Raw genomic sequence first — 115343 nt, 5'->3', positions numbered from 1 at the left:
CCGTCCCGCTGCCGGTGCGGGCGTTCGCACCAGGCACAATGTGGGCCGTGGGCGTCTCGGAGGGAGCTGCGGTGGGCCAGGGTCAGTTGCGCGGTGTGGTGGCACTCGACGGACCGTCGGGCACCGGCAAGTCCACCGTCGCGAAGCGTCTCGCGATGGCGCTGGACGCGCGCTACCTCGACACCGGCTCGATGTACCGGGCGATCACCGTGGCGGTGCTGCGGGCGGGCGTCGACCCGGCCGACGAGGTCAAGGTCGCCGAAGTCGCGGACAACGCGGTGCTGCTGGTCGGTACCGACCCCGGAAGGCCCGGCATCACGCTGGACGGCGACGACGTGTCGGCGGAGATCCGCGGGCCCGAGGTGACGCTGGCGGTGTCGCCGGTGTCGGCCGCGAGGCACGTGCGCGAGCTGCTCGTCGCGCAGCAGCGGGCGATCATCGCGGACGCCGTCGACAACGTGGGCGGCATCGTGGTCGAGGGGCGCGACATCGGCACCGTCGTGTCGCCGGACGCTCCGTTGAAGGTCTACCTGACGGCGTCGGCGGACGCACGGGCCGCGCGCAGGACCAAACAGGACAACGCCGCCGGACGTGAGTCCACTGTGGACGCTGTGCTCAAGGACGTGCAGCGGCGCGACAACTACGACTCCAGCCGCGCGGTCTCGCCGCTCAGGGCGGCGGACGACGCGGTCGAACTGGACAACACCGACCTCGATCTCGCGGGCACCATCGACGCGTTGCTGGACCTGGTGCAACGGCGAGGGCTGAGGGTGACCGGGTGACCGTTCCCCCTGCGAGCCTGCCGTGGCTGACCGACATCGGCAGGTGGATCGCTCGCGGGCCGTACGCGTGGCAGTTCCGGATTCGGGTCCACGGGCGTGACCGCGTACCCTTGAGCGGCGGCGTGGTCGTCGTCGCCAACCACAGCTCGATGGCGGACGGGCCGATCCTGTTCGGCGCACTGCCTCGGCGCGTGACGTTCCTGATCAAGCAGGAGATGTTCAAAGGCATCGTGGGCACCCTGCTGCTCAAGATCGGCCAGATCCCCGTCAAGCGGGGAGAAGCCGATCGCACCGCGTTGACCAGCGCGTTGTCCGTGCTCAAGGCGGGTGGCGTGATCGGGGTCTTCCCCGAGGGCACTCGTGGCGAGGGCGACGTGGCGAGCGCGCAGAACGGTGCGGCGTGGCTGGCCAAGACGTCCGGCGCGATGGTGCTGCCGGTCGCCTGCCGCGGGACTTTTCAGGCCAAGGGCTGGCGGCCCGAGGTCGACGTGCTGATCGGTGAGCCGTTCCACCTTCCAGAGGGGAAGGGGCGAGCGGCCCTGGGCGTTGCCACCGAGCAGGTGCGTGATCGCCTGGCGACACTGGTCGCCGAACTTGATGGACTTCGCAAGAGCAAGAGTGAGGGAAGACGATGACGGACCTGGACGGCACCTGGGAGGACGAGGCCGACTGGTCAGCCTTCGGCGACCTCGACGGCTCTGACGGCGAGGACGCGACGCCGCCGCAGCCGGTGCTCGCGGTGGTGGGACGGCCGAACGTCGGCAAGTCCACGCTGGTCAACCGCATCATCGGCCGGCGAGAGGCCGTGGTGCAGGACGTGCCGGGCGTGACCCGTGACCGAGTGGCGTACGACGCGCTGTGGAACGGCCGCAAGTTCACCGTGGTCGACACGGGCGGCTGGGAGCCGGACGCGCAGGGCCTGCAGGCCTCCGTGGCCGCGCAGGCAGAGCTCGCGATGGCGACCGCGGACGTGATCCTGGTGGTCGTGGACGGGTCGGTGGGCGCGACGACGACCGAGGAGGCCGTCGCGAAGATCCTGCGCCGCTCCAAGAAGCCGGTGATCCTGTGCGCGTCCAAGGTGGACGACGAGCGCCTCATGGCCGACATCGCGTCGCTGTGGTCGCTGGGCCTGGGTGAGCCGTACCCGGTGTCCGGTCTGCACGGTCGCGGCTCCGGTGACCTGCTCGACGTCATCCTGCAGAAGCTGCCCGAGACCCCGCGCGACGACTTCCGGGGAGGCGCCGGCGGCCCGCGCCGCGTGGCGCTCGTCGGCAAGCCGAACGTGGGCAAGTCGTCGCTGCTCAACCGCCTGACCGGCGAGAACCGCTCGGTCGTCGACTCGGTCGCCGGCACCACCGTCGACCCGGTCGACTCGCTGGTCGAGCTGGACGGCGAGATCTGGCGCTTCGTCGACACGGCCGGCCTGCGCAAGCGGGTGAAGTTCGAAAGCGGCGCCGAGTACTACGCGTCGCTGCGCACGAAGTCGGCGATCGAGACCGCCGAGGTCGCGATCGTGCTGCTGGACGCGCACGAGCCGTTGTCCGAACAGGACCTCCGCGTGCTCACGATGGTGGTCGAGTCGGGCCGCGCGTGCGTGCTGGCGTTCAACAAGTGGGACCTCGTCGACGAGGACCGCCGCAACGAGATGGTCCGCGAGCTCGAACGCGGCCTCGTGCGCGTGCCGTGGGCCGACAAGGTCAACATCTCCGCCCTGACCGGCCGCGCCGTGCACAAGCTCGCGCCGTCGCTGCGGACCGCGCTCAACTCGTGGGACACGCGCGTCCCGACCGGCCGCCTGAACCAGTGGCTGTCGGACCTGATCTCCGCGACCCCGCCGCCGGTCCGTGGCGGCAAGCAGCCCAAGGTGCTGTTCGCGACCCAGGCCTCGACCCGCCCGCCGACGTTCGTGCTGTTCACGACCGGTTTCCTCGAGGCGAGCTACCGCCGGTTCATCGAGCGCAAGCTGCGTGAGGAGTTCGGCTTCGAGGGCAGCCCGGTCCGCATCTCCGTGCGCGTGCGTGAGAAGAAGAAGGCCGGCGCGGGCAAGAAGTAGTTTCTCCGGGTGACGGCCCAGCCGATCTGGTTGCCCTTTGGCATGGGGTGCGGTTGGTTGGGTCAGTGGCCGTACGAGTGGTGCTAGCCGACGACGAGGCCCTGCTGCGGCGGGGCCTGAAAGTCCTCCTGGAGGCCGACGGGCGGGTCGAGGTGGTCGGCGAGGCCGCCGACGGCGCCGAACTCGTCGACGTCGTCCTGGCCCACCTGCCCGACGTGGTCCTGGTCGACGTGCAGATGCCCGGCGTGGACGGCCTGGAGGCGGTGCGCAGGCTGAGGACCTGGGCCACGCCACCGGCCATCGCCGTGCTGACCACGTTCGACCTGGACGACTACGTGGCAACAGCCCTGGACCTGGGCGCCCAGGGCTTCCTGCTGAAGGACGCCGAACCCGAGACCCTGGTCAGAGCCGTGGTGGACCTGGCAGCCGGCGGCGCCGTCCTGGACCCGCGCATCACCGCCCGCCTGCTGCCGCGCCTGCGTGGCTTCCGCGCCAACCGCCAGCTCGACTCCCTCTCGGCCCGCGAACGCCAAGTGCTGGAACTGGTGGCCGCCGGCCGCTCGAACCACTCGATCGCCGAGGAACTCTGCCTGTCCGAGGCGACGGTGAAGAGCTACGTCTCCACCGTCCTGACCAAGCTGGGCGTGGAAAACCGGGTGCAGGCGGCTCTGGTCGCCCACCAGGTCGGTGTGTGGTGAAACCGCTCATCCGCGAAGTCCTCACCGTGGGCATCACCACGGGCGTAGTCCTGCTGACCCAGGACCGCCCGTTCCCCTGGTCCCTGTGGACCGCGATAGGGGCGTCCCTACTTCTGTCCGTACGCCTGCGCTGGCCATGGCTGGCCACCCTGCTGTGCGTCCCGGCAGTGGCAGGCGGACTGGGCTGGGCCCCCGCCCTGGTCGCCCAATACCGCCTGGGCCGCAAGGAAAAGTCCATCCCGATCCAACTCTTCTGGGTAGTGCTCATGACCGTGGCCGCGATCGCCCCGGTCCTGGCAACCGAGGACATCCCACCAGGCCCCCTCCTGCTGGCCACCGCCTTCGCCTTCGGCTTGGCCGCCGCCCCAACAGCACTGGGCGCCCTCGTCACCACCCGCAAAGACCTCACCCAGTCGCTGTACGAAACCCGCCGAGCCCGAGCCGCCGAACTGGAAGCCCAGGAAACCTCGGCCCGCGCCGCCGAACGAGCCCGAATCGCCCGCGAAATCCACGACGCCGTAGGCCACCACGCCACCCTGATAGCCGTAGAGTCCGCCGCCCTGGCCGCCACCGCCTCAGACCCAGCCGTGCGCGAGTCAGCCCAGCGCTTACGAGCCCTGGCAAAGGAATCCCTGTCGGAAATGCGAGCGGCCCTGGGCCTCCTGAACTCCGACACCTCCTACCCGTCCCTGCAGGAACTGGTGGACCGCGCCCGAGTGGCCGGCGTGTCCGCAACCCTCTCCGAAACAGGCGACACAGCCCTCTCGCCAGCAGTCTCCAGAGCGTTGTTCCGCGTGGTCCAAGAAGCCCTGACCAACGTGACAAAACACGCCCCAGGCGCCACCGTGACCGTAACTGTGGACCGCTCCTCACCAGTGCGCGTCTCAGTCGTGAACGGCCCGGGCGAACTGCCTTCCTTGGGCGACCGAGGCGGCGCGGGCCTGCACGGCCTGTCCGAACGCGTCCGCCTGGCCGGCGGCACCCTGACCACCTCATACCGCGCGGACGGCGGCTTCAGCGTCTCCGCAGTCCTACCGCCCGGTAAGTCGAAGGTTGACGGACAAGACTCGACTTTCGGCGGTGGCGCACGCGACGCGGCCAACGCATAGTTCTAGCTGTCGGTCGAGGATCGGGGGATCGGTCGGACCGAGGGACGCGGGGACCCGTACGTCGGGTCCCCGCCGTATTTCCGGGGGTTTCCGCAGCTAGGGCCCTGTCCGAGGGGCCGTTTTTGATCTCTGTTCCGGGTGTTGTAGGATTCTTCCTGCACGCCGGGAAACCGGGAGTGTGGCCGGGACGTGGCGCAGTTTGGTAGCGCACTTGACTGGGGGTCAAGGGGTCGCAGGTTCAAATCCTGTCGTCCCGACGGCCAAGAGGGTTCTCGCAGGTCAGATACTGCGAGGACCCTCTTTTTGTGATCTTGCCGAGTTCTGCCGGGTCGAGCACGCCGCTCATCGACCCCTTTACTCGGAGGGCTTTCACAATGCCTCTTCTCGACCTGAACAAGCTCTCAAACGGTCTCTCGAAGACGTGGACGGGCTATCTGCGTGATTGGGACCGCACGCTGCGATCCGCGAGTCATCCGGAGACCACTCGCTACAACTACCTCCTGGCCGCCGCCCAGCTCGCGCGTTACCTCGCCGAGTACTCGCCCGACCCGGACGCCGACGATGCCGCCGACGACCCGTGCGAGGTGACTCGTGCGCACATCGAGTTCTTCCAGGCCTGGATGATCGAGACGCGGTCTGGCGCCACGGCGCTGAACAAGCACAAGGGTCTGCAGCAGTTCTTCAAGTGGCTGATGCTGGACGCGGAGGACATCGACCGCTCGCCGATGGAGCGGGTGAAGCAGCCCAAGCCGCAGAAGAAGCTCATTGCCGTCATCCGTGACGACGACACCAAGAAGGTCCTCGGCACCTGCAAGGGCAAGGACTTCGTCCAGCTCCGCGACGAGGCCATCATCCGGCTCTACTACAACACCGGTGCCCGCCTGTCCGAAGTCGGCAACCTCAGCCTTGAGGACCTCAACCAGGACACCGACTCCGCGCACTACCACGGCAAAGGCAACAAGGACCGCCGCGTCCGCTACGGGCCCAAGACCGCACGAGCGATCAGCCGCTACCTCCGCGCCCGCGCGAAACACAAGGGCGCCGAGCTGCCGGACCTCTGGCTCGCTGACCGGGGCGGCAAGCCGCTGAAGCCCAACGGCATCAAGATCATGATCAAGCGCCGCGGACTCTCCGCGGGGCTGACCGGTGTGCACGCGCACCGGTGGCGGCACAACTTCGCCCATGAGTGGAAGCGGGCGGGCGGCGACACCGGCGACCTGATGTTGCTGCTCGGCTGGACGTCCGAGGACATGCCACGTCATTACGGCGAGAGCGCGGCAGCCGAGCGGGCGCAGGAGACGCAGCTGCGGATGGGGATCGGTGAACATGTCTGATCAGCTGCGTATCCGCCGGGCCGTCGAGGTGATCATGGGCACGGTTGTCGGGCTGACGTTCTTGTTCGGCTTTGGCAACGTGTTGAGCCTGGGGTTGAGGCTCGGTGTGCCCGGATGGGTCGCTCCGCTCGTTGCTCCTGCGGTCGATCTGTCGGTGATGGGCCTGTTGCTCGGCCTGCGGCAGCTGACGGCGAATGGTGCCAGCGACGCGCAGCTCAAGCCCGTCCGACGCCTGCTGATGTTCTGCAGCCTGGTCACGCTGGCCCTGAATGTGGCCGATCCCGTGATCGCCGGCGAGTACGGCAAGGCTGCCTTCGATGCGGTCGGGCCACTTCTGCTGATCGGTTGGTCAGATGTCGGCCCCTGCCTGTTGCAGGGCATGAACAGCGCTCGGCTCGTTGACGCTGCGGTTGATGATCGACCGGTACCCCTACCAGCCGCTGCCAACGCCACAGACGACGAGATCAAGTCGGTCGAGGCGGAGCCGGTTGTCGCCCGTGATGACCTGTTGGAGCGCGCGAGGCGTGAGGACATTCGCCATCGGGAGCTCTACCAACGGCCGATATCGTCAGAAGCGTTGCGCCAGCGGCTTCGAGTGGGCTCAGCCAGGTCGAGAAGGCTGGTCAAAGCGGTTCGGTCGATGGAGTTCGCTGGCGTCGCGACCGCTGCTGGCGCGTCGTCCGCAGCTAGTTGTTGATCGATGTGCCACCCTTTTGACGTGGGTGTGCTGGACGGTCCGTGGGAAGACCAGCCGTCGGATGTGAGGCTCGGCGAGTTCATCCGCCGTCTGCTGTCGGCAAGCTTCAGACAGGAGGCTGCGGCCCGACGGGCACGCGACGCCGAGCTTCTCGTCGATCGCTTGGATGTCGGTACCCGGCTGTTCGTACGGGATCTCCACAACGAGCAGCTCGCCGACCAGGACGAGTACCGCCTCAAGCCCGACCCTTTCGCTGACGCCTTGCGTGAACGGCTGAGCGAAGCGCTCCTCGACCGACCAGACGACGTAGACGATCACAGGGCTTGGAGGCTGCTCGAGGCGGCTCTTGCTGAACGAGCGAGATGGATCTCAACCGCACAGTTCGGCAGGGACGAAGCACAACATGCCGGTCGCGACGCGCCGCGATGCGTCCGGAGGTTCGAGTTCCTCATCCTTGTCGAAGGAGAGCCATGTGGGAATGTCACGTAAACCGTATGCATCGGTTGTAGGCAAGGGGTGTTGGACAACATCACTGTGGACGCGCCTATCGGTTGCGCGGGCGTCGGGCGCCGCGCGTTGGATGAGCTCCAACGCCGATGGGCCAGCTTCGAGTTCAACACAACAGGGCAACGAAGCACCGCGAAGGGCTTCTACGACCGCTACCGCATAACGAGCCCGAGTCCGTGGCGATCGCAGCGCGACGGATGTCCGCACCTCGCCAGCTGGTACGGGCTCGCTCGGTGAAGCCCTCAAAGCCCGATACCGGTCTGTTGAGAGAGCCCACCTGTAAGGGGCGGAGTGGATCCGATCGGCGCCAGGTGCGCTACGACAGTGAATAGCGTTTCCTCTGCCTTCGAGCCTCGAAGGCGTCGAGTTCTCTGCGCAGCTCCACCGCAAACTCCTCGCGTAGCGTCGTGAGTTGAGGTGTTGGTGCCACGCTCGCTGACTTGAGAACCTCGGCGACAGGGCGCGTGAGCAGCAGACCTTGGCCGGCTGCGTACACCGCGACGGTATCGATGCCAAGGGCGTTGTGGCGGTCCAGCAGCAGGTAGCCCAGAAGCTGTCGTAGCCACTGGTCGATGTTCTTCTCCACGCCAGCCGACATCTTGATCTCGATGAGGGTCGACCCAACGACCAGATCGGCTATGCCAAAGCCTCCGGCCAACTCAGGGGCGATGATCGCTCGCTCGCCAAGGGCTCGGAGTACCCGCTGTCCGTGCTCGAGGTAGCCGGTCCACGCATGAAGCAGTGCGCCCAGCATCTCGGTGTTGGAACTCAGCCGACCTTGCTCGACGATCGCGATGAACCAGGACCTTCGTACATCAACGGCGATCGTGTCTCCTCGCTTGTGGGCGAATTTCTGTAGCTCGACGAGGCCCAGGCATGTCGCGAGTGCCTGTCTCATGTCTTGGGAGCCGGGCTGGTGCTCGTGATTACGTGACCAGTGCATCAGCATCGGGTCCGATGTACCGCTCGGAGGCAGCCTCCCCACACGTGTGTGCTCGAAACCGACCGCACCGAGCAACGCCGCACATTCCTCGATCGGCAGATAGGACAGGAGCGGCCAGGGCGCCGGCCGCGTGGCGACATCCAGGCCGATACGCATCTCCAACGCGCAACCGATGTCGTCCGCACCATGGGACACGCTCAGCGGTGTCCAAGGAGCTGCCCGCAGCTCGGTGAGCCAGGTGGCAGTGATGTCAGCTCGGTGTGGCAGGTGCTTGTCCAGGAATCGGTTGAGAGTGCTGGACGGCTTTCTGGACTGACGCTCGATCGGCACCGGACCACCCTGGCCCATCTCCTCTCGGCCAGCCAGCCTTCGCTTGGAGACGGTGGTGCTTACCTGATGGGCGAGTGTGTCCGTGGCGCGCGTTCGGGAGGCGTTTGACGGCATGCGCAGGGTCGAATCCCAGCGGGAGTACCAAAGGATGGGAACAGGGCTGACCTGCGGATTCCTGCTGGAAACCTAGTAGTTGAATCGCGTTTCGGGTTGTCTTCGCAGCCGTGACGGCCACCTGGGGCGGGACGACCGCCTCGCCCCAGGTTGGCAGGCTCGATCGACGAGCCGCGAACCGCTTCACGCCCGCTCGTGCCCAGCTGGTCGCCGTCCTGCACCATCGGCAACCTCATGCTGCATACGCGCTTCAGTCGTCGTCTCCGATCTCATGAGGGGACAGCGCAACCTCTCGATGGCTAGCGGTCACCCCCAACGCGAGCCTCTCCTCACCGCAAGCAGCGACGAGAACGTGGTAGAGATCCGGCCGGATGATCAGATCAGCGCCATGGACTGCAGGCTTGAGCGGGCTGAAGTTGCCGTCGTGCACGAGGAACCCGCGCCACTGCCTGCCGACAATCGCTGGCCCGTTGTCGTCGACCAGGACGTGACGCAGTGCCGGGGTCTCTGGACGGAGCCCCAGCAGGGCGATGACTTCGACGCGGGGGACGAGGGTGAATCGTTGGAGGCCGATCCCCCGGTTGTGCGCTGGAGCACCGGGCTGTCCTTCGTAGTCGACGATCGCGACCAAGGGACCTTGAGCAGCGCCAAGGATTCTGCGCGCGCGTTCGGGATGAAGCCCTGGTACTAGGCGACCGCAATCGGCAACCCACAGGTCTGGCGCGGCTTGAGAGAACGGAGTGCTTCCGCTGGGAGGTTGCTTCTCGCAAATCTCAAGTCCGGTCGCGACGAGTATATGATGAGCGGCGATGTCGGGGTGACGGGTGGCAATCGTCTCCTGCCGTTCGAACATCCCGAGCTGAACCCAGCCTTCGTATGGATGTTCGCGGACAAGTACCACCTTCTCGTCGCGCGCGAGTTGCCGGACTCCGGCAAGCGCGATCGATCCGGCGAGCGGCCACTGGACATCCTTCTCCACCCAGGGGATTGGCAAGAGGGACCACTCAAGCTGACCTGTCCGGGTTGAAGGTCGGGGAACTCTGGACGCTTCGCTGCGCAGCGCCCATAGTGCGTCCGGCGCCAAGCCGCGCGCGAGATCCCCCTCGAAGCGGCGAGGATCTGGAACGAGGCGCTCCATCGCCGTTGCGGCTCGGATGCCGGCAGCGCAGATCTGAAGGTCTTCCTCAACGGCTTCTTCGTCAGCGAGATAGGCGTCCGGGAGGTGGTCCGACGAAGACGAACTCAGATGGTCGATCTGTTCCCCGAAGCGCGAGCTGACACCGGCGATCCGCTTGGTGAGGCGGTCGACAATGGCCTCGCGCAAACCGAGAGGCTCGCCGGCCTCCTCGAACCGGTCATCGAGAAACGTCGACACGAGTCCTTCGGCTCGCTCTGACGGCGTCGGCGGGGTCATTCGCGCGCTCCCGGAGTGTGGCGGTGGACGGCACGAATCTTCGGTTCGGGTTCTGTCGCTGGTGGATGTGGTACTGGATGTCCCTGCACGTCGAGGATCTGGCTCGCGAGGGCGCGGACCGACAGACGCTCGTCGCGAGCCAGCAGCGTCATCTCTGCCGCCATCTCGGCAGTCAGCGCGCCGATCGGCAGGTAGGTGTGGACGATGTCCAACAGCCATGTGGCGCGGCCGGCGTCCAAGTCAGAACGCAGCACGCTGATGAGCGCGGTTTGCGCGAGCGGAGGGCGGCACGTCACCAAGAGGGCAACGGCGATGAGTGTCCGTCGCAGTTCCTGCCGCTGGGGCCGGGCGATGGTGGCCAGGGCAAGCGTCGTCAGCGCGACGTCCTTCGCTTGCTGGGAAGGAGGATTCTCGGTCGGCCGGTATGTGTGACCACCGCGTTCCGCCGTGCCTGGGAGGCGATGTTGCTGCATGGTGAACGCAGCCTCCCAACATTCCGTCGCTGTGTCATCTCGTGTCGCAGCGAACGCGGCGATCACGGCTTGCGTCACCCCGTATGTGCTCTGGGCATCAGACCGGACGGTTTGAACAACCGCGGCAGCGAGCGTGCGCTGTGCGGTGTCCGAGTCCAGCTCGTACGCCCTGCGCCACAGATCTGCGCGCTCTCGTCCCGCAAAGGCACGCCAGCCTCCGCCGCCACGGATGTGAACGTATGCGAGCGTCAGGCAGTAGCTCGCGACCGTCTGCAAAGCATCGTTGTCGCCACAGCGCATGGCGATGCCCTCGCCGATCTCAGCGAACACCTTGTTGTCGCGGTACCAGCCAAGTTCTTGGGCGACGTCATCAAGTAGCTCGATGCCGAATCTTTGCCCGTGGACCAAGGTCGACTCGATGATCCGCCACCCGATGATGTTCGTTGCGGTGTCGAGATCCCAACGGGTGGCAGTGTCGCCTCCATAACGCTGGGACTTCAGCTCGCGCGCTGCGAGGAGTGCCCCAGTCCGCCCCTCTGGAACGAAAGGACGTTGAGCGTTCACGAGGCGCTTCTGCAACTGCAACGGGTCAGCTTTGGGACCGGGGCTCCAGTCCATGCTGTTCCGTGTTTGCTCTCGACGTGGAACCCGAGGTGCAAAAGCCGAGCCTCCGAGATGTACCGCGGCGTCGACGAGTTCCGAGGAGACCACGGACTTGGACTGGTCACTCGAGTACAGCATCGGTTGGTCGTCGTAAGTTGCCGTGATGTTGTTCGCGACAATGGCGAGCATCGTGTCGGACTGGTTCGTCTTGCCGAGTTCACTTCGGAGTCGGATGAGAAGGTGGAGGTCGGTTTCGGGGAAGCGCCACTCCGTGCCGAGGGTGAGGCGGAGAGCCGCGAGCACCATCGGGTCGGCGGTCATGATCAGGCTTGTGAGCAGCTCCACGTGTGCGGTGTGCGCACGTACATCGTCGAACCCGATCTCGCTGAGCAGGACATCCGCGGCATCCGTGGCGGCAGCTGTCGGATCGATTGCCGCGGCCTTCTCCCACCACTGATTCACGAAATGTGAGGTGCCGCGGCCGTTGGTGTGCTGCCGAACCAGGTAGACAAGATCTACCAGCTTTCCCAAGCACGCCTGAGCGGTGAGGACGTTCACGTCCGCGAGATCGTCGAGGCTGTCGATGATCTCGGAGAGAGTGGGATCTTTGTGCCCGCCGTAGCTCCCGAGGAGCAGGGATGCACGACGCCAGCACTCGTCGACTTCGTCGAACGCGCCTGCTGCAAGGCAGATTCGGGCAGTCGCGAGTTCGAAGTTGGCTGTAACGCTGTACTGCGTGTGGCTGTCCCGGCGTCGGGCGCGGACGACCTTCAACAACGCGTACACAGCGCCAACGCCTATGTGGTCGGAGACACGAGCCAGGATCGCCAGGAGATCGTTGGTAGCGAGCGGCCCGTTTTCCGGCAGTCCGAAGTTGGTTGTAGTCGTGGTGCCGTCAGCTATCTCGACGAGGTGGACGAGCACAGCGTCGAGGTCCTTGGGACGAATGACGACGAGGGACTTCTCGACGACTTGGTGCACGAGCGGATGAATCGAGTACAGGTCGCACGCGCGTGGATCCCCCGTGAACGGATGAGCTTCCGCAGCAAGGTCTGCAAGCGCGACCAGGACAGCCGTAGAGGCTGTTTCCGCGGTCGTGACACCAGCAGCGACGTCATCCGCGATCCCGAGCGTCGCGACGGCGTACCGCAGCCAGGCGCGGTAGAAGCCGACGCCACCAAGCCGGGCGACGTGCCTGATAGGCGTTGTCCGATCCAGGCCGTGCGCGAGAGTGAGGAGCGAAAGCCACCGTTCGACGGCGCGGTGATCGACGCTAGGGCCCGCGAGGACGGCGCTGGTGGCGGCTTCGATGTCCGCTTCGAGATCGGTGGTCCCCAGGCCTGCCAGAACGTCTGCTGGGGAAATGCCGTACTTCAGATATGCGACGAGGTTGAGAGAAGGTGCCAGCGCCCACGCTTGGCGAGCGAGGTGAGCGGGGTCTGGAAGACCCGGCGTACCAGCCGCAGCGAGGTCGGCAAGTGTGAGATAGACCTGAGCGGCTTTGTCGGTGTCGGTCATAGCTGCGGCGACATCAGGCATCGCACCCGTCGGGAGGCCTGCGGTGAAGACCTCGACGAGGTTTTCGAGGGTGGCCTTATGGTCGAGTTCGAGGTTCGCGGCCACCTGCTCGGCCAGGTCTGGTGGTATGTCACCGCGCTGACTGCGGAGGCGAAGCTCGCCGAGCTGCACGGCGAGGTGGACCGCACCGTCGTGGTCGGATCCGGCGGCGCGTCGTCGACTCGGATCTGACTCGCGGGCGTCGAGATAGGCCTTCCATGGAGCTGCCGCCCCGGCGCGGTCGACCGCAGCACAAAGGCGAAGTCCCCACTCCTCGGAGAGCGTGGGGCGGCCCTCGTACACGAGTCGTTCCGCCACCACATCGGCACCCACGATCGCGACCACGACGTCCGAGTACTCGGAGATCGAGTTCGCAAGCGAGTCAAGCTCGTAGGTGTCGATCGCCTTGCGGGTCTCGACACAGGTGATCAGCGTTGGCCAGTCAAGCCTCGCTTCACTTTCACGAGACACGGTGCCGACGACACGCTGAAGCGCCTCTGGTGGCTGGAACGCACGAATGCCCTCCGCGACGAAGCCCGGCTCAACGAGGGCCTTCAGTTCGTCATACCGGCCCAGCTGTGCGAGTAACTCGGGAAGATGCCGAAACGCTCGTGCGTCGGCGAAGAATCCGCGATCAGTGAGCCACACGGCTGCGTGTTCACGTACTGACGTGACCCAGGCGATGTCCTTGTCACGCAGGATGTAACGGCTGAAACTCTCGTGATGGACGCGCAGGCCACCGAGACCAGGTAGTGAGGTCAGCACCGGCGCGAGGGTCTTGAGAGCAGGCTCTAGAAGTGGCTTCACGATCGGGGGAAGCAGTTCGCCGAGCTCGCTTGCCGACAGGGCGAAGTCGCACAGCGCGAGAGTGCCGATCGCAAGCATCTGGTCACCGGTCACAGTGCTCAGCAGGTACTCGTAGTAGGTGTCGACGTCGGTGGCCGTGTCGGGAACTCGTTTGAGCCTGTGCAGAACATCCTGAACCGTGCCCGATTCTCGGTCGTCAAGCGGCGAGGTGCGGCTCGCATACCGGCACAGATAGGTGGCGTACAGCGCGTTGCCGCCTGAACGCTCGTGGAGTAGATCGACGACCGCCTGTTCGCTCTCCCCCAGCGGGCCGACTCCCGTGGAGTCGGTGAAAAGGTCGTGCTTGATCGCGAGAACACGCATCTCCGACCACGACATGCGGGGCATCTTGACTGGAACGCCTGAGGACGGTCTTGCGCCGGCCAGGTGAGATCCGGGTTGGCTGGCGATGAGTACGCAGACGCCAGCAGGGAGGTCGATCGCGGCGAGCTGATCGACCAGATGAAGTGATGGGTCCGCTCGCTGGCCGGCCGATTTGCCGAGGACCCGGTCGACGTGGTCGAGCCCGTCAATGATGAGAAGCACGCTCTGGCTGGGGCGTGACTCGCGGCATTTTTGGAGTGCCGAGGTGAGAGCCTCGGGCGTCGCGGCGAATCTGGGACGCAAGTCCGCGGTGGCCTCGGGCACGTGCTGCTCGAGCTGTCGCAGAAGGCTGCCGATGACGACGTCGGCGAGGACGCGTTGCTCACGGCTGGTGTCGGTTGCGCCGAGCCAGCAGTGGTGTCGAGCGACGACCCAGCCTTCGTCGCGGTACGTGCCTGCGAGTTGTTCGCACAGCCAGGACTTGCCGGCGCCAGGCTCGCCGGTCACGACGACACGGCCACCGTTCGGGGCCACGACGTCAACCTGCTGACGTACTTCGGCGCTTGCGTCAGCCCTCGGTACGACTACGGCCGCTTCGACGGGGTGTCCCTCGGCGACAGCACCGAAGTCGGTCGCAAGTCCGACCTGAGGCAACACGTGTTCTCGTGATACGTGACCGTCGAGTGCTCGTGAGCCGGTAGCCGCGTGGGTCAGGGCGAGGGCCACGTAGTCAGGTGAGACGTGGGTGTTGGGGGTGCGGCCCGCGCCGAGTTCTTCGGTGACGCGCCAGAGGAGCACGCGCTCAGCGGGGCCGGGTGCGGAGAAGTCGATCGTCGAGGCCGGAGCGCTGGTGTCGATCGTGAGGCGTTCGCACGCCGCGTGGATCTCTTGCGTTGTGAAGGTGGACAGCTTTTTCTGCCAAGGGGATTTCGCCTGCAAGGCTGTCGGGTTGAACTTGAACCTGACCGTGCTGAGGCCGGGCAACGGGTCACCGGGGTCGTTCGCCGCGTTCGTCGGTTCAAGGACCTCGGCGAGTTGCACGTCCGGCCTGCCGTCGCGGACGACAACCCGGTACTCAGTGCCGGGGTGTCGGCCCAGGTCGGACAACAAAGACGTGAACAGCAGGTCGATGCGAAGGCTTCTCCCATCTGCCGAGAAGCTGTCTTTAGACAGCTCACGATCCTGCGTCGTGTGCTTGATCTGAATGCGGACTCGCTTACCGGTCTGGTAGCCGATGGTCAGATCGTCGAAACGGTCACCTTCGAAACCCTTGGTGTCGACCGCAAGGCTTTCGGTCGTGCCCAGCACGAGGTCGACGAGCGCGATACCCGTGATGAGGTCCTGGTACGCGTAGCCGTGGTGCGTCGACCTCAGGTCCATATGCTTCCTCAGTCTGCCTCGAGCCAACGAGCCGGCCCGACCGAAGATGAGATTCGTCAGCTCGGGCTGCTCGATGATGGCACGTGGGGCCGAGGAGCTCGCGCTGTCAGGGCTAAGTCCGCACTAGTGGATCCGGCACAACACCGTGCGCTGGGCAGAAGAGTGGTTCGATGTGAGAGTCGTTAGAGCGATCGCTGCGGACCGTCGCGCTCTGGAAGCGGACGACGCCGTGGTCTGTGTCGTTGGCAGGTGACCAGGTTCGCCAGCGGCAACAACCTGGTGTGTGTCGCGGCATTGTGAGGTCCGTAGGGCGTCGACGAAATGCCGCCTGCCCAGGGGAACCGTGTTGACCTTGCATGAGTTGCGTGATGAGACTCGGCATCCTTGCGGGCTCGCCTGTGGATCTGCAGGTCGTAGTCGTATCCGCCTTGCGCGGATCTCACACAATCGGGTGAAGGTTATCGGTTGGGTTGGTAGAGGGCGTATCGAAGGCGGGAACTGTCAGACCTCGCCGATACGTTCCCGTCCATGAACCACTGGATGGCCTACAGCGCGCCGACGCGTCCGAAGGTGCATGGGATGCCGGAAGCAACGGCTGGCCACATGTCAATCTGGACAAAGGCTGGTCCTGGCGCCCGAACCGCATGGGATCGCGAGGCGCGAGTTGGCGATCGGGTTGCGTTGATGCGGTTCCAGCACGCCGTCTTCAGGTCGTCCTACACACCCGGCATCGTTGCTCTCGGGGAGATCGTGTTGATCGAACACCCCGAGGAGCCTCGTACTGGGAGCACTGTGACGGTCCGGTACGACAGGTTCTTCTTCGACCGCCCGGTTCCGCCACATCGCCTTGGCGCGAGTCCAGCGTTTGGCGGCTTTCGTTTCAACTCGCCGCACTCATTCGTGGGAAGTACCCCAAGACAGCTCACAGCTGAGCAGTGGGAGGCGATCGAACGCGAATCCTCTCGCGGCCGTGTGTTGCGGCGCAACCGCTGGGATCTCGAACCGGGAGCCGCAGTGGTGCTGTCCGAACTCGTGGATCGCTACGGTGCCCAGTTTGCGGCTGCCGACCGGTGGGGTGTCTACGAGAACGGTGCGTTCTACCGTCGTGGTTCTCTGGGGGACAGCCGTACACCCGTCACCGTGGAGCGCAGCCGCTTGACGCCCAACGTCTTTGTGTTCGCGGATCCGACGTTGCGGAACGCGCAGTGGAATGAAGACGGGAGAGCCCTGGAAGTACGAGTAGAGTCCAGACTTGGATCCCTCCTGTGCAGCCACATCGAAACGGGCTGCGGTATTAGAGTCTTCGCGGTCACCTCGTCTGACGGATCCACGATGCGCTACATAGGGCAGTTCGTCATTGATCAGCAGACCGCGATCGAAGCAGAGCCCCGCAAGAGCAACGCGCCCGGCCGGTGCTACAGGTTGTTGCCTCTGGGCAAGGTCAGCGACGATTCGGCACTGCACCCGCGGATCGTGGGCCGCCAGTATGAGCAGCCGTCCAGCGGTCAGACCTCCAGCGAGTCAAACATCGTCCGGACGATCTCGAGGGAGAAGCTGGGGCACGCGAACCGGATGCACTCCCTGCTCCAGAACCAGCTGGCGAGCTTCGTGAAGGAACAAGGCCTTCAGCCACTCTCGCCGACCACCTCGGATGCTCCCTTCGATATTGCGTTCTGGTTGAACGACCGCTTGGTTCTTTGTGAGGTCAAGAGTTTGCCTGTCACTAGCGAGGTCGATCAGCTGCGATACGGCTTGGGGCAGCTCCTCGAGTACGCGCATGACTACATGTGCCGCGGTGACGAGGTGCAGCCCGTGTTGTACGTCGAGCGCCGTCCGTCCGACCGCCGCTGGGAGATGATCTGTTCTCTCAACGGGGTCGTGCTGGCATGGCCGGAGGAGCGAGGCCGAATCCTCGCAAGTGAGATCAGCACGAGGCAAGAGTTTCTGGGTAGCTGTGGCTGACCGGGACATGCGGGCCTATGCACTACAGGGGTGTTCACCTCGGTAGGAGATCAACGGCTGGAACTCGCTGGCACTAATTAGCGTGACCGTGTCAGTGCGTGCGATCGGTTGCCTCGTGGCCTGCCCGGCTTGAACCCCGTCGGTTCCTCGGACCCACATATGTCTTGACGCTACGTGGTTCCTACGGCTCGACGAGGTGGGATGACCTCATCGTGGACGGCTGATCCCGCATGGGTCCAGCCTGCGTCGCCAGGCAGATGGATGTGCAAGCTGGTGCGGGTGACCATCCCTGGAAACGGGTCGCGTCGACCTGAGATGCCGGATCGGCGTTCCTGGAAGGTTACTCGCCCGAGCGCGAGCCCAGTGGACCGCAAGGCATCGTGGAAGATGTCAGCCCGGACAACCAGGGCAGCGTCTCCGTGATCGTAGACATCTGGAGCGAATGCGATCACCTGGTTGTTCTCGCCATAGACGGCACCGTCCAGGGGGCGGGCACCGGGCGCCATGAGATCGAGTACACCGGCGCTGGGCAGTGTGACCGAAACGGTGTGATGCAATGAGCAGTCGTAGATAGAGCCTTCCCAGACGTAGCGGTCCGCTGCCAACAGAACGGATGCGTTGACGCCTGAGTCAGTGGTCCAGCCGCCGCGGTCTTCGCGCTCTGCGACCAAATCAGCGAAGGCCGGCTGGTCGGGGAACTCCCCGAGAAACGGGCCGTCGGTGAAGTCTTGGCTGTACGAGTGCGGTTGATACCGCTTGGGAGGGACTTGAAGTGCTGTGGCCACGTCAGACTGCTTGATCAACACGCTCCGGTGAACGATGCCATGGTCCGCCCATCGGCCTGAAGCTATTCCCTTGGTACGGCCGTAGAGATCCCAGTACCACGCGACCGTGCCGTGCAGCAGGATCCAGTTGGAGTCGTCAGTGATGGCAAGGGCTTTGCCGGCAGCGGTGTGCGCGACGAAGTGACCAGGCAGAGAGACGATGTCCGTGGTGTCCAACAACGCGGACTGGTCGGCAACCCAAGCGCATTGACTGTCCAAAGTTGACAGATCGGGGGCTGACGGCGTTGGCAGTGGTAGCCACCAGGCCGTGGTTTGCTCGTCGCTGTGAGGGTTGCTGGCATCTTCTGGGTTTCCAGCAAGCAAGTGCGAAGGATCGAGGTCACGCACGAAGGGGATCTGAGCGGCGTGCGTGAAGGTGGGCTGATCTTGTCCCTCTCGCCGCAGATGATAGGTGTCGGCCAGGCGTGCCAGCGCTTCATGCCATGACTGCCACTGGTACTTCTTGCCAACTCGTTCGCGCTTGTGTGAGGAACGTCCGCTGGACCGGGAGCCATCGAGCTCCTGGTCGATCTTCCCAAAACGCTCAGGAGTCCATCCGCGGTCGACAACGCCAACGAACACAAACCTGCACACGAGGTCGGTGTCGAACGACGCATCATCAAGGCGAGGCTGCTTCTTCTCCTGGGAGTCGAGCGACTCGGCGTACGCAACGAGATCGGTCAGCTGAGCGTGGAGTGGATGCGTTTCTGGCAGGGCTTCAATGAGCCTGTCTACCATGCTTGTCTGCTCGGGCTCAGCTGCCGCCTGCGCGGGGTCTGGAGAGTCTGGAATGGAGGTAACTCGTCCGTCCAGCAGGCGGGTGTTGAACGGAAAGCTGTAAGGGTGGTCGGTGCCGATGACGTATCGGGCGAAGTCGCCGTCTTCCAGCACACTGAGGTGTATCGACGCCCACAGCGACCCCTCGCGGCCCATCCTGTCCTTGTCGAAAAGGGGATAGGCGGCTTCGAGATCCTGCGTAGAAGGCACGTCGCGGCCAGGCCAAGGACTCGACCACGGCCCTGACGCGGCGCACCACTGCACGTCGGACACCACCTTGCGCTGATGCGCAAGTCGGACCGTGTTGCGCGCGTAGTCGCGAAGGAGGATGTGAACCGGCGGATCGCCGTTCCCGAAGACCGTGTCGAGAAGGGCCGTCGCGACACTCCGCAGTTGGTCGTCTGGTAGCCCACGCAGTGCGACGCCATAAGCCACAGCACAGACTCGTTCCAGCACATAGACATCGTCGACCGCGATCGCGCTCTGCAGCAGTGAAGTCAACACGTACGGATGGAAGACGGACAATTTGATCAAACGTCGTGTCGCTTGGTCGCGCAGGAATCGGTCTGAGCTCGTGAAGGCCCACATTAGAGTGGAAGCCACCGCGAGCGCGGAGTCAGGTGACACGCGACCGAGCAGTTGGTCGTCCTCAACCTCCACCCAATGCAGTAGCTGGCCGTACGGGGTGGGGCGCCTAGGACGGCCCGCGGTGGCAGCGGTCCATGTCATGTCCCGCCGATACATCGGCAATGCGGTCAACGTTGCGGTCAGCCAATGATGATCGAGCCTGTGGCCGGGGCTACAGCCAAGCGCGATGGCAACTCGCGCGGCACGATCCGCAGCAGGCCTGACCTCACCGAGCAACGTCTCTTCCATGAGTTCGACAGCGGCATCCGTGATCGCGTCCTTGTCGCGTAGCAACAAGGACTGGATCACTCTCTCAGGCAGCCTAGGTCCGACTTCTGGCGACGCGCAGCTCGCCAGTGCGGTTAACTCCAGACCAGCCTGCTGCGGAAGCAGCACGGCCAGCGCATCGATGGTGCTCTCACCCGCGGACAGAGTCGATACGATCTGGCCGAGGGCCTCAATGTCAAAGCTGTCTCTACCTCGAGCCTCGTCGAGAAGGCCCTGAGCGATCAGATGATCTGCTAGTCGCTCGTAGGCGAATCGCACCACCGGTACAAGTTCATGCGAAGAGCCGCTGCCTCTGACGACATCCTCGATGATGATTCGTTCGCTGATCAACGCGGCGAAGAGTGACTTCGAATGGCCTCCGGCGGTCGTCAAGACCTGCTGTGTCACCTGCTTCGCCTCGTCTCGGCTCAGCCACCGCTGGCCCGCCTCCCGCATTGATCGAGCCAGCGCCATGCATGCCTTGAAGACAACTGGATCAACCGGATCAACATCGAGACGCGCTCGGACCAGTTGATCCATCGCGGCTAGATACCGGGTAATCACGCCGGGAAGGCTTGGGGCGGTGGCTGTCAACAGCGCCGGCTGCAGTTGTGCCGTACGGCAGTACAAGTCGAGGAACAGCGGCTCACGAAACTCCGGGAGCAACAGTGGTGCTGCCGGCCCGATGAGACCGTAGAAGCGGAAGAACGCGGCCACTGCGTCGTACTCGATCCCCGCGAATCCATCGTGGATCACCGAGCATGAGGCAGATCGAACAGGCTCAGGAACGCACGCTTCAAGAGCGACGGTACGAACGCTCAGGACGACGCCGATCGACTCGAAACGGCCCACGCGCTCCAGGAAGCTAGCCAGATGTGCAGGCCAGATCAGCCTGCCTTCCCCTTCGTTGAGCGCGTCGACCATCAGCAGCGCCCGTCGCCCGGATGCCTTCGCGCGAGCGCTCAGGGCTGTCAAGAACTGCTCAGCGGTGCCGGGCCAGTCCAGCTGTGCCAGGATCTGAGACCAGGGCTCGCTTGGATTCAAGAGCGTGTGCCCGAGTACCAGCACAGCGGGTTGATCTTCGTCCAGTGCTGTCGAGAGCGTCTCTGCCAGTAGGTGGCTCTTGCCTCGGCCCGCTTCGCCGCTGATCACGAGAACACTGTTGTTCCATGCAGCGGCTACGTCTCCGTCAATCCACTCGGTTGCGCGTTGCAATTCCGACCAGCAGTCATCGAGCGCTTCACGTACCTTGTCAGAACGATCGTCTCTTGTGGACAGATCAAGAGCGGTCGACAGCTCTTCGATGACTGTCAAGAACTGCTCACACCGCTCGCGCCACTGGGCAATTGGTAAGACACCGTCGACAGCTACGGCGTCTACGTCCGTGCGCAAGCTAGCGAGCTCTAGCCCGGCTGCGTGGATCCTGCCTGCTTCCACCGAGAGGCTATGGGCAAAGGCAAGATGACTCTGTGCTCGACGGACGTAGCTGCGAAGCGGAGACAATGAGGATGCGCGGCGAGCGAAGCCGCTCGTCACACGACCCAACGGCACATTGACATTGAGCGCACGTCGGTAACGCGGCTCCAGCAGACGCAGAGCCTCCTCTGTACGTGTCTTGAACCACTCAGATGTGAGCTCTGGTAGCGGTGTGCCCTGGTAGATCGACAGCGATCCCAATACACCGATAGCTGGCCCCGAACCTGTGGAGTTCACGCCGCCGTTGATCCTGACTGATTCAGCGGCCTGGGAGAGAGCGGGGGAGGACGTAGCCGACGCAGGCTTCCCTACTCCTGCGTCGGCCGGGAAGGGTCCGGAGCTCCCGTCGGCCCGGCCGGAGCCGGCGTGATGTTGAAGCCATCGCCCGTGACTGCCCCGATCACGATGCCCGAACCTGTGCCGTGGACGCCTTGCTCGATGATCACTCCGCGATCACCGGCCGAGCGGTCGCCGGTTGATGGCTCAACTGGAGCTTCGTCTGAGGCAGATCGCTCTGCTGCCTCCTCCGAAGCCGGCCTTGCCCACGTCCACCGCGCCAAGAACACCGCTCCAGGCACGAGAACAACGACGATCGCTGCGAGCCAGCTCAACCCTTCCACCACGTTCCGCACCGGATGCTGGTCTTTTGGCAGCCACACCAACAGTCCGAACCGGGCTGTGATGAACGCTATGGCGGCGACACCAGCCACGATCAGACCCACCCGCCGCACGCGGTCCATGGCCACCTCTCGTTCTACCTGCACAGGAGTTTTCGCAGTATCTCGCTTCGCTCCGTGCTTGCGTTACTCGTCGCAACGCGCAGTCCACCGCCACTGCTACCGGACACTAGCAATTGTCAGCTGGAGTGCCCGGCCGAGGAGTCGGGCAAGATCTTCGACAAACCGAGCGAGGTCCTCGGTCTTTGCGCCACTGAGGAGCGTCATCACCTTTGGGAGCGAGTGGTCACCGTGCATCACCGCGTTGCGCATCCGGTATGCCTCCTCGAGGAACCGCTTGACGGCTTCCCTCCGGACTCCCAGCACAGGGTCGTCAGCCAACAACCGTCCCGCTGCTGCAGCCGCGGACGCGCCCTTTTGTTCTCCTTTGATCTTGCCTCGCTTGACGAACAGGGCTTCAGAGCAGATGTTGAAGTCGATGAGTCGATGAGTCGATCTTCGGGCAAGAACCTCGAGCCAGCGAAGACGAATCGCCGCAAGGCAACCCGCAACGATCGATCTCGCGCGATCGCGGGTGCCGCCAGCATCTGGTATACGCTGCGCACCGCATCGACGTGCTCTTCGGTCAGAAGCAGAGTTGGACGGCTAATGTCCGCGGCATCAACCGGCGACAGGGCGGCGCTGCCTTCGATGTCAAGAGGGAAGTCGTCGTCGTGTTGAGCATGAATCGGGCGGGTGGCCATCACCGATCCGCCGCACACCACGCGCAGGGCGGTGACCAGCCTTTGTGTAGGCTCCTCCAAGCATGGGAAATTGGGGGCCTTGGGAGACTCTGGCATTCCCTGTTTGTACGAACGGATTGGATATGCCTGCTCCTTCGCGACGGTCCACTGGTGGAAGCGGGAGACCTGGACGCTGTTGGAGCCCGTGCCGAACTCTGCTGGTACGGCGAGCACCTGGATTGCCCGGCTTATCTGTCGGTCGCTCATCGGGCGCAGAACCACACCGTCGGGTAGAACGATTTCGGCCATGCTCGATGTGAAGCCGTTGAGCGGTATGAACTCGACGAACCGGACGGTGTCGCCGAGCAAACCTGCTTCGAGCCTGTTGTAGTGCAGGTCGAACACCGTCTCGTCGAACAGGTAGGCGCGGGTGGTGATGACCATTGGTTCAAGCAGGTGCTCGACCAGGAGCCGGTCGAGCCGACGCTGTTTTAGGGAGAACTCGACGCCGACCATCGTGTCGACGCGGGCGCTCAAGATTGGGTCGCCGTCGATCGCGCTCCGTACCGCAGCCATCTCGGTGAACGTGTCTAGCCAGTTGACCTTGGTGACGCCGTTGGGCATGTGCCAGCCTTCAGGCCGCAATGCAACGAAAGACTCCTGACCGTGCCGCCACCACTGCCGGGAGTCTGGGATCGCATCGACCTCGGGGGCGGTGTCGCGCTTCGCCAGATCCGTCAGCGCTGCCTTGGTCAACGAGGCGATAGCCTCGCGAACCTGCGGCCTCTGCGATGTCTGCATCAAACTGATCCCAACGGTCGAGTCCTGCCCGCTGAGGACCCTTCTGATGCGAGCCCATCAGGATTCCATAAATTGATCTGCGCGCAAGTGAGTTCGGCGTATCTGGATCGCCGTGTTGATGGTCGCGGAGTCACCTGACCGGCATTGCCCTTCTGTTGATCCTTCGTTGGTTTGGCTGAGCCGGTACCACAACGCCGCTGCGAAGACGGCCGGCATCTGACACGTTGGTGTTGTTCAGGTTGCTCGTGGCCTCGTCGACTATGTTGTGGCATCACAGCGCGTTCTCGCTGGTATGGGCGGGCCACTGCGGCTGCTCGGTACGTCAGCCGATCCCAGGGTGGCGGACCGGCTGAGTCAGGCTGAGGTGAGGTGTGTGGCGACTCCGGTTCAGATCGCCAAGGTGATCAAGAGCGCGCTTGATGACCTCGACGGGGAAAATGATCACCACGCGTTCGAGCAGCTGTGTCGAGAGCTGGCAAGACGGCGGATTGCCAGCAACGTCAGGACGGCGACGGGGCCTGTATCTGCGGGTGGTGACCAGGGGCGTGACTTTGAGACCTTCCGTACTTACTTGGCCGACGAACTGCCCTTCGCCATTGGGTTCGTGGCGTTGGCATCTCGTGACGTCGTGGTCTTCGCCTGCACCATCCAGCAGGACGACCTCAAGTCCAAGTTCAAGAGCGACATCAACGCTATCTGTACCCAAGGAACTCAGGTCGACAGAGTTTGCCTGTTCGCCACGGGCAAGGTCTCCACACGCGTGCGGCACGACGTCGAGAACTGGGCAAAAGGCGAACACGGGATTGCTCTCGAAATATTCGACCGGTTCGTGGTCGCCGAATGGCTCGCTGAACCGGACCTGTACTGGATCGCGCAGGAATATTTGCACCTACCGGCTGAACTTGCCCCGCAGGTTGAAGACAGCGAGCCAGTCCTCCCCGAGTGGTATGTCGAGCTGCGCGCGGATTGGCAAGCCGTGGACCGCCAGCCATCCAACATCGGTGACATGTTTGACTTGCGACGGGGGCTACGGCACGCGGTTCCGCCGGGTCCAGCACGGGTGGATCTCGATGGCTGGCTAACGTTGATGACCCGGCTCGCCGAGTGCACTCCCGATGCTGATGCGCGCTTGCATGCGATCTACGAGATCGTTTGCGCCCGGTGCCGCGGAGTTGCAGACCTTCGTCCAGCGGAGTCGTTGATCCGCAGCTTCATGACGGACGTCGAGCTGAGCGAAGATCCAAGCCTGTTGTTCGACGCCAGCGTGCTCGTCCAGTTCTGCGTCATAGCAGTCGGTTACGGCCACAGCGATCTTGCCCCTGACGAGGTGCTTGGTTGGGTACCGCAGCTGCGCCGTCAGGTCGATCGCCTTCTGGGCCGTGAGTGGGGTTCGAATACTCGAGCCGGTCTGCTGCAGGTTGCGGTGCACCTGGCGCTGCACGTCGACTTTTCGGATGCCGAGTTCAACGGCAGCGCGACGTTGGCAGAGATCGACGAGCGATACGAAGCGATCACTGGAGCGATAGAGTCCGGCACGCTGCATGGGTTCTTCGATAGGGACCCCAATGTGTCCCTTGTGGATCTCGATGGTGGGATGCAGCGTCTGCTTGAGCTAGTTGAGTTGCTTCCACATGCGCCCGTCTATCCGATCGACGCACTGAGTACGGTAATCGAGATCCACACTCCTGTCCTCCGGGATCATCCGCTCTACCGGCAGGTGTGCGACGGGCTAGACGATGCTGTCAGGCGTCAAGAGGGAGATGCAGCTGTCGGTGACAGGTGCCGGCAACGAGCCACCTCGCTGCTCCGGGCCGACCGGCTGCTAGAAGCCCTACGTGAGTTTCATCAGACCAAGGTCAAGTGGTTTCACGGGGACACGTACTACGGTGCTGTGCGAGCCATCGCGAACATCGTCGACATCTACAGCGCGTTGGGCATGTACCTGGCTGCCAAGAAGTACGCCTTGGCTATGGGCTATCTTGCTCACAGCAGTCCCGATCGATCCGACCGTGAGTTCGTTCCGATGGCCTTGTTCTCGGCAGCCAACATGGACCACCTCGCGGGAGCGTGGATCAGCTCGGCACGGTTGGCGGCGATCGCTGGTCAAGTCCATCTTCAGTTGGCGCCGGATGCGGGGAACCTCGAGCGCCACAAGTACGTGACAGAAGCGATGAAGTTCCAGGCCTTCACGACTGTGATCGCCGAGCAGACGCGACCAGAGTTCATGCCGGCCCTCCGAGACATCCTTGAGCACAGCCTCTTCGAGGGGCTGATCCGTCCAACTGAGACCCATGACTCGGCGCCGCGAACCGAGCAGCAGTGGACTGACTGGTTGTCGGATCGAGCTGGCGCACCTTTTAGCGATGTTGGTGCAGAGCGCACGATCACGTTCTGTTCCCTGGGAGTGCGATGGACGGTGCACTGCCAGAACGAGCAGAGCACAGTCCTGGCAACGGAAGATTTCACGGCGATCCTGCAGATCCTGCTCGTAGAGTTCGCCTCGCTCGATCCGGTGCTCATCCCACAAGACGTAGATGTCGAGGTCCGTATCTACCAAGCGACAGACCCACCTGAACGTGACCACTACACCCGACTCGATAGTGAGCTACGGCGATGGCTGCTCCTGCTGCCCGATGCTCCCCAAACTGACTCAGGAGTCGAGACAGGGCAGAGCCAAGCTCTCCACCTTGCGTTCCAGGTCCTGATAGGTAACTCCCTACTCGACCAAGAGCAGTTCAGCCACCTCATGGACGAAGCGGCCCGAAACGGTCTGTTCCACAACCTGGAGATCGGTCGCCCCTACCAGGAACTCGCTCGGCTGCACACGGAGCCCACCCCGCCGCTGAGCGACTCCGCATACCGGCCGCTCGCGAATCCCGAGCGGCCGAACCCTCGAGCCGGTTCCTCACATCTGCGACCATGCACTGGGCTCGGACCTGGCTACACAGAGGAGAAGGCGCACGCGATCCTCAGCGATCGCTATGACGTCCTGCCTCGGCCTGTTCGCCACACTTTGCCCGAGCTCCTCGATGACGAACGAGTACGCGCTCTGTTCCTTGATCTCCGTGCTCAAGGCTGGAAAGACTGGCATCTGTTGTGCGTCGTCATGAACCTCACCGTGCAGGCCCGGATCGAGTCTCGTCATGGACCGCTCACGGCCGGCCTCGCAGGCCAGCTCAAGGATGAGATCTTCGATGAGGCGCTGCGCGACGAACAACTTGATGATCTATACCTGCCAGCCGAGAAGGTTACCCGTGAGGCCATGGAGATCGGGATACGCAGCGTTGCCATGAGCAGTCTGCGTAGGTGGGGACTGGAGCTACATCACGGAACTGCGATCGCTGACCCGGTAGTCGAGGTGCTCAATGAGCGTTATGGCTTCTGGACTTACGACATACCCCACGCAGATCCGTTCCACGGCAGGCTCGCCGCAGACAGCTGAAACGTTCAGTCGCCAATCGCGCCGTTCGCGGTCGACCGGCTCTCACAACAGAGGCCTCCGCGCGGAGGCCTCTGAGCGTCTCGTGTGCCGTGGAGCACACACCAATCAACTAATCTAGGTCGATGCCCAGCCTCCAGGCGGCCCATCGCGGGTACGAGTACCAGGACTTGCTATCTGCTAGCCGCCTGGTTGACCTCGTACTGGGGACTGTTTCCGCTGCATACGTCGATGTCAAGCAAGTCGGAGACGATCGATTCGACGATCTCACCATCGTCACCACCGATGGCCGTCGTGAACGTACGCAGTTCAAGCACACTGACAACGACGACAAGCCGTTGGCGGTAGAGACCTTCACGACCGACGGACGCGACTTGCGGATCGATCGTCTTGTAGCGGCGGCGGTTGCAGACAGGGACGGCCCAGGCAGCAGCGCTGCTGATCTTGCGTTTCGTGTCGTCCTTCGGGATACCGGGCCTGTACATGAGGCACTGACCGCTGTCATGGTGCTCGCCGATCCTGATCCAGGTCCTTTCGTGGCTGGCATGAGGACACAGCGACTACGGTTCGACGTCGACCGGCTGTGGCCGCTAGAGCTACCTCAGGAAGTGGCTACAGGAGCGGGTCGCGACCGGTTCGCATTCCTTCGCTCCGGGCCGAAGGCCGTTGACCGGGGAGACTTGGCGTGGCTGTGCGCGCGACTTGTCATCGAAGTCGAGGCGCCTAGATCGAGCGGGATCATGGTGGATCCCGGCCCGGCCGAGCGGATTCTCTTGACGAGGGTCCGCGCCGAGATCGGTGCGGAGTCGTATCCGAACGCAGGTCGGTCGGCTGAGGATGTGGCGGAAGCATTCGCGACCTTCGCACGGCAAGCGCGGCAAGGGATCAGCATGCCAACAGCCGCAGGCATGCTGCAGCGCGCGCAGCTCAGACGAGACTTCGGGGCAGTATCCAGAGCGCACCCCGTTGACCGCTCGCTCGAAGTCGCCCGCCCCAGGACTGTGGCAGACATCCAGACGGCGGCGCAGCGAGCCGCGTCAGAGGGCGTTCCCTTGGTGCTCACCGGGTCTCCAGGTCAGGGTAAGTCCTGGGCATGTGACCAGCTTGTCCGGGACTTGATCTCGGCCAGATGGCTAGTCGCCGAGCACTACTGCTATCTCAACGACACGCACGACGAGCGCGATGAGCGTGTGCAGGCTGAGACTGTCTTTGGCAGTTTGCTGGGGCGGTTGGCAGAAGCTGATCCGAGCTTGGTCGATAGCCAACGGCCGCGGTATGCCGCTGATGATGTGGCGTTGACCAACGCCGTTTCACGCTCCGTTCAATTCAATCCTGACCGCCAGGTGGCCTTGATTGTGGACGGCCTTGATCATATCGCGCGGATTGCGCCGACCCGACCAGGCACCGATCCTTCTGCGGCGGTAGCTGCTGCCCTGGCGGCACTGGACATCCCAGCTGGGAGCGTACTGGTCGTGCTCAGTCAGCCCGGCGAACACCTTGTGCCGCTTCAAAACGCTGGTGCTCACGTAGTTGAGATCCCAACCCTGACTGGAGCGGAACTAGGCGCGTTGGCAGCGAATCTCGGTCTGGTCAGCGGTCCGGAGACCATCAACCCGATCGTTGAGGAGCAGCAGGCTGATGGCTTCCTATCTGCGCTAGGAGAACGGTCCCGCGGTAATGCTCTATATGCCACTTATCTTTGTCGGGAGATCATGGCGCGTCCCGATGCCGAGGCTGATCCGGAAGCCGTCCTTCGCGCTCTTCCTCCGTTCGACGGCACGTTGGAGAACTACTACACCCACCTGGCAGCCGTCCTCGGACCAGGTTTGGGTGTTGCAGATGTTGTTGGCCTGCTTGACTTTCCGGTCAGCCGCGCGGAGCTAGCAGAGATCAGGCCGGATCTTGCTCACTGGCTGGATGACGCGCTCGCCACCCTCGCTCCCGTCCTGGCCGAGCGAGCTACTCAGGGCGGTCTGCGGGTCTACCACGAGTCGTTTGCCCGCTTTCTGCGTCGGCGTATGGAGGCCACTCCAGGTGTACTGACGGCCAACATCCGATTCGTCGTTGAGTGGCTCGATGCACGCGGCTTCTACCGCGATGAGCGGGCGTTCCGGTTCCTGCTGCCAATGCTGGCAGCCGTCGGGCGCGACAGTGAGGTACTCGACCTGGTCGATGTTGACTTTGCCTTCAACGCGATCGCCGGCGGACATCCAGCATCGGCGATCGCAGCCAACCTCGCGGTCGCGACCAGCTGCGCTGGACGGGAAGGAAACCTGCCCGCGCTGAGTCGGTGCGTTGAGCTGGCCCGCGCGGCGGAGTCCTTTGAGGACGAACGCCTCGACTCCGTCGCTGTGGACTACATTGACGTGCCGATGGCCCTGCTCGGGCGCGAAGAATTTGCCAGTCGGCTCATGTTCGACGGCAAGATCGCAGTACCCGCGCGAGCCGGGATACAACTGTGCGCCGCCATCGATGCGGCGGGTGTGGTCGCTCCTTGGCGAGATTACCTGCCCGCCTTCGCGAAGTGGCAGGAAAGCAACACAACGGACTATGGGAGTGAGTCCAGCCGAGCAGTTGCCTTGTCTTGGGTACGAGGACAACTGCGGCAAGTGTCGACCGGTGCCACTCCCGTGCAGACGCAACGCGATCGCATCGCGCGCTTTCTCAACGACACCGATCTCCTCCCGGACGATGTCATCCCCATCGTTGCCGATGTGATCGGTATCGAGCCCACCTCAGAACTGGTCGACCATCTGGAAAGTCCCGCGGCCGCGGCGCTCGCCCTCGCTGAGGTAGCTCGTCACTCAACCGACCCGCGCGCCAGCAGACTCCTCGCACGGCTAGTACCACTCGCGACGCAGCAGCACCTGCCGGGCAACGCCCATCGCCTGATCGGGCTCGGCGCTACACCTGAGAGCATCGACACATCGTCCGTCAGCGAAATGCGAGCTTCGCTGATGACACTCACCCAGGACGTAACGAGTCCGAACGCCCTCCACGACGAGGATACGGTTCCAACCTGGCTCGACCGGTGCGCGGTTGCTGCGCGCCGTGACCCGACCATCCTTCCGACTGTTGAAGGCATGCTTGACGGAGAAGGGTGGTACCGGTGCTGGCTGCGATTTGCGTTGGCGTTGGTAGAGACGGAAGCAGCAGTAGGCGACCAGGCGCAGCGCGCACTCAAGGCTCTCCGTTACCTCGCTGGCGACCTGAACCCGTTTGCAGGTAAGCCACGGGCTTGCGACCTTTACCCGATTCATGGCCACATCGAGGAGACCGTCTGTCGTGCAGTAGCCATGCTGGACGACGCCGCTTGGCCGGTAGCCCTGACCATCCTCCACGAGGTCACCGAAGGCGTAGGGGTTTCGTTGCGCGGGCAGGACGCCGGCCCCATCACGCCGGACTTTCTGCTCACACTCGCGATTGACGCGACAACTACGCCGTCTCGTCGGCCCGCTACGCAGATGCTGATCGACAAGGCTCTCGTTGAAGGTGGTGGACGTCGCTACTACTCAACTTTGGCTGAGTATCGGCTCATGGCGGCACGCTTCGCCCTCGACGGTGGAGACCGTAGCCAAGCAGAGAACTTCTGGAACGAAGCCTGCCGCCTGATGACTGCGTACGGTTTTCACAAGGACATCACGATCTACGAGGTCCTCGATCCACTTCCAAACTTGATCTCTGCTGATCCAGCTCAAGCTCGGATACGGCTAGCACAGGTACAAGCGACCTGCGAGCGTGTCGTGCTCCACACCGACGGCAAGAGCACGCGGAGTGCGTGGATCCAGTGGTGGACTTTTCTCGCCCAGGCTGACCCTGCTGCGCTTACGCAACTGGTCGTGCCAGCACTTCTGAAACGCTCTGGTCGTGTGTACGACCTCTACAACGGCGCTCTCGAAGATCTGTGGCGATCCTGGCACCGTCTCGCTGATCCGATCATCGCAGGCGCATTGAGGTTGGCACTGTCTATGCCGCTAGACAAGGCCGATCTGGCTATGGCGGAACAGCTCGCCAGCATCACCGACGGCTCCGGCGCGGATCTTCCTGGGCGGCTACTCACCCTTCTTGCGGCTCGCGCCGACGAACGTCCACTCCGCCATCCGTACAGCAACAACGATGAGTTGATCGCCGAGGACAACGCCCTGGTGAAGTCGATCAACATCGTTGCGGCCTTGGCCAACGTTCCGCAGATCTGCGTCTTCGCCGCAACCGACGAGAACTCAGATCAGCACTCAGCTCGCAGCGCACGGCCGCCGGCATCATCCGCGGACATCCAACAGATCGCTGTCAGCGGATTTCCCGACGGCGCAGTAGGTATTGCTCGTGCCATCCGCACCTGGAGACGTCGCCCTTACGAGCCGAACACCCCAGACTGGGCACCAGAGCGATTCGCCAACATCATCGGCTACCGGCTGATTGAGCTCGCTGAAGGCGGAGCAGAGCAGGATGCAGAAGCTGCGCTTCATACCCTGGCCGGAGCCCTTGGGCTGCTTGATCGCAGTGGCCTGCTGACCTCTCTCGGCGAAGGACTGAAGCGCCACGGCCAGAATCGCCTCGCCGCCACAGCCTTCGCGTTGGCGTGGACCCGCACACGTGGGAACGACGGCTGGATGAACTTCGGCGGCGAAACCGAGTTGGACTCGCTTCGTCACGCGACGCAGCTTGACGCAGACACCGCATGGAGAACCGTCGCTTCCGAGGTCACCCGAGTCGTTGCAGGCAGCCATCATGGCTCCCGCGGCGTCAGTCAAGCGTTGATCCACGCCAGTCTCGCGGGCGGTCTAACAACGCACGAATCGCCGCACGCTGCTGCCTTTGCCGCCTGGGACGAGGCACACGCAGTGATCGCTCTTCGAACACCAAGGTTGGCGGACACGGACGACCCGGACGAGCCCTACACAGCACCTCCGCAGAGCATGACAGCAAACCCAACCGGCGAGATCAACCTCGTGTTCAGCGAAGCCATCCTTGGCGCAATGGCACATCCTGGGCAAGAAAACCGTCAGCGTGCGCTCGTGGCTCTCGAGATTGCCCTTCGGCATCACCCTGAGACCATGGCGACGGCACTGGCGGCTGCCTTGCCCGCTCTGGACGATCCTGCATTGCTGTCGTGGCTGCTCGCAGTGGTCATGGCCGTCGAAGAGGCCCAGCCAGCCGTCTCGAACCTATGCCACGAGGCTCTCCAACGACACGCGAAGGGCCCGTACCTGACCGTGCGAGCGCTCGCTTCGCGACTCCTAGGAGATGACGCTCCCCCACCGCCCGTTGCGGCACCCGACACTGCTCTTCTCTCCACCGCAACGTTGTGGACGCCTGGCGTAAATGAGCCAGCCAACGAGGAGGCAGCGGGATTGGTCGGCGCAATGGCTGGCCACAGGCTAATCGCAGCCGAGGAACTGCTGCCCAACCTCAGCCACGCCGTGATTGCGCGCGTTGATACTGCGCTTGCGGACCCAGAACGCATGAAGAAGCTCGAGCGAGAGGCACAGGACCTTGCTGATCGCAGACACAAACGATGGGCTGACGCGTTCAGCGGCCGCCGAACTCTTGTGGAAGACGCTCTTCAACGAGCCGCATCAGGCGGACGCTCTGCCCTCCTATCTGATGGGAGACCTCCCACGGACCCTCGCGCGTGGGAGTACGCGCTGGCAGGTGTCCTTTTGGACGACCCCTCGCTGTGCTTGGCCGTCGAGTGCACTCGACGGCCCCGCCCAAGCCTCATGGCTCCGCCGGAAGCCAGAGACCCGATTTGGACTCGGGCACGTGCCGTTGCGGAGCCCACGAGCCAACATCAAGGCGCTGCAGACCAGGATCTGGTAATCACGGTGGGGGCACCTTCGCTCGACGAGTCGTGCGACACCATCAGCGCGGGTCGCTACCGCTACTGGAAGATCATCGCCTCGGCCGAGGAACACACAATACTGCCGATTTGGCCAGACAGGAGCGACCTTCTACGTCAATCAGGTCGCGACCGTGCCCTAGAACTTCGGCGACCCAACGATTCAGCGGGGCTCCACAGCAGGCCCTTTGCAGGGGACACCACAGGAAACTGGTTCACTCACACGCCACCACTGCTAGGTCAAGTCGCACCCGACAGAAGCCTTCCGTTGATTGGAATCGACCTTCACGGCGGCTTTCTAGCTGACACGCCGTACAGCCTTGGCATGCACAGCCCGCTGCTCGTACCGACCCTGCTACTGATGCAGGTACTCAGAGTGCAGCCTTCGGAGGAACCATTCGTACTTCACGACAACTCCGGCCCGGCATTGGCCATGATCACGTGGCGCAGTCACTACGAGACTAGCGATTACCACCTGCCGTGGAAGCGCGCACGGGGTACGGCACTGATGGTAAGTCCCGAAGCGTTCGACAGGCTCGTAACTTGGGGTCAGACGAACCTTGTTATACGAGAGGTAGTTCACGGAGACTCTTCGTTCGTCAGCACCGCAGATTCAACGTCCAGGGCAACGTGACCTCATTGGACAGGGCAGAGCGAAATCTCCGGGGAGGTGACCTTCTGCGCGGATGTCCACAGTGGACGTGGGTTCGAAGACAGCCACTCAGGACTGGATTCCTCGGTCCTTGCCGTTTGGCCGTTGTCGATGTCGCAGGTCCAGGTGATGCGCCCCAGCGGTAGCGAGGACGAACGACCTGGAGGTGCGGCGAGCAACGGCCAGGCTCGGGCACGAGGAAGGCGTAGTGGTGTCGAGATTCACCGACATCGATCACGCTCGCGGCGCGCCGGCAGTGATGCTGCAATCCGCGAAGAGGCGGTGCCGAGATTCGCGGACACAGCCAGACCAGGGCTCCGCCCTCGTCGGCTCGCTCAGGTCCACATACTCCAACGCGTGAACGATGTGACGCTCACAGAGGACGGCGAGATCCGTGCCTGGCATCATGAGCCAGACCCCGGCGCGCTCGCCTCGCTTGTTTCCTGGCGTAGACGAGGTTAGGGCGACGTGGTTTGTAGCTGTCTGCCGAGGGGATGGGTGGTGGAGTCGAAGAACGTCAGTTCGTGCCCTGGGAGCGCCTGCATCAGCGCGGTCTTGGTGTGCACGATTGCGACAGGGGCATCTGGGCCGCCGATCGGGTAGATCGAAATCGCGATCTGACGCGGCGGCCCGGCAGTCAGTGCGTCCACGATGTGGCGGTCAGGCGAGCCAAGGCCCGCACCGAAGACCACAGTAGGTTGCTCATCAGCCAAGAAGTCGCGGTACGCGAAGGAAAGGTAGTCAGAGCGCTGGATCGCGCGCAGCTTGTCTTCGGGCTCGCCTTCGCTGACGAACAGCGGTTGCCGTGAGCCGGTCGCTTGGTAGGCGCCGCGTATGCCGTCCAACAGGCTGACGTCCGCGGCAGTCCACTTGCCACTTGTACCGGTAAGTGCGTCACGCCAGAGATGAAGCCCGCCGTGCAGGTGGTAGAGCGCAGTCTTGTTGCCAAAGACCGCGGTATCAGTGCTGTCGAACGTGAACTCCTGCGACCACATGAAGTCCACCAGGCGCCCACGGACGTCGTCGTGCTGCACCGCCCAGTAGAGCAACAAGTCGTAGTTGAGGGTGAAGACCCGCTTGTACCGAACGAGGTGTGTGGCCATCGACTGCAGAGTTGTCGCATGTACCGCGGCCCAAGGCACATGTACCTCGCCGACAGCATCGAACAGTCCGTCACGCACCTGGTCGTAGATCGGATCAACCCAGGAGACTGGCTCGCCGACGGCATCCGTCAGCGTTCGTGTCAACGACAGGCCAGCCAGTACTGCTTCGAAGTTTCGGGTGCCCATCCGATCGAATAGCGCAAGAGCCGGCGCGTCGAACTTGCTCGCGGCGGCTTCGTACAGCGATCCGTACCCGAAACTGGGCGAGACGTTGATGCTCGCACCATTGCCGACCAGGAGCGTCCCCCACGGCCCATCTTCGATGTCCGACCAGTTGAGGAGCTCCGCGGTCACGTATAGCTGAGTCATCGTCGGGTTCACCACCTTGCTCGCGAGCGCCTATGCATCATCCACACAAGGAAGCTCAGCCGCCGGAGAGTAGTCCGTTGCCCGCCGTCACAGTGACGTCGAGGCCGCGGCAATGTGAGTCGTGAACGATCGATCGCGTTGGTGACGCCCAGGCCGCCGCCAACCTGTTCGCCACCGCACGGGTGTCGACGTACTGGCATGCTGGCTGCTCGTTGATGCCCAAGAACAGAGGGTGACTACGTGAGCGGCGAATTGGGCCTGGCCGGCTACGTGTTCCAGTACCACGTCATCGTGCTGACGGCCCTGGAAGTGTGGAGCGGTGAGACGGATTCGGGTGCCGCGTCGATCCTCGTCGAAGGCCTCGCCGGTGCCGACAAGGTTGACTACGCACTGGTAGGCAAGGCGACCGACCAGGATGTTGTGGTTCAGGTCAAGAGTCGTTGGAACACCCGACCCTGGTCGGCCCAAGAGATGCTCAAGATTCTGATCGACCTTGATGCGGGAACCGATCGGGTGACGCGATTGGAGTTGGTGACCAACGGCCGACTCAGCGAACGGGCGCAGCGCTTCAGCGAGGTGCTGGAGGCTGCCACCCGCCTGAGCGACGCCGAGTTCGCTCACGAGCTTCGCGAGATGAATCTGGCAACCGATCCGTCGGTCGACCTCGTTGCCGTACTCCGGCGCGCGACCATAACCGTCCGCCCATCCTCGTTGCCGCAGCTGCGCGAGCAAGTGCGTACTCGATTGCGGCGGCTACGCGCGGCAAGTGGGAGCGGCATTGGCGATCATGCCGCCGAGTTGCTCAGGGCCTACCTCCTCGCACTGGCCATGGCCAAGACCGAGTCCGACGACCCGGTCAGTCGGACCCTTACACGAGAGGAATTCCTGGACGCGGTCGCTGCGCCTCAGCCTGTACTGGAACAAGCGCTGCGATCCAGATGGGGCGTTCCCGTCGGACTGGCCAACCGGGATCTCGCTGTTCGCCGGGACACACTGCTTGCTGAACTAGGCGAACAAGTTCGTGACCACGATGGGGTGCATGCGACTGACGGTCGAGTGCGGTCCTGCGTACTCGTCGGACCAGCTGGTGTCGGCAAAACGACACTTGCCCAGCAGTACGCACTGGACAACGCTGCCGAGTTCGACTGGATCTACCAACTCACCGCCCATACCGATGACCAAGAAGCGACCGACACCGAAGTCCTTCGTGAGGAGCTCGAACAACTAGCACGCTGGCTGCCAAGCCAGGGCATCAACGTGAGGTCGGGCCCATACGCAACATCTGACGACGTCACGACCGCGGTGACGCAGGCGCTGGCGTCATGTGCCCGTTCATGGCTCTTGATCATCGATAACGCCTCCGCCGCCGACTCCATCACGCCCTTGCTACCTGCGTCCGGCCATGGCGTTGTACTGATCACTAGCCGCAACAGCGCATGGCACGGCATGCAATCCCTTGTGCGAGTAGGGGAGTTGACCGAGGCCCAGGCATGCGACTTGGTGCATCGGCGCTTGGGCAACCATGTCGCCGCGGCTCCCGCTGAGATCACCACACTGTGCCGTGAGCTCGAGTTCCTTCCGTTGAGCCTGGTCACCGCAGCGAGCTACCTCCGCAGCACCAGCGAACCAGTTCACGAATTTCTCGAATCGCTCGGCAACGAAGTACTGCGACTGGAGGCTCTGGACTTCCCGCTCCAGCGCCTCGATGACTATCCCCGCACCGCAGTCGCGGCGGTCAACCTCGCCCTCCGGCATCTGCATGGTGCCGACAACGACCACCATTACGCGGAGGATGCCCTCGCCGTTCTTAGACGGGCGAGCCTGGTGTTTCCGGATCGCATTCCGACGACACTTCTTGCAGATGACCGCCGCGGACTGAGCAGAGCGCTGGCCGTGCTCAAGGAGTTCTCGCTGCTCACGCGATGGCAGGACAACGAAGCGCGAGACTGGGCACGAGTGCACCGCCTCGTACAGGACGTGGTTCGCGCCGGCCTGGACACTCACCCAGAGCAGCGGGATCAGCTGCTGCGCGACATGGAGCACGCCCTAGTCGACCTGCTAGTCGACAACACCAGTGTCAGCTTCGACCTTGTGGTCGCAGGAGCAGCACGCCTGCACGCTGCGACCCTCGTCGAGCATCTTCGTCGGCATGAGCTCCACAGCTGGCAAACCACAACGGCATTGCTGTCCAACATGGCCAGCGTGGCCCGAGTCCAAGGCGACATCGTCGAAGCCGAACGTCGGGTCCGCGAAGCCCTTGAACTTGTGCCTGACGACAACTACGACCCGATGATCGCGGGACGCCGCGGGATGACCCTCATTACGTTGTCGCACGTCTTACTGTCGAATCAAGACCTTGACGGCGCCCGCCGGGTGCTCGACGAGGCATCCCGCCTCCACGACGCTTACCGATTCAACGAAGCGCACGCGGAAGCCCTGGTCTGCTGCAAAGCTCAGCTGTCCCAGATTGAAGCCGCCCGTACGTTGGACCAGCACAGGCTCCGCACCTTGTTCCAGCTCGTACAGGACCTGCCTGAAATAGGCCGCGACGCTGCCGCCGCGCGTGCAGAGGCGCTCGTCAAGATCGGGCGCCAGTTGGACCGCAACGATCAAAGCCGCTCCGCACTTATGGATAGTGCCGAGCACTTGCTTCAACTCGCTGGACGTCCCGAGCACAAAACACCACTAGGCGTGGTGCTTGCACACCTGTGCCTCACTGAAGCACACGCTGCTGACCACGGAACCGAAGCGGCATGGCGCCACTATCAATACGCGATGAGCGTGCAGGAGAGCATAGAGGCTATAGATCCGGGAACCACGATCGACGAGGTATTCGATCTCGTCTTGGGGCTGTTCAAGCTGCTGAACGATGTTGACTCAGAACTTCCTGTCCCCTGTATAGACGCCTTGATTGAAAGGATCCTCGGAGATATCCAATCGCGACTTGCTGTCATTGAACTCGCGCGAGTTCAGCGCGAACACCTGGAGCTGATGTTTCACGCGGTATCTGCGTCTTTCGCGGGCTTTCGTGGCGATGTGGACAACTATGATCGCTTGCTTGATAGCGCCCGTCGACTGGAGCAAAGTTTGTCGTCGCCAGCGCCTTCAAATGTTGAAGCAGTCCTCTCGATGTTGCCGCATTTCAGGTATCACGCTCTGCTGACAAATATCCGAATGAACGGGCCGGCGGTAAATGTTCACGTAGTCAGAAAAGGTGGATGGAAACCGTCGCGTCCGCTGCGTGTGCCGACTCCGTGCCGCCACTTCGATCGTGCATCTGAGCCCATCGGTAACGCGAGAACGCGGTCTGAAACCTCTGCTGGGAAAGAGGAACATCAGGTTCTCGTAGTAGACCACAAGCGGGCCGTTGTTCTGCATCTGGAACTACTCACACTGCGAGAGCGGACCGCAGGTGACGATGAGTATGAGTTGCCCATCTTGCAGGCGATCTGTCGCGATGTCGACTCGATGATCAATCATGTTGTAGGCGCATGGAACATAATAACCAACCTTCGGCACTTCATGGCCGAAGTCAACGGGTGCAGTCCGGAGCAAATTCTTGGTCTCCTTAATAGGGACCTTGTTCGGCTTCATCATGACGAACATGTGGATACCGTGCCTGCGCGTGCGATTCTCAAGACTCTAGGCGAAGGAGATGAGGAAGTATTTAGGGAATTAATCCACGCGATGCCGTATTCGGTCAGGTTCAACATGTTTGATTGCCTGCTTTACGTTGAGCGCGGCATGGTGCGGAAAGCTGCATCTGTGCGGCAATGCGATGTCGTCGTTGTGTTGCAAAAATGGAAGGAAGATTTGCTCGCCTAGTATAGCCGGTAATTGACCTGCAGGGACGGGCTTCTGGTGCCCGGTTGTAGGCGGCTTAATAGCCTTCGGTATCGCGACACCATCGCGGATCGGTGGTGTGTAGTTTTCGATTGGATGCGTGCGGCGGCTGAACTCAACCCGGAAGAGTTGCCGGCACCGACCTCGTCGGGCTCGCTGCCGCGAACGCCTTCCACAACAGGTTGAGTGGATGGTCTGCGGCGTAACGGACCCGCTCGCCCTTGCGGGCGAAGATGCCGGTGACGATCTCGAGCGCGGGGGCGTAGTCCTCGGCGAGCTCGATCTTGCGCAGGCCTCGACCCGGCAATCGTCCTTCGAGGACCGCGTCGGCGACGCGCTCGGTGGTGAGCATGCAGCCGTGGGTCAGCTCGGCGTCGAGCAGGTTGAGACCGTAGTTGAGCGAGTCGATGTCGGCGATGATGTTTAGCTTGCCGCGGTAGTCGGGTCCGTACCAGCGGCCGAGGAACTGGGCGAGCAGGCCGGCGGTCGGCGTGAGAAGCGGAAGCGCTTGCAGCTTTGCGGCGGTCACCGGTGTATCGGGAAGCTCGCGGGTCGTGAGGTTGGTGAGCAGCGCGACCCGTTCGCGATGCCACTCCAGGAAGTCGTAGTCGAGCTCGGGCGGACCGCCGACTTGCGCTGCGAAACTGCCGCAGACCATGTCGACCTTTTTGGCGTCGAGCTTGCGCCACAGGTCGCGAGTGCGGACGTGCTCGATGTTGAGGCGGATGTCGCGGCGCTCGAAGTCCTCGCGCAACGTCGGCCACACGGCGCCGAGGAACTCGACGGTGAACTCGGTGGTGCCGAAGGTGACGGTGGAGCCGAGTCGCCTGCGGCTGCGGTGCAGGCTGTCGGTCCATGACGCCAGGGTCTTGATCGCCAGCTCGACTACCTCCTCGCCTGACGGGGTGAACAGGAAGTCCTTGCCGCGGCCCTGTTTCAGGACCAGCGCTTCACCCACGAGACGGGTCGCGGTCCGGTTGAGGTTGTCGAGCTGCTTCTGCACGCTGGACTGCTCGCGGCCCAGGACGCGAGCCGCACGTTGCGCCGTGCCGGTGGTGTGCACGACGGCGAGGGTGCGGAGCTGGTCCAGGCTGACGTCGAGCATTTCCGGCGGGCAACCCAGCAAGGTCGCGAGCAGCTCCTGCGCGTCGATCTCGTCTGCGATGTCGGGCACTGTCGTCTCCTGATTCCTGGCGGCTGCAAGACCGCATCTCAAGCGCTTGTTGTCCGTGCAGACAGTTGAGTTGTCGCTGATCGCAGTTGTACTCGTAATGTCCCAAAGATGTCCACTTGGACATCTAAAGGCGCGCTACTGTTCGACCGAACATCTATCTGGAGGCCTGATCTGGCACTCGATCACCGACGGCAACGGGGAACCGCGGCCGTGGATGGGGGAGATTGACGATGACTGGCGCTCGGGGCATCGCCGGAGAGGCGTTCGCCACGACCTGCTACTTCCGGACCACAGTGGACACTCCGTACCGAAAGGCTCTCGTCCAGATCAACGAGGACTGCAACCTGCGCTGCGCGCACTGCTTCGTGTCGGCGACTCGTGTCGGCAAGCAAATGCGCCTGGTCGACATCGTCGACAAGGTGATCCCGCAACTGAGTGAGGCGCGGGTCAGGCGTGTCACGCTGACCGGTGGAGAGCCCACCATCCACCCCGATTTCATGTCGATCGTGCGAGAGTTTCGCGCAGCCGGCATGGACGTCGGAGTGTGCACGAACGCGACCGTCCTGAGCGATGAGCAGATCACCGAGCTCGCGCGTCTCGGAGTGCACTGCAACGTCTCGCTCGACGGCTTCGCCGCAGACTCCCACGGCAAGTTCCGCGGTGACCGCTCCAGCTTCGACGTCACCGTTCAGACCGTGCAGAAACTTGGCGCCGCAGGAATTCTGCAGGGCTTGTTGTGCACCCCGAACTCGTTGGCGCAGAACGAGGAATACGTCGAGCTGTGCGAGTTCGCCCGCAGCCACGGAGCGCGGTACGTACTGCTCAACCCGCTGGGCAGCATGGGGCGCGGCGTCAAGTCGCAGGGCAGGCTCGCGAAGACAAACCTGCACATGCAGCAGATCCAAGCCTTGACCGAACCCTTCGACAGTACGGAACTCGACATCGCGCACATCCGCTTCCCGAACACCGCTAGGAAGCCGCTGTCGGGCTGTGAAGCAGGAACGATTATCTACGTGTTCACGCCCGGTGACGTCACCGTGTGCCCGTACCTGGTGTTCGCCGCGAGAACTCCAGCCTCTCAGCACACCGACACGGAGTTCATCGTCGGGAACATCCTTACCGACGCGGACATCGCACAACGCCTGGACGGCTACCGGTTCCACGATCGCCATCAGGTCGGCACCAACAACACCTGCGCGTCGTGCGCGATGAGCTCCGAATGCGGCAAGGGCTGTCCGGCAGCCGTGGTCGCCTCCGGCGGCCGGATCGGCGACGTGGATGCCGAGCAGTGCCCGATCACCTCCGACCACACTGCGGGGGAGCGCCGGCTGCTGCCGTTGATGCCGGTATGACCACCGTCTTCGACGAGCCGCGGCGTCTCCCGGGAACGCTGATCACCCTGGACGGTCCCGGTGGTGTCGGGAAGTCCACCGCCGCGAAACTGGTGGCCGACATGTTGATCGAGGCTGGCATACAGGTGCACGTGACAGCGCAGCCGTCTCGCGCGCCATTGGGAGAGCTGGCTCGGCACGGCACCGATACCTACCGGGGAATGGCCTTGGCGTGCCTGTGCGCCGCCGACCGGCACCACCAGCTCGACTCCGAGATCAAACCCGCGCTCCGCGAAGGCCACGTGGTCGTCTGCGACCGCTATGTCGCCTCGTCGCTCGTGCTTCAGGGACTTGACGGCCTGTCCGCCGAGATGGTGTGGCAGCTCAACCACGGCGTCTACCGCCCGGACCTCTCGATCATCCTCAACGGCGACCCGGCCGTGATCGACCACCGGCTGCGCACGCGCGGCGGGCACAGCCGCTTCGAGCGGGCCGAGGACAACAGCGACATGGAGTCCGGGCTCTACGTCCACGCCGTCGTAGACCTGCAGAGCAAGGGCTGGTTGGTCGAAACGCTGGACTGCACCACCGACGAAGCGACCACGATCGCTGCAAGGATCGTTTCGCTGATCCACCGAGTGATCGAGGAGAAGATCGCGGTATGCCGCTGAGCCTGCTGACCGTCAACGTCGGAGCGCCGTCCGTGGACCGTGCACAACGCCAACTCCGGTGGCTTGCGGCTCGACCCGAGGAAGTCCTGGTCCTGACCGAGACCAAAGCCACGGCCGGCAGCGAGCTCCTGGCCGAGGCGTTCTCGTCGGCGGGGTACTCGGTCACGTTCCCGGACCACTCCAAGGGCGAGCTCGGCGTGATGATCGTCAGCAAGCTCGCCACGGAGGTGGACGCCCTCGGGACTGCCCTCGACTACCTGCCTGCGCGGGCCGCCGGGATCGTCGTCGACACCGACGACGGCCCACTGCGTGTCGTCGGTGCTTATGTGCCGTCTCGAGATGCCACGTTGGAGAAGACCGAACGCAAGAAGACGTGGATCGAGCGGTTTCACGCCGCGTTGGACACGACGGCATCTGACACGCCGCTGCTGTTGTTGGGCGACCTGAACGTGCTCGAACCAGGCCATCAACCAGCCCACCGCGGCCAGTTCGCGCAGTTCGAGTACGCCTTCTACGAGGCGCTGACAGAACGGCATCGCCTGACGGACTTGTTCAGGAATCTGCACCCCGATCGGGTCGAACACAGCTGGGCACGTCGTCCAGAGCTGGGCTACCGCTATGACCACGCCCACGCTTCCCCGGCGGTTGCTGAACGGCTCTTGAGCTGCGATTACGTGCATGAGACCAGGGAAGCTGCCGCAGACGGTTCGCGTCTGACCGATCACTCGGGACTCGCCGTCCGGTTCTCGCTTTGCGCAAAGCAGACGCTGCTAACGTCTGACCCCGCAATGGCGGTCGACGCGCTCAACGAGCCGGAGCCAACTCTGTTCTGAACTCCGGCACCACCCGCGCAGGCTGCCGCCCAGTCAGCCGACCGCGAGGAACGCCCGCCGGATGTCCACCACCACCGCCACCTCCCCACGCATCGGCGCTCGGGTGCTGCTGCTCGACGCTCACGACCGCGTGCTGCTCATTCACGCCTGCGATCCGCACGACCGCGGCCACCACTGGTGGGAGCTGCCCGGCGGCGGCCTCGACGAGGGCGAGAAGCCGGAGGACGCCGCTCTGCGCGAGGTGGCGGAGGAGACGGGAATCGTCATCCCGTCGCTGGGACACAAGCTGTGGATCCGCGAGTCCCGCTTCCACTACAAGGGTCGCGATCACCACCGCGAAGACCACGTGTTCCTCGGCCGCATCACCGATACCGCGCCCAAGGTGGCACTCAAGCCCACTGAGAACGAGAAAGCCGGACTGATCGAACGACGCTGGTGGTCAGCAGCCGAACTGCGCCAGTGCGCCGACAAGCTGCTTCCTGCCCAGCTTCCCGGTCTCCTCGACGAACTCCTCGAAGGCAAGCTGGGCACCACGCCACTGAACCTGGTCGACTGACCGCGTTGCCGGCGGCTGCGGGGCGAATGCTTCACCGAGGACTTTCCGCATAGTCGGTGGAGCTGTGTTCGAGCGCTTGGAGTGCACGTTTCAGCCGACGCGCCATGTCGGCGCGGAGCAACTGGCGAGCCTGATCAGGCGATACCACAGTGACTTCGCTGATCTCCGGGTCGCGCGGGGCGAGCTGCTGCACGTCCTCGTCCGACAGGACGCCACCGTCGAAGATGAAGAGCAGCTGGTCGTCCCACGGGCCGTGCGGCCCGATCCAGTCGACCACGAGCACACGGCCTGGTTCGATGGAGAGACCCAGCTCTTCGTCGACCTCACGAACTGCAGCGGCGCGTGGAGCCTCGTTGTTCTCGGCCATGCCGCCGGGCAGGTCCCAATCCTCCTTGTAGGTCGGGTTCACCAGCACGACGTGCCCGCGCTGGTCCCGGAGGAGCACGTCGGCGGCGACGCGCTTGCGAGCTTGTTTTGCGTTGCCTTCGGCGAGATAGGCGAACCGGGCGTCGTCGTCCGTCAGACCGGCCACGTCGCAGTTTGACCTTCCTGGGCGTCGGATACGTGGCTCAGCGCGCCCAGAGTGGCGAGGAAGTGCGCCACCTCGGGAACGCTGCGTGCCGACGCCAAGGTACGCCCCAGGTCGTTGAGCTGATCAAGGACACGGGTCGAGCTGAGCGAGGCCGTCGCCTTGCACACCTCGTTGCCAAACGCGGCGGCCTCGTCCAGCCGTCCGGCGCCGATCAGGATGTTCGCCATCGTGATCTGGCCGAACGCCCGGCTGCGGACGCGGTCACCGGAGCGGAGTCGGATCGCGGCCGCCGCGCGCTGTTCGGCCTCGGTGTACTCGGCCAGGTCGAGGAAGCATTGGGCTGCCTCGCTGGCGAGGGACGCCTCGTCGAAGTTGGCGATCCAATCGGCTGGCTTCTCGCTCGTGGCCTGGTCGAGCAGCGACTCCGCCTGGTCGAGGGACAGCGCGCAGGCCTGGTGCTCGCCGACGAGAGCGAGCGCCCTGGCGCGCATGGTGTGCAGACGCGCGGTGAGGCGGAGAGTGCCGTCGGCCTGGCTCGACTTGGCGATTCCGGTGGTGGCGATCCGCAGGGCGTCGGAGTGCTGTCCCAACTCGATGGCGAGATGCGACATGGACGCGCAGGAATTGCCTGCGAGCGCGTTGTTCTCGGCGGCCACGGCCAAACGGAAAGCACGTTCGAAGTACGCGCGAGCGCGCTGGTTCTGCCCACTGTCGTGCGTCATCCAGCCGGCTATCTCCGTCATGGACGCTGCGGCCGAGAAGATCCCCGACGCCGAGGTACCGCCGTGTGCGTCGAGTAGATGTGGCGCGATCTCCTGGCTCAGGTAGAGCTCGACCGACGGGAGCAGTACACCACCGCCGAGTCGTCTGTCCGTCTCTTGAAATGCCATGGCAGCGCCTTGGATGCGCTGCACGACGTCGTGTCCTGACGATCGGGTCTTCTGCGGGACCGCGGGGGGCGACGGTCGCTTCTGATCCGGGTGAAGGAGTTCGATCAATTCTGCAGGGGTGACTTGCAGGGCGGTGGCCAGCCGGGGCTGGATGGCCGGGTCCGGTGGGTTTTCCAAGCGGTCCCACCGGCCAACCGTGACCCGGTCGACCCCCAGGTGCTTTGCGAGCTTCTCCTGGGTGTAACCCATGGCCTCACGGTGCAGCGCGAATGCACTTCGCCACCTGGCCATTGGTGCCCCCGGAGAATGTCGGCAGATCCTCGCGAGCGTATCGCGCGAGATTCGGCGGACGGCGATTCTGGATCCGGAAGTTCTGTTTTCACTCGATCGGGTCAACGCGTTATTTCCGCTGGTCAGCGCTCTGTGTGTGGCACATGTGTGTCATCTGCGCGGCGTCTGCGACGTGGTCGGAGTTGACGCTCACGTCGTTTAGTCGATCTCGCTCACCGGTTTCACATCCGGAGTCGGCGAGCGGGGCGCGCCACGGCGGTTTCCCCGGCTGACCGTGGTGTCGCCTCGTCGGCGAGTGGAGGTACGCACATGGCGGAACGAGAAGGAACTGTTCGCGTGGTTGTGAGGCTGACCCACGCGCAGGCATCGGTGCTCGCACGTGCGGCGGTGGTCGTCACTTCGGCCCTGGACTGCAAGGAGGTCAACGCCGCAGACCAAGGGCTTCGGGAGTTCCGCTCTGCCACCGCTTTGGCCTTGTTGCAGGACATTGTGCCGAAAGCAGTCGGTCGCCTCGACTCGCCGTCCAGGTCGGTACGCCGGGCCAGCTAGTTGTGGAAGGAGCACCGATGAGCAACCAAGTCTTATTGGCAGGCCTTCGCCGGAATCTCGACGAGCACCTCGAGCGGGTCTCCCGGGTCGCGGTCGACGGCGACGCCGGTGCGGCGCTCACCGTTATGCGTCAGGACGTTCCCGGCATCGTGGCGGCGTTGAGAGTGCTTGCCGAGGAGCACCACGCAGACGAGGACGGTCACTGCCAGAAGTGCCGCAGCGGACCGTTCTGGCGTCGGGTGGCAGCGCCTTGCCGAATGCTCCTCGACGTCCACCTCGCTGTCACGGTGGCGGCGACGACCGCCCAGGCATGTGCAAGTCCTCAGAGCCACAGACTTCGGTCGTCCTCTTCAGACTGAGTCCCGCTACTACTTCAAGGAAACAGGCATGCCACTAAGGGTCTCGACCGTTCGCGGGCGTGAGTTCGGAGAGGGTGTACGCGCGGTAGTTGAGGGCTCGAGTCTGACCTCGCGTCAGGTTGCCGCGTTGGTCGGCTGTGACGAAGGCAAGATCTCGGAGGTGCTGAACGGCAAGCTTCAGCTCACCACACTCGAACTCGCGGTGTTGCTGAGCGTGTGTCGTCCGAAGGCCGCTGAGCGTGACCGGTTGCTCGCATTGCACCCCGCCCAGGACTGGCTGGGGTGGTGGCAGCAGCACGGTGAGCGTTCGCCGAATTGGCCGACCACAGCCGTTGCGCAGATCCGAGTTGCGAAGGAACTGATCGATTGGCAGCCACATGCGCTGCCGGTCTTCCTTCGGACGGACGAGTATGCGCGTGAGCTGATCATCGCTTCAGGCGCAGTCCCGCAGGAGGAGATGGACGAGCGATTGCTCGCGCAGGGGCGGATGAGGGAGCTGTTGAGGGAGCGCCTCGGCTGCACCTTCTATCTCCACGAGTTCGCCCTGAGGCTCCAGGCCGGCGGTCCCGCTGTGCAGAAAGAACAGCTGCTTCACCTGACGCTAATGGCGAACTGGACGTACGTCACCATCCGCGTCATCCCCGCCTCGACCGGTGCACACGCGGGAGTAGCCGGTGCCTTCACACTGCTGAAGTTCCCGAAGTTCGAACCCGTCGTCTGGCTGGAAGCTCTGAACTCCAGCACGTTCGTTGAGCAGAGGGACTCGGTCAAGGGATACGAGACGCTCGTGAAACAGCTCAACCGAGTCAGCTTGAACGAGCGGGATTCGTTCGAGTTCATCAACGGGCTGCAGAGCTGGTGATCCCTCGTGTCAAAAGACTTCCGGGCCACGGCGCTCGAACGCGCTATTGGTCGGCAGCTGGCCGGGTGGCGCGCTGAGCGCGAGCTGAGCCTCACCGAGGCCGGTCAGCGCGTGGGTTTCAGCAGCGCCAAGCTGTCCATGATGGAGAACGCGGTGCAGCCGTCGGCGCCCGTGGACGTCATGGCGCTCGGGTACGTCTACAAGGTGCCGAACCCGGAGTGGCAAGCCGTGATGCTGCGAGCGCAGTACGCGGAACGCGCGCGGGGGCGCGTAGCGAACAACGGCGTGAACTTCGACCCGGCGGCGGATTTTGCGAATCTGGTGTTCGAGGCGACGGTACTGCGAGTTTTCTCGATGGACCTGGTGCCGACGGTGTTCCAGCTTCCCGGCTACACCGACGGGGTCATGCAGTCCGAGGATCCGGTGCGGACGGCTCGGCTGGCGATGGTGCGCGAAGCGTGGGCTTCGCGGTTAAGCGGCAGGGAACCGCTGAGGGTGCACGCGGTGTTCCCGGAGGCGGTGTTGTGGCGTGCGGTCGGGGGACCGCGCCTGATGAAGGCGCAGTTGCTGCACCTCATGGAGGTCAGCGAGCACGAGACGGTGAGTGTGCGGGTGTTGCCGCGGACAGCCGGGGCGTATCCGGCGATGGGGTCGCCGTTCACGTTGCTCGGGTTCCCGCACCGGCAGCACAACGACGTGGCGTACCTGGAGACGTTCATCAAGGGCGAATACGTCGAGGAGCCGAGCCTGACGGCGCGGTGTGCGCAGCGGTTCGAGAGCCTGGAACAGGTGGCACTCGAGGCAGGGGAATCGTTGGAACTCATCGCCGAAGCGGCTGCGACAGAGGCTTAGCACGACTCGCAGCAGCATGAGAATCGTTGGAGGATCTTCGCACGTTTGGATGAACTCCAAGCACGTTCCTCGGGCGAAGGCGGGAACAACCGTGTCATCGTGTACCCGACCACGTCAGTGATCGGGTACTGATCGCTCCCATGGCGACGAACTGGCTGGTCAGGCCAATCTTCGGCCAGGGGGACGGAGCGATGGCGACGGACTGGTTGCTCGTGGAGACGTTCGGCGGTCACCGGAGAGAGCCGACGGTGATGGCGGTTGGGCGTAATCCGAGAAACCTCGTTCCATTGCGAAATGTTCTGAGCCGTGGGCCATTTCTCTCTGATGTTCTGATTTTGATCGCTCGGGTGGTAGAGACCGGAAAGCTTCTCGAAGTTGACGCGACCTCGGGCAAGCGCCGCATCGTCGGCCATCCGCTGATCACGTACGGCGGAGGGGTCCACGGTGTCTTCGTGTGGGTGGGCCGGCCGGACGAGGAACCTCCCGCGCGCGGCCTGGCCGGTGCGTGGCACATCAACCTCACCCAGCACGTCAGCAGCAGGTCGGACGATCTGCTGCGGCTCTACGGGACGAGCGCGAAGAACTGGCGGAACCAGCACGACCTGGCCGAACTGTTCGCGTACGGGCGCCTGCAAACGAACTCCGACGAGTCGAAGGCGCTAGCGCTTCTCGTCAACGCGACCATCGGGAACGAGCACCAAGCCACCTGGACGGTGACGCGGGACGACGGAGTTCGCCGCGCGGTGCACTTCGCCTGCCGGTGCGTGGAGGTGCGGACCGGCGCGGGGCGGATCGAGCGCATCGTCCGCGGGATCACCCACGACATCGGCCCGGCCGAGAGCGTGCCGGCGGCACCTCCTCGAGCTCCCGTGCTGCTCGCTCAGCAAGTTCTCGCAGCTGAAGCGGCATCCGGCAGATGGCGCGCGATCGTCGATCTGCGCACGATGAGGCTGCTGAGGTGGATCGACGATCCGATGCCAGGTATCGCCTGGAAGCTCGACGTCGCGCGTCGACCTGCGATTCACCGCGAGGATCTCCGGGCGGCTGCCAAGATGTCGGAGGAGCTTGCTTCCAGCGGGCGAGCGTGCGGCCTGCTGCGTCTTCGCTCCGAGCGCGACGACTGGACGGAGGTGGCCGTCGAAGCGGCACTCATGCTGCTCGATCAGCACACCACTGCCGCGCTTGTGACGCTGACCCTGCCTGACAGCGTTGGGCTGTCATCGTTCGGTTGAGATGCCGGGGGATCATGAGCTGGTTCGAGAACAAGATCGCTGTGATCACCGGTGCCGGTTCTGGGATCGGGCGTGCTCTCGCCATCGAGCTGTCCCAGCGAGGGGCGCGCGTCGCCCTGCTTGATCGAGATGCCGACGGCTTGGAGGTCACCGCCGACCAGTGCGACCGCGGCAGCGTGATCGCTCGAACGGTCGACGTCACCGACTGGGCCGCAATGCAGCAGGTCGCCGCTCTGGTGGGGGAGGAGCTCGGCGGGGTCGACGCCCTCTTCTCCGCGGCGGGCATCATCCATCGAGGGAGCCTGGTCGAGTCGGAGATCTCCGACATCCACAGCGTTATGGCGGTCAACTGGCTCGGCACTGTGCACACTGTGAAGGCGTTCCTTCCTCTTGTGACGGCCTCACGCGGGGCGCGAGTCGTCACCTTCTCGAGTGCGTACGGCTTGATGGCGACGTCGAAGTACAGCGCCTACAACTCGTCGAAGTTCGCGGTCCGAGGGTTCAGCGAGTCGTTGCGGCAGGAGTTGACCGAGTCGGGCAGCGATGTCTCCGTGACCTGTGTGTATCCCGGTGGCGTCCGGACTCCGATCGTCCGCAATGGGTTGTACGCCGCCAGCGAGCCTCGAGACGCAGTGGTGCGAAAGTTCGAGAAGAGCGTCGCGCGAACCGAGCCGAGAGAAGCGGCTCTCACTGTCCTAAGAGGAGTCGAGCGTCGTCGCGCCCGTGTCCTGGTCGGTGCGGACGCACGTGCCGTCTCTGCCCTTGTCCACTTGTTGGGCGGCATCTATCAGGATCTGGTTCCAGCGGTGACACGGTTGCTGGGTCGGCGTCGGTCGAGGCAGCCTCGGCGATGACGAACTGAGGTCAGATCCGGACTTGACGTGATCCGGACCACTGCATACGCTAGGCCAATCGGACTATTCCGATTGGGTTGGCTTTGTCGCTATCGAGCTGATCCCTGAAACGCAGACCTGAGGCAGCCCTGGGCTGGCCTCGAACGCGATCGGGGATCACGATGTCTCGGCGACCATCCGCTACCAGCAACCACCTTCCGCTGCTCCGCAACGTGTCGTTGCGCTTGCCGGCGTTGATCACTCCCTTCGGACTTTCATCTGCTGGAGGGCGTGATGTTCACGTTGTCCTACAGCCTGCTCGGCTTGATCTCCGGACCACTGGTGGTGCTCGCCGCCTTCTCGATCACGCGGCGCGAGCCGGTGTCCTGGCCGTCAGTCAGCTGGCCCGCGAAGACCACTTCCCTTGCGACGAGCGTGTTCCTGGGTTCCTCGCTGACGTATGTGGCGCTGGTGGCACCGCGGTCCGCAGAGCCGATGGCTTGGCTGCTGATCGTGGGAACTCTGCTTGCCCTGGTCGATTGGACCTGTCATCTCCTGCCACACAAGGTCGTCGGCGCGTTGTTCCTCGGCGGCCTGGTGTTGATCAGCGCCGAGGCCCTCTCGCATCGCGACTTCGAGCCGCTGCTTCGAGCAGGAGTTGCCAGCGTCGCCGTGTTCATGGCCGGATTGGTTCTCTACCAGAGGTTTGCCGCCGAACTCGGGTTCGGGGACGTCACGCTTGCCGCGGCCTTGGCGCTGTACCTGGGTTGGTGCGGCTGGATGTATGTCGCCTTAGGACTCGCCATGGGTTTGCTGCTGGTCTGGCTTGTGATGTGCGTGTTGCTCGTGGCGAAGCGGGTTGGTCGTCACGATCCAGTTGTGCTCGGGCCGGCGCTCCTCAGCGGAGCCGTCTACGTGATGTTGCAGGCCTGACGGAGGCTGCGTGATGTGCCTGCCGTTTGCGGAAACCGATCCCGTCATCGCCTACGAGGCGCCAAGGGCGCTTCACCGTGCCTGCGCGACCTTCGTGTTCATCGTGCTGCTCGCGCACGCTGAAGAACTTCGCCCGGAAGTCACTTTTACTCCTGGCGCACGAGTCGAGGTGGTCTCCGTGCCCCCAAGCGAGACCACCTCGACGCCAACTTTCACCATGCCCACGTGGAGGCTGCGATGAAGAAGACCACGAAGTTGTTCGCGCTTGGCGGCGTGCTGGTAGCGGCAAGCGCATGCGATCGAGGACCTGCGCCGTCAACGTCGCCGACCGAGACGACCTCTGTTGCGAAGCCGGCCGAACTGGCCCGCACGAACGCGGTCGCCGCCTACCGAGGGATGTGGGAGGGCTTCGCCGACGCGGGCGGCACTTCGGACCCGGACTCACAGCTGCTTGATCAGTACGCGGCTGGCGTCGCGTTGGACAAGCTGAAACGAAGTCTGCGGTCGGATCGGGAGAAAGGCCTGGTGAGCAAAGGAAAACCGATCCTCGACCCGAAGGCGTTGGACGCGCAGCCGGCGGACGTTCCGACGAGGGTCGTGATCACCGACTGCGGAGACTCGACGAACTGGCTCAAGTACCGCAAGGACAGCGACCTGCTCGCCGACGACGTGCCGGGCGGACGGCGGCTCATCAAGGCCGCGGTCGACAAGCAGCCGGACGGCACGTGGAAGGTCTCGGACTACGCCGTTCACGAGATCGGGAGCTGTTGAGCGATGCGACGAACAATCGTTCCCATAGCACTTGCGGCAGCGCTTCTCCTGGTCGCTTCACCACCCGTGGCTGCCGACGATGCCTGGGGCGTAACCACTTGTGCTCAGGAGTCTTCGCCCTGGTGCCAGGTCTCGGCTGGAAGACGCCCGGACGGTTCGACGAGTCACGGTCAGCGCCCGGTGGGCGGCCAGGAACAGAACGGCGACGACAAACTGCTCGGCTGCCGGTACGTGGCCGCTGGACCAGGACCCGGCCAGGAGACACCGAAGGAGCCCGGCGGGTGGTTCATGCTGCTGTGCTCCCCGGACGGGAAGGACCCGGACTCCCGCGGTCCTATCTGGGTTCCAGCAGGAGCTGACGCTCCGCCGCCCAGCCCCGAGCAAGTCGCGGAGATGGCCCGCAAGCGGTTGCGCCTGCCCATGCCGAAGATCCGCGCGAACCCGGCCGGAGAGCAGCTGGTCAACCTGCCCACCTGGATGTGGCTGGATCGGGACAGCTGGGGTGACATCTCGGCGACCGCGTCCGTGCCAGGTGTGTCGGTGACGGCCCTCGCGAGGCCCTTGTCCGCCACCTGGTCGATGGGCGACGGCAGCTCGGTGACGTGCACCAGCTCGGGTACGCCGTTCCCTTCCGGCGGTGACCCGAAGAGCGCCTCACCTGACTGCGGGCACACGTACAGGTCCTCATCAGCTGGGCGGCCGGCACAAGCCTTCCTGGTGAGCGTCAAGGTGCAGTGGACCGTGACCTGGTCTGGCGCCGGACAGAGCGGGACGTTCCCGAACCTGTCGACCACCGCCTCGGCCTCGTTCCGCGTGGCCGAGAGCCAAGGGATCACGACCGGCTGACCAACTTCTCGTCCGCCTCGATAGGCGGTCCGCGCAATCACATCCGCTAGTTCAAGGCACGTCGAACTGCTGAACCGACGTGTCGCGATGGAGCCGTGCCAAAAGGGGGCCCGAAATGACCACGACCAACACCAAACCGCCGTCCCAACCCTCGACGTGGGTCGCACGCGACGGCAAGACGCGTAAGCGATGGACCGGCCGTCGCCGTCGGATTCCACATCTGCTGCTGGGACTCGTGCTGATTCCCGCCTGCGGCTTCGGGGGAGCGGTTCTCGCGACTGAGCTGGGAGACAGGGAGAGCGTTCTTGCCCTGGCACGGCCTGTCACGGCAGGCCAAGTCCTGGCCGCGCAGGACCTCCGGCCAATCGCCGTCGCGGTCGACGTGGGGATGGACGTGATCGTTGCTTCGGCCGCACCGACGACCGTCGGGCAGCCCCTCGCCTACAGCCTCCCCGAGGGGACCCTGGTGACGCGATCGATGCTCGGCACCCCGCAGATTCCCGAGCAGGGCAAGGCGATCGCTGCGGTCGGGCTCAAGCCTGGACAGTTTCCTCCCGACCTGGCCGCAGGTACGACCGTTGCCGTTCTGCTGGCACCAGACCAAGGGACACCGGACGTGGCCGCGAAGTCTTGGACCGCGGTGGTGCTCGGTGTCTCGGGGCGCGAGAACGAGCAGACCACCGTCGTCTCGCTGCGAATGTCCGAAACAGACGGTCGCGCGCTGCTGCTGGCGCCGGCCGGACAGGTGAGTCTGCTCGCGATCGCGGGAGGGAACCGCTGATGCTCGTCGCTGTCTGCTCCTTGAAAGCCTCTCCAGGTGCGACCACGCTCGCCGTGGCGCTCGGCGCCCGCTGGCCTGGTCCTGAGGTTCCAATCGTCGTCGAGGCCGACCCCGGCGGAGGTGACCTGCTCACCAGGTTCCGACTGAGCCCCGAGCCGACCCTGGTTGGCCTGGCCGCCTCGACTCGGACCCGTGGCAACGTCGACCCGGACCAGCTCGTCCAGCATGCTCAGTTCCTCCCTGGCGGACTTCGAGTGGTCCCTGGACCGGTCGGAGCTGAGCAAGCCCGCGCAGCACTGAGCTTGTTGGCGACAGGCCCGTCATCGCCATTGCGGCGCACTGGTGACCGGCCGGACACCGTCGTGATCGCCGACTGCGGGCGAGTGGATCCGGCTTCGCCGTCACTGTCGATCATTCGCAGCGCTGACGCGATGCTGCTCGTCGTTCGCCCGCGAGACGAAGAACTCGCCCGCGTCGCGCTGAAGCTCCAGGCCGCTCAGCAGTGGTCACTGCGGCCTTGCCTGGTCCTGGTCGGTGGAGGTCTCAGCGCGAACCATGTCTGCCAAGAGCTGGGTGTCCCGGTGATGGCGCACATCCCGCACGACGTGAAGGGCGCGGAAGCCCTGTGCGGCCAGGGAAACGGCCGGAGCGGACCGAAGAGGACCGCTCTTGGCAGAGCCGCCCTCAAGCTCGCACTGAGTCTGCAAGCGCGCTTGAACACCACCGTGCCTCAGCCGCGGGACCCCGCCCGCCACTTGGCTCCGGTTACTCCGCTGCAGCCGGTTGTGCCGCACCGAGACGGAGCTTCGTCATGATCTCGCCGAACCTCAGCGGAACCAGCCTGGCCGGGCCGTCCGACCTGCCTCACCACGTCGCCGGAGTGACGGCCGCAGTGCAGCGCCTGCGCGATCACCTGCGCAGCACACTCACCGAGCAACTCGGCCAGCGCATCAGCGGTGACGAAGCGGCGAGGCGCCCGCCGATGAACGCGCAGGACCGTCGGCGTTTCGCCGAAGCGATCCTCACCGACGCCGCCGAGGCACACGCTCGCGCGGAACTCCACAACACCGCAGTCGGCGGCATGCTGGTCACGCCCGACGTGGAGCTGCGCCTGATCAAACAGGTGCTCGACGAGGTCTTCGGGTTGGCAGGGCTGGAGCCGCTGCTGGCCGACCACGAGATCGAGAACATCAACGTCAACGGAGAGCGCGTCTTCGTCAGGTGCGCGGACGGCAGCCGCAAACGTTTGCCGCCGATGGTCGGCTCGGACACCGAGCTGATCGAGCTCATCCGAGATCTGGCCACTCGGTCCGGTGTGGAGGAACGCCGGTTCGACCGCGGCTCGCCGATCGTGAACTTCCAGTTGCCCGGCGGCGAGCGGGTCTCCGCGGTCATGGCGGTCACAGCACGCCCTTCGGTCTCGATCCGCCGCCACCGCTTCGCCAAGGTCGACCTGCCGCAGCTGCGCGAGCTCGGAACCATCGACCTGGCGCTGGAGAGCTTCCTGTTCGCCCTCGTGCGCGCCCGCCGCAACGTCCTGGTCACCGGCGGCACGTCGATCGGCAAGACCACGATGCTCCGCGGCCTCGCGTCGGCCATCCCGTCGTGGGAGCGGCTCGTCACCGTCGAGGACGTCTTTGAACTCGGCTTGGGCGGGGACCCAGACCTCCATCCGGACGTCGTTCCGCTGCAAGCCCGCGAGCCGAACATCGAGGGCCAGGGCGGCATCTCGATGTCGGACCTGGTGTGGCAGTCCCTGCGGATGAGCCCCGACCGCGTCATCGTCGGCGAGGTCCGCGGACCCGAGGTCATCCCGCTGACCAACGCGATGTCCATGGGCAACGACGGCTCGATGGGCACCCTGCACTCCAGCTCCAGTCAAGGCGCTTTCACCAAGCTCGCCGCCTACGCCGTCCAGGGGCCCGAGCGGCTGCCGATCGAGGCGACCAACCTGCTCGTCGCCTCGGCGCTGCACTTCGTCGTGCACCTGGACAAGCCGCGCGGCGACGACGGCAAGCGAGTTGTGTCGTCCGTGCGGGAGGTGGTCGGGGCCGAGGGGGCGCAGATCGTCAGCAACGAGTGCTGGCGCCCAGGACCAGACCGGCGCGCGGTCCCCGCCGCGCCCTTGCGAACCGACACCGTCGAACTGCTCGTCGAGGCTGGCTACGACCCCGAGCTGTGCGACCGACGTGACGGCTGGTGGACGCCATGACCACGACCACGCTGCTCTTCGCTCTGCTCGGTGCCGGCGCCGCTACCGGTGTCCTGCTCATCGTCATCGGTCTGCGCGGCCAGCCCGAAGTCGAGGCACGACCGGCCTCCCGTGCAATGAACCTCGACTGGAAGATCGTCGGTCGCCTCGCCGTTGCGCTGCTCGTCGGCATCGGAGTGGGGATGTTCACCGGCTGGGTGGTGGGCGCCGTCATGAGCGCGGCCGCGGTGCTCGGCCTTCCGCGGATTCTGGCGTCGAACGTTGACCACCAACGGCAGCTCGAACGCATCGAGGCGATTGCCGGCTGGACGGAGATGCTCCGCGACACGCTCATGGCCGCGGCAGGTCTTGAGCAGGCGATCATCGCCACCGCGTCCACCTGCCCGGAGCCGACTCGGAACGAGATCATGGCCCTCGCGATAAGGCTGGAACGCGGTGAGCGCCTGGCACCGGGTCTCCGCGAGCTCGCCGAGCAGCTGCACGACCCGACTGCGGATCTGGTCATTTCCGCACTCGTGCTGGCTTCCGGCCACCAGGCCCGCCAGCTCGCGGACTTGCTCGGCGAGCTCGCCGTCGAGGCACGGGAGCAGGCGACGATGCGGATGCGCGTGGACGCCGGGCGCGCTCGCAGCCGGACCAGCGTGCGGCTGATCGTCATCACGACGCTCGTGTTCGCCGCCGGCCTCGTGCTGTTCAACCGCGACTACCTCCGCCCGTTCGACTCCCCGGTCGGCCAGCTCGCGCTCCTTCTCGTCGGCGCGCTGTTCGCCACGGCGTTCGCGTGGATGACGAAGATCTCCCGGTTCCGCGAGCCGGACCGGTTCCTCACCGAACTCGGCTCGATCCGCACGCCTGAGTCCGTTGTGGATGAATCGGCCAGCCGCAAGGGAGCGACGACATGATCAGCATGGCGCTCTGGGGAGCCGGAATCGGGATCGGGCTGTGGATGCTCGCGGCGTACGTCTTCCCTCCACGGCCGTCGCTCCGCAGGCTGGTCGACCAGCTGCAGGCTGAGCCCGCACTTGCGCCGATCCTCACCACCGGTTCCAACGGCTGGGCCTCAGCCTTCGGCAAGCCGTTCGTGAACGCCCTGTCCTCGCTCGGATTGCCCAGCAAAGCGCTTCGAGGTGACCTCGCAGTCGTCGGCAAAGCCGTTGACGACCACCTGGCCGAGAAAGCCGCCCTCTCGGTGACCGGAAGCCTCGTGCCCCCGCTCGTGCAGCTGGTGCTGTTGGTCGCCGATGCAGGGCTCGGCTGGCAGATCCCTTTCCTGGCAAGCGTTTCGCTCGCTGTTGGAGGCTTCTTCCTACCCGATGTCCACGTTCGCCGAGAGGCCGAGCAGCGCCGTTCGACGTTCCGGCACGCGTTGTCCGCCTATCTCAACCTGATCCGGGTCCTGCTGGCAGGCGGAGCAGGTGTCGACGGAGCGCTGAACGTCGCGGTCGGAGTCGGCAAGGGTTGGTCGTTCGAGCAGCTTCGCAGGGCCCTCATGACCGCCAAGCTCACCCGGAGCACGCCCTGGGCCGCCCTGCGCCAGCTCGGTGCCGAGCTCGGCGTGCAACCGCTCAGGGAGCTCGCCGCCTCGGTGAGCCTCGCCGGCACCGAAGGCGCTCGTGTTCGCGCCAGCCTCGCCGCGAAAGCCGGAGCTCTCCGCACGAGAGAGCTCGCTCTCACCGAGGCCGAAGCGCAGGCGGCCACCGAGCGCATGAGCGTGCCGGTCGTCGTGCTTTGTGCCGGGTTCCTGATCTTCATCGGTTTCCCGGCAGTCCTGAACGTCCTGGGCGGGCTCTGAAGGGTCCGACCAACCACTTAACGCAGGTAGGAGAGGCTGATGTTCATCGAGATTCAGATTCTCGTCCTCTACTTCGAGGTCGGTCTGGAACAGGCCCGCCGTGACGATCGTGGCTACTCGACCGAGTTCGTCGTGACCACCGCGCTGGTGGTGGCCGCGGCGATCGCGATCGTGGCGATCATCGTGGCCAAGGCCATCCAGAAGGCCAACAGCATCGAGTTGTAGGCGATGACGATGCTCAAGCTCATCCAGCGCGCACGCCGCGATCAGCGAGGAAGCGGCACAGCGGAGCTCGCAATCATCGCCCCGCTGCTGTTCCTACTGTTCCTGTTGATCGCGCAGTTTGCGCTGTACATGCACGCGGCACACGTAGCACGAGCCGCTGCGGCACAAGGCTTGTCCTCCACCCGCGTCCTGGGCGGGAGCGCTGGTGCCGGCGCAGCAGCAGGGGAGCGGACGCTCGAACAGCTCGGTAGCCGAACGCTGCGTGGCGCAACGGTTTCCGCACAACGCGGTCCAGCACAAGCTTCTGTCCAGGTCCACGGGAAGGCGGTCAGCGTGGTTCCGTTCCTGTCTCTCGCGGTGCACGCAGAAGCTATCGGCCCCGTCGAGAAATTCACCCCGGCGGTGTCGCCGTGAGGCCCGCGATACGAGCACGACTGCGAGACGAACGAGGCTCCGCCGCAGCCGAACTGGCCTTGGGAGCGCCACTCTTGGTTCTCCTGCTGCTGTTTGTGGTGTTCTGCGGCCGGCTGGCCACCACGCAGGTTCGAATCAGCGACGTCGCACACCAGGCCGTTCGAGCGGCAACATCAGCTCGAACACCGACTCAGGCCACCGCCGCTGCGCACGAGACCGCTGCCTCGGCGTTCGCGGCCGCCGGTGTCACCTGCCGGTCGTTGGCCGTCGCGATCGACACTGCCGGACTCCGGCCCGGATCCACGGTGACCGCGACCATCTCGTGCACCGTCGACCTCAGCGACCTGTCGGGGCTTGGGGTACCTGGTAGCCGCACCCTCACCTGCACTTTCTCCTCCGTCGTCGACGCCTGGCGCGGAACGTCGGGAAACGCGCCATGAGCACGCTCGGACGACTCCGGCAGCAGGTGGAGCGAGTACGCATCGACCAGCGAGGTCAAGTCACCGCGTACGTGGTCACCGTCGCGGTCGCCGCACTCGCGTTCGGTGGCCTCGTGCTCGATGGCGGACTCGCGCTCGCCGCAAAAGTCCAGGCGATGGGACGGGCACAAGAGGCGGCCCGTGCCGGAGCACAGGAAATCGACCTGACCGCCTACCGGACTGACGGCATCCTGCGCCTCTTACCGGCCCGAGCCACTGCCGCAGCCCACAACCACCTGGCCGCCTCGCACCACACCGGATCGGTCTTGGTCACCGCCAACACCGTCACCGTGACCGTGACGATCCACCAACGCTCCCAGCTCCTCGGCCTCTTCGCTGTCGACACGATCACGGTCACCGGCCGCGGCGAAGCACAACCGCAACGCGGAATCTCTTAGCAGGAAGGAAAACCGGAGATGGCAACGACTGACGACATCGCCCGCCGCGTCAAGGAAGCCGACTCCTCGCGCAGCGCGAAGCGAACGAAAGCAGCTCTGCTCGTCGGCGAGCTCGCGCACGAGCGCACCGCGGTGCTCCAGCGGCTCACCGAGATCGACCAGCAGATCGGTGACGTGATCATCGACAACAACGACGTGATCGCCATCGATGAACTGGCCGCCTTCACCGAGACTCCTTCCGCAGACCTTGAACAGATCGTCAGTGCCCGCAAGCCGAACCGCGGAAGGCGAAAGCGGCGAACAGCAGTTCCGTCCATGACGGCACCGGACGCAGCTGATTCCGTTGCATCGCAAGAAATCGATACGCCATGACCAGCGATTCGACGATGGCGCTCAGGGCAACGGTGCTCGCTTGTGTCCGTGTGGTGCGAGGATCGCTGGCGCTCGTCGCGTTGTCCACGCTCGTGGTCGGCCTGCCCTGGGCGCTGGCGCACTTCGTCGGCTGGCCACTGCCAGACCACTTACCGACGTGGGACGAAACTCAGGCCACGTTGCTCAACCCCATGAGCAGCCAGCTCTTCATCAACCTGCTTGCGGTCGTCTGCTGGATCGCCTGGCTCTGCTTCGTCCTGGCCGTCCTCCGCTCCATCATCGATGTTCTCCGCGGCATGACCTGGGAGACAACTCGGGCACGAGGGCCGCTGCAAGCACTCGCCGGCACCCTCATCGGTGCCGTCGTACTGACCCTCCTGACCAACCGCGCACTGGCAACCACACCTGTTGCTGGGCCAGATGTTCGCTTCCACGAGCCGACCTCCATCACAGCGGTCGCGCCCACGGTGCCGGGCCCTGTCGCGCAGGACGCTGCGCTGCCCGCAGAGACCGAGTTGGTGGTCGATCGCGTGGCACCTGCACCGCCCGGCCTCGTGCGAGTCGTTGACGAGATCCGGCTTCCGCACGACGGGATCTACGACAGCTTGTGGAGGGTCGCCGAACGCGTCTACGGGCCAGGCGGCGGTGACCGCTGGCCTGAGCTCTTCCACCTCAACCGCGGGGTCGAACAGACGGACGGGCGTTCCCTCACCAATCCCGACCTTGTGCGGCCAGGCTGGAAGATCGCCGCCTACGTGCCAGAACCGGCGGGAGGCCAGCCGTCGCAACAACTCCCACCTCCAACCAACGAAGCACCAAGCACAGCTACCGCACCAGCCCAGGTGGAGCAGGTCGCCGAGCCACGTGATGATCAGGCGGTGCAGGGGGTCGACCTGATGCCTGCCGTGTACGTGAGTACCGGCCTGGCGGGGGCGATCTCGGCCGTGCTGGTGGCCACGCAGATGCGACGGCGACGTCGGTACCGGCTCGGCAGCAGGGAACGCGCGGACCTTCGTCGGCCGACAGCTCCTGCAGTCCGCGCGCTGCAAGTCGTCTGCCAGAAAGATCAGGGTCGGCACGGCGACAAGATGGACCTCGTCGACTTCGATCCGTCCCGACGCGAGGTGCGGTCGATCGGAGCTGACGAGGCGGAGTCGTACAGCGGCCCGGTGCTCGTACCCGCGGCGGTCGGTTCGAGGCCGGGAGGCGAGTTCGCCGTGAACCTCGCCAGCACGCGCGGCATCGGGTTGGCCGGACCAGGCGCGACCGCGGCAGTCCGAGCGCTCCTCCTGCACATCCTGGCGAAGCAGCAGCGGCACGAGAACCTTCGTGTGCTCGTGCCCGCGCAAGACCTCCACTTGCTCTTCGAAGGACTTGATGCTGAACGGCTTCCGAAGGCTGTGGAAGTCGCTACCTCGCTGGACGAAGCGCTCGATGAGATGGAGGCGACCCTGCTCACTCGCGCACGTCGACCAGGCGGCGAACCTCGGACTCCTTCGCCCGCAGTCGTGCTGGTCGCCTGCCCCGTCGCACACGCCGAACGCCGGCTTCAAGCAGTGCTGGACAACGGATCCACTCTCGGCCTCGCAGGCATCCTCCTTGGCAAGTGGCGGCCAGGAGCGACAGTTGTAGTTCGAGCTGACGGGACGGTGAGCGCCACCAGCGCGGGCCTCGGTGACGAGTTCGCTGGTGCGCGGCTGTTTCATCTGCCGGCCACGGAGGCCGCGGACCTGCTCACTGTTCTTCGAGAGGCCGAGGTCGACCTCGGAGTTCAGGACGCGGCAAGTCTCGGTGATCAAGCTGACCTTGATCCGGGGCCGTCAGTTCCCCAACCTCGTACGCGCGTTGTCTCGGACAACGTCACCGATGCTGCGGCTTCCGCGCGACCTCGTCTGTTGGTGAAGGCGTTCGGCCGGTTCGAGCTCGTGTTCGTGCAGGCGAACTCCGAGGTTCGCGAGCTCAACGGCCTGCTCACTCCGAAGCATCGTGAAGTCCTTGTCCACCTGGCACTGCATCCACAGGGCGTTCGACGAGAGGCCCTGAACGAGGCCGTGTGGCCCGACAGCAGGCCGCCGCGCCCGTACAACTCGTTCCACAACGCGTTGTCCGTGCTTCGCCGCATGCTCACCGACGCAACGGACGGCGTGATGACTGATCTCGTGCTGAACGACGACGGCCGCTATCGGCTGAATGGCGAGCTTGCGGATGTAGACCTCTGGCAGTTCCGTCAAGCACTCCAGGGATCGCAGCTGCAGACCGCTGTTGACCTCTATGCGGGCGACCTCGCTGAAGACCTGTCATCTCCCTGGCTCGAACCGCTTCGAGAGTCCGCGCGCCGTGATGTGCTGGACGCTCTTGGCGCCTTGATCAGCGAGCACGGTGGTGCAGACCCCAAGACCGAACTCCAGCTGCTCGAGCGGGCGCGCAAGCTCGATCAGTACAACGAAGGCGTCTACCGCGACATCATGCGCACCCAGGCTCGGCTGGGGCAGCACAGCGCGGTGCCCCGAACGCTCGCCTTGCTGACCGCCACGCTCAGCGAGATCGACGCAGAACCCAGCGTCGACACGTGCAACCTCGCCGAACTTCTCTGGCGGCAGACCGTCTCGGTCGATCACGCAGCCGTGTCCTGAACAGCTGCGGCCCTCCGATTTTCCTGCTCTACCAACCACTTTCCAGATTGGAGCTACTTCGATGAACCGTCGACTCGCCAGCATGCTCAGTGCCGCAGCTATGTTCGCCGCCGCCGCTATCGCCGATCCTCAGGAGGCCGATGCTTCCGCCAAAATCATGCCGCCACCCGGTTGCGGCTTCGTTCCGCTGCCCCAACCAGTCGGAGAACTCACGGCGCGCTATTTCCACTGCGGTGACAGCTTCATCCTCATCAAGTTCCACTGGAGCGGAGGAAACACCGGAACAGCGTGCGAATCGCCTTGGAGCCAACACCCCTTCTTCCGCTCTGGCGGGCAAGTGGTCGTCAACGCCTACTACGTCCCCACGCCGCCCAACCTCATCGGGCCGCCTGGTAACCAGATGTGCTCTGTGTCGCAACCTCGTGTCTAATAGCAATCCTGGGTGGAGGGCGGTCGGCGCCCACTGATTTCCCGCCTAGAATATGGGGCAGTGCGATAAGTGTAAGTCTGCTTATCTGGTTGGCCTCCGCTGAATGCTCATGATGCTGTCTTTATAGCTATGTGTATCGAATCCGAAATACGTGGCGCCTCCGTGACCCAGGTCGCGGAGGCGCCATGCTCATGAGTGGCCCCGCTGGGCTTCCTGGGCACGGTCCTCTCGGGCTTCCCCCTAGGCGGGAAGCCCCTGATACAGACGACTTAGCTGGTCAAATGCAGTTTTGGGGCTACCCGTGTAGCACCCGACTCGGTGGCCGACAGGCGTTGGAACAGTCGACTTTGGCTGGTGGTCGGCCCTCGTGCCCTCTGACCCCTTGGTTGCCTTGCGTGCGATGGTCTCCATCTCCTCGTTCCCCGGTTTCCGCCGCCCAAGAATCGCTTAATGCGCGCGTTCGCATTTATCGATTGCTGGCGCTTTCCGCATGACCGAAATCGGGTCGACGGCGAGCGGGAAGTGCGCCGGCGGATGAATGGCCACTTCGGGTGAGGTGAGAAATTAGGGGTTGCGAAGTGTCGACTGTAGGTGTGTACTTCTACATGTCGACTCAACGACCAGAGGTCAACACTCTGATTCGAGAAGGTGAGGACCAGGGCACGGCGTCCCTGTGAGCCCTTTCGATTCGGTCAGCGCCTCCCTTGTTGGTGTCGGCGGCAACGATCAGTTCTTGGAAGCGTGAGCGACGGCTCTTGAACGTCTATTTGCGCTGGACTGAATCGCTACGTCATTCAGCCAATCTCTCTCGTCAAGCGGAGTGCTGCCATGACTATGACTCTGATCGATTGGTCTGCCCGTATTAGCGCGATGGCGGACGCCTTGTCGGTGCTGGACGGCGGATTCTCTGTCGATCCCCGCGACGGTTCGGACGTTCGTTGCGGTTACGCGGTGGCGGTGCATCCGGAACTTGAGTGTGTCTACGAACGTCGCGTGACCAGCAGTGACATCCACGAGTACGTATCGGCGGCGAAGGGTGCCCTCTCGCTGCCGGGCCGTGTCCTAGGCGGCTGGCGTGACCCCATGACCGGTCGCGTCTACCTAGACGTTTCGGTCGTGACGGCGGAGCTGCCCGAGGCGATGACGCTCGCTGCGGAAGCCAGCCAGCTCGCGATCTTCGATTTTGCTGCCATGACGTCGATTCCGGTTCTTGCCCCGTCCGTGGCGTGAATCCTGAGGACTCCGGGGGCTGAGCTGTCATGCTTGAAACCCATGCGCACCCGTGGTTCCGGGTGCATCCGGTAAGCCACCGGAACATCGTGTGGCACTGGAACCAGGCCACGCGTGACGAGATCGCGCAAGGGATGCGCTGGTACTCCGACGCGCACCACGTGGCGACCGTCATCGCCGGCGGCAACGCCCATCTCGGCGCCGGAATGCTCGCGATCTACTCGCCGCAACAGGGGTGGATCGGCAACGTTCTGAACGCGGCCCGTGTCCTGCGTGAGGGCAAGGGGATCGGCGGGCCTGGCTGCGGGATGTTCGCCACGACCGGGCAGAAGCGCGCGGCGGATCGGCTGCTCAACGGGGAGCGGTACGAGGACATTCTGAGCGGACCGAAGATCCGCGACTTCGCCCACCTGATCGAGTTCGGCGGAGACCGGTATCCGGATGACCCGTGCGTGGTGATCGACCGCCACGCGCTGTCCGTTGCGCATGGCCGCGCGCTCACATCCGAGCAGTACGAATCGGCGCCCGTGAACGGGTCCCGCCGTAAAGACGGCTCGATCTCCCGCCGGCACTACGACCACGTGGTGAGCCTGTACCACCGCGCGGCAGAACGGATTTCCGCACTTGCAGGTGAGCGCATCTCCGCCCATCAGGTGCAGGCCGTGACCTGGTTGGTCCGTCAACGGCTCAACCAGGAAGCAGAGCAGCGATGCGGTCCGAACCGCTTGGACAAGGGCCGCAACCACGCTCGCGTCAACTCCGAGCGCGCGTGGAACGAGTTCCGGACCACCTACCTCCCTGACCTGGCCACGTGTCCGGGAACGGGATACCAGTCAGCCGCCTAAGTGAGGTTTCGCGATGAGTCGCAACAGTTCAGCTACCCATGACGCCCTTCGTGCGGAGCTCGAGAAGGAGCGAGAGCGCGTCCGTTCCCTGGAGACGGTGAACCGCCTGCAGGCAGCCAGCCTCACGAGCTTGAGCGATCTCGCGGGGAAACTCCGCTGTCAGGTAGCCGACCTGCACGACGACACGTTGAGTTCACAGCCCATGTCGGCAAAGGGACTGCGCAACGTCACGGGACGCATGAGTGGCTTGGCGGACATGTTGAGCCGCGCGGCAAGCGGCTATTCCGGAGTCCACACCACGGACATGATCTATCCGACCGTTGACGATGATCTTCGCGCTTACAGGTGGACCCCTCGCCCGGACCGAGGACTGGACGGAGTGTTGCCACCAGTCCCGATCACCGAGCTGTTCGATCGACGCGGGTACGCCCGCGGGTGGCATCGCGGCCCACAGTGGATCACGTTGTGGTTCACAAGTCCGAGCTCGTTCGCGTTCGCGGACAGCAGTGATCACGGTCGGCTCAACGACGCTGACACCGTCCGTGTCTTGATCACCTCTCATCGGCCGCTGACCCCTGACGAACTCACGGATTGGGCTGCTGCACAACAGGAGTCGCACGCTGTCCCGTTTGACGCCCCTTACGGCCGTGCGGTTCAACACGTGGGCCTCTGCTGGGGTGGCGCGCTTGAGAGCCACCGTTGCGACGAACACGGTCATCCTGCACCCGACGGGCCTGGTCGCAGGTCAGTGTGGGCCTGCCCGAGCGACCCCGATTTCAGGCTCTGTGTATGGGGCATCGGAGATGCGCCGGCACATGTCACCTACTGGGCTGGGCCCGTGGTCGACATGGCACACCTCGTTCAGATCACCGGGCACTGCCGCTGATCAGACTCACAAACCCTTTCACTGACAAGAACCCTCGCTCAGCACCTATGTGGACGGAGAACGACGTGAAGGATCAGAGCAACCCCCAAACCTCGAACGAATGCTGCACGCCGTGCCTCACCCCCGACGACACGTGGTGCATGTGGCTGGACTCATGGGACATGCGCCGCTTCTGGGCAACAGTCGCCCACGAACGAACCGTTACGCGAGACGGCACTGACACCACAGCCGATGAGGTTCTCGACTGGAACGTCGAACTGATCGAAGACGAGAGCGGCGACCGTTTCACTTTGGACCACAACATGATGCTCGCGACCATGCGCCGCATCGTGAGCGAGCGCGATTCCGTCCAGCTGTCGGACGAGATCACCGGCCAGGTCGTCGACGTGCTGGAAGCCGACAGCCACGACGCCGCCACCGACGCGCTCTGTCAGCTCGACTGCGTCGGCTTCGACGTGATCGTCCAGTTCGCCACCCTCGGTCAAGTCGTCTACGGATGACGGAACCGACACGACACTCGTCAGGAGAGTTGATCATGTCGTCACCCGATGTGCTTCGCGCCCGTCTGTTCCTCTCGCGCGCAGTGGAACCGCCCGCACCTGCTGTGCACCACTTCGTCGCCGTGCACGGCCCAGTTGACGCCGTTTCTCGCATCCGAAACGGTGCCGCTCCGGCTGCGGTCCTCTCCGAGGTTGCTCGGCAGGACCCCCAGGTAGAAGACGACTTGCGGGCCATCGACAACGGCACGGCCCGTCTGCTGGTCCCGGAGGACGAGGAATGGCCGCTGGGCCGGCTGTCCGCTCTGGTGGGCTACGGCGTCCCGCTGGCCCTTTGGTTGCGCGGCAACGCTTCGCTGGCCGAGCTGACCAACACCGCCGTCACGATCACCGGCAGCCGTGCGTCTTCTGCTTACGGCAACACCATTGCCGCACATTTCGGCAGTGCGCTTGCGGATGCCGGTGCGGCGGTTGTCAGCGGCGGGAGCCTCGGGGTGGACGAGGCCGCCCACCACGGCGCGCTTGCCGCAAACGGCCCGACAGTTGTGGTCCTGCCGTGCGGTGTGGATCGAACCTATCCACGTCAGCACGTCCGCCTGTACGAGCAGATTGTTGATCAAGGTGGTCTGTTGGTCAGCGAGTACTCGATCGGTGCAGTGCCGATCCGAGCCCGCTTCCGCGCGCGGTGCCGCCTGCTGGCAGCACTGACGGCGGCGACCGTGATCGTTGAAGCTGGACGACGCAGCGGCGCGCTCACAGTCGCTGGTGTCGCAAATGATCTAGGCCGGCGGGTGTACGGCGTTCCCGGGCCGATCCACTCCGCCACATCGACCGGGGTGAACGAACTCCTTCGTGTCGGTACCGCCACGGTGATGACTTCGCTCGACCACGTCCACTACCGGGACGGTTTGCGATGAGCAGCTCAGAGCCGTTTCGCGCGGCCCTCGAGGCGGTGTCGTTGCCGACCGACTGGCAGGTCGAGGTGGTGATACGCCCGCGACGTCGCCGACTCGGGCTTGAGGTCAAGCCAGGCGGCGCGGTCCTGGTCCTAGTCCCGCCGACCACAGACCCGCGTCTGATCACGTGGTTCGTCACCTGCAAACGTCAGTGGCTTACCGAGAAGGTGAAGATCGCCATGCAGTTGGCGCCCGCCCACTCGATCAAGGAGTTCATTGACGGGGAGGAGTTCCATCTCTACGGGGCCAGCTACCGGCTTCAGCTCGTTGACCACGCGCCCGCGGGTGTCGAGCAGCTGCCGGCGTTCGCCCCAGAAGGGATCTTGTACGTGCGTCGGCAGCCGCCGGCCCAGATACGCCAAGCGATCATCAGTCTCTACCGCAAGATCGGGCTGGCATGGCTGCAACAGCACGGGCGCCAGTACGAGCTGGACGGCCAGATCTCGGATCTGGCTTACGTCGTCCGCGACCTCGGTCGCCGTCATTGGGGTTTGTACTACACCCCGCCCAAGCACGTCGTCGCCGCGCACTGGGCGGCGTTCAGCCTGTCTGTGCGGCTCGTTGAGTACCTGCTGGCACACGAGATGGCGCACGCCACCGGCCCCGCTGGACGCTCGCACGGCCCTGCCTGGCAACGACAGATGAACCAGTGGATGCCGGACTGGCGGCGGCGTCAGGCCGAACTCGTTGAGACCGGCCGGCACGCCTGGCTGGGAGGCTGGAACCGACCCGTGTGACCTCGTCGCGGAGCCTGCTGGTGTCGAGTTGAGGTGTTGTGGTCCACACCGTGATACAACAGGCTTGCTCTGCTTGTGCCTCAAGCGTGGCGTCCGGAAGGGGTGGGAAGTGGACAAAGAAGAGCACTTCGAGCTGCTCAGGGAGAGCGCGGCCAAGGTGCAGGAGCTGCAGGATCACCTCCAGAAGATCCGCAAGCAAGAGGCCGAACTCCAGGCGGACCGAGTCGCCACGCTCGACAAGCTCAAGACGGCTCGAAAGGCGCGGCTCACGCGGATAACCGCAGCGATTGAGGATCAGGTGCCGAAAGCTCAGGTTGCACGTGAGCTGAGCATGGATCGGACCAACCTGTACAAGTTGCTGGACGGAAAAGACGAGGCAGTCGACGCCCGAACGGACTAGCCTCGACTCCGTTGGTGGGTAGCGTTCAGGCGAGGCGAGCACAATGCCAGGACAAGCGAGACGGCACCACGTCGTGTCGAGGTTCTACTTGCGATACTTCGCGAACGACAGCGAGCGGGTCACGACCGTCATGCTCCCTGGCACCCGCACCTTCCAGCAGAGCATTGGTGACGCGTCTGTTCAGACGGACTTCTACACCGTCATCGACCAGGCGGGACAGCAAACCGACGCGGCGGAGCGCGCCCTTTCTCTCCTAGAGACAGAAGCGGCTGCAGCGTGGCGGGAGGTAGCGGCGGGAGTATGGCCACTCGGCGATGCGCACCGAGAGAGCGTGGCCGCCTGGGTCGCACTTCAACTCCTGCGCGGAAGCAACGTTCGCAACTCGATGAGCCAGTTGGCGACGCACACCCTCCTGCTAGAAGCGATCCTCGGTGGGCGGACGAGACTGCGAGAGGCACTGAGCGCAGTTGGAGAGCCCTTTGACGACGACACAGTGAACCGGGAGTGGGTGGACTTCTTCAAGAACCCGATTCGCGCGGAAGTCCATGCGAACCACCACGTTCAGCATCTCGCCGCCATGTTGCCTCGGGTCACGCAATCCCTTCTCGACCGTTGGTGGATTCTGACGGTGTTCGAGCGCAAGGCACTCGCGACCTCCGACCACCCGGTTCACCTCGTTCCAAACGAGGAGATGAGGCGGACCGGCAGGGGGACAGGGATCGAGAACGCGATGGCCATCCATGTCCCGCTGACTCGCCGCCACTCACTGGCCATGTGTCATCCGTCTGCCATGCCAGAAGAACTCGCCATGATGAGACGTGATGTTCGCCAGTCGGGTGTCACCGCCACGGCGCTTTACTCCAACTCCTGCACTGTGAACAACGCCCGCCGGTTCCTGTTCCATCACCCCGACGACGCGCCGCTCACCGGCTTTGACCTGCCGCAGCCGCGTGAGCGCGAGGTCGTGCTGCATGCCCAGCTGTGGGGTTGGATCAACGAAGACGACCGCCAAGTGCTCCTGGACGCCGGATTCGGCCCTGAGGACCTCGCCGCACTCTTAGTGATCAGTTCAAAATGAGTTGGCGCGTCGGCTTTGCCTGCAAGGCAGGACATTCCAAGATCACGGTGTGCGCGAGGAGGTCTTGACCGACGAGCTGTGGGCTCGGCTGGAACCGTTGATCCCGGTGTGCCCGAGGCGTTTCCGCTATCCGGGTCGTAGGCGTGCCGACGACCGGGCCGCGTTGGAGGGCATCCTGTATGCGATGCGCACCGGCTGGAACCGGCTGCCCACCGCCTTGTTCGGCGCCTCGGGCTCGACCTGCTGGCGGCGGTTGACCGAGTGGCACGAGGCCGGCGTTTGGCAGCAACTGCACGAACGGCTGCTCGCCGAACTGCGCGTGGCCGGGTTGCTGGATCTGTCCGCTGCCCTCGTCGACTCCACCCACCTGCGCGCTCTCAAAGGGGGGCCCACACGGGGCCGAGCCCGGTCGACCGCCGCAAGCTCGGTTCCAAGCATCACCTGATCACCGACGCGGGCGGCGTCCCGCTGGCCGTCACGCTGACCGGTGGGCATCGCAACGACGTCACCCAGCTGATCCCGTTGATCGACGCCATCCCGCCGATCCGGGGTGTGGTCGGCAAGCCACGCCGTCGGCCCCGGCGGATCTATGCCGATCGCGGCTACGACCATGACAAGTACCGGCGCCTGGTCCGCGCCCGCGGCATCACACCCGTCATCGCCCGCCGCGGCGTCGGACACGGCTCCGGACTGGGCACAGTCCGCTGGCCGGTCGAACGCACCTTCGCCTGGCTCAAAGGCTTCCGGCGACTACGCATCCGCACCGAACGACGAGCCGACGTCCATCAAGCCATGCTCAGCCTCGCCTGCTCGATCATCTGCCTGCGCAAACTCATTTTGAACTGATCTCTTAGAGCGGTAGCGACAGAATCTCAGCCCCTGCCGACATTTGCCCAGATGATCATCCGCGCGAGGAAGCCAGGGCAGGTGTGGGTTCCGCGCGAACATGAGCAGTCATGGCCGCATGACGTGATCTTTCCGCGCGACGTGACCGCTCGGAAGAGGCTTACCGGCGCGGTACTGGGCAAGCGTCTGGAAGGACGGGCGGCCAACCGCGTGGCGTAGGCACTCTGCCGTGCACCACTCGGCTCTGAAGTACCGACCCGGCGTACGTGTCGGTGCCCGCCCGGTGATCCGTCCCCGGTGGAAAAGGGGGCACTCGCCGCAGGACATCAGCCCAGCACCGGCGCGACGGAGGTGTTCGCGCGAGGCAAGGACAGTCTGGTTGATGACACCTGGCGCAAGCCGCACGTGTCCTGGGCAGCCTGGCACGCCATCGGCATCTGAAGGCTCAGCTGACCGCCATCCAATCGAAGTGCCGGGAATCACCGAGATCGGGAATCACCGAGATTTCCGGCACCTCGACCACCTGGAGGACGCGGTGAGCGTCCAAGGGGAACAGGCGAGCCTTCACCGGATCGACCCGCAGACCCTCACTTCGCCGCGGCGAGCGCCTCACGGACGACCTGCGCGCTCGCCGGGGTACCGGGAAGTTCCCCGTATGCGCCGTAGGGAGTCACATATACCGGGGTGTCCCGCTGGGTCCGCCGGTTCTCGGCGAGCGGTCCGGCGTCCACGGTGTCATAGCCGAGGCTGTCGAAGAGCTCGGTGACCGCCTGCTTGGCGTCCGCGTTGTCACCGGCGATCGGCAGCGCCGACCGGTCCGCGCTCCCCGTCGGACGCGCCAGGTCACCCAGGTGCCCGGCCCAGATGTTGTTGAAGCCTTTCACCACGTGCGCTTCCGGCAGGTGCTTCTGCAGCAGCTCACCTGTGGTGCTGGAGCCGTCCTCCAGTTCATCGAAGACGCCGTCGCGGTCCGGGTAGTAGTTGTTGGTGTCGATGACCACCTTGCCCGCCAGCGGCTCCACCGGAACGTCCTGGTACGCCCGCAGCGGCACCGTCACCACCACGACGTCACCGGCCGCGGCCGCCTCCGCGGGAGTCGCGGCGCGCGCCTTCGGCCCCAGCTCGGACACGAGGTCCTGAAGAGTGTGCGGGCCACGCGAGTTGCTCAACACCACGTCATGCCCGGCGACCATCGCCAGCCGCGCTACGGTGCTTCCGATGTTGCCACTGCCGATGATGCCAACCGTCGTCATGTCATCCGGAACCTCGGCGACCCCTCACCTGATTCCGACCTGCGGCCACGGTGATGTGTGACACACCGATTTCACGATCTTGCTGTGAGGTCGCTGTCGAGTAGCAGTCGCCGCCGAAACGCCTCCTGACGGTCCCCGAACTGCGGATCCCGGAACAACGGCTCCGGTCCTTCCGATTCCTCCTCCAGCACGAGCATCAGCCGCGGCTTACCCAGCTCGTCGCTGCCTCGAATTCCAACTCCGCGTACGACAAAGATGGCCTTTCCACGACCGTCGATCCCATACCGGAACTCCGCCACCACAACGTCCGCTCATCGGCATGAGCGCGCTCGAGCAACGCGATCAGCGGCATGAGAGCAAGTCAAGCCGTTGGTTCGGGGGTTCGGCGTGCTTGTGCCAGAGCATCAGTCCATGCGTTGGTGTACTCATCTGCCGCGACCCAGTGCAGGCTGTGGAACAGTTTTTCGCCGTTGCACTCCGCGATGTACACCCGATCTGCTTGGCGCCAGATCAGGATGCCCCAGCCCTGGTCGAGGTCCGTGTACGGCTGCAGGATGTTGCCCAGAGGGACGTTTTCCACAGTCCACCTACGGAGATCCTGGTCGACGTCGTCCCACCAGGGGAAGCTGGCGATCTCCTGGCCTTGGTCATCGGTGAACCGCAGCGCAGTACTGCTGCTGTTGCGCTGAAACAGCTCGATCTTGAATCCGTCAACACGCGTGAAGAGTTCGAGGTTGCTCTCCGCGACCACCTCCTCGATGCTCAGTTCGAACATCGGACACCTCCAGTTCGATCGAGCCGGATCCTCGTGCAGCGGAGTCATCATCCGCCACCGCGACCGAGGTCGTGCCTACGCTCCTTCGGGTGCACGCTCGTCGGCATGAGCGCGCGTTGCGAACGGGAACTGACCTCGATACCTGATCAGATGGTCATCTTGTGGTCATCTGCGCGCGGAAGTGGTCAAGTGTGCGTGGAAGCTACAGCAGACCACCAGCAGCTGGACGGGATGCCGCGAGATAGTCGTCCCCGCCCCAACGGTATGGGCCGACCTGCACGGGCTGGCCAAAGGTCGGAGCGTGAACCATCTTTCCGGCGCCGAGATACAGGCCGACGTGGTGGACGTCGCTCGGTCGGCCGTAGAAGACCAGGTCTCCGGGCATGAGCGGTTGGCCGGCGGGAACCAGCGGCCCGGCTTCGTACTCAGGCTGGGTCGTTCGAGGGATGACGATGCCCGCAGCCCTGTAGGCGGCTGTGACGAGACCTGAGCAGTCCCAACCGGTTTCGCCGTTGCCACCCCAGACGTAGGGCTCGCCCAGCTGAGCGCAGGCGAACGCGATTGCCTTGAGCACAACAGGGTTGGGCGCTTGAACGTTGTTGCAATCACCGGTGCCGGCCATGGCCTCGCCGTACTTCTTCGCCTGTGCGAGCACGTCGTTGACGTACCAGTCCGCGTGGTTGTAGGCCCAGATCGCCTTCCGGATGTCCTTCTGGGCATCGGAATCGCAGAGGTAGTAGGCGGCGGCGTAGATCGCGTCGTGCTTGTTCCACGGTGAAGGCGGCTTCTGGCCACCCGGCGGAAGCGGGTGGCGTGCGATGACACCGTCGAATGTGGGCTGGAGGAACTGCATTGGCCCTCGTGCGCCCGCGTAGTTCTCAGTTCCGTTCGCGACGCCAGCCAGTGGGCTGCGGCCGTGATCGCTCTCGATCTTGCCGATGGCGGCGAGGATCGACCAGTCCAGACCGGGACAGGCCGGCGCTGCTGCCTGGTAGAGCGCGAGGTAGTCGCCTGGGATGTCGGCGAGCGCTTCTGTGCTGGGCTGGGTGCTGCTGTTGCCGAAGAGCCCTTTGACGATGGCCTGCCCGATACCGCCGAGCACGAGGGGCAGTGCGATGACCGCTGCGGCGATGGCGATGGCGATCTTCACGGGGTCACCTCCCGAAAGTTGCTGGTGGGCAGAGGCGGCGGAAGTGGCGCCGGCGCTGCGAGCGCGGCAGGTGCCTCGCGGGCCGGGACAGCGGGCGAGTCCGGTGTTGCCGGTGGGGTGGCCTGAGGCCAGAGTCGTGCGAGTTCGGCGAGCCGTAGGCGGCCCGGTCGTGGGGCGGAGCCGGAGATCGGGAGCCACCTTGCAGCGGCCGGATCGAGTTCGCCCGCGACGTCCGGGGCACTGGTGGCCACCGGCACGAGTGCAGGGTGGTCGAGCTGGGCGAGCGTGGTGGCGAGTGCGCCGCGTGCGCTGGTTTCGCGGCGGTTGGTCGGTAGCCAGATAAGTACCGGGGTGCTGATGCCCGTTGCGGTTGCGAGCTTCTCGTAGTCGTGGAGCTTGCTGCTGAGGATGGCGAGAGCCTCGGTGCCGAAGTCGAACTCCAGGAAGAACTCGATCTCGCCTCCGTCCTCGCGCCAGCGGCCGTAGGCGTCGGGGCGAACCATGTCGCCGAACAGGCGCATGCAGCGCAGCTCAGACCACCACGCGGTCAGGCGGCCGTTGGCGCTCGGTTGTTGGCTGAGCGCCACCAGGCTGGTGAAGAAACCGTTGACCCCGACGGTGTGGGCTAGGCGCAGCGAGTAGGCGATTCCCATGGCGTCTTCGTGCCGGTGGCCGATCTTCTTGGGGTCCAGGCCGTCCTCGTAGGCGAGGGCTACCGCGCCGGCGATGTCGAGCACGTAGTGCATGGGCGCTGCGCCCTTGCTGACGAACGGTTGGAAGCGGTCGACGACGCGCCACGTGAACAGGTCGCGCAGGCGGTGATTGGCCGCGCGCTTGCTCGGGTAGCAGAGTTCGATGATCTGCTTTGAGGTAAGAACTTTGTGCTCGTAGAGCATCCTGGCTAGCCACCGGTCGCGTGGCGTGAGCCGTCGGGCCAACTGGGCGTGATGCTCGCCGGTAGTGGCCGCCCGTGGCGTGGGGCGTTGCGGCATGTGCCCTCGCAACGCTCGTTGAGGGGTCGGGTTCGAGATCATGGAGCGCACCTCCCAATGCGTGGAGGGACTAAGCGGCGCGGCGTGGATCCACAGTGGACGGATTCGATTCGACGGCATCTGACATCGGAGGGCGCGTGTTCACCCTGGCCGCCTTGCGGATGGCCTTGGCGCGTCCGGGAATGGCTGGCCTGAGCTTCTCGGTCACCGCGGTGAACGCTGGGGTCTCTTCGCCGCCGACTACCAGGCGGGCGGCGACGTGGTAGACGCCGAGGTTGGAGAGGTCGTGTTCGGAGAGCCTCGGCATGGTGTGCCTCGCCAGACGCCTGGCGTCTTCTGGAGACACGTTGAAGTAGATCTTCGATCGGGCGTTCGTGCTGATGCCCTCTTCGAGTTCCTTCGTGAGCTGGTTCATGTACTGGTGCGCGAGGTTGGTGGACAGCTTGTAGGCGCGTGCCTCGGCGAGCATGTCTTCCGCTGGATAGGGCAGGTTCAGGAAGTTGTGGCACTCGTCGATGTACAGCCCGCAGTGGCGTCGTTGGCGCTTGGGGATGTTGGCGCGGCGGGTGGCGGCCTGCCAGGTGCGTGCGACGACGATCGAGCCGACCAGCTGGGCGGTTTCCGTGCCCAGGGCGTCGCGCGCGATGCGGACCAGACAGATTCCGCCGTTGTTGAGCACGTCGTCCATGTCCACGGTGGATTCGCCGCCGGCGATGGCCGCGCGGACGAAAGGCCGGAGCAGGAAACCGCGGACCTTGTTCATCAGCGGTGCGATCACCTGGGCCCGATTGGCTTCGGAGAGGTCGTCGTACCAGGTCCAGAAGCCCTTGAGCACCTCGTCGTCGATGTGGTCGCGTGCCCGTTGGCGGAACGCCTGCACGGTGAGCAGCTTGGGCAGGTCGACCAGGGTCGGGGTGCCCGGCATCGCGGTGAGGGTGAGCAGGCTGGCCCGCAGGATGTCCTCGGTGCGCGGACCCCACGAGGACGCGTAGATCCGGGAGAAGATGCTGACCAGGTTGTCGACTGCGCGGACCTTGTCCTTGCCGTCCAAGGGATTGAGCACCGGCGGGCGTGCTTTGGAGTCGGCGTCGAACAGCACGACCTTCTCGCCGAGTTCCTCCGGTAGCCGCATCAGGATGTCGGAGACGAGGTCACCCTTGGGATCGATGACCACGACTCCGCGGCCGGCTTCGGCGTCGGCCAGGATCATCTGCGCCATGAGCTCGGACTTGCCGGAGCCGGTGGCGCCGAGCAGGTGCACGTGATGCGCTGCGTCCGCGACGTGCAGACCGACCGGCCGCGAATGACCGGAGTCCGAGCGCCCGATCGGTTTGACGTGCTCGCCGACGTCGGCGATTCCTGGCGGAGGCGGCACGGCCTTTGCTCCGGCCCGCTGCAGTCCTGGAGTGGCCTCGTCGATCGGCAGGTGCGCGAGCGCCGCCAGTTCGCGGATCGAAAGCAGGTCACCCTTGCCGAACCGGCGATCGGCCAGGGCGGCGGCCGGATGGCGTAGCCGGGCTCGGCGGTAGTAGTTGTGCTCGGAGTAGGCGGCGAACGCCGAGGCGATCGCATGCCCGCGGCCACGCAGAACCTCCCGCGCAGCTTGGACTTCGCCCGCGGTCGCGTTGTCCGGCACGGTCGTGGTCACCGCGTACCGGATGCGGGTCTCGAACTGGTTTGCCCGCAGCTTCTCGACAACAGCGCGGTCTTGAGCGGCGTACTCCAGGTCGGCCTGCCGGTCGAGGCCGTGGATTCGAGTCCTCGGCGACGACTTCGGCGTCTTGCCCGGCGTGACGAGGTCGAGGAGTCGACCGATCAGGTGGGGCGATCCTCCTGCGTGCACGCGCCGGGCAGCTCGCCGCGCCTTCGCTACGCGGTGGCCAGCGACAGGGCGGGCAAGGACCTGTACACAGGCCTTCTCGTGCGGTCCTAGTCCGACCGGGGCGCCGAGGAGCGCTCGGATCGGATCTACGGGGTGTTCGGTGCGGATCGGCAGGGCCTCGGCCCGCGCGAGCCGGAGCTCACCGCCGACGGCCTCGGCTTTCCGGCCCGCTGCGACGTCAAGGATCGACTTCGCGGGCGAGGTCCGGGTATGGGCGCCGGGCCAGGCGGCTTCGATCGCGCGCTCGACCATTCCGGGTGGTACGAGGCCAGGCACCCAGAACTGGATCTGGACGCCGTCGGCTGTGAACGTGAGCTCGAAGGCGAGATGAGGTTGGCCGGAGAAGCGGCGCAGCCACCCAGGTCTGAGCAGGCCAACCAGATTGGACCACAGGGTGAGCGCGCCGGACGGGTCGACCGTGGGCGGAGCGAGCACGGTGATCAGGCGGGCGTCGCTCATCAGTCGCTGGTGGTAACGGCGTTGCCAGCGGCGTCGCGCGAAGATCACACCTGTCACCGCGATCATGAGCGCAGGGCCGACGGCCGGGCCCCAAGTCAGCGCGAGTTCGCGCAGGTGCGTCAGTGCGCTCTGGAACGCACCCAGCGGGTCGCGCAGATAGTCCTGGACCGGCGAGAAGTGACTGGGGGGAAAGGAAAGCACGAGATCTCCCGTGGAGCGGTCGGAGGGAAGCTGTCAGGCCGCATCAGCCAGCCCGGTGTCGTCGACAACCAGCCGCAGGTGACGACGGTGCCGCGCTGCGGTGCGCTCGGCGTCCACTTCGGCCTGCCACTCGGAGAACCGGCGTCCAGCTAGCCGCTTGAGGAAGGCCGGTATCCGGTTGGCTGGAACGCCAACCAACTGCGGGCCGAGCACCGCGAGCAGGTCGCTGGCCTCTTGAGATGACCAGCCCGCCTCGGCGATCGCGGCCTCGTCCGGGAACACGTCGGCCACGCGGTCGACGGCCGGATTCAGCGCGGAGTCCTGGGTCCCGCCGTACGAGAAGACCCACAGGAAGTTCGGCGGTGGACTCGGCTCGACGAGACGGCGGAACCGGTCTACTTCCTTGCTGTAGGCGTAGAAGTTCGTGTTCGGTCGAGCACCGCAGATCCGCAACCACGCCCGGAGGTAAGCGTCGGAGAAGAAGTCGCCGCTGTCGTGGATCCGGACCCACGCGCCGCGGAACTTGGCGGCGCCGAGCTCGGCGACCATGGCGAGCTCCCAGCCGGGCAGGTCGTCGGTGACGAACATCAGGTTCGCTTGGTGCTTGGCGCGGACGATGGGCCATGTGTAGGTGCCGTGACGGGCGTAGCAGGCCTGTGCGCAGACTCCTGCGCTCGGGCAGGTGTTGTACGTGCGGCCGTCCGGAAGCCGACCGGCCCAGGCCGGCAGCGACCAGTTCCACGCGCCGATCTGGCGCATCTCGCGGTTCTGGGTGAGAAGCCGAGCCGGCCGACGGCCGGCCTCAGGCAACGAAGCAGGCATGGGTGTCCCCTCGGAGCGCTAGGCGGCGTCGAGCTCGACGAACGCGGACTCGATGTCCGCTGCGGTGCTGGGCATTTCGGCGACCTCTGTCGGGTCCGACGTGACCAGGTAGTGCTCGGCCGGTGAGGCGATCGCCTGGAAGGCCACCCGCTGCGTTCCGGTGCTGAGAAGCCCTTGGCCGCGGTCGGCGGACAACAGGAACTGGCGTTCGCCCAGGGAGAGGTTGAAGACGCTGCAGATCTCGTCGATCGCCTGCGGGGACTGCCGCAGCAGGATCTGGGTCGCGGCGTTCGCGACGACCGCCTTGCCCAGATGGGACGCAAGGAGGTCAGGGGTGTCCTGCGTGATGGCCACGAGCCCGGCCTTGTGCTTCCTGAACGTCTTGGAAGCGCGGAACAGGAACTCCGCGCCCGCACGCTCCTTCATCAACAGCCACGCTTCGTCGACCACCACCAGCCGTCGCTTGCGGATCGCTGGGTTGGAGACCTGGCGCCACACCGCGTCGAGCGCCAGCAGGGTGCCGATCGGCTTGAGCTCATCGGACAGGTCCCTCAGTGAGAACACCACCAGGTGACCTTCGGGACGCGTCGTCGTCGGCCCCGAGAACAGACTGGAGAACGAGCCGGAGACGTAAGGCTCCAGCCCTGCCGCGAGCTGGGTGCCGCCTGCGGCCTCGAGGATCTTGGCGAGGTCGGCCAGCAGCGGTGCCGAGCGCGTCCAGGACCGCGGATCCGAGGTGATGCCGGCACGTTGGTAGGTCGCGGCGATGGCCCGGTCCAGCACGGCTCGCTCGGCTGCTTCCAGTTCGCGGCCCAGCAACACCGCGACCACGGTGTGGAGGAACAGCGATCGGCGGACGAGTGCGTCGCGGGACGCGGTTCGCCGACCATCTGGGCGGGTGTGGATCGGCAGATCCATCGGGTTGAGCCGGACCTGCTCGGCACCGAGACGGACGTGATTGCCACCGACGGCTGCGGCCAGCCGTCCGTACTCGTCCTCCGGATCGATGACGTGTACCTCGATCCCGCGGTACAGCGAGCGCAGCAGCTCCAACTTCACCAGGTACGACTTGCCCGCGCCGGAACGACCGAGGATCACCGAGTTGTGGTTGTCCAGAGCGAACCTGTCGTGGTGCACGAGACCCTGGCTGCCGATGTTGAACCCGTAGAGCACGCCGGTCGGGGCACCGACCGAGGTCGGGTCCGGTGGTGGCAGATCCGGCGAAGTGAACGGGAAAGCCGATGCCAGGGCGCTGGTGTCGAACGTGCGGCGCATGCCGATCAGGTCCAGGCCCATCGGCAGGCTGGTCACCCAGCCCTGCAGGCTCCGGTAGGTGGTCGGTTTGCAGTCCAGCAACAACGACGCCGCGAGTGACCGGACCGCGGCCACCTCGTCGCCGAGCGCCTCTTCGGTCGGCGCGTGCACGGTCAGGTAAAGCCCGAACCTGTACAGCTTTCCCTCGCCGCGGGCGACCCGCGCGGACAAGTCGTAGGCGTCCTCGGTGGCCGCCTCGACCTGTGGGTCGAGCAACCGTCCCTTCTCGCTGGTGTGCCGACGGCCGGACTCCAGTTTGGACAGTTGCTTCTTGAGCCGGTTGGCCGCGGTGACGGGATCGATTGGCTCGATGTGCAGCGAGACATCCACTCGGCCGGGATAGGTGAGCAATGGCTGCAACCAACCGGGATGGACCTCGCGCGGGTAGCCGGTGACGGCGAAGGACGCGAGCCACTCACCGCCGACCTCCAACGCGCGAGGGTGAACGGAGACGGCATCCGGAACGAAGGCGCTGGTCTTGGTGTTCATCGGCTGTACCTCCCGGCGGTGTCGAAGTCATCGGGGTCCTCGGCGTCGTCGTCCCAGTTGGGCTCGGGCGCAGTGGTGATGACGTCGTCCGAGCCGGCCAGGCCGACGCTCGGCGGAATCAGGCTGTCGGGGTCGCACGCTGAGGCCAGCACACCCGTGGCTTGACCGGCATCCAGTGGCGTGACCACGATTCCTGCGGGGGAGAGCAGCTCAGCTGCCTCTCCAAGACGGCGTGCGAGCCGGGCCTCAGCGGCCCTTCTCTTGGCGTCGTCCACGACACGGGCTTGCTTGCTGGCCTTGCGTTTGGCCATCAGCGCTGTGAGAGGGGAGACACCGCCAAGACCGTCTGTGGGACCTACCGTGAACAGCGGTTCGCGCAGGATCAGCAGAACCTGGCGACGTAGCAGCTCGGTCGCTCGGCCCAGCTGGTCGAGGTACTCGGCGTGCTCGAACGCCGCCTGTTCCAGCGCCGGGTGCGGCAGACCTCCGGCCTGTTCACGAAGCTCGGCGATCTGACCTGACAGGTCAAGCCGCTCGGTACGCACGAGCACCTGAACCGGAGCGGTGAGCGAGTGCAGGTACCGGCCGAACGAGGCGACGAGGGACTCCTGCTCGGTGTGCGTACGCAGGCTGAAGTTGACCGTGGAGCACACAGCGACGACCGCGACGCCGTCCTTGCCGAGGTCGATCACACCGGTGTCGGCGACCCCCTCGGCAGGAAGTCGCAACGCGGCAGGCGACGGCGTTGCGGCATCGCCCAGCCACTCCGGAACGTCGAGGATGCCTTCAGGTGCCGCGACACGGTGCCGCGGGTTCATCCGCTGCCGCAACGCCGCCAACGCCAGCCGATCCAGAGTGACACCGTCGCGCTGACCGAGCGCGAGGAACGCGGCCGTGGCACCGATCGGGATGGCGACGACGAGGAACACCGCCAGCGGCATGAACGAGCGCGTTGCCGTGTACGTCGCGTACAGCACGATCCCGGTGACGGAGACGATGAGCAGCTGCCGCGCGGTGAGCGGGCCGAGCACCCGGTCCTCGCGATCGACGTCCGAAGGAATTCTGACTGGCTGACTCATTTCCCTTCGCCTCCTGGTGGCTTTGGTGCGCGGAACACCGGCGGTGCAACGGAGTGGGTGCGTCGACGGGCATCGCCGATGCGCGGCGCCGGTTGCGCTTGCTGGAACACCGGCGCGGACGGTGCGGCTGTCGGCTTGGGTGTCGGCGCTGCCGGAGGCGGCTGAGTTGCCGGGCGGAACTGCAACTGCTGAGGCACGGAGGCCACGCGGACCGGCCGGGCCACCTTGGGTGCGGCCGTGCGACGGCGAGGTCCACCGGCGACCTGGAACTGCGGAGAGCTACTGGGCTTGGGTCCTCGTCGAGGCCGAGCCATGGGCGCGTCCGGTGCCGCGGCCGAGCTGAACTCCGCCTGCGTCGACCCGAGCGTCGACGGCATGACGGCGGGATCGTGGATCGTGTGCTGGGGTTGGGGTTGCAGGAACTTCGGATCCTGGGACGGCACTCGCGGCCGACGGGCGGCCCGCAGGCGTTCCGCGTCGTAGGACTCCTTGAGGCGCTTGGTCACCATCTCCGGAGTCGAGGCGAAGCGAGGCTGCGCCGGCCACGGAGGATCTGCGGCTGCGGTGCGCCCTGTCGTGCTGCTCGACCGGGTTGCCGCGCGGGCTCCTACGGCGGCGGCCCGGCCACCACCGACGAGTGCCATTGCTTTGCCGAACGCGAAGGCGTACGCCAGCCCACCGAGGAAAGAGCGACGCCCGCCCCCGACTCGCACCTGATTCATGACCCAGGTCGGGATCTTCACCAGGATCCAGATCAACGCGATGAGGACGATCAGGTTGATGATGCCGTCGGCGGTCGGCATGCCGAAGAAGTTGAAGCCGCCTGGCTCCAGGAACACCTTGAGCGCAACGACCAGGGCGAGGCTCTGTCCAACTTGGATGCCGAGGACTCCGGCACCAGAGCGCCAGAACCAGTGCGCGACGCCCTCCAGCTGTGGCAGGCCGTGGCACATCAGCGCGAGCGGCGCCCCGGCCAGCAGGATGGCGGTGAGCCCGACCCGCACGACGTAGCCGACCAGCAGCCCGATCAACAGGATGGTCAGCGCGAGCGACAACAGCCCGGCGAACAGACCGCCGTCGACCACAGACCGGGCCACCAACGCCACGAACAGCTCCGTGACCGCCTTGCCGGACGTCTGCGGATCCAGGCTGTCGCCGAGCACCGCCATCGACGCGGCGTTGGCGAACCTGATGGCCTGATCGCCCAGCAACAAGCTGAGGTTGGCGGCGATGAAGCCCACGACCACGCGCGGCGCGATCTCGCGGATCGTGTAGCGCGTCTGGACGCTCTGGTGACCCATCACCAGGATTCCCGCGAGCAGCACCAGCAGCGAGTAGGTCGCGACGACGAACAGCCGAGACTGCTCCCAGATCTCACCGATGCGCGGCAGCTGGTCGAGCGTGGGCGTCGACAGGAGAGTGCTGCCGAGCATCTGAAGCAGCCAGTTCAAGGACTCGCCGACCAGCAGATTGATGAACGACGAGAAGCCCTCGTTCACGCACGCCGACAGGTTGGTGATGCCGCACTCCGCGCGTTCAGCAGGAGGTTGCTGTGGGCTGACGGCCGGAGGCGGCGTGGTGGTCGGTGCCGACGACGGCGGTGTTGAAACGGTAGGAGGCGCGGTCGGTGTTGGCGCGGTGGGTGTCGGCGTGACGGGCTGCGCGGAGGCAGCCGCGGCGAGCGCGCCCAACAGGCCGACGACGACGCACAACACCAGCAAGCCCGCGCACCACCACGGCGGCCGACGTGCCCTCATCCGGGGCGGAGTGATGACGGCCATCGTCAGGCACCCACGATCCCTTTGAGGATCTCGACGACCAGCGGCGCAAGAGCCGCCAAGCCGTAGCCCCATCCAGCGGACCTGAACGCGGACTTGGCCTTCTCGACCTCGCCGGGGTCGTTGCCGCCCACGATCCAGCGGGCGCCGCCGATGGACAGGAACACCGTCGCCAGGCCTGCGAGGATCCCCATGATCCAGTTGCGGATGTTGTTGAGGACCTCGTCGACCGACTTGGCCAACGCGACGACCATCGTGTCGGCCCCGGCCACCGAAGCGGACGCCAGCAGTACGAGGACTACGGCTCCCGCGGCCACCGCGATGCGCGACCAGTTCGTCAGCGTTGTCGACTGTGGACCGTCGGCTTCGAGAGCGTCGCGCGACCCGCTTGCAGTGGCGCAGAAACGATCGATCAGGCGCATTGGGACCCCTCCGAAGACTGGGATGAGTGCGGGTGAGTCCCGCATCCCTGAACTCCGGAATTCGTGTCCGTTTTGGACACGCGACCCTGAACTGTTTGCTCCGAATTGCCTTCGGCAGCAGCCACGGAGGGTGACGGGCGCGGCAAGTCGCGGGCTGGTCGGACTGTGCGCGCGAGGGCTACCGAGGCAGCCACCTGGTCAGTCAGCGTGTCGGTCGGATCGGCCTCGGCGACGGCCTCACGGAGGTAGTCGACAAGCCGGAGCTCGGCGCGCTTGCGAGTCTTGTAGACCGCCCACTCGCCGATCTCGTGTTGCGCGGCCCAGTCCGCGACGGACACGTTCTCCAGCCGAGTCGCACCGATCAGCGCCGCCTCGGTCTGGGTCAGGACTCCGTCCGCGACAGCACGGGCGAGCACCAGATCGGGATGTCCCCACGGAGCGTGCGGCGGTGCCGACCGGAACCCCGGCGCGACCGGAGTCGGACTCGACAGGGCCTCGGAAAGTGCGTCGTGGCCGGACCGGTACGCAGCCCATCGCAGCCGCAAGATGATCCGCGGCGGACGCAGATCGATGGTCGACAACGCGGCGAGGAAGCCCCGCAAAACCTCCGCGTGAACGTCAGCCGGGTCGCCGGCGAACCGATCCGACAAGGTGGCCGCCACCGAGGTCAGTGCGGGGAGCGCGACGCCCACGGCCGCGACGGTCCAGGTCGCTCCCTCAGTCCTGGAGCGCAGTACCAGGTGCGCCCACACTGCGTCCCGCGTCGCCTGCGAACAGCGGCGTGCCAACAGCCGGTCACGGACCTCATCGAGCGAGATGTCCCGGTCAGGAAGCCCAGTGAAGAGGCGGCCGTTCAGCGAGACCGGGTGCGGCCCGGTGACCAGCCAGTTGAATGCGTCTCGCGCGATGTCCAACGAGTTCGTAGCCATGACTTGACTCCTGCAACTTCGATGCGAACAGCAACGACGTCAGGAAGCCATGAGTGATACCAAGGAAATACCAAGTCGCTGCTAGTTAATGACTAGTAGGTTCTCGTAAGCCTACTAATTCTTTGCTATGCGAGTTCGCGCTTGCGTCTTGGCCTGGCGCCCTGCTAGGGGTGCTGAGCTGTGAAGTTAGTGACCTGCTAGTACCTCTCGGTTGGCTCATCGGCGGCATCTTCTGACCCGCGAAAAGAATCTTGCTGTTGGGTTGGTCGAGTGAAGGTTGGATGCGGGACTGAAAACTTACTGAGCGTGTCCAAAAAGAAGCGCAAAAGCGGAGTTAAGGGGTGTCGGCAAACGCGCCACCATCCGTCGGAGGAGATACACGATGACTCCCGCATACGGAAACGACTCCGCTGAAGGCGACTCCGAGAACCTCGGCGACGCCCACCCCTCGCTTTCCCCGATCCCGCTGCGGCGACCGCGGCGAACACGCCGTCGCCGCAGTCTGCCGTTCGCGCTTCGCCAGGTCGTTCCCGGACGTCCGAGCACCGTCTGGCCGTGCGCCCAGGACGACCTCTACGAAGGCACAGGCTTGCTCGCAAGCTGGTTGCTGACCGCAGTCGTGAAGATCGTCACCACCTACTCCCAACCCGGCCAACGAGTGCTCCTGCTCGAACCCGCGACTCACCTCTCGGCGTTCGGACCGCGCACGGCAAACGATGGCCACGGGCAGTCCCGACCCGGCCCATATGCCGGACTGCACGAGGCTGGTTGGACCGTCGTCCGACTGGGCCGCGGCATCCAAACGCAGACCGCCGTCGCACATCCAGAGCAAGTCAGCGAACACCTCGACGCGGAGTCCGGAACCGGACCGAGGGGGTCCATCAGCAGTCCGACCACCGACCGGCTCTCCGCACCGTCGTCAGACGCGGACTCCGAACCGGATCCGGCTCTGAGCAAACTCAGTCCGGACAGCTACGACCTCGTCATAGCGGGGGCGGAACCGGGCGTCCTCGACTGGCTCCGACCGGCCAGCTGGAGCAGTGTGCTCACCCCGACCGGCATCCTCGCCGTCATCACGCAAGGTGATCGCTCTGGCAACCGGCTCGTCGATCCAGCCAGTTCGTTGGTGCGCGCTGCTGACCGTGTAGGCCTGCGCTACCTCGACCGAATCGCGCTGTTGCGCGCACCCGTCCGCGACGGAGCGCTCGGCGTTGCGGCATCAACCAGCCACACCCGTTCGCACATCTCGACGCGTCCGTTCGCAACTCTTGTTCGGCACGTGCAGGTGCACGACGACCTCCTGGTGTTCACACGCAAGCCGGCTGCGGACGGCGAGGTGAGCTCTGATGGCTGACCGCTTCGCGACTCCCTTGTCGGTCTGGCCGACCGGGCAGCTCGACGCGCTCGCACAGTTGCAGGCCGCCGGCTGCGTCCCAGGCACCGAGGCCGACGCTGAACGGATTCCACCCGCTGTCGCCGCCCACGCAATCGCGACCTACACGCACCCCGGCGACCTCGTTCTGGATCCCGACTGCGGCACGGGCACCGTCCTGACCGAAGCACTGCGCGCGGGACGACACGCACTCGGACTCACCACGAACAACCGATGGTGGACGGTTGCTCGGGCCAACCTCACCGCCGCCAAGTCCGCAGGCGCCTGGCGCGACGGCTCCGTTCTCGATGCCCGACCGAAGGTCCTCGCGACCGCCCGCGCTGTCGGCCTGACTGGCCGAGTCGGACTCGTCCTGACCGCCCTTCGCACCACCTCGAACAACCCGAACAGTCCGGACCACGACCCGGTCGAGTCCGCCGCCCAGCTCGCCACCACACTGCGCTGCTGTGAACCACTGTTGCGCGCTGGCGGGCACGTCGTTGTCATCGCGCAGCCTCACCGGCGCTCGGACGGTTCACTCGTAGACCTGACTACCCAGCTCATCGCGGCAGGCACTGCAGCGGGGCTGACACCGGTCCACCGGTGCGTCGCACTGACCGCGGAGTTGCGTGGCGACCGCCTGATCACGCGGGCCTCGCTCGTGGAGCGTCGCGCAGCTCGCGCCACCGTCTCGCCGGCCTTGCTCGCGGCTCACCACGAAGTGCTCGTCTTCCAGCTCGCCCACGATGCCGAACTCGCTGCAGCGAATGCGATCGATACATCTCCTGTCGCCGACGACGGAAGCGGCTTCCGAGTGACGCAACCGTCGTGTCCGGAAGAACAGCGTCAGGAGGCAACCCATGCTTGTTGAGCTGGAGCGCCTGACTGCTGGACTGTCACGGACGTGGACGGGTTTTCTCCGTGATTGGGACCGGACCCTCAGAGCGGGCAACTATCCGGAGACCACTCGGTACAACTACCTCCTGGCTGCGTCCCAGCTTGCCTCTTACCTGTCTGGAACTTGCACTGAGTCTGATGTGGCCGACGCAGCCGACGACCCAACCGCTGCACGCAGGGAACATGTCGAGGCCTTCCAGGCATGGATGATCGAAACGCGGTCGGCCGCTACCGCCTTGAACAAGCACAAAGGACTCCAGCAGTTCTTCAAGTGGCTGGTGCAGGACGAAGAGGAGATGGATCACTCGCCGATGGAGCGGGTGAAGCAGCCGAAGACGCAGAAGAAGTTGATCCCCGTGATCCGTGACTACGAGACGAAGCGGGTGCTCGACACGTGCAAGGGGAAGGAGTTCATCCAGCTCCGGGATGAGGCGATCATCCGGCTCTACTACAACACCGGCGCGCGGCTGTCCGAAGTCGGCCGTCTTGGGCTCGACGATGTTGACTTGAACTTGGACTCGATCCACTTCTGCGGCAAAGGCAGTAAGGAACGTCGTGTGCGGTTTGGGCCGAAGACAGCTCGCGCGATCAGCCGGTATCTGAGGGCGCGTGAGCGCCACCTCGGTGCCGATCTCCCTGCGCTGTGGTTGGCGGAGCGGGGCCGACGACCACTCGCGCCGAACGGAATCAAGATCATGCTCAGGCGCCGCGGCCTTGCTGCCGGCCTCTCGGGAGTGCACGCGCACCGGTGGCGTCACAACTACGCCCACGAGTGGAAGAAAGCCGGTGGTGACACCGGTGACCTGATGTTGCTGCTCGGTTGGACATCAGAGGACATGCCCCGTCACTACGGCGCCAGCGCTGCTGCCGAGCGAGCGCAGGACACACAGCTGCGACTTGGGATCGGTGAGAATGTCTGACGCCCCGAAGAAGCCGGTCCCACGTGGCCTCACCGCTGAGCAACGAAGCTTCCGAGCACGGATTGCTGCACACGCGTCCTGGGCGAAGACGTCTGATCGGAGGGCCCGTACGTCGCGAGCAACAGAAGGCTTTCTCGAGCGGCTTGAGCAGGAGATCGATCCAGACAACGAACTTCCTCCTGAGGTGCGCCGCACGATGGCTGTTCATGCGCGGACCGCCCACATGCTGAAGCTGGCGCGACGGTCGGCGGCTGCGCGCCGCCGGCGGAAATAGTTGGCGTTGATCCGCCAAGATGAGCGTATGACGAAGTACGCCTTCGACGAGGAACGCCAGGCTCTGATCGCGGCCTGGGAGACCGGTGACGGCTACCTCGCACGCACGGTCGCGGTGTTGCCGGCGTCCGTCGATCAGGACGGCGCGCTGCGGCTTGCAGCGAGTCTGACGACGATGTCGCGCATGGCGTGGTGGACGTAGACCCATCCAGCGAGCGGTGCGGAGAGCGTCGAGCCGAACACCGAGGGATGGCGTCGGCAGGGCGAGCGGGCGGCGTTCGCTGAAGTCCTCGACCACGTGAGAAAGCCCTACCTTCCGGACGACCAGGGCTACCTCGTGCAGTCATACGTTCGGGTGGAAGAAGCCGCGCATCGTGTTGGACGGGCAGCGCACGCGATCGCCGATCAGGACCTCACCGATGCAGTTGTCGCTGATGTCCAGCAGGAGCTGGCTGCGGTGGAGCAAGCCGAGCTGGGCGACTTTTCGGGCCGTGCTCGGCAAGCGGTTCAGCTCAGTCGCGCTGATACTTCACCGCTTCAGGTGAACGCCGCCCATGACTTCCTGCACGCCCACCCGTTGTGGTCGAGCAAACTCTTCGAGGAGGTCGACCCGACGGCGGCAGCGGTGGCTGCGGCGCACTGGTTGCAGGCGGCGGCCGAGATCGCCGGCGAGGCGTCGGGCGTCAGCCCTGCAAGCGTCGTCATGGAGGCCGACAACATCGAGGCGCTCGCCGTCGAGACGCCGACCTTGGTCCTCGAGCGACTGATCGCCGGCGAGAGCCCGCGGCGCGTTGTTGTCGATTTGGTCGCCGGAGCGATGATCGCTGCCGAGGGCAAGTTGCCGGATCCGGATGGCCTGGTGGACGCGATCAAGGAGGCGAGGGCGCAAGCCGAGCAGTACGGACCGGGCGACGAGGAGCTTCTTGCAGGGCTGATGCCGCGCGTCACACCTCTTGACCCGGCCCGTCCCGCGCAAGACCTCCTCGAAGACCTACTGGACGGAATCCGCGGGTGCTGGTTGCTGTACCGGTCGCACGCTGAACTCGGCGACGACGTGGACCTCGACGACGAAGATGCCGATGAAGAGATCGACGAGGAGTTCTTCGCGGCGGTTCGAGCGGAGGCCGAAGCCAAGCGTGAACGACTCCTATAAGGACTGGACGTGAAATCTGATCCCGGTGTGACAACCGACGGCATTGAACCAGCAGAGGAACTTCCTCTCGAACCGGTGTACCCGTTCAACGAACCGGGCCAAGAGATTCGGTTGCACGAGGGACGCCTCGCAGCGACTGCGGGCGGCGACGTCAACGGCGTCATCTGGATGAGCTGCGGCTCTCAGTTCGATGTTCGGTGGAAAGTCGACGAAGACGTGCCCTCGTCGTGGATGTTCGACGTGCTCGGAACCGACGTGATCACCTTCGCGCTGTCACGACCTGGAGGGAACGTCGAGGTCACCGGTCGAGTGCGCACTACCTGTGACGGCAGCTTCGACGGTTCGACGCTCGTGAGTGCTGATTCACTGGTCAGCCATGTTGTCGTGCACTGGATGAACCTGCCCGACGTGCACGGCAGGCACGGCCGCTTGCGGTTCAACATCGGTGAGTGGGAGCTGGTTCTGGCCCCACGGCCAGACCACAAACAGGTGTGGGAAGCACTCGGTTTTGACCCGCGCATCGCGATGACGCACGTGATGTCGATTGCCCGCCGAGACGGCAAACCGTTTGCCACAGACGCGGTGCAAGCAGTGCTGCGTGCGTTGCACTTCGGCACCTCGTTCGCGTTCGGCCGCTGGATCCCGCCTGCACTTCCGGTCGGCTTCTCGAACTCTGGTGTCGCCGTTTGGGAGCAATGGGGACCGTTGTTCTGCGACCCAGGCCGCAACGGCTCGTTGGCGTGGCTGTACAGCGAACGCGCGGACGATCTGCAGAAGCTTCTCGCCCGCGCATTGGAGGCGTTCTCCGACCCTCAGCGGGAAGACATCGCTCGTCACCTGCTGTCGCGAGCCGTTGAGGCCAACCACAGTGGGAGGGTTGAACAGCGGATCTTGACGGCGTTCACAGCACTTGAGTGGCTGTGCTGGGAGGAGCTGAAGGTCAGCGGGAAGATGAGCGGCAATTCCTACAACAGATTGTCCACCGCAGCCAGACTCGAGAGGCTGTTGGCCGATGCGTGTGTGCCGATTGACGTTGACCCCAGTATGCAGTCGGTGCTGGCTGCCTTCGCGAGTGCCAAATCCGAGACAGGAACGCCTGCGAGCGGTCCCCAGGTCGTGACTTGGGTAAGGCACCAACTAGTTCACGCCAAATCTCCGTACGAAGACGTCTACAAGATAAAGGGCCTGCTCACGGAGGCATGGCTCCTCACTCGCCACTACCTTGTCCTGCTGTTGCTCAAGTGGCTGGGATACGACGGCCTGCACCAGGCCATCCTGGGCCCTAACGGCACTGCGGGCGATGACGAGCCGGTGCCGTGGTCTGTGCGAGCGAAGCCTGGCATCTGATCGTTGTATCAAGACGAAACGAGTTGGCGATGGTGTCCACATGGTGACGCCTGTGGAGTTCGCGACAAAGGCATCGCGGTGGGTCCGACTCCGTCATGCCGGTGACGGTGACGATCCGCCGTTCACCATGGATCCGAACGGGTTTCTGGTCGAGCCCGACGTTCAGGACGGAGGTTGGCGCAGGCCCGCTGATGCAGCCGAGTGCGGTGGCTGGGTACTGCTGGGCGATCCCGGCGCCGGCAAGACCACAGCGTTTGAAGACCTGATCCCGGAACCGGATCGCGAGGCCCCGCCGTTGCCGGGAGAACCTGGCACGCTTTGGCTGACCGGCGACGAGCTTGACAGCCGCGAAGCGGTGAACGAGTGCCTAGGTGTCTACTTCGATGCGCTTCCTTCGAAGTCGGGCGGCGGCAGCTCAGTGCCTGGTCAGCTGCTCGTGGTGATCGACCAGCTGGACGAGTCTCGCTTCTTGGGCCAACTGGCCAGGTGGCTTGCTCGGAAGCTGAAGAGCCGAGACACGCGCGGACTCCGCATTTGGATTGCCTGCCGCACTGCTGATTACCAGGAAGCGATCACCGAGGTCCTCGTCCGCGAACTCGGTTCATGCACCGTGGGTGACTTGGCGCCGCTGACTGGGAGAGATGTAGCCGAGCTGATTGCGACCATCGACGTGGATGGTGGCGCGTTCCTGGATTCGGTGATGAGGAACGGTGCCGGCGCACTGGCCTCGCTGCCACTCACACTGAAGGTGTTGTTGAACGCTTTCAGACTGGATCCTGATTCGTTACAAGGAGCACCGCTGCTGTGGCTCGAACGCGGCGTCACGCTGCTGGCTGACGAGCATGCACCTGATCGAGTCTCAACGCGGCCTGTCCACTCGACGCCACAGCAGCGGGTTGCCATCGCGGCAAGGATCGCGGCGCATCTGATGCTCAGCGGTCGCCGCTCAGTGCACAGGACTTTCATCGGTGCAGACGTGGCCGACCAGGCGATCCCCATGGGACAGGTCGTCGGCGACAACGAAGTGGCGGGGGCCGGCGAGTTCGCGGTTACCAAAGACTTCGTTGAGGAGACACTGGACACTGCAGTCTTCACACGCACTGGGCCGGGCAAGGTGGCATTCGCACACTCATCGTTCGCGGCGTTCCTAGCGGCGCGGCATTTGGCAGCGCGGCTCACGGCACCGATTCCAACTCCTCCCAGGCAGCTTGAGGATGCGCTGCTCGTGAGCGCCGCAGACGAGGACACGGCGGCCATTCCAGAACACCTGCGGGAGACGGTGGCATGGCTGCTCGCTCATGCACCAGCAGAAGCCCGCTGGCTTGCGCTTGCAGACCCCGAAGGTCTGGCGGCCCACTCTGCGGTCATAACCTCGCCGAATATCAGAGCTGACATCGTGAGCGGACTTCTAGCTCGAGCGGATCGAATCGAGCTGGCGGATCGCTCATGGCAACGCGCACGCTGGCGACTGGAACATCCGGACCTCTGCAACCAGCTGAGCGAGGTGCTGAGCTACTCAGACGGTCCGCCGAGCAATGACTGGGAGTCGTTTGCACGTGTGCGACTTGCTGTTCGGTTGGCTTCGGAGTCGGGAGCGCCGGAGCTCGCAGAGCCGTTGCTGCGGGTCGCTGAAAGTAGCGGGTGGCCGGTGCACGTAAGGCAGAGTGCGGCGAAGGCAGCCCTGGCAGTAGACGCCGGCCCTGCGACCGTGGGTCGCCTGCGCGATCTACTGCACGGCTTGGCTCCAGGAGCCGGCGGCGATCCCTCAGACATCCACGAGGTCGATCGCGGGCCGGACAGCGCCTCCGAACTCATAGGCACGCTCCTGGGACTTCTATGGCCGGAACACCTGAACTTCACTGACGCTGCACGGCACATCGACCCTGGAGCAGGCATCAGCGGCTTCGTCGGGGTGTACTACTTCGAGGTTCACAAGTTTCCACGGTCCGTTCCCGACGATGCACTCCACGAGCTGGTCGCATTTTCCGAGCAAGCGCTCCTCGGCGACGGGCTGCTCCTCGCAAAGCGCGACCCGGACGTGGCGTACGAAGACATGGATGAAGAGGAACTAGCGGAGCTAGTACCACACCGCAACAAGGGGCACCTCACCCATGAGCGCGTACGTCGCCTGCGCGACTTCATCGCCGATGTTGCGGAACGAGTGCTCCAGTCGCCGCAGGCGGTGGACCTGATCGACAGAACCGCCAGGATGGTTCTCTGCTTCCTCAACAGTGCCGACCGAATGCCTTTGCCCTCCGCGGTTGACCTGATCGACGTCGTGTCAGGCGAGGAACCCGCTGCGGTCCGCGATCTGCGACACGCCTTCGTCGAGGCGATGCTCAAAGCTAGCGAAAGTCTAGATGCATCGGACAGTCCTTACTGGACATATCTGATCGTCAACCGCTGGGGGCGACTTCGTTACGACGCCGACCGTCTTGCGCCGCAAGGAACTCAGCGGGGTAGGCGACGCACACTGCTCGACCGTGTAGACGCAGAGTGGGCTTCGCTTCGAAGTGAGCATCATCGTGCCTCTGGTGAGACACGTCTAGCCGATACTCTTGCTCGCATCGCGGAGGAACTCGCCAAATCGGTTGATGAACCGGCTGAGCAGCCGTCAGTCGAAGTATGGAAGGACGCAGAGCTCTTCGCCGCCCAGCAACGGGAACGCCTGGACAAGGCGGCTGACGGAGATGCGATCGCGTTCATCAACCTGGTGCACTATCTGCAGGTGAACCCAGAGACCGGGGACTACGACCTCACGGGTTCCTGGTGCAGAGCAGAGAGTTCAGGAGCAACGCTATGGCCGGCATCAGAGCTGCGCGCGAAACTCCGAACTGCTGCTACCAGCTTCCTGGTAGCCGAGCGTGACCACCACGAAGTTTGGCTCGGTCTCCGTGGGTCTCGTCGTGCCGAGGCGTGCATGGTCGCCTTCGCGACGGTGCACTCCGACCAGGAGACCAGCGAAGCCCTTGCGGGTGAACAAGGTCTGAACGTTGTGCCGGTGGATCGATGGAAATGTTGGGTGGGTGCGATCTTCGACAATCTCGAGCGGTTCGGCCCGCAAGAGGTCGAACTGGAACGGGAGCTCCTGGCGCGTGTCGAGCAGCACGCTCACGAAGAACTAGGCGCGGCCCTGGCGCAATACGTCCGCACACTGGTTGTCCGTGGCGAACGGGCTCTTCGCTTGCCGGTGTTGCCTGTGACGTTTGCGCCGCTCTTGGCGGAACTTGCCAATGAGGTCGGCGATGCACTGCGTGCGGCTGACGGCGGCGACGCCGAGAACGCAAGCACCGAAGCCGTTGCGATCACGGATGGGCCGGTCGCTCTCACCGGTGAAGCTGTCCTGTCCACCGCTATTACCAGTTGGGCAAGCCTGATGCGGCCACCGCTAGAAGTCGGCTACCCATCAGCCGTCGAGCAGGCACGCAGTGCCATCGCCGCCGTGGAGAGCGAAGGCGATCAGGAACTCGTAAGCAAGATGGCGGCGGCCGCTGGGTACGCGCTGCTGACGTCGGACCCAGCAGCACATTGGCCTATCATCTGCGGCTACGTCGACAATTCGCCAGCGTTCGCCGAAGACCTCGCGTTCCGCTGCGCAGACGACTCGACACACCAACCCATCATCGATGACCTCGCTGAGGAACAGCTTGGCGAGGTGTACCGCTGGCTGAGCACCGTGTGTCCACCTGAGACCGATGTGTTCGAGCGAGCCGCCTTCGTGGGGCGCGAGCACAAAGTGCACGACTGGCGCCGGCACACCATTACCGCCCTCGCCCAAAGAGGAACCAAGGCCAGCGTACTTGTACTCCGGGATCTTGTTCGCGCGTACCCGGAACTCCTCGCCATCCAGGCAGCCCTGCACCAGGCGCGTCGTCGGGATCAGGCAAACAGCGTCGCTGGCCTCGATCCCGATGACATCACCGATCTCCTTAACGATCGAACGCGACGGGTAGTGAACACCGCGGCTCAGCTTGCGAACGTCATCCTTGAAGTGCTGGCTGAGATTCAGAACGATCTGCATACTCACGGCAACCTGCTGTGGGACTGCGAGCGTGTCGAGCGACCTGCTGACGCAAAGCCCAACAGCCGCCGCCCCTTGGCTTGGCGTCCCAAACCGGAAGGCGCACTCGGTGCCTACCTCACGCATGAACTCAGGCAGCGGCTGGAACGTCGCCGTGTGGTGGTCAACCGTGAGGTCGTGATCCGGCCAACCGATGAAGGCGACTCTGGCGAGCGGCCGGACATCAAGCTCGATGTTGTAGGCGATGCGAAGGATGCCGGGGGCGCACCTCCTGTGACAGTGCCCGTCGAGATCAAAGGAGCTTGGCACGAGGACGTGCTGGACGCGCAGTCGGAACAACTTGAGCAGCAGTACCTAAATATCCTCAACACCACTGATGGCGTCTACGTGGTGGGCTGGTATCCAATCGCCCAATGGAACGTCTACTCCAGGGAAGACTCACGTAAATCCGCCGCGAGTCGACACGTTTCGGCTGAAGAACTCCAGGCGTATCTGCTGCGGCAGGCTGAGGAGATCGCTGAGAGCACCCATCACCGCACCCATCCGTACGTCCTCACCGTCGAGCGGGCAGTCTCTGCGGACGACAGGGCCATGCGAGCGCCGCGTGCAACCCGGCGGTCGAGGGGGACGTGATCGATTGGTGCTGACGGATGATCGACAAGGCGGGAATCTAAGACCCCTTTACTCGGCCAGTTACACTTGGAGACGACCTGGAAGAACAGGCCGGAGCACGACGCTCAGTCGTTCCACGACTGGGGGTCAAGGGGTCGCAGGTTCAAATCCTGTCGTCCCGACGGGTCGAAAATGCCCGCCGGATCTGGGAAGAAAATCCAGGTCAGGCGGGCTTTTTCATGTCCTCAATATGATCACTGCATGATCGTTAGCGGCATGATCAACAGTGAGTGAGGCACTCTTCGTGAGCTCTGCCGTTGGTTCTGGAGTACCTCTCCGGTAACCATCGGCACGATGCCCAGGTCTCCTACCTTGGAAAACACAGTTGCTCCAGATCAACCTGTCCGGATAGGCGGCCGCAAGGACCGTACGACCGCAGCTGGCGGACCGTGGAGCGATCCGCAAGCCAGTGGGGCCGTTGTAGGTGCGCTTGACGAGCGCCTGGATCGAGGGTCAACAGAATTGTCAGGGGTCGCGTTTATCGTCCTGAGAAGAACGGCACTGTCAGTGGATCGGCGAGATCGGGGCCTGGTCGAGTTGCGGACAGAAGCCACGCACGTGCTCGCAGGACGAGGTGCAATGTGGATCTGAACAAGGCCTTCACCCAGCTTCCAGAAGACGGTCGATGCGGACATCGAGCAGGTGAAGGTGGCGCGTGAGCGGCGCGACATCTTCAAGGGTGCCCTCAAGAGTGAGCCAGGCGTCCTTGAGGTGTTCGGTTCTGGCTCGCTGGCACGCAGTACCCATCTGAAGCCGGTGCACGACGTCGACCTCATCGTTGTGTTGCTCGATCCGCCGGCGCAGTTCGATCGCCAGCTCCAGCCGCGCCCTCGCCGCGATGTGCTCGATGAGCAGCAGTGGCCTCGATGTTCCGCTCGGATCGGAATTCAGCGTCTCAAGTGCGCGAAAGACATCGACGTAGGTCATTTGTTCGCGCAGTCGGGGCGCTGCGGGACCGGCGATGGCGTCGTAAATGTCGGCGATGTCGTCGGCCACCACGACGCCCTGCAGCAACGTGAACAGCCTCTTGGTTTCCTCGGCCAGCGGGACTTCGAGCGCGGTCATGTCGGCGACGATTGCCCGCGACGCCGCGGTCGGCTTGGAGCCCTGTTCGATCCGCTCGAGTGCACGCAGCAGCTCGAACGGTAATTGCTCCTGCAGTTCGTCACACATCATCCGGGCAACAACAGAGTGCTGCCCTCCGCTCTCTCCTCGGTTCACACCATGCCAGCTCTTCCGGATCGAGGTCCGTGTTCGGAGTATGGCAGCGATCGACCGACACCGGGGTGTCGGTTTACCCCGATTGTGCATTACAGACCGCAGTCGATTTCAGGGGTTTTCCTCCGTAAGTGCGTGCATGGCTTCCTCCGAACGGCGCACCGGAATGGACTCGCCCTCCAGTTCCCGCAGCACGCGGAGCAGGTCGCGGAGGCCGTCGTCGTAGTTCAGGCAAGTGCGCACTAGTTCGACTACGTGCAGGCGGGCACGCCGGTGGTGTGGCACCGCCTGCGCGATCTCCGGCCGCATCCGTGACAGCACCAGCCTGCGGCTCGTCTCGTCGCGTACGGACGGCACCGTCAGAAGGGCGTCGACCACTGCCCCGAACGTGTCGTCGAACTGCTGGGGGGCGAGATTCGAGTGACTGATGAACACACGGGGATTGAGGGCACTTATCCGTCGATGTTCAGCCACGTTGCGCCTACGCTCAAGATTCGTCCCGTTGAGCTTTGTTGTCTGGTCGATCTTGCCGAGCCGGCGCAGCGCGATCGCGTACCAGCGCGACATCTCCAGTGTGTGCAGGTTCGTCTCGCCGAGGTTCTCCCGCCAGATCGAGATGCAGTGCTCGGCGAAGTCGAGGGCGCCGCCGTAGTCACCGCTGGCGAGCAGGTAGCGGACGAGGTTGATCATCAGCTCGCGCACCCACTTGTCGCCGCAGTCGACGGCCCTCGACATGGTGGCGTGGGGCAGCAGTTCGGCGTAGCGCGGCCAGTTGTCCGCGCTGTCGGGGTCGCCGGGGTCGCCGTTGACGAGCAGTACGTGCACGGCGTGCCGCATGGTGTCCTGCTCGTCGGTGTCCAAGCGGTTCTTCAGCACTGTCTGGACGAGCCGGTGCAGCTGCAGCGTGTTGTTCCTGTGGTCGATCTTGGCGAGGCTGTAGCGGCTGATCTCGCGGACGGCGCGGTTGAGTTTGATCGGGTCGGCGAAGGCCTTCGCGAGCGCGTCGGGCACGGGCGTGCCGCGCGCACCGCTGAACAGCTTGCGGGAGATGGGTTCCGGCCCGAAGAAGGCGCAGACCTGCAAGAGCTGCAGCGCCGCGCGGTGCTCGTTCTTCAACCGGTTCAGCGGGACGTTCCACGCCGCCGCCACCGGCAGCTGGTAGTCGCTCGACGTACCGGCTTCCAGCAGCTCCGTGCGTTTCTGTTCGAGCAGGTCCAGATATTCCGAGATCTGCATGCCGGTCTGGGCCCGCCAGGCGGCGGCCTGCTCGATCGCGAGGGGCAGGTCGCCCAGTGCCTCGGCCAGCCGGTCGGCCTCATCATCGGTCAGCGCACCGCTGCGGCGATACAGCAGCTGTTTACTCTCGGTACGGGTGAACAGGTCGACCTCGACCGGCCGGGCGATGCTGGCCCACTCGGAGTTGCGTGAGGTAACCACCACGTGTCCGGTGCCGGCGGGGAAGAACTGACGAACGGTCTCCGGGCGATCCGCGTTGTCGAAGACGAGAATCCAGCGGGAGTGGGGTTCCTCGCCGCGCCGCAACGCATTCAGTACTGCGGGAATCGCGGTGTCCGCGGTCGCCGCCGTGGGCAGGCCCATCTTCTTCGCCAGCTCGACCAGGCTGGACGTGATCTGCGCCGGGTGCTCGGCGGAGATCCACCAGACGATGTCGTACTCCGACGCGTGCTGGTAGATGTACTCGACGACCGTCTGCGACTTGCCCACGCCGCCCATGCCGTGCAGTGCCGTGGGAAGAACCGCAGTCGCACGAGGTCCCTGTAGTCGCTGACGAAGCTCGTCCAGCAACGGCTTCCTGCCTACAAAATCGGGATTCCGCAGCGGAACCGGCCCCCACACCTGGGGTTTGTTCACCCCGATGTGGTGTTGCTCCTCCGATGGAGACATTCCTTGAGCTGGCACGGCATCTTCCTCGTTAAGCGAGCGGGACGTCTGTCGACGAGACCACGCTCCGGGTCGGTCACGTGGGTGTTGAAATCCCTCTGTTCCTGGCAAATCGATCCAGATCAGTCGGAACTGGAGAAGTCTAGAGGTGGCAAGACGCATTGCTCGCCTGCCGTAAGGGCCGGAGAGTGCGCGGAACACGGCCCCTGCATCCGATGTACGGAGGTTTTCGGCGTTCGGCACAGGATCGGCGGTGTCGTCCGGCGCGTTGGTGACCCGAGTCGGATCGGGTGTCGATCCATTGGCGGGTAGGTGTTTTCAGCAATCTGGAGAGCACGAGCTCGGCGAGAGCGGAGAGATTCGTGTCCGGCAGCATGATCCGCTGGACGAGTTTGATGAGCGGCAGGCTCAACGGAGTCGCCGCGAGCGGACCGGCGAGGTGGAAGGCCTGCACCGAGGCCTGTGTCCGGAAGCGCATCACCCGTGTGCGGGCCGTCAGTTGCTCGGCGGGCTCTTCCGGAGTGCTGACCACGGGCACGGGAACCGGCGCAGGGTCGCCGACGTCGAGTGCGAGATCCGGCTCGACCATGTGTACTCGCAGGAACCGGACGTTGCGGAACGCTCCCTGGCGCCGCAGGAGCGTCAGGAGGTCCTGCACGGTCTGCTGCCAGATCTCCATCGACGGTGCGGCGTCGGCGACGAGCACGACGTCGAACCGCCGCCAGGGCGCTGGCCGCCATTCGGGCAGCCACAGGCCTTCCTGGGCCGCGCGGACCGCCGTCGCCTCTTCGTCGAGCACAGTGCGCCAGGGTGACGGAGCTGGCCGCGTGAACGGTCGAAGCGCGGTCGCGATCCGGCGGGGTTCCGACAGCGCGGGCACCGTCGGCCAGGCGAGAGCTGCTTCACCGCTCGTCGTCGCGCCGCCGCCGACCGGGATGGGCTGCACCCTGGCCGGTCCCGGTGTCCAGTTCTCCTCGCCCGCGGCGGTGGAGGCCTCGGACTGGGTGGTGGCGGCGTCGCGTTGCTCCTGAGCAGGCGTGCTCGTCTCGGCGGGACTGTCCTGCTCGGGTGCCTCCTGCCCTGGTTCGTCGTGATTCGTCGCGGCGGGAGCCACCGGCTCTTCGACCGGCGGCGGCGAGGGCGACGTCGAGGGTGCCGCCGGATCCGGACGGTGCAGCTGCCGGGCGAGCCAGAGCCGGTCCCGCACCTCGCGGTAGGTTAGGTCCGACGTGCACAGCGGCCGGTCAGGTCCGTTGGCAGGAACGAACTGTTGCAGCACAACAGCGCCAAAGCCGGCCGACGTGTCGACCGGGGTCCTTTCGTCTCTCGGCGGCCGGCTCATTCCACCTCCGACGACAGCGGGTGCCAGATCGCGGTCAGCAGTTTGTTCCAGTCCTGGTCTGGCTGGTACGAGCCGGATGTCGCGAGCCGCGCCGCCAGGTGACCGGCGTTGAGCAGCTGGTCCGAGGCGAGTCCGCCTAACTGCGCGCTGCGTTGCAGGAAGTCGGCGATGAGCCTCGGCGAGATCGACGTCCTCGGTCTCGCCGAGGTGCGCGGCGACCATCCCGCCGAGCTGGTCGAAGTCCGGTGCCTCGAAGTGAAGTCTCAGGCAGCGCCGCAGGAACGCGGGCGGGAACTCGCGCTCACCGTTGCTGGTGATGATCACGATCGGGAACTGTCGGCATCGCACGGCACCGTTGCGCACCACCGCCGAACCTCCGCGATCAGCGGTGAACACCGGGGGATCGGCCTGTTTGCGGGCCAGCCTGACGAGCCCCAGGATGTCGTACTCGCCCTCCTCGAAGACGTTGAGCAGATCGTTGGGCAGATCAATGTCGCCCTTGTCCAGCTCGTCGATCAACAGCACCCGTGGCAGGTCGCACGGCAGCAGCGCGGTACCCAGCGGGCCGAGGTGGACGTAGTCGCCGACACCGGACTCACCTTCACCGGCGTCCAGGTTCGCCGCGGCCTGCACACGTCCGATGGCGTCGTAGAGATACAGACCGTCCTTCAACACCGTGCGACTCGTGATGGGCCAACGCAATGTCGGCCCCAGTCCAAGCTCCCGGGAGATCAGGTAGGCGAGTGACGACTTCCTCGTGCCCGGATCTCCGGTGACCAGCAAGGGCCTGCGCAGATAGATCGCCGCGTTGACCATCAGGACCTCGAGCGGCTGCGGCTTGCGTGGCGTCCTGGGCAACGCCCCGATCCGCCGGTGCACCTCGGCCCGTCGTCGGCCGGACGCCTCGCCACGCCGGTACCGGTGAACCTGCGCCACGGCGGCGGCTCCGGCGGTCGGTGACTCGGCGGCATCCCCAGTGCCGCGGTACACCTGCCATCCGGTCGGATCAGAACTCATACCTGGTCACCGAGACCCCTTCTGGCGCTGCCGGCGGTATCGGCATCACCACTCTCGCCGGATCGTCGAACACAACGGTCAGCTTTCCGCAGACGTGCTCAGCCGCCATGCCTTCCTCGAATGCGGTGGCACGTGCCAACCGGACCCTTTCCAGCAGATGGTAGGGATCGTCATCGTCGTGCAGCAGTCGCTCGACCGCCGCGACGAACTCGGCCGAGTCGCATTTCTCCCGGTGCCACACCATGAGCGGGACTCCGGCGCGCAGACCGACCGCGACCTCGTCCCGCCCCGATTTCGCCACCTGGGGAGGCTCGCTCAGCACGAGCGAGACCAGCTTCGGCTTGCGTTCGAATTTCGACATGAGTTCGCGCAGCCGTCCTCCGCACGCGGAACGGCTCCAGCACGCGGAGTCGCGCTGGATCGCTCGGCTGACCTTGAGATTTGTCGTCAACTCTTCCCACCGGGCGTGCCACGACCTGTGCCACTTGCGCTTCGTCATCCGGTCGAGGCTGCGCACCACCATCGGATATCGGCACCCGATCGGTTCCGGAATCAACGTGTCGGTCTCCCACGGCCACTGGTCGACGTCGAGCGAGATGATCTCACTCGGCAGGACCATCTCGATGTGGATGTCGGGGCGGTACTGGCGATGTCCGGGATGAGCCTGATGTCCGCGGACAGGCACATCAGCGACGTCACGGTTGTCGAAGACGTGGTGCTGTATCCGACCGTGGGCATGCGTTTGGCAAAGGCGTTGCACGACGTCAGCTGCGCGACACCGATCTGGAGGGGAGATGGCGGTGCTGCACACGGTCGCCGCTGCGGCGGCCGTCCGAAGTGGACTGAACTGCGTGATCACCGTGCTGGTCGAGCACGGAGCCGTCACGTTGCCGACCGGGGCATGTGCGGAAGAACTGGCGGCGTGGTTGCGCGCGTTGATCCCGCTCGCCAAAGGGCACGGCCGTGTTCGCCGCATCGTCCTCGAACGCGTTCGGCGCGATCGCCATGTCATCCAAGGTGACGGCGACCCAGCTCGTCGAGGTGCTGGTGCACGAGGTCCAGCACTCCAAGCTCCACGCACTCGTGGACGTCGTCGATCGGACCACGAGGGACACCGGCTCGGTCTACGCACCGTGGCGTGGCGACCCGCGCGGGCTCATCGGCCTGTTGCACAGGATCTACGCGTTCACCGCCGTGGTCGAGTTCTGGCACCTCCAGCGCGATCTCGTCCCGCCCAGCGAGGTCCGCTCGTGCCTGGCTCTCCTTCGCGCTGCACCGCAGCCGGGCGCGTGCTGTCGTCGACTCGTTGCGCGGCGACACGAGGCTCACAGATCTCGGACGTCCGTTCGTGGCAGCCGCCTCGGTGCGGTTGTCCGTGTTGCGAGGCGGCAGCGGTCCAGGACGATCTGGCCGAGACCGTCGCCGACCTGCTGGCCGAGCACCGCGGGTGTGGCGGATGCCGGACAGCAGGACCTGCTACCGGCGACCTGGGCGGTCGCCGGCGGCCAGGCGATGTTCGGCATGGGCGTGGCACAGCGGTTGCTGGCCCTGGTCAAGGCGGCGCGTCCAGGTGGCGGTGTCTTCCCGGAGCTGACCGCCAGAGAGCACGAGGTCCTCGAACTGATGGCCCGCGGACAGAGCAACGCCGAGATCGCCCGCCGACTGGTGGTGTCGGAGGAGACCGTGCGCAACAACGTGTCGACCATCCTCACCAAGTTGCACGCCACCCACCGCGCGCAGGCGGTCGGGCGGGCCCGCGACGCCGGGATGGGCTCGCCGAATCCCACGTGAGGTCGGGGCGCAGCACCGTGTCGGGGCGGATCGCCAGCCGGAACCGGTGAAGGGCCCTGATCGGCAGTCGGTGTAACAGCGCCGCGAGGAATGCGCGGTCACTGGGGGAGAAGCGCGGCCGAATCTGCCCAGCTGGCGTTCCAGGACGGTGATCTGGTGCCGCAGCGCCAGAATCTCCACGTCCTTGTCCCGATCGCTAATTAGGCAGTGCAAGGGCCAGCTGGCACCCGAAGCATTGTCCTACTTGGACTCTTCCCGTGAGAAGTACCTGAAAGCGCTGGCAGCGGCCAAGGTTTCGGCGGTGCTCGACGCGGATGTTCGAGCGAAGTACGGCACCGGTCGCATCCACACATGCAGGCTGAAGCTGGGCGATCTCAACGAGGCAGCACCGGCAATCCCGCTAGGGCTCATACCGGCTTCGGCCAGCACGTGCCGCAGCGGACCGTCCTGTTGATCTGGTTCCTCTTCCCCGGATAACAGGAACGGAAAGCGCTGAAACGGATCCTCTGGCCGAACCTGATCGGCCGAGGGTGAGCGTTACCAGCGGCGGAAGTCCGTGGGTTGTTCCCGCGGCTTCAGCTGATGGCGACCGCGCCTAACTTCCGGGTCTGCGTTCTCGATGCCTGCTGACTGGCTACGCTCCGCTGGTGAAGCGACTTCTCGTGGTAGCCGTGTGCCTGTTCGGAGCCGCGTGTGGCACCTCGGTACCGACCACCACCTCCACTCCGTCTTCGACGTCGCAGGTCGTCGACGACTCCCAGGCCGTCGGTGCCACCTTCGAGACCTTCACGAAGGCCGTGCGAGCCAAAGATGGTGCCACCGCCGTATCGGTGCTGTCGAGCAGCACCTTCAGCGTCTACGACGAAATCAGGAAAGTCGCGCTCACCGGCACCGAGCAGCAGGTCGCCGCCCTGGTTCCGAGCGGCCGGATCCTCGCGTACACGATGCGCGGCGACATGAACCCCGCCCTGCTGCGCACCGCGTCTCCGAGCGAGCTGGTGAAGGCTGTCATCGACCAGGGCTTGGTCAGCGAGGACAGCATCAGCGCCATCACACTGGGCGACCTGACGATCAACGATGGCAAGGCATTGGCCAAGGTGCGCGCGGCCCGCGCACAGACAACGGTGTTCCTCAGCTTCCTGCGTGAGGACGGCGAGTGGAAGTTCAATCTGCCGTCGCTGTTTGATTTCACCGACGCCACGCTGGGTGCGATCGCCAAGCAGAAGAACCTGACGCATGCCCAGATGATCGATGAAGTGCTGCTCACGAAATACGGTCAAGCGAAGGCTGCCGAAGTCCGCAAGCCGATCGGCGCTTGACTTCACGCCCAGGCGTGACTACCTGGGCATGACCTACCAGGACTGGATCCTGCGGGATCGAACTTCCTTGACAGGCGAGAGCCCGGCGATGGGAACGCGTCGCCGGGATGCGGTCACCACAGCCGCACCGGGTCCTTCCACAGCTCCTGCACCACGTGACGCAGGCCCACCTTGTGCCGCACGCATGCGACACAGGACTTCTGCAGGCCGTCTGGCACCTTCACCGTCACACTCCTCTGTCTGATGTATCGCCGTGCGCTCGGTCTCACCCGTTCGGCCTCATTGTCATTTGCTATCTGAGCAGGCAGACTCCTCGGCCGAGGGTGGGGTTCGCGTGTTGTCGGGGGACATGCGCGGATAGCGGGGGGCTTTTCTTGACACGCGTCGGGGTGACGCAGGGCTTGTTCCTGCGCGCGTTCTTGTCGTTGACAGTCGTATCAACGTTCACAGTTGTGCCGGCCAGTGCGGCCGAGCCGGAATGCGTTGACGCGCAGCCAACTGTGGCGGCGGCGGTTGAGATGGCGGCGCGCTGCGATCGCCGGGTGGAGATCAGCGATCGGCGTTCGGAGAACTCGCAGACGTTCGCCAAGCCGGATGGTGGTTACACGACTGAGAGTTCGGTGGAGCCGCGCTGGTCACGCCAGCCTGACGGTTCCTGGACGACGATCGACGTGGAGCTGGTGTCTGCCGGCACCACGGTGACTCCGAAGGCTGCGGCGCTGCCGCTGGTGTTCTCCGGTGGTGGTGAGGGTCCGGCGGCGGTGCTGCGCGATGGGGATCGTGAGTTGTCGATCACGTGGCCGTTCGGTGCGTTGCCGACGCCGACGCTGGCCGGTCCGAGTGCGACGTACGCCGAGGTGCTGCCGGGTGTCGATCTGCGGCTGACGGCGTCCGCTCGTGGTTTCTCCGAGTTGCTGATCGTGAAGAACCGGACGGCGGCTCAGAACTCCAAGCTGGCCAAGGTGAACTTCGGGTTCGCCACGAAGAACGTGACGGCGGCGTCCAACGGCGCGGGTGGTCTTGACGCCAAGGATGCGCAGGGCAACGTCATCTTCGCGTCGCCGACGCCGTTGATGTGGGAGTCCGCCGCGACGGTGCCGATGAAGGCGGCGGCTGATCCGAGGCCGCCGCGTCAGGTCACGATGCCTGTCTCGGTCGCCAACGGCGAGCTGACCGTCACGCCGGATGCGGCGATGATGGCTGACACGTCGACCCAGTTCCCGCTGTACATCGACCCGTCGTGGACGGGGCGCATCTACAACGGTCAGTGGGTGCTGGTCACGAACAAGACGAACATGGCCAATCAGGGTTTCTGGCAGGGCGGGTTTCTGCAGGAGGCCGACATGAAGGGCGCTGTCGGCACCGGTCTCATCTGCGACTTCCCCGGTTCGACTGGCGGGTGTGCGTCCGGCACGACCTACAACGTCCGGTCGTACTTCAAGATGGACACCAGCGGTGTCAAGGGAAAGCGGATCAACGGGGCGTCGTTCCGGATCCAGCAGATGTGGGCGTCGCACTGCAACAACGGTGGTTCCAACGCGACAGCCCGTTGGACCAATGACATCGACGGTTCGACGACGTGGAACAACCAGCCGGGCTGGATGGGCAACGAGTGGGCGGCGTCAGTCCCCGCGAACCACAAGTACACCAACGAGCACAACTGCTCCGGCACCGGCGATGTCGAGTTCGACATAAGGGGAGTCGTCCAGGCCGCGGCCGACAGCAACCGCGATGCCATCACTCTCGTGCTGCATGTCGGCAACGAGGGCGACACAGGCCAGTGGAAGCGTTTCAACGCCGTCACGCCGGTACTGGCGATCGACTACAACTCGCCGCCGGACGCGCCGGACAGTCTGACGTCCGACCTCAAGCCCTGCACCCTCACCTCGTTCGTCCCCACTGTGACGCCGACGCTGCGCGCTCGCGTCAACGACAAGGACGGCGATCCGTCACTGCAGGCCCGCTTTGAATGGGCACGGGTCCGCGAGAACGGCAGCTACACGCCAGTCGCCGAGGTGCGCGACACCTATCCGTGGGGCAGCAACACCACAGCCCAGACCACGATCCCGAAGCCGCCGAACCTGGACGACGGCGTGCTCGATCGTTCGGAAACCCTTGTCGCGACCGGGGATTGGGACAACGACGGCCACCCGGACGTGCTGGCCCGCGACACCGCCGGGTTCCTCTACCTGTTCCCCGGCAACGGAAGGATTCTGCGCGCTCGGGTGCTGATCGGTGAAGGCTGGAACGGCTTCACCATCGCCGGCGTCGCGGACTGGGACAACGACGGCAAGAAGGACATCCTCGCCCGGAACGACTCGACCGGTGAACTGTACGTCTATCCCGGTGAAGGCACCCGCGCCGTGTCGACCCAGCAGCCTGTCAGGATCGGCTTCGGTTTCGGCGGCTACCTCCTGGCGGGCCTGGCCGACTTTGACAAGGACGGCAAACAGGACCTGATCGCCAGGGACGGCAACGGCGAGCTGTGGCTGTACCCCGGCGAGGGCAAGCGGGCGCAGTCCACCCAGGAGCGTGCTCGCATCGGTGTTGGCTTCGGCCCGTACACCTTCTACGGCATCATCGACCGCACCGGTGACGGCGCTCCGGACATCATCGCCGAGTACGACAACCGCGTGTGGCTGTACCCAGGCAGCGGCAAGCGCTCGCCCTACACCGGCAGCCCAGGCCGCCACGAGATCGGTGTCGGCTGGTCCGGCGCCCGCGCCCTGATGACCCCGGACTTCAACGGGGACGGCGCCCCCGACATCGTCGCGCACCTGCCGGGCTGGACGAGCTGGCAGCTCTACCCCGGCGTAGTCGGCACCGGCTACGGCGGACAACAATGGCCGATGGCAGGCGTCGGCCTCACCGACGGCGGCAAGTACGTCTTCCGCGTCACCGCAGGCGACTGGCAGGTGTGGGGCCCGTCGTCAGGATGGTGCGGATTCAGCGTAGACACCACCCCACCCGACGCACCAACTCTCACCTCGTCGGTGTACAAGACCTCGGGCTGCGCCCCGGACGGTTGCGGATCCCTCGGCGTTGCGGACACGTTCACGTTCTCCAGCACCTCGACCGATGTCGTGAAGTATCGCTGGGGTTTCACGAACCCGCCGTCGACGACGGTGCGCGCCGGTGAGTCTGTGCGGTGGACGCCTCCGTCGTCCGGTTTGAAGAAGCTCTTCGTCGAGGCGGTTGATCACGCCGGATTGTCGAAGCGCAGCACGTTTGAGTTCACTGTGGCGGGGGCGAAGCCTGCCGAGGCGTATTGGTTCGGTGGTGATGATCCAGCATTCGACGCCACCGGTAACGGCCATGACCTCGCGCTGTCTGGTCTTGACACGGCTCGTGCTGGCCGAGCCGCTGGTGGTCAGGGCTCGGTGGGTTTTGATGGCAGCGTGGCCGACGGTGCGGTAACGGCGAAGGTGCTTGACACCGATAAGGATTTCTCGGTCTCCGCGTGGGTTCGGCTCACCGATGACGTGGTGAATCGCACGGTGGTGAGTCAGCAGGGCGCGACGACGTCCGCGTTCCGGCTCGGGTACGACGCTACAGCGCACAAGTGGGTGTTCGCGCTGGCTGCGAACGACGCCGTAAATGCCGCGCAGAACGTGGCTACGTCTGATGCTCTGGCTGTCGCGGGTGTGTGGACTCATCTGACTGGGACACGAGACAACCTCAGCGGAGAGGTTCGGTTGTACGTCGATGGCGCGCTGCAGCGCACGACCGCAGCAGTGACGAAGGGGCTCAACGCCGATGGACAGTTGTGGATCGGCAAAGCGTTGCGCAACTCCGCCGCGGCCGACGCGTGGCACGGTGACCTGGCAGAGATGCGCGTGTGGAACCGGACGATCACACCGCAAGAGGTCATGTCCATGGCCGACGCCACCGAGGCGAGCGGTGTAGGGGAGTGGCAGTTCAACGAGGAGACCGGTTCGACCGCTCGTGACACCTCGCAGTACGGCCGCCATCTCGCGCTCAACCTCGCCGGTGGCGCCAAATGGGGAGCGGCCGTGGAGGGCGCTAGTGGTCTGGAGCTCAACGGCACCAACGGTTCCGCGAGCACGAGCGAGCCTGTGCTGAACACCGACCAGTCATTCTCGGTAGATGTGTGGGCCAAGCTCAACGGCACCGGCACCGCCCGGGCCGTCGTCGTTCAGCGTGGACCGTCCGGAGTGGACTCCTTCACTTTGAGGTACGACGGCTCCCAGTGGAGCGCCGAGATGCCGAACGCGGCGGTGAACCCGTCGACGTGGTGGCGGGCCAAGAGCGATGCTGTGGCGAACAAGTGGACGCACCTCGTGGCCACTTACGACGCCAGCGCCCGCATCCTCAAACTGACAGTCGGTTACCAAGACAGTCCGGACATGCTGAAGAGCACAGTCACCGGCGTCGTCGGCTGGAACTCCACCGGTGTGCTGTCGGTTGGCCGCAGCAGCGCCGGCGAGTACTTCAACGGCAACATCGACGAACTGAAGGCGTTCCAGGGAGTGCTGGCTCCCAAGGCACTCGACCGGACACCCCGGGCCGGATCCTCGGTTTCCGGCGATGCTCGTGACGAGCTCATCTCAGTGGACGCGAATGGGGCTGTTCGCGCGTTCCTCAACGTCAACGACACCGTTCCCTACCCGCATGACCCGCAGGTGATCGGTTCGGGCTGGGCGTCCGAGCGCACCTGGTTCGCCGACATCGACGGTGACGGCAGGTCCGAGATCATCGGGGTCGACCCGGACGGCACAATCAGAGCGTTCAAGAACGTCAACGGCATGAACGGGTTCCCGTTCGGTGCTGCCACCGTCATCGGCTCGGCGCCCGGCGGGACCACCCGCATTCGCTTCGCCGACATCGACGGTGACGGCCGCTCGGACCGCGTAGCGATCGACGAGGACGGCAGGGTTCGGGTGTACCGCAACCTGTTCGGCATGAACGAGCGTGGCCAGTCGACTGCGTTCGCGACCACGCCGGTCATCGTCAAGGTCACCACCGACACCCCGGACCGCATTCGGTTCGCGGACATCGACGGTGATGGCAAAGCCGAGTTCATCACGGTGAATGCCGATAAGACCGTGTCGGCGTTCCGCAACCTCAGCGGCCTCGGTTACGGCTCCTACGACATCTCGCAGGAGATCGGGTCGGACTGGACGCCGGATCGCACGTGGTTTGCCGACATCAACGGCGATGGCAAAGCCGAGATCATCGCTGTTCGCTTGGACGGAACTGTGTGGTCGTGGGCCAACACCAACGGACTCACCGGATTCCCGTACACGGAGTCCAAGCAGGTGGGCTCCGGCTGGTTCGAGCCTGCCCGTGTCTTCTTCAGCTGACCAGTCCACCCTGCCCAGAACTGGAGTTGTGTCATGCCCACAGCCCGATCCAAGCGTGGACTGGTCGTCGCACTCGCCGCATCGCTCGCGTCGACTGTGCTCACCGCTTCGCCCACACCCGCGGCGCCGTACCGGCCGCCCGCACCGCAGAAGGAACGCGTGATCGCCGGTGAGAAAGCCGGCCTGCGCAAGAACGAGGACGTTCGAACTGGCACAGCTTTCACCGGCAGTGCGCCGGTCTGGCCGAAGGCATCCGTCGCCGAGATCGATCTCGGGGCGGTGGCAGCGAACAAGAGCGCGAGGGTCGGAGACACCCTGGTGTCGGTGGCTGCCGCCGACGGCGCGCAGGCAAGTGTGGCCAGGGGCAAGCCGAAGATCAGGATCGAGACGTTCGACCGGGAGAAGGCCCGTGCGTCGGGTGTTGACGGCCTTCTGTTCAATGTCTCGGGTGGGTCCGCGAAGGTCGAAGTGAACTACTCGTCCTTCCGCTGGGCCTACGGTGGCGACTGGGCTTCCCGGCTGAGACTGGTCGAGTTACCTGAATGCGCCCTTCGCACACCGGACAAGCCGGAGTGCGCCGCGAAGGCTGTTCCGTCGCGTAATGACCTGGCCAAGGGCACAGTTACCGCTACCGAGGCGAGCTCGTTAAACGGTTCGCTCATGGCTCTGGCCGCAGGTACCTCCAGCGGATCGGGCAGCTTCAAGGCGACCAGCCTTTCCTCGTCGGCCACGTGGTCGGCCGGCTCGAACACCGGTGCGTTCACCTGGAATTACCCGCTGCGGATGCCGCCGTCGCTGGGAGGCCCGACGCCGTTGCTGGCGCTGGAGTACTCGTCGGCGAGTGTCGACGGTCGGATGGCGGCCTCGAACAATCAGCCGTCGTGGATTGGTGAGGGCTTCGAGCTTGGCGCGAACTTCATCGAACGCAAGTACGTCAGCTGTGCCGACGACATGGCCAACGGCGCACGCAACACCACCGAGACCGGCGACCTGTGCTGGCGCAACGAGAACGCCACCCTGTCAATGGAGGGCCACGCGGGGGAGCTGATCAAGGAACCTGCGCCGTCGAAGCGATGGCGCCTACGCAATGACGACGGCACCCGCGTCGAGTTCCGCGACGGGGCCGAGGGCGTCGACAATGGCGCGCGTAACGGCGCGCACTGGATCGTCACAACTCCTGACGGCGCTCAACGCTGGTTCGGGCGCAGCCGCCAGTCCGTGCTCAACGTTCAGGTCGCGGGCAATCACGCCGGTGAACCGTGCGAGGCGGCCGCGTTCAAGGACTCGTTCTGTTCGCAGCCATACCGCTGGAACCTCGAGTATGTCGTTGACCTGCACGGCAACACCATGAGCTACAGCTACGACAAGGAGACCAACAAGTACGCCCGCAACAACACCACGACCGATCCCGTCGAGTACGACAGGGCGTCAGTGCTGCGGCAGATCGACTACGGTACCCGCAGCGACCGGTCCGAAACCGCGCCGATGCAGGTCGTGTTCGAGCCGGCAGACCGCTGCCTGGCTGACTGTGGCACGAAGGACGCCGTGCACTGGCCGGACGTGCCGTGGGACCGTGCGTGCGATGCAAGTCCTTGCCTCACCGGCTCCCCGACGTTCTGGTCGACCAAACGACTCGCCTCAGTGACCACGAAGGTCGGTGGCAACCCGGTTGAGAAGTGGACACTAGGTCACTCGTTCCCCGACCCCGGCGATGGCACACGGGCAGGTCTGTGGCTGGACAAGATCTCGCGCGTCGGTCTGGTCGGCCAGCAGACCGCCGTGCCGGACATCCGGTTCCAGGGCGAACAGCGCAGCAACCGCGTCGACACCCATTCTGATCAGCACGCGGCGATGAAGTGGTGGCGTCTCAAGACCATCTACACCGAGACCGGCGGCCAGATCGACATCACGTACTCCGGCGCGGACTGCCTGCCAGGTGCGCGGATGCCTGATGAGAAAGCGTTGCAGAACAACACTCTGCGCTGCTATCCGGTCCGCTGGAAGCCAGAAGGCAACAAGGACTCGATCTGGGACTACTTCCACAAGTACGTCGTGAACAGCGTGACCGAGTCCGACCTCACCGGAGGCTCGACGCGCGTGGTCACCAGCTACGAGTACGTCGGCAACGCGGCGTGGCACTACACCGACGACGACGGCCTGATCAAGGCCGAGGACAAGACGTGGTCGGTGTGGCGCGGATATGGGACCGTCAAGACGCGCAAGGGTGAGTCCGGCGAGCAAACGCTGACCGAGAAGCGCTACTTCCGCGGCATGCACGGCGACAAGCTTCCGTCCGGCACCCGCACTGTGCCAATGCCGGCCATCGCCGTGGGCAACATCCCCGAGACGAACGACGAGGATGCCTTCGCGGGAACGGTGCGCGAAGAGATCGTCTACAACGGACCAACCGGTGCTGAGGTCTCCGCAACCGTCACCGTGCCCTGGCAGTCGGAACCGACGGCAAGTCGCACGATCGGTGACGTCACCACCTACGCTCGCTACACCTCGACCGCGAGCAAGCATTCACGCATCGCGCTCGACAGTGGACGCGGATTCCGCACAACCAGTGTGGTAACCGAATTCGACCAGACCTACGGAACTGAGACGCAAACAGAGGATCGTGGCGACGACGCAGTAGCTGGCGACGAGAAGTGCAGGTTGACCGACTACGCGCGCAACACGTCGGCCTGGCTGATCGGCACGGTCTCGCGCAAACGCGAGTTTCTCGTCAACTGCGCGAAAGCGAAGGCCGGAGTGGGCCTGCAGGACGCGCACATCGCAGGAGACACCAGGACTTACTACGACGGCCAGGGCCACGGCGTCGCTCCGACCAAGAGCGACGTCACCAGGACCGAGAGCCTCAAGTCGTACGTCAACGGCGCAGCGGCTCACCTTGCCGAGACAGTGACCGAGTACGACGTCTACGGCCGGGTCACCAAGTTGACTGACCCCAGGGAAACGACGACCACGGCGTACACCCCCGCCGCTGGTGGGCCGGTCACGGAGACAGCCACGACCAACGCGTTGGGCTGGGTCACGAAGACGGTCCAGCAGCCGGCGTGGGGCACGCCTTCGTCCACCGTCGATGAGAATCAGCGAAAGACGTTGATCGAGTACGACGGCCTCGGCCGTACCACGGCGGTGTGGAAACCTCGCCTCAGCAACGACGGACGGCCTGCTGACAAGAAGTTTTCCTACCTGGAGCGAACGAACGGGCCTGCTGTTGTCGCGACGAGCGTCTGGATCGGTGGCCAATATGTCACGTCGCGCGAGCTGTTCGACGGATTGCTCCGGCCACGTCAGACACAGCGGCCCGACGCGACCGGAGACACGTCAAAGACGGTAGTCGCGGACACCTACTACGACTCGGCAGGCCGCGCAGTACGGTCAAACAACGCCTACGTGGCGAACGCGATGTCCGGTCCTGAGCTGTTCGTGCCGACGGATGCGGTTCCATCGGCGACGTTGACGACCTTTGACGGTGCCGGCCGCGAGATCGCCCAGGTGTTCAAGAAGCTGGTTCCGGTGGGCAGCCCTGGTGGTGAGGAGTTGTTCCGCACGACTACCTACCACGCGGGTGACCGTACAGACGTGACCCCACCGGCTGGCGGCGTCGTGACATCGACGCTGGTCGACGTACTCGGTCGCAAGTCCGAGCTTCGCCAGTACCACTCGGGTGTCGTCGCCGGCAGCGCGACAGGGTTCGACGCGACCAAGTACTCCTACGACCTCAAGGGTCAGCTGACCGAGGTCACTCACCCGTCAGGCAAGAAATGGCAGTACGCCTACGACGTACGTGGCAGACAGGTTCGCGCTGTCGACCCGGACAAGGGCGTGACCGAGTCGACGTACGACGACGCGGACCAGCTCGTGTCCACAAAGGATGGACGAGGCAAGAGTCTCGCCTACACATACGACGCGCTGCGACGAAAGACGAGCACGCGAGACGACTCGGCCACGCGCCCGGTGCGCGCGGAGTGGTTCTACGACGTGCTCGCCGACGGCACCAGGATCAATGGTGCGCTGGTGAAGTCGGTGAGGCATGGCGAACTCGGTGCCTACATCAAGGAACACACCGGCATGAGGCTGGACCAGCAGCCCACAGCAACCACCATCACGATCCCGGCGAACGAGACCGGCCTCGCCGGCACCTACAACTACGGCTACACCTACAACCCCGACGACCTGCCCTCCTCAACTGAAATCGCAGCGACCGGCGATCTCAAGAAGGAGACCCTGTTCTACGGCTACGACACGTTGGGGCAACCGACGACGCAGAAGACCGGCTACAGCACCCAGCTGAAGACCGACCTCATCACCAGCACCAGCTACACACCGTTCGGTGAGCTGCAGACCTACCAAATGCGCAACAGCACAAGCGGCACGGTTGATGTTCTGCGCGATTACGACGAGCACACCCGTCGGCTCAGCCAGATCCACACATCGAAGCAGACTGGGCCTTCGGATGTCGCCAACGTGCTGTACGGCTACGACTCCGCCGGCAACATCACCCGCGTAGCAGATTCGGTCAGCTCGGACACACAGTGTTTCGGGACCGACCACCTGCGGCGCTTGATCGAGGCGTGGACCCCGACCTCCGGCAACTGCAGAGAACCGCGTTCTGTCGAGGCGCTAGGCGGCCCGTCGAAGTACTGGCACACCTACAGCTACAACGTCGCAGGCGACCGCACCAAGCTGATCGAACACGGCACGAGCGCCGGCGATCGCACGACCCAGTACTTTCCGACGGCCGGCAAGCACAGCCTGGCCAGCACCGTAACCGCGGACACAGGGGGAACCAGGAAAGCTTCGTACACCTACGACGAGGTGGGCAACACACTCACCCGTCCGTCCCCAGGCAGCGCCACACAGACGATGACATGGGATCTCGAAGGACGCGTGGCGACCACGGTCGACGAGTCCGGTGCGTCGTCGTACGTTTACGACGCCGACGGTCATCGCTTGATCAAGCGAGACCCGACTGGACGAACGCTGTATCTGCCAGGCCAGGAGCTCCGCTACACGGCATCGTCCGGCGCGAAGACGTGTACCCGCTACTACACGCACGCGGGTCAGCCCATCGGCACGCGCACGTCGACCGGCATCACGTGGATGTCAGCGGACCAACAGGGCACGACGCAGATCACCATCAACGCTCTCAGCCAGAAGGTCAGCACCCGGCGCACCCTGCCGTTCGGCGAGGTCCGCGGCGGTACGGGTACCTGGCCTGCCTTCATGGACAAGGGACTCGTCGGCGGCACAGTCGACAACACCGGCCTCACACACATCGGTGCCCGAGAATACGACCCTGCGATCGGCCGGTTCATTTCCGTCGACCCGATCATGGACACGACCGATCCACAGCAGTGGAATGGCTACGCCTACGCCAACAACAGCCCCGTCACCTTCAGTGACCCAACCGGCCTGCTCGCGATGGGCTGCATGGACGACGGCCCCTGCGGCAGCCAAGGAGTACGAGAGTCGTACACCCCGGCCGCACCGACTGAGGCTTCCGACGCCCCCGGCGGCGAATCGCCCCGGCAAAAGTTCACGAGGGAAAACTCGCCCAGAACAAACGATTCAAACCAACTTATCTCGATTTGGTCCTCGCGGTACATGAGCGCCCTCTATGGCTGGCAGTTCTGGGACAACGGGATGGGTGATGGCGAGTACGCGTGCTTCGGGCGCATGGCTTGCCAGATGGCGTGGATCCATCTGTCGAAGAACCCTGACGATATCAGTGGTGCGAAGGACATTGCCGCGAATTATTGCCGGGACAACTGGTCGGCCTGCGCGAACTCTCAATTCTGGGAGGAAACTGCTAACGACTTCTTGGGGATGGCTGCAGGCGGTGTGACCGGGGCTGCGGCAGCTGCTTCTCGAATTCGATCTGCCTGTGGTCCGCACAGCTTCACCGGTGATACGCAAGTTTTGATGGCGGATGGCACAACCAAACGAATCGACGAGATCAAGGTGGGTGACCTCGTTCTCGCAGCAGAACCGGAGTCCGCTGAGTCGGGTCCGAGGGAGGTCGTCGCGACGATTGTCGGGGAAGGTGTCAAGCGCCTCGTTGAGATCGAGATTGGTCAAGGCAAGATCATCGCTACGGATCCGCACCCGTTCTGGCTGCCTGACCAGAAGCGCTGGACGGAAGCGAAGGACCTGCACGCCGGGTCTTTGCTGCAAACTCCGACAGGCTCCTGGGTTCAGGTGACTGCAATCAAGAAGCGGATTGCAGTCCAACGCGTGTACAACCTGACCATCGATGGCATCCATACCTACCATGTAGGTGCGAGTGTCACCGCGGTACTGGTCCACAACTGTCCTACACCTGCTATCCGGATTTCTCCGGCTGCATCGGACTGGGCCACGAAGGGTGCGCACATGCATGTCGGAAGTGCAGAGGTTCGAGTTTTTCCAACAGACAAGGGTGGAGTGGGTTTTGAGGGTCTTCGTATGAGAAATGGAATGGCCAGCGCGCGTGACGTGGAGGCCGCGAGAACCGCCATTATGGCTAGGCCTGATCTGAGAGCGGACCTGATTAGCAAGGCACGATCTGCCATGGCAGATATGAACGGTCACAATTGGGGGAACTCGCTGAATAGGGCATCGGAGATGAATTACCTCATCAAGGCATTGGAGAAGATCGGATGAAGGCCCTAAAGTTCCTCGTAGGAGTAATCGCGACAGAAACTGTTGCGGGTGTAGGTCTGGGTGTCTCGTCTGAACGGATCCGCGACACTCTTGGTGAGCAGTACGTTGCTGACCGGAGAAAAAAGTCTTTGCGCTTGGATTATGGACTTCTTGAATTCGGGTTGTATGCGGACGTATGTGAAACTATTTCAATACAGGTTCACCGGCTTTTTGGCGGAACGCAAGGTCTGGTTCCGGAGGTATTGGAAGACGCTTTTAGCGGGTTCTCGCGGAGTATTAGATTCGAATCTCTTTGCAATGAAGTTGAAAGGACTGAAATATACACATTGGCGGAGGTTGTAAAGCAGCAGGGATATCGATGTTATCGCGTCGGAAACTCCTCTGTTATTATTTACGTTGTTGATGAAGTTGCGTCGGATAGTGATCATTTCTCGCGCGGCGATGTTTGGTCGGTCGTTATCTCGCGGCGTGGCTGACGAAGTTCGCATTTGGGGAATGGTAAATCGGGGCCGCGGGAGGCAACTGATCGACGTGTATTCCTCGGGTGATGGTTTGTGGCTGCGTGAAGCTATGACGGTGACTGGACTTCCTCTGTCGGACCGGTCGAGTTGCCCGAGGGTGCATTGCGGATACCGGAATCCCTGAGTTGTGCGGGCGAACTTGTTCGTCGCGCAGCGGCACGGCCAGTGGGACGTTGACCACCGACGAGGTCAGTTCCACGTCGCCGAGCTAATGGCACTGGCCGGACACCTCCGCAGCTCCGGTAGCTAAGGCCACCACCACCGCCGGCACGTCGGCCAAGTGGTCGGCGGGCTCGAGCACTGGTGCATTCACATAGAGTTACCCACTGCGGATGCCGTCGTCGCTGGGTGTCGAGACGCCGGCATCGGCGTACTCGTCGGTGAGTGTTGACGGGCGAATGGCGGCGTCGAACAACCAGGGTCAGCAGCGGTCACGGCGATCGCTGGCAGGTACATGCAGGGTAGTTTCTTGAAGTGGCTGTAGAGCATTTGGTCGCTGAACACCACGCTTCGGTCGGACCTTGACTGCGCGCTAGAACATCTGGTCCGCTGCCTGTCACCTCGAAGCCTGAAGAATTTGAATGGAAGATGCCCAGTTGTGTACTGCCTGGCGGTGTAGTCATCGATGACGCGTTGTCGGCCAAGTCGCTCGCGTCGGTACCTGCCAAGGCCGATATGGCGATGGACTTCCTGTGGTGGCAGTCTGAGGATCAGAGACTCAAGTTCTCGCTGGCTCCGAGGAGGAGTGGATCTTCGGGTCTGTGAACGACCGCGGTTAACTTGCTAG

Annotated in this window: 82 protein-coding genes, 1 tRNA gene and 4 pseudogenes; 57 read left to right on the top strand and 30 right to left on the bottom strand. The window is 64.6% G+C overall.

All coding sequences use genetic code 11. The features are described 5' to 3' along the window. Positions 1 to 95 precede the first annotated feature (95 nt). The 9 genes from cmk to SK803_RS16110 all read left to right on the top strand — a co-directional run bounded on the left by cmk (position 96) and on the right by SK803_RS16110 (position 7162). Positions 96 to 782 (top strand): (d)CMP kinase, encoded by a 687-nt coding sequence (gene cmk, locus SK803_RS16150; protein ID WP_319966939.1) that lies wholly within the window; start codon positions 96 to 98, stop codon positions 780 to 782. Next, a complete protein-coding gene (locus SK803_RS16145; RefSeq protein ID WP_319966812.1) occupies positions 779 to 1417 on the top strand; it encodes a lysophospholipid acyltransferase family protein in 639 nt (212 codons plus the stop codon). The genes cmk and SK803_RS16145 overlap by 4 nt, the downstream gene beginning before the upstream one ends. Next, positions 1414 to 2835 carry a ribosome biogenesis GTPase Der gene (gene der, locus SK803_RS16140; protein WP_319966811.1) on the top strand — a complete coding sequence of 474 codons (1422 nt, stop codon included), beginning with the start codon at positions 1414 to 1416 and terminating at the stop codon, positions 2833 to 2835. Before SK803_RS16145 ends, der begins: the two co-directional genes overlap by 4 nt. Positions 2836 to 2900: 65 nt before the next feature. Then, complete coding sequence (locus SK803_RS16135; protein ID WP_319966810.1) at positions 2901 to 3533, top strand: response regulator transcription factor; 633 nt, start codon at positions 2901 to 2903, stop codon at positions 3531 to 3533. Continuing rightward, a complete protein-coding gene (locus SK803_RS16130; protein ID WP_319966809.1) occupies positions 3530 to 4642 on the top strand; it encodes a sensor histidine kinase in 1113 nt (370 codons plus the stop codon). The genes SK803_RS16135 and SK803_RS16130 overlap by 4 nt, the downstream gene beginning before the upstream one ends. A gap of 183 nt (positions 4643 to 4825) precedes the next feature. Then, a tRNA-Pro gene (locus SK803_RS16125) sits at positions 4826 to 4899 on the top strand. Between the two features lie 117 nt (positions 4900 to 5016). Beyond that, positions 5017 to 5976 carry a tyrosine-type recombinase/integrase gene (locus SK803_RS16120; protein ID WP_319966808.1) on the top strand — a complete coding sequence of 320 codons (960 nt, stop codon included), beginning with the start codon at positions 5017 to 5019 and terminating at the stop codon, positions 5974 to 5976. After that, on the top strand, positions 5969 to 6673 hold the full coding sequence (locus tag SK803_RS16115) for a hypothetical protein (RefSeq protein WP_319966807.1): 705 nt from the start codon (positions 5969 to 5971) through the stop codon (positions 6671 to 6673). Before SK803_RS16120 ends, SK803_RS16115 begins: the two co-directional genes overlap by 8 nt. 21 nt (positions 6674 to 6694) lie before the next feature. After that, positions 6695 to 7162 carry a hypothetical protein gene (locus SK803_RS16110; RefSeq protein ID WP_319966806.1) on the top strand — a complete coding sequence of 156 codons (468 nt, stop codon included), beginning with the start codon at positions 6695 to 6697 and terminating at the stop codon, positions 7160 to 7162. 334 nt (positions 7163 to 7496) lie between these two features. Here the strand turns inward: SK803_RS16110 and SK803_RS16105 are convergent, their stop codons facing one another. The 3 genes from SK803_RS16105 to SK803_RS16095 form a co-directional block, all read right to left on the bottom strand. Beyond that, positions 7497 to 8453 carry a hypothetical protein gene (locus SK803_RS16105; protein WP_319966805.1) on the bottom strand — a complete coding sequence of 319 codons (957 nt, stop codon included), beginning with the start codon at positions 8451 to 8453 and terminating at the stop codon, positions 7497 to 7499. Between the two features lie 364 nt (positions 8454 to 8817). Beyond that, positions 8818 to 9942, bottom strand: coding sequence for a hypothetical protein (locus tag SK803_RS16100; RefSeq protein WP_319966804.1), 1125 nt, complete (start codon positions 9940 to 9942; stop codon positions 8818 to 8820). Positions 9943 to 9977: 35 nt separating this feature from the next. Beyond that, positions 9978 to 15164 carry an ATP-binding protein gene (locus tag SK803_RS16095; RefSeq protein WP_319966803.1) on the bottom strand — a complete coding sequence of 1729 codons (5187 nt, stop codon included), beginning with the start codon at positions 15162 to 15164 and terminating at the stop codon, positions 9978 to 9980. Between the two features lie 528 nt (positions 15165 to 15692). Between SK803_RS16095 and SK803_RS16090 the strand changes: the two genes are divergently transcribed. Next, the gene (locus SK803_RS16090) at positions 15693 to 17126 is read left to right on the top strand and encodes a hypothetical protein (RefSeq protein WP_319966802.1); all 1434 of its coding nucleotides are present in this window, start codon (positions 15693 to 15695) and stop codon (positions 17124 to 17126) included. 170 nt (positions 17127 to 17296) lie between these two features. On the opposite strand, the gene SK803_RS16085 is transcribed toward SK803_RS16090, so the two are convergent. The 3 genes from SK803_RS16085 to SK803_RS16075 all read right to left on the bottom strand — a co-directional run bounded on the left by SK803_RS16085 (position 17297) and on the right by SK803_RS16075 (position 23297). Then, positions 17297 to 20935: an NACHT domain-containing protein gene (locus SK803_RS16085; protein WP_319966801.1), complete on the bottom strand. Its 3639-nt coding sequence runs from the start codon at positions 20933 to 20935 to the stop codon at positions 17297 to 17299. Positions 20936 to 21405: 470 nt separating this feature from the next. Beyond that, positions 21406 to 21837 carry a hypothetical protein gene (locus SK803_RS16080; RefSeq protein ID WP_319966800.1) on the bottom strand — a complete coding sequence of 144 codons (432 nt, stop codon included), beginning with the start codon at positions 21835 to 21837 and terminating at the stop codon, positions 21406 to 21408. Between the two features lie 233 nt (positions 21838 to 22070). Then, positions 22071 to 23297: a hypothetical protein gene (locus SK803_RS16075; RefSeq protein ID WP_319966799.1), complete on the bottom strand. Its 1227-nt coding sequence runs from the start codon at positions 23295 to 23297 to the stop codon at positions 22071 to 22073. Between the two features lie 373 nt (positions 23298 to 23670). Here SK803_RS16075 and SK803_RS16070 point away from each other — a divergent pair, with 373 nt between their 5' ends. Continuing rightward, complete coding sequence (locus SK803_RS16070; protein ID WP_319966798.1) at positions 23671 to 26739, top strand: hypothetical protein; 3069 nt, start codon at positions 23671 to 23673, stop codon at positions 26737 to 26739. Between the two features lie 122 nt (positions 26740 to 26861). After that, positions 26862 to 33209, top strand: a complete 6348-nt coding sequence (locus SK803_RS16065; RefSeq protein ID WP_319966797.1) for an ATP-binding protein — start codon at positions 26862 to 26864, stop codon at positions 33207 to 33209. 476 nt (positions 33210 to 33685) lie between these two features. Here the strand turns inward: SK803_RS16065 and SK803_RS16060 are convergent, their stop codons facing one another. After that, positions 33686 to 34684, bottom strand: a complete 999-nt coding sequence (locus tag SK803_RS16060; RefSeq protein WP_319966796.1) for a DUF4917 family protein — start codon at positions 34682 to 34684, stop codon at positions 33686 to 33688. Positions 34685 to 34939: 255 nt separating this feature from the next. Between SK803_RS16060 and SK803_RS16055 the strand changes: the two genes are divergently transcribed. Next, positions 34940 to 38524 (top strand): ATP-binding protein, encoded by a 3585-nt coding sequence (locus SK803_RS16055; RefSeq protein ID WP_319966795.1) that lies wholly within the window; start codon positions 34940 to 34942, stop codon positions 38522 to 38524. A 133-nt stretch (positions 38525 to 38657) separates the two neighbouring features. Here SK803_RS16055 and SK803_RS16050 read toward each other — a convergent pair whose 3' ends face one another. Next, positions 38658 to 39716 carry a LysR family transcriptional regulator gene (locus SK803_RS16050; RefSeq protein ID WP_319966794.1) on the bottom strand — a complete coding sequence of 353 codons (1059 nt, stop codon included), beginning with the start codon at positions 39714 to 39716 and terminating at the stop codon, positions 38658 to 38660. A 230-nt stretch (positions 39717 to 39946) separates the two neighbouring features. Between SK803_RS16050 and SK803_RS16045 the strand changes: the two genes are divergently transcribed. From SK803_RS16045 to SK803_RS16030, 4 genes are all read left to right on the top strand, one after another. After that, complete coding sequence (locus SK803_RS16045; protein ID WP_319966793.1) at positions 39947 to 41068, top strand: radical SAM protein; 1122 nt, start codon at positions 39947 to 39949, stop codon at positions 41066 to 41068. Next, complete coding sequence (gene tmk, locus SK803_RS16040; RefSeq protein WP_319966792.1) at positions 41065 to 41718, top strand: dTMP kinase; 654 nt, start codon at positions 41065 to 41067, stop codon at positions 41716 to 41718. The genes SK803_RS16045 and tmk overlap by 4 nt, the downstream gene beginning before the upstream one ends. Further along, positions 41709 to 42551, top strand: a complete 843-nt coding sequence (locus SK803_RS16035) for an endonuclease/exonuclease/phosphatase family protein (protein WP_319966791.1) — start codon at positions 41709 to 41711, stop codon at positions 42549 to 42551. The genes tmk and SK803_RS16035 overlap by 10 nt, the downstream gene beginning before the upstream one ends. A 61-nt stretch (positions 42552 to 42612) precedes the next feature. Then, complete coding sequence (locus tag SK803_RS16030) at positions 42613 to 43107, top strand: NUDIX hydrolase (protein ID WP_319966790.1); 495 nt, start codon at positions 42613 to 42615, stop codon at positions 43105 to 43107. 31 nt (positions 43108 to 43138) lie between these two features. On the opposite strand, the gene SK803_RS16025 is transcribed toward SK803_RS16030, so the two are convergent. The 4 genes and pseudogenes from SK803_RS16025 to SK803_RS16015 all read right to left on the bottom strand — a co-directional run bounded on the left by SK803_RS16025 (position 43139) and on the right by SK803_RS16015 (position 45644). After that, positions 43139 to 43639, bottom strand: a complete 501-nt coding sequence (locus SK803_RS16025) for an NUDIX hydrolase (RefSeq protein WP_319966788.1) — start codon at positions 43637 to 43639, stop codon at positions 43139 to 43141. Next, the gene (locus SK803_RS16020; protein WP_319966787.1) at positions 43627 to 44529 is read right to left on the bottom strand and encodes a tetratricopeptide repeat protein; all 903 of its coding nucleotides are present in this window, start codon (positions 44527 to 44529) and stop codon (positions 43627 to 43629) included. Before SK803_RS16020 ends, SK803_RS16025 begins: the two co-directional genes overlap by 13 nt. A 117-nt stretch (positions 44530 to 44646) precedes the next feature. Next, positions 44647 to 44820, bottom strand: a pseudogene (locus tag SK803_RS46535) (helix-turn-helix domain-containing protein); the annotation flags it as partial. Between the two features lie 581 nt (positions 44821 to 45401). Further along, positions 45402 to 45644: a hypothetical protein gene (locus SK803_RS16015; protein WP_319966786.1), complete on the bottom strand. Its 243-nt coding sequence runs from the start codon at positions 45642 to 45644 to the stop codon at positions 45402 to 45404. A 244-nt stretch (positions 45645 to 45888) separates the two neighbouring features. Between SK803_RS16015 and SK803_RS16010 the strand changes: the two genes are divergently transcribed. From SK803_RS16010 to SK803_RS15945, 14 genes and pseudogenes are all read left to right on the top strand, one after another. Then, complete coding sequence (locus tag SK803_RS16010; RefSeq protein ID WP_319966785.1) at positions 45889 to 46590, top strand: DUF5753 domain-containing protein; 702 nt, start codon at positions 45889 to 45891, stop codon at positions 46588 to 46590. 6 nt (positions 46591 to 46596) lie between these two features. Continuing rightward, positions 46597 to 47442: a helix-turn-helix domain-containing protein gene (locus SK803_RS16005; RefSeq protein ID WP_319966784.1), complete on the top strand. Its 846-nt coding sequence runs from the start codon at positions 46597 to 46599 to the stop codon at positions 47440 to 47442. A 140-nt stretch (positions 47443 to 47582) separates the two neighbouring features. Further along, positions 47583 to 48674 carry a GAF domain-containing protein gene (locus SK803_RS16000; protein ID WP_319966783.1) on the top strand — a complete coding sequence of 364 codons (1092 nt, stop codon included), beginning with the start codon at positions 47583 to 47585 and terminating at the stop codon, positions 48672 to 48674. 14 nt (positions 48675 to 48688) lie between these two features. Continuing rightward, complete coding sequence (locus SK803_RS15995) at positions 48689 to 49528, top strand: SDR family NAD(P)-dependent oxidoreductase (protein ID WP_319966782.1); 840 nt, start codon at positions 48689 to 48691, stop codon at positions 49526 to 49528. 273 nt (positions 49529 to 49801) lie between these two features. Continuing rightward, on the top strand, positions 49802 to 50440 hold the full coding sequence (locus SK803_RS15990) for a prepilin peptidase (protein WP_319966781.1): 639 nt from the start codon (positions 49802 to 49804) through the stop codon (positions 50438 to 50440). A 237-nt stretch (positions 50441 to 50677) separates the two neighbouring features. Then, positions 50678 to 51211: a hypothetical protein gene (locus SK803_RS15985; RefSeq protein ID WP_319966780.1), complete on the top strand. Its 534-nt coding sequence runs from the start codon at positions 50678 to 50680 to the stop codon at positions 51209 to 51211. 180 nt (positions 51212 to 51391) lie between these two features. Further along, the gene (locus SK803_RS15980) at positions 51392 to 52057 is read left to right on the top strand and encodes a hypothetical protein (protein WP_319966779.1); all 666 of its coding nucleotides are present in this window, start codon (positions 51392 to 51394) and stop codon (positions 52055 to 52057) included. A gap of 115 nt (positions 52058 to 52172) precedes the next feature. Beyond that, on the top strand, positions 52173 to 52838 hold the full coding sequence (locus SK803_RS15975; RefSeq protein ID WP_319966778.1) for an SAF domain-containing protein: 666 nt from the start codon (positions 52173 to 52175) through the stop codon (positions 52836 to 52838). Between the two features lie 811 nt (positions 52839 to 53649). Further along, on the top strand, positions 53650 to 55050 hold the full coding sequence (locus SK803_RS15970) for a CpaF family protein (protein WP_319966777.1): 1401 nt from the start codon (positions 53650 to 53652) through the stop codon (positions 55048 to 55050). Further along, positions 55047 to 55952 (top strand): type II secretion system F family protein, encoded by a 906-nt coding sequence (locus SK803_RS15965; protein ID WP_319966776.1) that lies wholly within the window; start codon positions 55047 to 55049, stop codon positions 55950 to 55952. Before SK803_RS15970 ends, SK803_RS15965 begins: the two co-directional genes overlap by 4 nt. Next, positions 55949 to 56842, top strand: a complete 894-nt coding sequence (locus SK803_RS15960; RefSeq protein WP_319966775.1) for a type II secretion system F family protein — start codon at positions 55949 to 55951, stop codon at positions 56840 to 56842. The genes SK803_RS15965 and SK803_RS15960 overlap by 4 nt, the downstream gene beginning before the upstream one ends. Before the next feature lie 39 nt (positions 56843 to 56881). Beyond that, on the top strand, positions 56882 to 57067 hold the full coding sequence (locus tag SK803_RS15955) for a hypothetical protein (protein ID WP_319966774.1): 186 nt from the start codon (positions 56882 to 56884) through the stop codon (positions 57065 to 57067). Between the two features lie 3 nt (positions 57068 to 57070). Further along, positions 57071 to 57481 (top strand): TadE/TadG family type IV pilus assembly protein, encoded by a 411-nt coding sequence (locus SK803_RS15950; RefSeq protein WP_319966773.1) that lies wholly within the window; start codon positions 57071 to 57073, stop codon positions 57479 to 57481. Next, positions 57478 to 57633: pseudogene (locus tag SK803_RS15945) on the top strand (TadE/TadG family type IV pilus assembly protein); the annotation flags it as partial. The gene SK803_RS15950 and the pseudogene SK803_RS15945, both read left to right, overlap by 4 nt. Before the next feature lie 38 nt (positions 57634 to 57671). On the opposite strand, the gene SK803_RS15940 reads toward SK803_RS15945, so the two are convergent. Then, complete coding sequence (locus SK803_RS15940; protein WP_319966941.1) at positions 57672 to 57800, bottom strand: hypothetical protein; 129 nt, start codon at positions 57798 to 57800, stop codon at positions 57672 to 57674. A 117-nt stretch (positions 57801 to 57917) separates the two neighbouring features. Between SK803_RS15940 and SK803_RS15935 the strand changes: the two genes are divergently transcribed. The 13 genes from SK803_RS15935 (at position 57918) to SK803_RS15875 (ending at position 69487) form a co-directional block, all read left to right on the top strand. After that, on the top strand, positions 57918 to 58358 hold the full coding sequence (locus SK803_RS15935) for a pilus assembly protein TadG-related protein (RefSeq protein ID WP_319966772.1): 441 nt from the start codon (positions 57918 to 57920) through the stop codon (positions 58356 to 58358). Between the two features lie 18 nt (positions 58359 to 58376). After that, positions 58377 to 58730: a hypothetical protein gene (locus SK803_RS15930; protein WP_319966771.1), complete on the top strand. Its 354-nt coding sequence runs from the start codon at positions 58377 to 58379 to the stop codon at positions 58728 to 58730. Next, positions 58727 to 61363 (top strand): BTAD domain-containing putative transcriptional regulator, encoded by a 2637-nt coding sequence (locus SK803_RS15925; protein ID WP_319966770.1) that lies wholly within the window; start codon positions 58727 to 58729, stop codon positions 61361 to 61363. The genes SK803_RS15930 and SK803_RS15925 overlap by 4 nt, the downstream gene beginning before the upstream one ends. A 61-nt stretch (positions 61364 to 61424) precedes the next feature. Further along, positions 61425 to 61793 (top strand): DUF6355 family natural product biosynthesis protein, encoded by a 369-nt coding sequence (locus SK803_RS15920; protein WP_319966769.1) that lies wholly within the window; start codon positions 61425 to 61427, stop codon positions 61791 to 61793. Between the two features lie 828 nt (positions 61794 to 62621). Then, positions 62622 to 63023 (top strand): hypothetical protein, encoded by a 402-nt coding sequence (locus SK803_RS15915; RefSeq protein ID WP_319966768.1) that lies wholly within the window; start codon positions 62622 to 62624, stop codon positions 63021 to 63023. 29 nt (positions 63024 to 63052) lie between these two features. Further along, positions 63053 to 63868 (top strand): DUF7178 family protein, encoded by an 816-nt coding sequence (locus SK803_RS15910; RefSeq protein WP_319966767.1) that lies wholly within the window; start codon positions 63053 to 63055, stop codon positions 63866 to 63868. A 951-nt stretch (positions 63869 to 64819) separates the two neighbouring features. Continuing rightward, positions 64820 to 65254 (top strand): hypothetical protein, encoded by a 435-nt coding sequence (locus tag SK803_RS15905; RefSeq protein ID WP_319966766.1) that lies wholly within the window; start codon positions 64820 to 64822, stop codon positions 65252 to 65254. Between the two features lie 35 nt (positions 65255 to 65289). After that, the gene (dprA, locus tag SK803_RS15900) at positions 65290 to 66168 is read left to right on the top strand and encodes a DNA-processing protein DprA (RefSeq protein WP_319966765.1); all 879 of its coding nucleotides are present in this window, start codon (positions 65290 to 65292) and stop codon (positions 66166 to 66168) included. Beyond that, positions 66165 to 66944 (top strand): M48 family metallopeptidase, encoded by a 780-nt coding sequence (locus SK803_RS15895; protein WP_319966764.1) that lies wholly within the window; start codon positions 66165 to 66167, stop codon positions 66942 to 66944. Before dprA ends, SK803_RS15895 begins: the two co-directional genes overlap by 4 nt. Before the next feature lie 109 nt (positions 66945 to 67053). After that, positions 67054 to 67344, top strand: coding sequence for a hypothetical protein (locus SK803_RS15890; protein ID WP_319966763.1), 291 nt, complete (start codon positions 67054 to 67056; stop codon positions 67342 to 67344). Between the two features lie 43 nt (positions 67345 to 67387). Then, positions 67388 to 68422, top strand: coding sequence for a DUF4238 domain-containing protein (locus SK803_RS15885; RefSeq protein ID WP_319966762.1), 1035 nt, complete (start codon positions 67388 to 67390; stop codon positions 68420 to 68422). Positions 68423 to 68471: 49 nt separating this feature from the next. Next, a protein-coding gene (locus SK803_RS15880; RefSeq protein ID WP_406601539.1) for an IS5 family transposase occupies positions 68472 to 69268 on the top strand; the annotation gives its coding sequence in 2 pieces (ribosomal slippage) (positions 68472 to 68811 and positions 68811 to 69268; 798 coding nt in all). A 51-nt stretch (positions 69269 to 69319) separates the two neighbouring features. Next, entirely contained in the window at positions 69320 to 69487 is a 168-nt protein-coding gene (locus SK803_RS15875; protein WP_319966760.1) for a hypothetical protein, read from the top strand. A 226-nt stretch (positions 69488 to 69713) separates the two neighbouring features. Here SK803_RS15875 and SK803_RS15870 read toward each other — a convergent pair whose 3' ends face one another. The 13 genes from SK803_RS15870 to SK803_RS15810 all read right to left on the bottom strand — a co-directional run bounded on the left by SK803_RS15870 (position 69714) and on the right by SK803_RS15810 (position 82813). Next, the gene (locus SK803_RS15870) at positions 69714 to 69836 is read right to left on the bottom strand and encodes a hypothetical protein (protein WP_319966759.1); all 123 of its coding nucleotides are present in this window, start codon (positions 69834 to 69836) and stop codon (positions 69714 to 69716) included. A gap of 19 nt (positions 69837 to 69855) precedes the next feature. Then, on the bottom strand, positions 69856 to 70521 hold the full coding sequence (locus tag SK803_RS15865) for an NADPH-dependent F420 reductase (RefSeq protein ID WP_319966758.1): 666 nt from the start codon (positions 70519 to 70521) through the stop codon (positions 69856 to 69858). 71 nt (positions 70522 to 70592) lie between these two features. Then, complete coding sequence (locus tag SK803_RS15860) at positions 70593 to 70820, bottom strand: hypothetical protein (RefSeq protein WP_319966757.1); 228 nt, start codon at positions 70818 to 70820, stop codon at positions 70593 to 70595. A 62-nt stretch (positions 70821 to 70882) separates the two neighbouring features. After that, positions 70883 to 71296, bottom strand: coding sequence for a hypothetical protein (locus SK803_RS15855; protein ID WP_319966756.1), 414 nt, complete (start codon positions 71294 to 71296; stop codon positions 70883 to 70885). Between the two features lie 202 nt (positions 71297 to 71498). Next, positions 71499 to 72446, bottom strand: coding sequence for a C40 family peptidase (locus tag SK803_RS15850; RefSeq protein WP_319966755.1), 948 nt, complete (start codon positions 72444 to 72446; stop codon positions 71499 to 71501). Beyond that, entirely contained in the window at positions 72443 to 73480 is a 1038-nt protein-coding gene (locus SK803_RS15845) for a replication-relaxation family protein (RefSeq protein WP_319966754.1), read from the bottom strand. Before SK803_RS15845 ends, SK803_RS15850 begins: the two co-directional genes overlap by 4 nt. Positions 73481 to 73508: 28 nt before the next feature. Beyond that, positions 73509 to 75845: a type IV secretory system conjugative DNA transfer family protein gene (locus SK803_RS15840; RefSeq protein ID WP_319966938.1), complete on the bottom strand. Its 2337-nt coding sequence runs from the start codon at positions 75843 to 75845 to the stop codon at positions 73509 to 73511. Between the two features lie 168 nt (positions 75846 to 76013). Further along, on the bottom strand, positions 76014 to 76802 hold the full coding sequence (locus SK803_RS15835; RefSeq protein WP_319966753.1) for a GP88 family protein: 789 nt from the start codon (positions 76800 to 76802) through the stop codon (positions 76014 to 76016). Between the two features lie 18 nt (positions 76803 to 76820). Beyond that, positions 76821 to 78605 (bottom strand): VirB4 family type IV secretion system protein, encoded by a 1785-nt coding sequence (locus tag SK803_RS15830; protein WP_319966752.1) that lies wholly within the window; start codon positions 78603 to 78605, stop codon positions 76821 to 76823. After that, positions 78602 to 79684, bottom strand: a complete 1083-nt coding sequence (locus SK803_RS15825; RefSeq protein ID WP_319966751.1) for a PrgI family protein — start codon at positions 79682 to 79684, stop codon at positions 78602 to 78604. Before SK803_RS15825 ends, SK803_RS15830 begins: the two co-directional genes overlap by 4 nt. After that, complete coding sequence (locus SK803_RS15820; RefSeq protein WP_319966750.1) at positions 79681 to 81441, bottom strand: hypothetical protein; 1761 nt, start codon at positions 81439 to 81441, stop codon at positions 79681 to 79683. Before SK803_RS15820 ends, SK803_RS15825 begins: the two co-directional genes overlap by 4 nt. Positions 81442 to 81467: 26 nt before the next feature. After that, positions 81468 to 81884 carry a pilin gene (locus SK803_RS15815; protein WP_319966749.1) on the bottom strand — a complete coding sequence of 139 codons (417 nt, stop codon included), beginning with the start codon at positions 81882 to 81884 and terminating at the stop codon, positions 81468 to 81470. Further along, positions 81875 to 82813, bottom strand: a complete 939-nt coding sequence (locus SK803_RS15810) for a hypothetical protein (RefSeq protein ID WP_319966748.1) — start codon at positions 82811 to 82813, stop codon at positions 81875 to 81877. Before SK803_RS15810 ends, SK803_RS15815 begins: the two co-directional genes overlap by 10 nt. 382 nt (positions 82814 to 83195) lie before the next feature. Here SK803_RS15810 and SK803_RS15805 point away from each other — a divergent pair, with 382 nt between their 5' ends. From SK803_RS15805 to SK803_RS46530, 8 genes and pseudogenes are all read left to right on the top strand, one after another. Continuing rightward, a complete protein-coding gene (locus tag SK803_RS15805; protein WP_319966747.1) occupies positions 83196 to 84167 on the top strand; it encodes a hypothetical protein in 972 nt (323 codons plus the stop codon). Positions 84168 to 84225: 58 nt separating this feature from the next. After that, complete coding sequence (locus SK803_RS15800; RefSeq protein WP_319966746.1) at positions 84226 to 85056, top strand: DNA methyltransferase; 831 nt, start codon at positions 84226 to 84228, stop codon at positions 85054 to 85056. Continuing rightward, complete coding sequence (locus SK803_RS15795; protein WP_319966745.1) at positions 85046 to 86002, top strand: tyrosine-type recombinase/integrase; 957 nt, start codon at positions 85046 to 85048, stop codon at positions 86000 to 86002. The genes SK803_RS15800 and SK803_RS15795 overlap by 11 nt, the downstream gene beginning before the upstream one ends. A 301-nt stretch (positions 86003 to 86303) precedes the next feature. Next, positions 86304 to 86477 (top strand): hypothetical protein, encoded by a 174-nt coding sequence (locus SK803_RS15790; RefSeq protein WP_319966744.1) that lies wholly within the window; start codon positions 86304 to 86306, stop codon positions 86475 to 86477. A 96-nt stretch (positions 86478 to 86573) separates the two neighbouring features. After that, positions 86574 to 87428 carry a hypothetical protein gene (locus SK803_RS15785; protein WP_319966743.1) on the top strand — a complete coding sequence of 285 codons (855 nt, stop codon included), beginning with the start codon at positions 86574 to 86576 and terminating at the stop codon, positions 87426 to 87428. A 9-nt stretch (positions 87429 to 87437) separates the two neighbouring features. Next, positions 87438 to 88775, top strand: coding sequence for a hypothetical protein (locus SK803_RS15780; protein ID WP_319966742.1), 1338 nt, complete (start codon positions 87438 to 87440; stop codon positions 88773 to 88775). A 40-nt stretch (positions 88776 to 88815) separates the two neighbouring features. Further along, positions 88816 to 93429: a hypothetical protein gene (locus SK803_RS15775; protein WP_319966741.1), complete on the top strand. Its 4614-nt coding sequence runs from the start codon at positions 88816 to 88818 to the stop codon at positions 93427 to 93429. A gap of 681 nt (positions 93430 to 94110) precedes the next feature. Further along, a pseudogene (locus tag SK803_RS46530) lies at positions 94111 to 94224 on the top strand (hypothetical protein); the annotation flags it as partial. Between the two features lie 9 nt (positions 94225 to 94233). Here SK803_RS46530 and SK803_RS46525 read toward each other — a convergent pair. The 4 genes and pseudogenes from SK803_RS46525 to SK803_RS15755 all read right to left on the bottom strand — a co-directional run. Then, a pseudogene (locus tag SK803_RS46525) lies at positions 94234 to 94533 on the bottom strand (hypothetical protein); the annotation flags it as partial. Positions 94534 to 94797: 264 nt separating this feature from the next. Then, the gene (gene fxsT / locus SK803_RS15765; RefSeq protein ID WP_319966739.1) at positions 94798 to 96558 is read right to left on the bottom strand and encodes an FxSxx-COOH system tetratricopeptide repeat protein; all 1761 of its coding nucleotides are present in this window, start codon (positions 96556 to 96558) and stop codon (positions 94798 to 94800) included. 172 nt (positions 96559 to 96730) lie between these two features. Next, the gene (locus SK803_RS15760; RefSeq protein WP_319966738.1) at positions 96731 to 98947 is read right to left on the bottom strand and encodes a hypothetical protein; all 2217 of its coding nucleotides are present in this window, start codon (positions 98945 to 98947) and stop codon (positions 96731 to 96733) included. Next, positions 98937 to 99923: a VMAP-C domain-containing protein gene (locus SK803_RS15755; protein WP_319966737.1), complete on the bottom strand. Its 987-nt coding sequence runs from the start codon at positions 99921 to 99923 to the stop codon at positions 98937 to 98939. Before SK803_RS15755 ends, SK803_RS15760 begins: the two co-directional genes overlap by 11 nt. On the opposite strand from SK803_RS15755, the gene SK803_RS15750 reads away from it, so the two are divergent. The 5 genes from SK803_RS15750 (at position 99911) to SK803_RS15730 (ending at position 114511) form a co-directional block, all read left to right on the top strand. Further along, the gene (locus tag SK803_RS15750; RefSeq protein ID WP_319966736.1) at positions 99911 to 100738 is read left to right on the top strand and encodes an aKG-HExxH-type peptide beta-hydroxylase; all 828 of its coding nucleotides are present in this window, start codon (positions 99911 to 99913) and stop codon (positions 100736 to 100738) included. The two genes, SK803_RS15755 and SK803_RS15750, sit on opposite strands and share 13 nt — an antisense overlap. Before the next feature lie 647 nt (positions 100739 to 101385). Beyond that, on the top strand, positions 101386 to 102057 hold the full coding sequence (locus SK803_RS15745; protein WP_319966735.1) for a hypothetical protein: 672 nt from the start codon (positions 101386 to 101388) through the stop codon (positions 102055 to 102057). Positions 102058 to 102458: 401 nt separating this feature from the next. Next, positions 102459 to 107381 carry a LamG-like jellyroll fold domain-containing protein gene (locus tag SK803_RS15740; protein WP_319966734.1) on the top strand — a complete coding sequence of 1641 codons (4923 nt, stop codon included), beginning with the start codon at positions 102459 to 102461 and terminating at the stop codon, positions 107379 to 107381. Positions 107382 to 107414: 33 nt separating this feature from the next. Then, positions 107415 to 114035, top strand: a complete 6621-nt coding sequence (locus tag SK803_RS15735) for a polymorphic toxin-type HINT domain-containing protein (RefSeq protein WP_319966733.1) — start codon at positions 107415 to 107417, stop codon at positions 114033 to 114035. Beyond that, positions 114032 to 114511 (top strand): hypothetical protein, encoded by a 480-nt coding sequence (locus SK803_RS15730; RefSeq protein ID WP_319966732.1) that lies wholly within the window; start codon positions 114032 to 114034, stop codon positions 114509 to 114511. Before SK803_RS15735 ends, SK803_RS15730 begins: the two co-directional genes overlap by 4 nt. Positions 114512 to 115343: the final 832 nt, after the last annotated feature.

The sequence above is a fragment of the Lentzea miocenica genome (genome assembly GCF_033949945.1).
GTDB lineage: Bacteria > Actinomycetota > Actinomycetes > Mycobacteriales > Pseudonocardiaceae > Lentzea > Lentzea miocenica.
Note: the sequence above shows the minus strand (reverse complement) of the source record. Positions and strands in the feature narration are given on the sequence as shown.

Bases quoted from the DNA above. Each gene is read 5' to 3' on its own strand.
- der (WP_319966811.1), top strand. From the start codon at position 1,414: ATGACGGACCTGGACGGCACCTGGGAGGACGAGGCCGACTGGTCAGCC.
- SK803_RS16120 (WP_319966808.1), top strand. From the start codon at position 5,017: ATGCCTCTTCTCGACCTGAACAAGCTCTCAAACGGTCTCTCGAAGACG.
- SK803_RS16115 (WP_319966807.1), top strand. From the start codon at position 5,969: ATGTCTGATCAGCTGCGTATCCGCCGGGCCGTCGAGGTGATCATGGGC.
- SK803_RS16095 (WP_319966803.1), bottom strand. From the start codon at position 15,164: ATGGACCTGAGGTCGACGCACCACGGCTACGCGTACCAGGACCTCATC.
- SK803_RS16090 (WP_319966802.1), top strand. From the start codon at position 15,693: ATGAACCACTGGATGGCCTACAGCGCGCCGACGCGTCCGAAGGTGCAT.
- SK803_RS16080 (WP_319966800.1), bottom strand. From the start codon at position 21,837: ATGGACCGCGTGCGGCGGGTGGGTCTGATCGTGGCTGGTGTCGCCGCC.
- SK803_RS16075 (WP_319966799.1), bottom strand. From the start codon at position 23,297: ATGCAGACATCGCAGAGGCCGCAGGTTCGCGAGGCTATCGCCTCGTTG.
- SK803_RS16065 (WP_319966797.1), top strand. From the start codon at position 26,862: ATGCCCAGCCTCCAGGCGGCCCATCGCGGGTACGAGTACCAGGACTTG.
- SK803_RS16045 (WP_319966793.1), top strand. From the start codon at position 39,947: ATGACTGGCGCTCGGGGCATCGCCGGAGAGGCGTTCGCCACGACCTGC.
- tmk (WP_319966792.1), top strand. From the start codon at position 41,065: ATGACCACCGTCTTCGACGAGCCGCGGCGTCTCCCGGGAACGCTGATC.
- SK803_RS16035 (WP_319966791.1), top strand. From the start codon at position 41,709: ATGCCGCTGAGCCTGCTGACCGTCAACGTCGGAGCGCCGTCCGTGGAC.
- SK803_RS16030 (WP_319966790.1), top strand. From the start codon at position 42,613: ATGTCCACCACCACCGCCACCTCCCCACGCATCGGCGCTCGGGTGCTG.
- SK803_RS16020 (WP_319966787.1), bottom strand. From the start codon at position 44,529: ATGGCATTTCAAGAGACGGACAGACGACTCGGCGGTGGTGTACTGCTC.
- SK803_RS16000 (WP_319966783.1), top strand. From the start codon at position 47,583: ATGGCGACGAACTGGCTGGTCAGGCCAATCTTCGGCCAGGGGGACGGA.
- SK803_RS15995 (WP_319966782.1), top strand. From the start codon at position 48,689: ATGAGCTGGTTCGAGAACAAGATCGCTGTGATCACCGGTGCCGGTTCT.
- SK803_RS15990 (WP_319966781.1), top strand. From the start codon at position 49,802: ATGTTCACGTTGTCCTACAGCCTGCTCGGCTTGATCTCCGGACCACTG.
- SK803_RS15985 (WP_319966780.1), top strand. From the start codon at position 50,678: ATGAAGAAGACCACGAAGTTGTTCGCGCTTGGCGGCGTGCTGGTAGCG.
- SK803_RS15975 (WP_319966778.1), top strand. From the start codon at position 52,173: ATGACCACGACCAACACCAAACCGCCGTCCCAACCCTCGACGTGGGTC.
- SK803_RS15970 (WP_319966777.1), top strand. From the start codon at position 53,650: ATGATCTCGCCGAACCTCAGCGGAACCAGCCTGGCCGGGCCGTCCGAC.
- SK803_RS15965 (WP_319966776.1), top strand. From the start codon at position 55,047: ATGACCACGACCACGCTGCTCTTCGCTCTGCTCGGTGCCGGCGCCGCT.
- SK803_RS15960 (WP_319966775.1), top strand. From the start codon at position 55,949: ATGATCAGCATGGCGCTCTGGGGAGCCGGAATCGGGATCGGGCTGTGG.
- SK803_RS15955 (WP_319966774.1), top strand. From the start codon at position 56,882: ATGTTCATCGAGATTCAGATTCTCGTCCTCTACTTCGAGGTCGGTCTG.
- SK803_RS15950 (WP_319966773.1), top strand. From the start codon at position 57,071: ATGACGATGCTCAAGCTCATCCAGCGCGCACGCCGCGATCAGCGAGGA.
- SK803_RS15940 (WP_319966941.1), bottom strand. From the start codon at position 57,800: ATGGTCGCGGTCACCGTGGATCCGGGCCGGAGTCCGGCAGTGTCGATC.
- SK803_RS15935 (WP_319966772.1), top strand. From the start codon at position 57,918: ATGAGCACGCTCGGACGACTCCGGCAGCAGGTGGAGCGAGTACGCATC.
- SK803_RS15930 (WP_319966771.1), top strand. From the start codon at position 58,377: ATGGCAACGACTGACGACATCGCCCGCCGCGTCAAGGAAGCCGACTCC.
- SK803_RS15925 (WP_319966770.1), top strand. From the start codon at position 58,727: ATGACCAGCGATTCGACGATGGCGCTCAGGGCAACGGTGCTCGCTTGT.
- SK803_RS15920 (WP_319966769.1), top strand. From the start codon at position 61,425: ATGAACCGTCGACTCGCCAGCATGCTCAGTGCCGCAGCTATGTTCGCC.
- SK803_RS15915 (WP_319966768.1), top strand. From the start codon at position 62,622: ATGACTATGACTCTGATCGATTGGTCTGCCCGTATTAGCGCGATGGCG.
- SK803_RS15910 (WP_319966767.1), top strand. From the start codon at position 63,053: ATGCTTGAAACCCATGCGCACCCGTGGTTCCGGGTGCATCCGGTAAGC.
- dprA (WP_319966765.1), top strand. From the start codon at position 65,290: ATGTCGTCACCCGATGTGCTTCGCGCCCGTCTGTTCCTCTCGCGCGCA.
- SK803_RS15895 (WP_319966764.1), top strand. From the start codon at position 66,165: ATGAGCAGCTCAGAGCCGTTTCGCGCGGCCCTCGAGGCGGTGTCGTTG.
- SK803_RS15885 (WP_319966762.1), top strand. From the start codon at position 67,388: ATGCCAGGACAAGCGAGACGGCACCACGTCGTGTCGAGGTTCTACTTG.
- SK803_RS15875 (WP_319966760.1), top strand. From the start codon at position 69,320: ATGATCATCCGCGCGAGGAAGCCAGGGCAGGTGTGGGTTCCGCGCGAA.
- SK803_RS15865 (WP_319966758.1), bottom strand. From the start codon at position 70,521: ATGACGACGGTTGGCATCATCGGCAGTGGCAACATCGGAAGCACCGTA.
- SK803_RS15855 (WP_319966756.1), bottom strand. From the start codon at position 71,296: ATGTTCGAACTGAGCATCGAGGAGGTGGTCGCGGAGAGCAACCTCGAA.
- SK803_RS15845 (WP_319966754.1), bottom strand. From the start codon at position 73,480: ATGATCTCGAACCCGACCCCTCAACGAGCGTTGCGAGGGCACATGCCG.
- SK803_RS15840 (WP_319966938.1), bottom strand. From the start codon at position 75,845: ATGATCGCGGTGACAGGTGTGATCTTCGCGCGACGCCGCTGGCAACGC.
- SK803_RS15835 (WP_319966753.1), bottom strand. From the start codon at position 76,802: ATGCCTGCTTCGTTGCCTGAGGCCGGCCGTCGGCCGGCTCGGCTTCTC.
- SK803_RS15830 (WP_319966752.1), bottom strand. From the start codon at position 78,605: ATGAACACCAAGACCAGCGCCTTCGTTCCGGATGCCGTCTCCGTTCAC.
- SK803_RS15825 (WP_319966751.1), bottom strand. From the start codon at position 79,684: ATGAGTCAGCCAGTCAGAATTCCTTCGGACGTCGATCGCGAGGACCGG.
- SK803_RS15820 (WP_319966750.1), bottom strand. From the start codon at position 81,441: ATGAGGGCACGTCGGCCGCCGTGGTGGTGCGCGGGCTTGCTGGTGTTG.
- SK803_RS15815 (WP_319966749.1), bottom strand. From the start codon at position 81,884: ATGCGCCTGATCGATCGTTTCTGCGCCACTGCAAGCGGGTCGCGCGAC.
- SK803_RS15810 (WP_319966748.1), bottom strand. From the start codon at position 82,813: ATGGCTACGAACTCGTTGGACATCGCGCGAGACGCATTCAACTGGCTG.
- SK803_RS15805 (WP_319966747.1), top strand. From the start codon at position 83,196: ATGACTCCCGCATACGGAAACGACTCCGCTGAAGGCGACTCCGAGAAC.
- SK803_RS15795 (WP_319966745.1), top strand. From the start codon at position 85,046: ATGCTTGTTGAGCTGGAGCGCCTGACTGCTGGACTGTCACGGACGTGG.
- SK803_RS15790 (WP_319966744.1), top strand. From the start codon at position 86,304: ATGACGAAGTACGCCTTCGACGAGGAACGCCAGGCTCTGATCGCGGCC.
- SK803_RS15775 (WP_319966741.1), top strand. From the start codon at position 88,816: ATGGTGACGCCTGTGGAGTTCGCGACAAAGGCATCGCGGTGGGTCCGA.
- SK803_RS15760 (WP_319966738.1), bottom strand. From the start codon at position 98,947: ATGAGTTCTGATCCGACCGGATGGCAGGTGTACCGCGGCACTGGGGAT.
- SK803_RS15755 (WP_319966737.1), bottom strand. From the start codon at position 99,923: ATGCGGCGAACACGGCCGTGCCCTTTGGCGAGCGGGATCAACGCGCGC.
- SK803_RS15735 (WP_319966733.1), top strand. From the start codon at position 107,415: ATGCCCACAGCCCGATCCAAGCGTGGACTGGTCGTCGCACTCGCCGCA.
- SK803_RS15730 (WP_319966732.1), top strand. From the start codon at position 114,032: ATGAAGGCCCTAAAGTTCCTCGTAGGAGTAATCGCGACAGAAACTGTT.